Raw genomic sequence first — 115,343 nt, 5'->3', positions numbered from 1 at the left:
GACGGGGTGGGCCCGGCCACTGCAACCAGCCTGCTCGAACAACTCGACGTGGCAACCGATCCGGACGGGGCGCTGTCGCGTTTCTTGGCCGGCGACTTCGAGATTGCGCGGCGCGCGCAGGCCGATGTCGCTGCGCTGCGCCAGGCGTGGAGCGACTGTGGCCCCGGCGGAGCAGCCGAGGAGATCTCGCTGGTGCCTCCGGCCACCCAGGTCGATCGACTGGCTCGCCTGTGCGCCACCACGTTCCCCAGGCGCTACGAAGACGCCGAGGCCCGCATCGCCGACCTCGAACAACTGGCCGTGCTGGCCGGCGGATACGCGTCGCGGTCGCGGTTCCTCACCGAGGTGGTGCTCGACCCGCCAGAACGCACCGGCGATCTGGCCGGCAGTCCACATCTAGACGACGAGTACCTCACCCTGTCGACCATCCATTCGGCAAAGGGGTGCGAATGGACGGCCGTGCACCTGCTGCACGCCGCCGATGGCAACATGCCCAGCGACATGGCCCTGGGCGATGCAGAGGGCCTCGACGAAGAGCTCAGGCTGGCATACGTGGCCGTAACAAGGGCCAGAGCTCACCTGAACGTGCTGTTTCCGCTCAGGTACCACGTCCACCGGATGGGCAACGACGATCGCCATCACTATGCACAACTGAGCCGGTTCTTCTCACCGATAAAGGACCGCTTCGAGACCGTCGCCAGTGGTGTTGTCTCCACCGCAGAGGCGGCGTTGGTCGACCTAGATGTCGACGTCCGGGGCCAGGTGGAAGGATTCCTCGACGATCTGCTCGACTGAGGTCCGCCTTCGGGTCGCTCAGGCCGAGTTCCTGGCCGAGCGTTGGGCCAGGCGGTTGCGGCTCTCGACGACCTTCTGGGTCATCTCGTTGCCGGTCGTCGGGCGGTGCAGCAGGTAGCCCTGGGCCAGGTCGCAATCGAGGTCGCGGAGCAAACGGAGCTGCGACTTGGTCTCGACACCCTCGGCGGTGACCACCAGGCCCAGATCATGGGCCAGGTCGATGATCGACTCCAGAATCACCCGGTCGGCGGGGTCGGTGTCGCCGTTGCGCACGAAAGTCTTGTCGACCTTCAAGATGTCGATCGGGAAGCGCCTCAGATACAGCAGCGAGGTCTGGCCTTGGCCGAAGTCGTCCAGCGCCAACCGCAGCCCACGGTCGCGCAACATCTTGAGCTTGGTCTCCGAGTCGTTGCCGGCGCTGACGATGTTCTCGGTGATCTCGGCGATCAGGTTGTTGGGCTGCACCCCTGTGCGCTCGAGGACGCTGTCGAGGGTGTCGAAGAAGCGTGGGTGGAACAGCTGGATGGGCGACACATTGACAGCCACCATCGGCGACTGCTCGGGGAAGCGGCGCTTCCAGTCGACGGCCTGCAGGCACGCCCGCTCCAGGATGCGTCGCCCCAACTCGAGGATCAGGCCCGAGTCTTCTGCGATCGGCACGAGGGTGTCGGGCGGTATCAGACCCTGAACCGGATGGTGCCAACGCAAGAGGGTTTCGGCGCCGATGAACTGACCAGAGCGCACAGACAAGATGCCTTGGAACGCCACCTCGACCTGGTTGTTGGTGACGGCACGCCTGAGGTCGCGTTCGATGCGGATGCGGCTGACGCCTTCCTCGTCGACCTCGGGCTGGTAGAGCTCCCAGCGAGCCTTGCCCAGACCCTTGGCGCGGTACATGGCCAGGTCGGCGCGTCTCACCAGCTCGCCGGCGTTCTCGACATCGTCGCCCGAGATCGCGATGCCGACCGAGCAGCTGATGACGATCTCGTTGCTGGACACCACGAAGGGCTCGCTGATCGTTTCGCAGATGCGGTCGGCGACGTCGGTCAGTTCGCTCTCGTTGACGCTGGGATAGATCTCCCGCAGCAACACGACGAACTCGTCGCCGCCCATTCTCGCCACCAGGTCGTGCTCGCGCACCGCGCTGGTGAGGCGCCGCGCGACGTTGATCAGCAGCTCGTTTCCGACGTCGTGGCCCAGGCTGTCGTTGACCGGCTTGAACCTGTCGAGGTCGATGAACATCACGGCGCATTCGGTGGCCTGACCCCGACGATCGGCGAATGTCTCGTCGAGCTGTTCGTTGAAGTACTGGCGGTTGGACAGACCCGTGAGGGCGTCGTGGTAGGCCTGGTGATGCAGCCTGTGCTGCATGGCGCGGAGCTCACCCACCAAGCGCTTGTTGTGTAGGGCGATCGTGGCGTTGCCACCCAGCAGTTCCACGCACTCGACCTGTGTCGACGTGACGTGTGTTCCCAGCCGCTTGCCACACCTCAGCGCAACAGAAGCATCACCTTGGGCGCCCAGCGCCCTCACCAGCACGGTCGACAAGCCGTGCCTTCGCAGGGCGCTCTCGACCGCCGCGCCTTGTGTCGAGTGCAAGATCACCGTGCGGTCGTGCTCGGCCAGCCGGTGAAGCCCACCCTCTGGCGCGTCGGGGTTTGGCAGGTCGATCCCGGCGACCTCGGTTCGAGAGGCCTCGATACGCCACTGGCCACCGACGCCCAGAACGCAAACGTCGACGACCTCGAATCCCAGCGCTGCCACGCTGTCGAGCAGTTCGTCGACCATGCCTGCATCGAGTCTCGACACCCTCTGGCTCGATTGGGCCACCGTTTCCAGTAGCCGACTGCGGCGAGTGGCCTCGCCGGTCGCTCTGCGCTCGAGACGGATGTCCAGCAGCAGCTTCTGCGACAGATAGACGACGGGGATGGCCACCAGCAACACCACACCGACGCGCTGCAGTGTCTCGCTGAAGTTGTCGAACAAAGAGTCGCTGCGTCCCGCCCAGCGGGCCACCAACACATAGCCGAGCAGCAGCGATATCCAGCTGTAGATCGAGGCTTTGGCGCCGAACCTCATCCCGGCCTCCAACACCGGGATTATGAGGATGTACCAGGCGATGTCAGGGTCGAGGATTCCGAACCCGCCGATCACCAAGAGCACGATGAGGGTGTCGGCAAACAGGCCGAACAGGCTGGCGGCCAGGCGCACTCGACCCAGTTGAACCCGTCCTGCGACTATCGACAAGCCGTTGGCCAGGGCCAGCGAGCCGCAAAGCGACACTGCGCTGATCCACTCGTTGAAGGGGAGTTCGACCTCGGAGGGCCCGGGTCGATACCTGATGATGTAGGGGAACAACAGCAACGCGCCGACCAGGCGCATGGCACGCAGGCCCGCCTCGACCAGAACCGAGGCCTCGTCGGCGGGGCCGTCACTCCACCTTCTCGGTTTTGTCGATGGGGTCAAGACGTACGGGGCATGATCCAGTACATCTCGAAGTGACGAGGACAACGGCTTGGTCTCCCGCTTTAGGCCTAACCATGCCATCGGTCGTCACAGGTGGCAGTTGAGCGGTCTGCCGTGTTTCGCGGACCTTTCGACGGACGGCCCTGCGGCCGCCGTGGCAGTGATCAGGCCGAAGCCAACAGTCGCCTGCCGATGAGCTTCAGGCACAAGGTCTCGTCGGCGCCCTCGAAGATCGAAAGAACGCGTGCGTCGACGAACAGGCGGCTGACGTTGTACTCCTCGGCATACCCGAAACCGCCGTGAATCTGCATGGCCTCTCGGGTTACCCACTCGGCGGCCTTGCACACGTAGGCCTTGACCATCGAAGCCTCGAGTGTTCCTTCGCCCTTGGCCATCATGGTCGCCACTGCGTACGCATACTGGCGGGCCGAGCGGATGATCGAGTTCATACGGCCCAGCTTGGCCTTGGTGAGTTGATAGTCGGCGATTGTCTGCCCGAACACCAGACGCTCGTTTGCGTACTGGGTTGCGGCCTCATATGCCGCCTGCATCACCCCGACAGCTCTGGCCGCTGTCTGCAGACGACCGTTTTCGAAGCCTGCCATCTGCAGGTAGAAGCCCTTGCCGAGGCCTTCGTCGCCGCCGATCAGGTTCTCGCCCGGCACGAACCAGTTGTCGAAAGCCACCTCGAACGAGTGCATGCCGCGATAGCCCAGTGTCGGGATGGCTCGACCCTCCATCGTGCCGCCGCTGTCTTGGGTCAACTCGAATGAATGGCCCGAAGTCGATTCCTTCTCGACGATGAACAGCGACAGGCCGCGGTGACCCTTCGAGCGGTCGGGGTCGGTGCGGGCCAGCAGCATCAGAGCGTTGGCGCGACCAGCGAACGTGCACCAGGTCTTGACACCGTTGATGAGCCAGCCGCCCTCTGTTGGCGTTGCGGTGACCTTGAGGCTGGCAACGTCCGAGCCGAAGTCTGGCTCGGTGACGGCCACAGCACACATGACCTCGCCCGTTGCGATGCGAGGCATCCACGATTGCTTTTGCTCTTCGGTGCCACCGCGCTCGAGTGCACGGGTGAGGATCTCGGGCCGGGTTATCAACGAACCACCGGCACCAAGCGAGGCGCGGCTCAGCTCTTCGGTGGCGATGACCATGCCGTAGTAGTCACTCTCGCCGCCTGTGGCGAAGCCCCCGTACTCCTCGGGTACCGACAGGCCGAAGCAGCCCAGCTCGGCCAGGCCCGAGATGATCTCCTCTGGAATGTCTTCGTCGTGACGGTGGATGTGTTCTGCCACCGGTGCGATCTTGTCCTCGCCGAACCGGCGGAAGGTGTCGGCCACCATCTCGAAGTCTTCGTCGAGATGTGAGGGCGGAGACATATCGGCCAGCGACGCCAGGAACTCGGGGTCGCGGTACTTGGCCAGGAACGGGCGGGTGGCATCGAGGGCGCCGATCTCGACCCCCCACAGATGCTCGCGCCCGGTGATCTTGCCGATGAGGTCGGCTACGACGTCGGCGACGAAGGCGCATGCCAGGGCTGCTTCCTGCTCGCCGCGGTTGCCGTCGTCGATGACGGCTCGGCACATCTCTACGGCCGAGGCACCATGGGCCAGGTCGTACAACAACACTTGTTGCTCGTCGGCATCGGGGCGTGCGGCGAGGGTGCGCACGCATGACTCGATTACGGCAGAGGCGAGTTCTGCGGCGTTGGCGGCTTCGGTCATGGCGGAAGACATGGTCCGAATTTACTCGTTTCGCCGATGATCCAGTTCAGCCGAGATGATCAGCGGGCCAGAGAAGCCAGACCGGCGACGAAAGCCGGGATCTCCTCGGGTGGAACAGCGCGCTGGAAGTAATAGCCCTGGGCGCGGTCGCAGCCCAGGCGCCTCAGGCTGTCGAGCGTCCACTCGTCTTCGACCCCCTCGGCCACGACCTCGAGGTCCAGGTCGTGCCCCAGCTTCACGATCGAGCGAACTATCACCGCGTCGTGTTCGTTGGTCGACATCTGGCCCACGAACGACCTGTCGATCTTGATCTCGTCGATGGGCAGGCGCCGCAAGTGGGTCAGCGATGAGAAGCCGGTGCCGAAGTCGTCGATGGAGGTACGAATGCCCAGCTCGCTGAGCGAACGCAGCACGTCGGCGGCCAAGGCGAGATCGTCGACGACCTGGCTCTCGGTGATCTCGAGCATCAGCCGTGAAGCGTTGATGCCGTTACGGTCGAGCACCTCGGTGATGAACGCCGCAAGGCCGGCATCGTGGAAGTTGCGGACCGACAGGTTCACAGCAACGCCGATGTGGATGCCTTGTTGGTCCCATTCCCTCAGCTGAGCGACCGACTTGGATATGACCTGCCTGGTCAACTCGTTCACCAGGCCCGATACCTCGGTCAGCTCGATGAACTCGTCGGGTGGCACCGAGCCGAGGTCGGGGTGATGCCACCTGACCAGCGCCTCGACACCGACGACGAGGCCCCGCGACAGGTCGATCTTGGGCTGGTAGTAGACGACGATTTCGTCGTTGGCCAGCGCTCGCGGCAGCTCGCCAAGCAGGGTCAGCCGACGAACCGAGTACTTGTCGTCCTTGGCCGAGTACCAAGCCCAGCTCTTGCGCGTGGCCTTGGCCTGGTACATCGCCACTTCGGCCTTCTGCAGCAACTCGTCGGGGGCTTGGGCGTCGTTGGGATGGCTGGCAATGCCGATGGATGCGCCCGCCTGCACCTGGAGGCCCTGAAGGGTCAGCGGCGCCCCGATGGTGTCGACCACCGAGGAAGCCACCCCGGCGGCGCGGCTGACTCCGTCGTCGACCAACAGGATCGCGAACTCGTCGCCGCCCAGACGGGCGACCATGTCTGAGCCCCGGCGCAGATCACCCAAGCGCGAAGCCACCTGGCGCAACAGAGCGTCGCCGTGGTGGTGGCCGAGGGTGTCGTTCACCTCTTTGAACTGGTCGAGGTCGAGGATCAGCAGTGCCAAGCCCGATGTGTCGTCGTTTTGGCCTACGTGCTTGCGCAGCCGTTCCATCAGGTGGGCCCGGTTGGGCAGGCCCGTCAGGGGATCTTGGAGTGTTTCGCGGCGCAGCGAGTCGCGGGCCGCGACCCGGTCGGTGGCGTCGTGGTAGGTCACCGCGGCGCAGCCGTCGCCGAGGGCCTTTATCTCGAGGTCGAAGACCGACCCATCGGCAGCAGGAACGGGGGCTTTCACCTCGCGGCCGACGAACGGGTTGTCGGTCGCCAAGACGCCGAGGACCCTCGCTCGCAGTCCGCTGGTGACGATCCACTCGACCTCGTGGGCTGCGTAGCCATCCAGAGGCCCCACGTCTGACCAGCGGTTGACGGCGGCGTTCGACCTCAGCACTCGCAGGCTCGACTCATCGGACGGGTCGTCGAGGCGCAGCACCAAGACCGGGGCATCGATCTCGTCGACGAACCTCACGAATCGCATCGCCCGGTCGTCGGCCTCACGCTGAGGTGTGACATCGGTGGCGACTCCGCGCAGGGCCCACGATCCGTCGGGACGTTGCTCGGCGCGCACCAGGTCGCGCAGCCACACCCAGTCGCCGTTGCGCGCCCGCATCCGGAACTCTCTGACCAGCGGCCATCTCATCGAACCGATCCGCGAGGTGTCGATGATGGTGTGCTGGTCTTCGGGGTGCACCAGGTCTGCCCACGACATGCCTGGCTTGGAGAACTCGAGAGGGCCATAACCCAGCACATCGCGCACCCGGCCGCTGACGAAGACCATGCGATGGTCGCTGGCGTCGGCCTCCCAGACGATGCCCGGAACACCGTCGAGCATGGCGCCGAGCCGACGCAGGGTCGCGTGTTGCTCGTCGCTGAGAGCACCTACGGCTCCGACCGCCAACAGGGCAGCCACGGCAAAGGCGGGGGTCGACAAGGCCACATCGTCGCTGCCCGCTACCAGACCCGAAACACCTAGTGAGGCGACGGCTGTCAAGGTGGTGGCCAGACCGGCCATACGGCCAGACCGTGTCGACTCGAGGGCCACCGTGGCCAGAGCGACAGCAGCAGCCGCGGGCCAGACCTGCGGCGGGGCGATGGCTGCAACGCCCCCGATGATGAGCACATCGGCTGGTGCCCACAACCAAGGCCACCTGGCCGTGGTCGCAGCGCTGCGCAACAAGAACACGTTCCAGGGACCGAACACGAACGCCATCGCTGCCGCCACGCCCAGCAGCTCGGGTTCGATCTCGGGGTAGGACCCCGATGACCAAGCGACAAGGGCCATGGCGGCGCCAACCACCGACGCGGTGCAGCGCAGTAGGGCGAACGACGAAAGAACCCGCCTGTTTACGGTGGCGGGCAGTCTCGAGGACGTGCGTCGGTATGAAGTTGGGGATGTGATGCGAGGAGAGACCATGGGCGTTGGCGGCTCAATGGGGCCTCCTCGGCAGAGTACGGGTCGAACATCGACCGAGCGCGGCTCTCCGGCAAGGGCGTGAGCAGACGACCGCGCATCGTGATAACGCGTGATTTGTGTTCGGTCACAGCGGACCGAAACCCTCGACCTCTAGTTGGTGGTGAGTGCCTGGATCAGGGCATCGACGGCACGATCCGCGATGTCGCGCATCTCGTCATCGGTGCGGTCCTGGATGGGGTGTTCCACGAACACCGCCATCGGCTCGGCGCCCAGGGCACGCGATTGGGCCTGGGCTCCGTCGATGAACTCGACGGTGGCGACGAACACGCCCGGAACACCCCGGCGCTCGAGATCGACGATGTCGTGCACACTGCACGACGTGCAGCTGCCTCAATCGGCTAGCGCCTCGATCACGGCGTCGCACTGGGTGGCGATCTCGTGGCGCAGGTCTACGGGTGCAGGCTTGGAGAACGTCGGCTTGGCGAATCGCAGCACGTTGGCGCCGGTGTCTACCAGCCGCTCCTCGAGCCTGTCGAGGAACACGTTGCCCCTGGCCTTGCTGATGTCGAGGAGTCCAACCGTGAGGCCTTCCAGGCTCTGGGCCCGCGGTCTGCGCTGCCAGGTTGCCGGCTTGGATTCGTTGGTGGGATCAAGAACGGTGGTCATCGGTTACCTCACGAGATCGGGTGACAGATTGGTGCGCTGCCCTTGGCGCCATTGACCCAGCCCCCGATGAGCTGGGAGAACAGGCCGGCTCCGCCGCCGGCGTGAACGATCATCAGGCCGTCTTCTGGTTTGACCTTGGGTATCGCCTTGGCCTCGGCGAATGCCTCGGGTAGGCCTTCTGCAATGCCCCCGGCGCCGCGTACCAGTTCGGCCCCGTCGCGCTTGGTCAGCTCGATGATGCGATCGCGGGTCTGCTGTTTGGTCCAGCCGGCCTCGGCGAACACTCGGGCGTGCTCTGGGCCCATGACGATCATGGCGTCGAAGCCCAGAACCAGCTTTGGGTGGTTGGAGCCGATCAGGGCCTGTGCCAGGCTGGCCGCCAGCGAATCGGGGTCTCTGGAGAGCTGATCGACGACACACGTCACCCCGTTGCCGGCGAAGAGGCTGACCGTGTTGGTGCCGGCTTCGTGCCCGAAGTCCGAACACAGGGGCTGCCACGGCGACCCTTCCTCGTCCTCGGCAAAACAGAAGCTCAACTTTCCCGGCTGGCCGTGGGTGGCGCGGTCGACCTCTCCGGGCCTGCCTCCGCCCACATTGCGAATGACCAACTGCAGGGCCCTGCCGATGGTGGCATTGGCCCTGTTGCCCTGGCCCATCACGTTTTTGCCCGAGTTCATGCCGATCTGGTCTCGAATGGGGCCGTTTACGATGACGACAGGCCCCGCGGGCATGGTCGTGGCGAGCAGGCCGTGCATGTTGAAGCGGTCGGTGCATGCCGCCTCGACGGCGGCCAACACGACGGGCAGGTACTCGGGCTTGCATCCGGCCATGACGGCGTTGATGGCGACCTTCTCGACCGTGACCTCGACCAGGTCGGGTGGCGCGATGGCAACCACCGAATCGGGCGGCCGGTCGGTGCCCTCGAGCATCGCCAAGACCCGACCCTCGGTTGGCGGAACCAGCGGGAGGCCGTCTGACCAACCCCGGTCGTACATCGCCTCGATCTCGTCTTCGAGGGCTGCGAAGTCGACCCGGCGGGCCCGCAAGGTCGACCCCGAGAAGCGCACCCTCAATTCGTCCGCCAGGTTGGGGTCGACAGACAACGAGCCACAACCCGGCCGCCACTCTGGCAGGTCTGGCCCGAGGCCGTCGGCGCCGGTGAATTCGATCCACTGAGGCCGAGACCACCCGACGATGCGCTCCTGCTCGACGCCGTCGGCGACCTTCACCAGGGTGGGGACGGTCTCGATGTCGTGATGCCACGACATCGACAGGTCAGAGTCGTGGCGCACTTCGCCGGCCCCGGCCGGGAAGGTCGGATCGTCCTGGGTGAACACGGTGAGACCCACCGATTGGGACAGTTGAGCCAGCACCGGCTCGACCAGAACGCAGGTGGGGCAGTCTCGTTTGACGAACGCGACCAGTCCGTCCGGAAGGGGATGAGCGGTCATGAGCGCAAGAACCCGACTATTGCGGCGTTGACGATGTCGGGTTTTTCGAGGTGCAGGAAGTGCCCGGCACCCTCGACCCTGTTCACCGCCGATCCGTCGGCCAGGTCTGCCTCGAGCCCATCGGCCACCTCGATGCCGATGCAGCCGTCGTCGACACCGTGCATGTACAGGGTGGGTTGGCTGGGGCACTTGGCGCCGGCAGCGTCCCACTCGTGCAGATCCGGGCTGCGAAGGTCGGGCTGGAAGGTCGCGCGGTAATAGCCCAGGGCCGCGGCCAGGTGTTGTGGGTCGGGCACGCTGGCCTTGAAGTACTCGACGTCGGTGGTGTGGTCGTATCCGGGCGACCAGTCGCTCCAAAGGCCCTTGATGAAGGCGTAGTCGTCGTGGGGTACCACGGCCTCCGACAGGGGGTGCTGGAAGAAGAACATGTAAGACGAGCGCCTGATCTGGCGATAGTCGAAGAACGCCTTGGTGACCCTGCTGCCCGGGGGCACAGCCATCAAGACGACCTTGCTCCAGCGGTCGGGTTCGACGACGGCGGCGATGTCGGCAGCTCCCGAGCCCCAGTCGTGGCCGATGATCACCGCATCGGAGTCGCCGCCCAGGGCGTCGTGGAGGCGGCAGGCGTCGCGGCCCCGCGCTCCCGATTGGTACAGCCCGTCCGGGGCCAGGTCTGAGGGTGCATAACCCCGGGTGAAGGGTGCAACGGCCCGGAAACCGGCGGCGGCCAATGCCGGCAACAGGTAGCGGTAGGTGTGGGCCGAGTCGGGAAAACCGTGCAGGCAGATGGCCAGCGGACCCTGACCCTGTTCAAGCCAGGCGACGTTCATTCCGTCGATCTCGGTGGAGCCGGCGATCATGCCCGACCCCGCGTTCGAATCCCCCATGGGTGACTGACCTCCCTGGCGAGTCACGCTAGTGCGGCAGGCCCGCCGTTTCCTCATGTCGGGCCACGGCGGTGCCGAAAGGCGATGTGTGAGCCGCTCGCACGAGGATCTTCGCAACCTTCTCGATGCCCTGCTTCGGCGCGCTGTCGAGGTAGGGGCCTCCGACATACACCTGAAGGTGGGTTCCAAGCCCAAGATGCGCATAAACGGTCAGCTCTATGCGGTGAAATCCGAAGACCGCTTGTCGCCCAACGACACGATGTCGATGGTCGATGCGATCATGCCCGATCACGTCAAGGGTCGCTTCGCCGAGGTGGGCGACGCCGACTTCGCGTTCTCCGACCCGAAGGTCGGTCGCTTCAGGGTCAACACGTTTCGCCAGCGCGGTTCTGTGGGCCTGGTGTTGCGCCACGTCACCTACGGGGTCGATTCGATAGCCGAACTCGGCCTGCCCCGAGTTGTTCAACGGTTGGCCGACGAACCCCGCGGCCTCGTGTTGGTGACGGGCCCTACCGGTTCTGGCAAGACGACGACCCTGGCGGCGATGGTCGACCACATCAACTCGACCCGCAACTGTCACATCGTCACCATCGAGGACCCGATCGAGATCTTGCACCGTGACAAGCGGGCATCGATCAACCAGCGCGAAATCGGCCTGGATTCGAAGTCGTTCGCAACCGCCATGAGGGCGGCCCTGCGCCAAGACCCCGACGTGATCCTGGTGGGCGAGATGCGCGACCCCGAGACGGTCAACGCCGCGCTGCAAGCCGCGGAAACAGGCCACCTCGTCTTGTCTTCGATGCACACGACCGACGCGTCCGAGACGGTCAATCGAATCATCGAGTTCTTCCCACACCAGCAGCACCGCCAGGTGAGGGCGACCCTGGCGTCGGCGCTGCGCGGAACGCTGGGTCAGCGGTTGGTGCCGGCAGCAAACGGTGAGGGGCGCGTTCCGGTGACCGAAGCCATGGTGGTGACGGGCAGGGTGGCTCAGGCCATTGTCGATATGGAGGCCACGGCCAGCTTGGCCGACCTGATCGCCGAGGGCGACTACTACGGCATGCAGACGTTCGACCAGGGGCTGGCCGACCTGGTGTCGCGCCGCCTGATCACGGTCGAGGCGGCGATGAGCGCTGCGTCTCGGCCCCACGATCTGCGCGTGGCGATGGAGCGTGCGGGCGTCTTGGATCACCGCGGCAACCACCGCGACGACCTTCTGGGGCACCTCAACGGTGTGACGGGTGTCTCTTGACCGAATGTGTCTCGGGCGACTTAGGTTCGCTCAGGATCGTTGCGGAGACCGAGGGGGCTTGTGAGAGACCACATGCGCGTCACCTTTCACGGTGTACGAGGCTCGACCCCGTGTTCGTCGCGGTCTCACATCGGTTGCGGCGGTAACACCTCTTGTGTGTCTGTGGCCGCGCCCGGCACACCTCCCATACTGCTCGACCTTGGCACCGGGCTGCTCGGCTACGCCAAGACCTTCGACGGCCCCTTCGACGGCGTCATGTTGTTGACCCATCTGCACTGGGACCACGTCCAGGGGCTTCCGTTCTTCTCGCCGCTCCTGCGGCCGGGCGCCAATGCCCACATCTACGGGCCGCCCCAGGAGGAAGGGCCGCTGCACGACGTTCTCGTGTCGTTCGTCAGGCCACCCTTCTTTCCGGTGACCGTCGACGACCTGCCCGGTGAGGTCGTGGTAGACGAACTCGACCGGGCTTCGATCGAGGTCGGTCAGGTGCTGGTGACGGCACGTCGCATTCCGCACCCGGGACCCACCAACGGGTACCGCATCGATTTCGGGGGAGCTTCGGTGGCCTACATCCCAGATCACCAACAGCCTCTCGACTTCTCGCAAGACCCCGAGGTGATCGAGTTGGTGTCGGGTGTCGACCTGCTGATCCACGACGCTCAGTTCACTCCGGCCGAGTTCACCGCCAAGTCCGATTGGGGCCACTGCACTCCGCGTTATGCGCTCGAGGTCGCCAAGGCCGCTGGAGCCAAGCGGCTGGCCCTGTTTCACCACGACCCTGCTCACGACGACGACCAGCTGGAGGACATCGCCGCGGGGCTCGAAGGCGATGCCGCCGAGCTGGGGGTCGAAGTGTTCTTGGCCGTAGAGGGCATGACGGTTCAGGTCGGCCAGTAGTCGCCGAGGCGGCTTGCCTGTCGCCGGTGTGGTTTCTTCTAGTCTCTGTGCGTTCGGAGTCCTCGGCTGTGTGCCTGGGGGCGATGCGCCACATAGCTAGGAGACACACGTGAGCGAGGCAGGCAAGATCGATCCGGCGGAGTTCAGGTCGACGCTCGGTCACTTCCCGACCGGCGTGACCGTCGTCACCGGCATGGCGGGCGACCAGCCCGTGGGCATGACCATCGGGTCGTTCACTTCGGTGTCTCTCGAGCCGGCGCTGGTCGCCTGGTTGCCGACTCGAGATTCGGCAACCTGGGCCCAGATCAAGGCGTCGGGTTCGTTCTGCGCCAACATCTTGTCGGCCCACCAAGGCGACGTGTGCGGCGTGTTCGCTTCGCGCTCGGAAGACAAGTTTGCCGACGTCGCTTGGCGCGCCGCGGGCAGCGGGTCGCCGATCATCGAGGGCTCGCTCGGCTGGATCGACTGCGACATCGACGCCATCCATCCGGCCGGTGACCACGACATCGTCGTGGGCGCGGTGAGGTCGCTGGCGGTGTCGGGCGCCGACGATGGTCCGCTGGTGTTCTTCAAGGGTGCGCTCGGCACGTTCGACGCCCACTGAGGCCTACTGGTGGCCTTTGCTACTTCGGTCGTCCTGGGGGCGGTGTTCTTGTTCTCGGGCGTGCTGAAGCTGCGCGACCCGGCGTGGCCCGTAGCCGCCCGAGCGTTGGGTGCCCCGTCGTGGTCGGTGCCCGTGGTGGCTCCGGTCGAGGTCGCTTTGGGTCTGGCGCTGGTCGTGGGTGTGGGGGTGGTGGCCGCCGCGGCCTTCAGCATCGTGCTGCTGCTGGTGTTCTCGGCCCTGTTGGCGTTGGCGATCGGTCGTCCCGACCCTCCGTCGTGTTCGTGTTTCGGGTCTTGGTCGTCGCGGCCGGTGGGCCCTGCGTCGTTGGTTCGCAATGGCGCACTCATGGCCTTGGCCGTGGCCACGGTCGTCTTCAACACCTGATCCACAACCGACCCTGGCGCCCGGACGGCCGACGTTCTATGGTGGTGCAACCACGGAGAGTGGTGTTCAAGCACTTTCCGCAGTTGAGCCTGGAGGAACCATCGTGGAACTGAGCCGCCTGTCGCAATCGACAGTTCTGTCGGACGCCCTGGTCGACGTCGCCGCCACCCGCGAGCGCACCAGGCAGGGGCGGGTCGCTCGTATTGCGTTCGTGCTGGCACTGGCGGCCGGCTGGGCGTGGTGGCGGGTACTGACCGACCAGCCGGTGTGGCCTGGCCTGCCGTCGTTTCCGATCGCCGGCGAGTACATGTTCGGCATCGTGCTGGTGTGCATCCTGGGCGTCGCCGTCCTGGCGCCGTTGTTGGCCGCGGGCCGCTCGCCTCACGTCACCTATCACCCCAGCGAGATCGACACCACGATCGACGACGTCAAGGGCCTCGACACCGTCCGTGACGAGGTGGTCAAGACCCTGAACCTGTTCTTGGCCCACAAGACCTTCCGCGACCGCATGGGCGGCACGCCTCGTCGGGCGATCTTGTTCGAGGGCCCTCCCGGAACCGGCAAGACCTATATGGCCAAGGCGATGGCCAACGAGGCCGGCGTTCCGTTCCTGTTCGTGTCGTCGTCGGCTTTCCAGTCGATGTACTACGGCCAGACCAACCGCAAGATCCGTTCGTACTTCAAAGCCCTGCGCAAGGCCGCTCGCAAGGAGGGCGGCGCCATCGGGTTCATCGAAGAGATCGACGCCATCGGCGCAGCCCGCAGCGGCATGGGTGGTGGCCGCGGCGAGGGCATCACCGGCGTTGTCAACGAGCTGCTGATCCAGCTGCAGAGCTTCGACGAACCCCCTCTGGGAACCCGCATGGTCAATGCGGTCATCGACAGGGTCAACCGAGTGCTGCCTTCGCACCGCCAGCTGAGCAAGCGCCGCGCGGCGGCCGCGAACATCCTGGTCGTGGGCGCCACCAACCGAGCCAGCGATCTCGATCCGGCGTTGCTGCGACCGGGTCGCTTCGACAGGTCTGTGTACTTCGGGCTTCCCGGAAGGCCGGGACGGCGCGACATCATCGACTTCTACCTCGACCGCAAGGCCCACACCGCAGAACTAGACGACGTCGAGCGGCGCAACACCCTGGCCGCGATGACCATGGGCTACTCGCCCGTGATGATCGAGCACCTCTTCGACGAGGCGTTGGTGTGGGCCCTCAGGCGCGGCGGAGATGCCCTCAGCTGGGACGATGTTCAGCAGGCCAAGATGACCGAGGAGTTGGGGCTCACCGAGCGGGTCGTCTACACCGAGGCCGAGCGCCGCACCATCGCAACGCACGAGGCCGGCCATGCGACCGTCGCCCACCTGGTGGGTGCGGGCCGCAAGCTCGAGGTGTTGTCCATCATCAAGCGCCGCGACGCCCTGGGCCTGCTGGCCCACAGCGACGAGGAAGAGCGCTTCACCCAGACCCGCAGCGAGATCGAGGCCCGCATCGACATCGCGTTCGGCGGAATGGTCGCAGAGGAGCTCTGGTTCGGCGAGTCGGGCAGCGGCCCCTCGGGCGACCTTGCAGCAGCCACCAAGGCCGCGGCCACCATGGTCGGAGCGCTGGGTATGGGCGGTCGGTTGATGTCGCTGGAGGCCGCGAACATGGGCAATGGGGCCGACCTCACCGCCAAGGTTCTGGCATCCGACGCCGGGCGTGACTCGGTGGAGGAGATCTTGCAGGCCTCGAAGGCTCGTGTCGACGAACTGCTCGAGGCCAACCGAGACATGGTCGAGGCGCTGCGTGACGCTCTGTTGGAACGCGAAGAGCTGATCGGCGAGGAGATTCTCGACGTCATCCGCCAGGTCCGAATCGCCGGCGAGCCGGTGATCGACCTGACCGGAACACCAGCGGTAGGGGGCTGACCTTCGGCGGCGTCGTCGTTTCGCTTGCTCAGTCGGCCAGCCCCAGGACGTCCAGCACGAACGCCTGGATGCGCGCCTCGTCGCGCCACGCGTCGTAGCGGCCCGAGGGGCCTCCGTGGCCGGCGCCCATCTCGGTCTTCAGGATGAACCTGCGGCGGCCGACGGCTGTTGTCCTGAGCTTTGCGATCCATTTCGCCGGCTCCCAATACGAAACCCGCGGGTCGTTCAGTCCGGCGGTGGCGTACACGGGCGGGTAGTCGACGGCGCCGACGTTCTCGTAGGGCGAGTAGTGAGACATCCAGCCGAACGGTTCGGGTTCTTCGGGGTTTCCCCACTCCTCGTACTCGCCGATGGTCAGCGGCAGGGTGGGGTCGAGCATCGTGTTGACGTTGTCGACGAACGGCACCTCGGCGACGACGCCGGCCAACCGGTCGGGGATCATGTTCATGACCGCTCCGACCAACAGCCCGCCTGCCGATCCGCCCCTGATGACGATTCGGCCAGGTGCGGCCCAGCCCGACTTCTCGAGGTGGTCGACCGCGGTGATCATGTCGGTGAACGAGTTGATCTTGTCGGCCAGGCGACCCTGGTCGTACCAGGCCCGCCCCAACTCGCCCCCGCCGCGAACGTGCGCCATGGCGTACACCACGCCCCGGTTCAGCAAAGACAGCCGATTCGACGAGAACGCCGCGGGCAAGACGACCTCATAAGAGCCGTAGCCGTACAGCACACACGGCGCCGAACCGTCGACTGGGGTGTCGCGGTGGCGCACCACGCTGACCGGCACATGGGTTCCGTCTGAAGCGGGCGCCCAGAGCCGTTCGGTGACGTACTGGTGTGCGTCGTAGCCGCCCAGAACTTCCTGTTGCTTCAGCAGTGTTCGCTCGCCGGTGACCAGGTCTTGTTCATAGATCGAGCTGGGGGTCACCATCGACGCGTACCCGAAGCGATAGACGGTCGAGTCGAACTCTGCGTTGCCAGATCCTCCGGTCTCGAAGATCGGCTCGGGAAACTCCAGGTCTGTCATCGACCCGTCTCGAAGGGTCCACACCGTGACCTGGGGAACGTTGTCTCGGCGCCTGGTGATGACGATGTGGCCCTCGAAGGCATCGACGTCGTCGAGTCGCACGCCGGGTTCGTGGGCCATGATCTCGGTCCAGTTCGGCATCGACGGCGAGTGGATCGGGGCCTCGAACATCCTGAAATCGGGTGCCTCGTGGTTGGACAAGATGAGGAATCGCTCGCCGTGGTGTTCGACCTTGTATTCGTGGTCTTGGCGTCGAGGCTCGATGATCCGCGGAGCCGACGTGGGGTCGTCGGCGTCGATGATGCTGACCTCCGAAGTGGTCTTGGACTCGCTGGAGATGACGATGAACCGTTCCGATCGGGTTGCGCCCAGGCCCACCCAGAAACGGTCGTCGGTCTCGTGGAAGACGACCTCGTCTCGTTCCACGGGGGTACCGATCGTGTGGCGCACAACCCGATCCGAGCGCTGCATCTCGTCGGCCAGGGTGTAGAAGATCGTCGATGAGTCGCCAGACCATGCAAGCCCATAGGTCAACTCTTGTGCCTGATCCGCCAGGGTTTCGCCCGTCTCCAGGTCGACGATGCGCAGCTCGTATTTCTCGTCGCCGTCGAAGTCGAACGTGTACGCGAGCAAGCGGTGGTCGGGGCTCACCAGCAGGTCACCCACGGCCAAATAGTCAGAATCTGCCGCCAGCTCGTTCTCGTCCAGCAAGATCTGCTCTTCATCGGCCGGGCTGCCGTCGATGTCGGCTCGGCGGGTGTGAATCGGGTATTGCTTGCCCTCTTCGGTGCGCCCGACATACCACCACGGACCCTTGCGAACCGGCACGCTCATGTCGGTTTCTTTCACCCGCCCCTTGATCTCCTCGAACAGGCGGTCCGCCAGAGCGTCGAGGTGGCCCATCTGGGCATCGGCGAAGGCGTTCTCGGCCTCCAGATACTCGATGGTCTGGGGGTCGTTGCGATCGCGCAGCCAGAACCACGGATCCTCGGTGATCGTTCCGTGGATCTGCCTGGTGTGGGGGCGCTGGGGCGCGCGCGGCTCGGCTTGCTCGTTCGGGTTCGTGGGCATCGCGAAACGCTAGCTGGCGATCGTCCAACCGCACCCGGCGGGGTAGGGAGCCGGTACCCGATTCGGGTAGGTTGCTCCGATGGCCATTTACGCCTTGGGCGACCAGACGCCCGACATCCACCCCACCGCGTACATCCATCCAGAGGCGGTTGTCATAGGCAGTGTCACCATCGGTCCCCAGTCGACCGTGTGGCCGTTTGCGGTTCTGAGAGGCGACGACGGATTCATCAGGATCGGCGCTCGCACCTCGATTCAGGACGGCGCGGTCATCCACACCACACTCGAGATTCCGACCATCGTCGGCGACGACTGCACCGTTGGCCACTGCGCCCACCTCGAAGCGTGCGATATACGCGACGGTGCACTCGTTGGCTCGAACAGCACGGTTCTGCACGCCGCAGTTGTCGAATCTGGGGCCCTCGTGGGGGCCAACGCCCTGGTGCCAGGCGGAATGGTCGTGCCCGCTCGGGCCATGGCGCTCGGGGTGCCCGCCAAGATTCGGCCCGACGCCGTCGACCCCGACGTGCTCATCGTGCCGGGGGCCCAGAGCTACGTCGAGCGCGGCGAGAGATACCGAGAACTACTCCAGCGAATCGGGTGATCAGCACTTGAACTCCGAGCAACCCAAGCCAGCTCCAGAGGGACGAATCCGGGGCTGGCAACTCCTCAGGGAAGGAATGTGGCGCCACCGCCGAGGCATAGCCCTCGGCATGTTCGTGGGCGTCGTCTGGACGGTCGCCAAGGTAACCGTGCCCTTGTTGATCCAGCGTGCCATCGACCGGGGCATCAGGGGCGACGACTCGCTGACCATGTGGGGTCTGGCCATAGCCGGTGCCGGCCTGGTTTCGGCGGTAGCAACCGGAGCCAGGCGATACATAGCCTTCCAAAACGCCCGCGCGGTCGAGGCCGACCTCCGCGACAGGGTCTACGAGCACGCCCTTCGCCTCCAGTTCGCCTACCACGACACACACCAGACCGGTCAGCTGATGAGTCGTGGCAACACCGATCTGCAGCAGTTCCAGAACTTCGTCACGATGCTGCCGATCACGTTCGCGAACCTGCTGACCGTCGTGTTGGCCACGATCGTGTTGTTGGTGCTCGACTGGCAGTTGGCCCTTGCTGCGCTGGTCGGTTTGCCGCTGGCCAACTACTTCGGACGCAAGTTCTCCCAGACCCTTCATCCGGCGCTGATGGCGGTGCAGGAAGAGTCGGCTCAGCTGGCGTCGGTCGTGGAGGAGACCGTCTCGGGAATTCGGGTGGTCAAGGGTTTCGGGGCCGAGCAGATCCGCTTCGACGCGCTGGCCACCGAGGCCGACGACGTTCGCAGCGCCTCGCTTCGAGCGGCGCGGGCCAGGGCCAACTTCCTTCCCGCGCTCGAGGTGGTGCCAAACATCGGCCTCATCGCAGTGCTGGCATTCGGCGGCAACAAGGTTCTGAACGGCGACCTCGAGGTGGGCGAACTGGTTCTGTTCAACATCTACGTCGTTCTGTTGATCCAACCCCTGCGCATGCTCGGCATGATCGTTGCGAACTTCCAGCGAGCCACGGCGGCGGGGGCTCGCATCGCACAGTTGCTCGACTCGCCGGTGGCCATAGCGTCGCCGCCCTCGCCCAAACATCTGCCCGACCGCGGTTCGGTCGAGGTCGGCAGGGTCTCGTTCTCTGGTGTCTCGTTCGGATATGGCACCGAAGCCGTGCTTGATGGGTTCGAGCTCGAGATCGGTCCGGGCGAGTCGATCGCAATCGTGGGCGCCACCGGTTCGGGCAAGAGCACCATCGCTCGCCTGTTGCCCCGCTTCTACGACGTCGACCAGGGCTCGATCCGCCTCGACGGCGTCGACATCCGCGAGATCGACATCGACGAGCTCAGGCGAGCCGTCGGCCTGGTCTTCGAGGAGACCTTCCTGTTCGCGGCGTCGGTTCGCGACAACATCGCGTTCGGTGTGCCCGACGCCGACTTCGAGGTCGTCAAGCAAGCCGCCCAGCTGGCAGGCGCCGACGAGTTCATCCAGGGCCTGGCGCACGGATACGACACGGTCATCGGCGAGCGCGGGTTCTCGCTGTCGGGTGGCCAGCGCCAACGAATAGCGATCGCCCGCGCGATCGCTGCCGACCCCAGGGTGTTGATCCTCGACGACGCCACGTCGGCCGTCGACCCCACCAAGGAACACGAGATCCGAGACGCCCTTCGCGACGCCATGACCGCCAGAACCACGATCGTCATCGCTCATCGTCCGGCCACGATCGCGCTCGCCGACCGGGTCGTGTTGTTGGCCGAAGGGCGTGTCGCCGCCAGCGGAACCCACGCCGAGTTGGTCGACACCAGCGAGTTGTACAGACAGGTGCTGGCTCAGGGTGCCATCGACGACTCGACCGTTGCGGGTGGTGGCTGATGGCCGGGTGGATGGCAGCTGGTGTCGACGCCGACGACAAGCTCGACCTCGACGCGGCCAAGCACGTCTTGAAGGGCACTGCCAGGCGCATCCGTCCCTACAGGCGCAAGGCCGTGGTGTCGGCCGTGCTGCTGACCGTGTGGACCGGCCTGTTGGTGTTGCTGCCCGTCTTGTTCGGACGCGCTATCGACGCCATCGACGCCGGCGATCGCGACGTGCTGAATCGCACCATCGTCGCCTACGTGGCGATCGCGTGCGTCAACTACTTCCTCTGGCGTGCGGCCATTCTCGGCATCGCCGAGGTCGGAGAGAACTTCTTGCGCGACCTCAGGCGCCGAGTCTTTTCGCACCTGCTGCGGTTGTCGATGCCCTATTACGACCGCGAGAAGGCCGGCATCATCGTGTCGCGCATGACGTCCGACATCGACTCGCTGGCCGAGGTCGTTCAGTTCGGCCTCCAGATGTTCGTGGCCAACGCGCTGCTGCTCATGGTGGTCGGCATAGTCCTGGTGTTCCTCAGCTGGCAGCTGGCTCTGGTGTGCCTGGTGTCTGTGCCGCTGCTCTATTTCGCCAGCCGCAAGTTCCGCCGCGACTCCAACGACGCCTATCTGGCCGTTCGCGATGCCATCGGTTCGATGCTGTCTCAACTGCAGGAGGGCCTGGCCGGGGTCCGTGTGATCCAGGCCTACTCGCGCAACCGGGTCGACGCCGACCGTTTCCACGAGGTCAACCAGCGGCTGTATCGATCGCACATGGAGTCGACGAAGGTGGCGTCGTGGTACCTGCCCATCGTCGACATGTCCGGTGTCGGTACAACCGCCCTGGTCATCGCCATCGGCGGCTGGATGGCCAAGGACGGCCAGATCTCCATCGGCACCGTGGTCGCCTTCGTGCTCTTGCTCCAGAACCTGTTCGAGCCCGTGCAGCAGCTGAGCCAGTTGTTCAACATGATCCAGTCGGCCGGAGCCAGTCTGCACAAGCTCTACGAACTGCTCGACGAGCCGGTCGACGTACCCGAGTCGGCGGCACCGGTCGAGTTGGCGCGTCGCGGCCGGGTCGACGTCGAGGGTGTGTCGTTCGCCTACCCCAATGGCAAGGTCGTGCTCTCCGACATCGATCTCTCGATAGCCGAGGGTGAACGCATCGCACTGGTGGGGCCCACGGGCGCGGGCAAGTCGACGTTGGCCAAGCTGGTCGCCAGGCTCTATGACCCCACCAAGGGTCGCATCGCGTATGGGGGCGTCGACCTCACCGAAGCCAGTTTCGAGTCGCTGCGCGAGCGCATCGTTGCGGTTCCTCAGGAGGGGCACCTCTTCGGCGGCACCGTACGCGACAACATCCGGGTCGCTCGCTCGTCGGCCACCGACGCCGAGATCGAAGCTGCGCTTGGCCGCATCGGGGTTCTCGACCGCTTCGAGGCGCTCGACGACGGAATCGACACCGAAGTTCGCGAGCGCGGGTCTCGCCTGTCGGCCGGCGAACGCCAACTGGTGTCGCTGGCGCGGGCGGCCTTGGTCGATCCTGGCGTCTTGATACTGGACGAGGCGACATCGTCGCTCGACCCTGGCACCGAGGCCGTCGTCGAAGCAGCTATGGACGCGCTGATGGCCGACCGAACCACCATCGTCATCGCCCATCGCCTCACCACGGCCGCTCGCTGCGACCGCATCGGCGTAGTCGACGACGGCAGGCTCGTCGAGTTGGGCACCCACGACCAGCTCATGTCGCTGGGCGGCCGATACGCCAGCCTCTACTCGACCTGGATCGGCTCACAAAACCCCGTCTGACCTCCCGTTTGTGGTGCTGAACCGTTTGTGGCAAACGCTTGCATGTGCGCGCCGTCTTGCCGACTGGAATCGGGTGAGAAGGTTCTCGCGAGTCGTCTTCTTGGTGCTGGCGCTCTCGGCCATGGTCGGGTCGAGCGCTGCGGTCGCGCTCGGCAACGGATCTGTGCTCGAGGCCACCAGCGACTGGGGGCCGGGCACCGATGCCTTGACCGAACAGGTGGCCGTGCACGGAACCTGGAGCCTGCGCGTGGCCGAGCGAGGCGAGATCGTGCAGACCGTGCGATTTACGAACGATCTGACCGATTCGGGTGCCGACACGATCGCCCGGCTCATCAGCGGCGAGGAAGTCGCGGGGCTGTGGGCCATAGCCCTGTCGGGTAGTTCGCCGAGGTTCTGCACATCCGACGGTGGCGGTTGCTTCATCCACACTCCAGGGGCCGTGCCGTGGGCGGGCGGTTCGTCCGATCTGGTGGTCGAGGTCGGTGATGGAAAGCTGAGGCTCGACGGATCGTTGGTCGTCGAGGCCGACGGCACCATCGACTCGGTGCGCAGCCAGCAGTTCTCGTGTCCGGCCGGCGTCGGCGTCGAGCGGTGCAGGCTCGACACCGCGCTGGGTACTGCCGCCACGCTGTCGGAGGCAGACTTCACCGCCGCGGACCTGGCGCCGCTGACGGTGCGCGCCGGCCAGCGTCTGATCGTGTCGGTCGTCATCAGCTTCGGCTGAGGCGCGCACCGGGTACCTTCGGGTCGTCGCCGCCAATTCGTGCCGGCGCTACGAACCGGGTTTGCACTTGCCTTCGATCCGTACCGAGATAACCGAAATCGTCACCGGGCTCGGCATGCTCGGCTACGACTCGCTCGAGCGGGCGCTGGTTCGCCGACCCCGCGAGATGTCGGATGTGCCGCTGACGACCTGGAACCGAGTGGTGATGGCCGTCGACGAGCCCCGCCACCGCGTGGACGCCGCAGGCGCATGGCGCAACGGTCAGGTGTTCTTGGGCAGCGACGAAGGTCTGCGGCGTAGGCCCCCGATATCGATCGAGTGGAAGGGCGGGCACAAGGCGCCCGGCTCAGAGCCCGTGCCCGTCGACCTGCGGGTCGACCACGTCTATCTCGTGTCGTGCAAGTACGCCAGCAAGATCTTGTTGAACGCCGCCCCCAGCCAGCTGTTCGAGAGCCGCAGCCCATCGGGCGACTGGTTCGACGAGGTGGCTCCGGCACAACACCAGAACCTCTATGAGAAGGCGCGCGAACACGTGGTCGGCAACGACCTGCCGGCCTTCGTCACCGATCTGGCCAAGCATCACCGGGCGCGGTTGCGGTCGGCTCTCGACGATTGGTCGGACGATTGTGTGGCGGCCTACCGCGAAATGAGCCTCGAGGTGGGCCGGTCGTCCGCTGCGAAGTGGCGCGCGTCGCTTTCGTCCAAACGAAAGCGCGAGGCCATGCTGTGGCGGTTGCTGCGCATCGGCTCTGCTCCTTATTTCATCCTGGGCAGTGCGGGCGATCAGTCGTTGCGGGTGAGGGTGACCACGCCGTGGGACTGGCGCCGTCGATTCGAGTTCAGGGACTTCGAATGCTGGGGTGAGGATGCGGGCCAGCCCCGCGTGGGGTGGAGGGCCGGGGTTCGCGATCACGAACTCGGAGACGATCTGGGGGTCGAGGGCCACGTTCAGATCCGCTGGAGCCACGGTCGATTCGGGCAGTCGCCAGAAGCCAAGGTCTACCTCGACACCCCACACGACCGGGTGCCCGGTTATCTGTCACTCAAGTGACCCCTCGCAACGTCGGGCCAGGGTGGGATTCGCCTCTTGGATTGTTACTATCTGCGTAGTAGAAATTCGCTGCTTATTCGGCCTACCGCAGAAGGGCGTGATCCGAGATGACCGACATCGGCATCGACCTCAGCCGCTACCAGCTCGGCTGGAGCGACGTAGAGGACTACGTGTTCAAGCCGCGCAGGGGTCTCGACGAAGACCTCATCCGCGAGATGTCGTGGATGAAGGGCGAGCCAGACTGGATGCGCGACTTCCGGCTGCGCTCGTACGAGATCTTCAAGCGCAAGCCCATGCCCAACTGGGGTGGAGACATGTCGGAGATCTTCTTCGACGACATCTTCTACTACATCAAGCCCACAGACCATCAGGTCGACAAGTGGGAAGAGCTGCCCCAGTCGGTGAAGGACACCTACGAAAAGCTCGGCATCCCCGAGGCCGAGCGCAAGTACTTGGCGGGCGTGACCGCCCAGTACGAGTCAGAGGTCGTCTATCACAAGAACCGCGAAGACCTCGAAGAGCAGGGCGTGCTGTTCACCGACATGGACACCGCCGTTCGCGAGTACCCCGACATCGTACGGGCCTATTTCGGCACCATCATCCCGCCGGGCGACAACAAGTTCGCCGCTCTCAACTCGGCGGTTTGGTCTGGCGGGTCGTTCATCTATGTGCCACCCGGCGTCGAAGTCGAGATGCCCCTGCAGGCTTACTTCCGCATCAACGCCGAGAACATGGGCCAGTTCGAGCGCACCCTGATTATCGCCGACGAGGGCGCCAAGGTGCACTACATCGAGGGGTGCTCGGCGCCGGTTTACACCTCCGACTCTTTGCACTCGGCGGTTGTCGAGCTGGTTGCCAAGGACCACGGTCGCATCACCTACACGACCATCCAGAACTGGTCGCCCAACGTGTTCAACCTGGTCACCAAGCGAGCGGTCGCCTACGAGGGTGCCCACGTCGAGTGGATCGATGGCAACATCGGCAGCAGGCTCACGATGAAGTACCCGGCTGTGTACCTGATGGGCCCCAAGGCCTCGGGTGAGGTCTTGTCGGTCGCCTACGCAGGCGCCGGCCAGCACCAGGACGCAGGCGCCAAGATGGTTCACGCCGCTCCCGAGACGACCTCGAAGATCGTCTCCAAATCGATCAGCAAGGACGGCGGTCGCACCACCTATCGCGGCCTGGTCAGGGTCGAAGACGGTGCCGCCGGCTCCAAGAGCCATGTTCAGTGCGACGCGTTGTTGCTGGACGAGATCAGCCGCTCCGATACCTACCCCTACCAGGAGATCGGCGAGCGCGACGCCAACATCGGCCACGAGGCCACGGTGTCGCGGGTGGCAGACGAGCAGTTGTTCTATCTGCGCAGCCGCGGTCTCACCGAAGAGCAGGCCATGGGCATGATCGTCAACGGTTTCATCGAGCCGGTCACGCGTACCTTGCCCATGGAATATGCCGTCGAGTGGAGCCGTCTGATCGAGCTGCAGATGGAGGGCTCGATCGGCTGATCGGCCCACAAGCGATCCTCCCCGAGGAGAGGTGCCACCACCCGGCTCGCCCAGCGTCCGGGGTGGCACCTCGGTGGTTTGCCTTCGGCGGCTTGTTGTTGCGTCTCCGTGACACCCGTGTCGGCCTTGTGGCTGTTTGGTGACAGTGCGCCTCGCCGGGAACCAGCGGCCCGGCCGGAACCGTCCGAGCCTCCGAACTGGGAGGTTCCGAGATGTTGATGAGAAGCGTGTGGCGGGCGGCCGCACTCATCCTGGCAGCGACGCTGATCGTTGCGGCATGCGGCAACAGTGACGATTCTGACGACTCGAGCTCGGGTATCGCCGTTGACGACGCGGGTGAATCCTCGGGTTCCGCCGAGTTCGACGAAGCGGCCGACTCGGTCGAAACGGCTGCCGAAACGACGATTGCTCCTACGACGGCCACCACCCAGGCAGCCGAGGTCGCCCAGGACTCCGACAGTCAATCCGGCGGCGATCTGGGGGCCGGATCGGGTGCTCAGACTTCGCTGACCCCTGCCGATTTGGGCCGCGACATCGTCTTCACCGCATTCGTCACCGTCGAGACCGATGACGTGGCGGCGGCCGGAAAGGCGGCTGTAGACGCCATTGCTCCTCTGGGCGGCTTGGTGTTCGGGCAACAGACCACAGTGGACCCGCGACCTCGAACCGTTCTGGTCATCAAGGTCAGGCCCGAGGACTTCGGCGAGGCGCTGGCGCGAATTGGCGAGATCGGCGAACTCCGCGACCAGACCGTCTCGGCCGAGGACGTGACCGAACGGGTCGTAGACCTCGAGAGCCGAATCGTCACCGCAGAGGCCAGCGTCGAGCGACTGCGTGGATTCCTGGACAACGCAGCCACGCTCGACCAGGTTGCGGCCATGGAGCGCGAGCTTCAGCAGCGTGAGACCGACCTCGAGCTGTTGCGGGGCCAGCTGCGCACGATCCAGCAGGCCGTGTCGCTGGCCACGATCACCCTGACCATCGAGGAGCGGGTTCCCGAGGCACCATCGTCTGGATTGTTGATCGAGGTTTCGGCCTACGTGCAACACGACGATGGGCGCAGTTGTGCTTCTGGTGACTTTCCGGACCTGACCGAGGGCGACGAGGTGACGCTGTGCTACCTGGTCTCCAACACCGGCGACGTTGCCTTGACCGACATCGAGGTGGCCGACCCGAACCTTCCTCGTCGCACGCGTATCGAACCGGTGGGCGATCTCACCCGCCGGCTCGAGCCAGGTCAGTCGACCACCTGGTATGCCCAGTTCGAGGCGGGTGGGGCATCGACCCTTCGCTCGTCGGCTCGGGTTTCGGCCCTGGTCGAACCGGTGCAGGGCGACGGTGTCGAAGCAGTTTCGGCCAGCGACGAGCTCGACCTGCCGGTAGAGCCAGACGATTCGCTTCCGGGGGTCCGAGATGTCGTTTCGACGACCATCTCGACCACGGGAACCGTTATCTATGTAGTGTTCTTGGGACTGATTGTCGCAACCCCTGGCTTGATCATCGCCGCAATCGTGTTCTGGTTGGTGCGCCGCCGGCAGCGCACCACCCGGGCGGCGACTCCTCGGCCCGAGCCCGCACAGCAACTCGAAGCCGAGGGGTAGGAGGGAACGGGGTCGGCCGATTTCGGTGGCATCGGCCGACCCCGGTCGCCCGCTCCTCGCCGGGGTGCAAGATGGGAGATCTCGATGCTCACCGAGAGGTTCGACCAGGCGTTCGTCTGGGCTCATTCCATGCACAGGGAGCACGTGAGGAAGGCGACGGGCATCCCTTACATAACCCATCTGATGGCCGTTACGGCCCTCGCCGTCGAGGACGCAGCCACCGATCCTGCCCTGGTTCATATGGTCGAGGACATCGCCATCGCGGCGGTGCTGCACGATGTTGTCGAAGATACCGAAGCGAGCCTCGAACAGGTCGCAGCTCGGTTCGGCGACCGGGTGGCTGCAATAGTCGACGGGTGTTCTGACACCGATCAGAGCCCCAAACCGCCGTGGCGCGATCGCAAGGTGGCCTACCTCGCCCACCTCGAGGTCGCCTCCGACCAGACGCTTTGTGTTTCGCTGGCCGACAAGCGCCACAACGTCTCGGCACTGGTCACAGATCTTCGCAGTTTCGGCAGTGCGGTGTTCGAGCGCTTCAACGCCGGCCCCGACCAACAGATCTGGTACTACGAGTCGCTGCTGGACGTCTTCGGACGCAGGCGTCCTGGCGTGCCCACCGAAGAGTTCAGACGACAAGTGAGCCAGTTCGTCGAGTTGGCTGGGGGCTCTATCACCTGATTCGCGACTTTGTGGCGGTCACGGACGTCAACTCTGCGTAGTTGACGCCCGTCAACCGGAGGTCTTCGATGAACAAGGTGATCCAAACCGGCCTGACCCTGGCTCTGGTGATCGTCGTTGGGTTGCTCGCTTTCGGGCAGCTCGGCCTGATCGATTGGACGTGGCCATGGCAGAACGCCCAGGTCATGGCGGTTGAGGTCGAGGTGGCCCAGCCCGAAGCGGCCACGATCATCACGGTCGAACCGATAGCCCTCGATTGCAGGGCTCGAATCAGCAGCCTCGTGCCAATCGTTGGCCGCAAGGAACATTCGATCGCCGGCCAGGTGTATCGCACCGACACCGTGTCGATGACCGTTGTCGGAGACATCGATACATGCGTCTCGGCCGGTTCGGTGGAGGTGATCAATCGCGATGACGGGTCGGTTCGGGTGATCGTCCCTGCCGACGCCATCACCTTCGAGCGACCTCGGGTCGACACCGTCGCCACCCTCGATTCGGTCGACTACGACAAGGGCACGTTGGGCAAACTGACCGACGCGTTCCCGTGGGTCAGCGACGACAGCGGTTTGACCCCCGCCGCATATGCCTACGCCCAAACCGTCATCGGCAGCACAGACTGCATGACCAAGGCGTTCGACACCACAAAGCGGGCGATCGTGCGGGCCTATCGCGATCAGCTGATCCAGGCCGGTCACGACCCGTCGATGATCACCATCGACATCGTCGGCCAGCCCGACCTGTCGACCACCCAGGCACCAGAGGAAGCTCTCCAGGGCTTTGACTTCGCGGTCGACACGCTTGCCACTAGCTGCACCGTCGCCGCCGGTGCCTTCGAGCGGGGATTGGCCTCCGGCAGCTCGTGAAACGGGCGAGTTTGCCCTTTGGAAACGGCGTCAGATTGCCGATCAGGAATGCGTGTGGGCGTACCTTTCGGCGAGCATCTGGGACAGAGGCTCGAGACTATGACCGTAGTGCTGGAGGCCAACGCAGCCGTGGCGCTGCTGGACGAACAACATCCGCTTCACGGTGCCGCCAAACGAGCCGTGCGCAACGCATCCAGTGTCGTGATGCTGGATGTGACGCGAACCGAGGTATTCAATCGGTTGCGCCGCCACGGCGGACCAGAGCAGTTGATGGCCGACCTCTATCGCAGGGGCATTCGCATCAAGGCGATGGGTAACGACCTGGCCTTGGCCGCGATGAACCTGCGCACCGAACATCAGAACAAGTGGTTCCCCATCGTGGACGCAGCGGTGGTGGCCTTGGCCCTCGACCGAGGCTGGCAGGTCTTGACGGCCGAACCGCGCTGGCCGACGATACCGGGCGTCAACATCGAGACGCTCGGTGGCTCGGGCAACCCAGCGCCCTCGAACGAGCCCGGAGCCCTTCAGATCACCTGATGTCGACTCGGCCGTGCGGCGTGTCGATCACGGCGAACACGGCCGGCTCACCTCGCAGTATCTGAGAGTTGATCGACAACGCCTGGTGCAGTTCCTGAAGCCGGCCGGGTTCGGGCCAGCAACAGTGCAGCTCGACCAGGCTGCACCCACCCGGTGAGGTGCCGGCGGGGTTCGTTGTGGCCCCCCAATCGATCACGAACGGCACCGGGCCCTGCGGGGCCGATGTGAGCGTCCAGGTGAGCGTTTGGCCCGCAGGTGTCACCCGGCTCATCGAACGTGACGGGCCCGGATCGAACCCCAACTCGGCCATGACAGCGGCGACACCGGCGAGCGATTCGCCTGGGCCCGGGTGAACGGCAAAGGTCACGAGCTGCTGAGACGCATCGGGATCGACGCCGAACGGTCTGGGCCCGGTGTGATCGGCCTGGTCGGGGTCGGTAGCGATGATCTCCAAGTAGGTCTCGGGGCCCAGCGACAACAGCGAGTTGTGGGTGCCTGCACCCGGGTGCGGGCCGCCTCTGGTCGGCGAGACACCGGTCAGGGCCGAGATGAACGCGCCGCCGCGGTTCAGGTCGGGAACTCGGTATACGAGATGGTCGACGATGGCCATTGACGAATTGTCGCTCAGCCGGAGGCCGTCTGGCGATTCGGGATGTCTCGCGTTCGCATGAGCGATCCGTCGGCGGCGAACACCTTCAGCGTGCAATCGGCCAACTCGAACATCGCCTTTTGGTCGAACCTCCGCAGAAGCTCCAAGCCAAACTCGAAGTCGGCGTCGAGCAGTCCGAAGCCGGGCTCGATCCACGAGTGGTCGCTGGAGCGTCCGGTGGCCTCGATGTGTCGAACCGACCGCTCCGACAGCAGGGCACGCATCTGCGAACTTCGCGCCTCGTTCTCGCAACGGTCGAGCACGGCGCTCTGCGGGTTGTACGCGGTGACGACCAGCATTCGAGGCAGATCGTGCGGCCAGAAGCGGTCGGTCGAGGCGTGGAAGGGTTCGCCGAGGTCGACCTCGCTGGCGACGTAGATATCCCAAATTGCCGCGTCCGCAGGGCTCATCGAGACGATCGTAGCGACGGTGGATGCTTTACTGGCCCGATGAACCGCCTGTTCGTGGCGACCTGGCTTCCGGCCCAGATCCATGATCTGCTGGACACCATTCCCGCCGACCATCGGCGTCACCTGCGCAAGACAAACGACGTCAGATGGGTCGAGCGCCATCGCAGGCACGTGACGTTGTGGTTTCTGGGCGACGCGGACGCCGCACCCGTCGCCAGGGCCCTTGAATCGATGAGGTTCAAGCCGGTGATTGCGTCTGTGGGGCCCGGATTGACGAGGCTGGGCCCATCGGCGCTGGTGGTTCCGGTGGCGGGACTGGACGGGCTGGCCATGACGGTTCAGGGCGCAACCCGCGCCCTTGGAGTGACCGACACCGCAGGCCGGGGGTTCGTGGGACACGTGACGGTCGGGCGGGTGCGAAGGAATGCTTCACCCGCCCTGCAACCGTTCGAGCTCAGCGCCCAGTTCGAAGTGGCCCAGATCGACCTGGTCGCAAGCGTGCCCTCGCCCGATGGTTCCGCCTACCGGACAATTGGCACGTTCGCGGCCAGCTAGGTTCCCTGCGATGTTCGCCCCGATACCAACAGATCGCCTCGTTCGACGCTGGGCTCAACTGGTCGCCGGGCTGGTGGCGTTCGGCGTGGGCTTGGCCCTGATGTTCGTGGCCGACCTGGGCCTGCCTCCGTGGGACGTACTGCACGAAGGCATAGCCGAAAGGGTCGGGTTGCCGGTAGGAACCATCATCAGCCTCGTTGGAGCCCTGATGGTGCTGGTGATGATCGCACTTCGAGAGCCGCTCGGTTTGGGAACACTGCTGAATGTCCTCGTGATCGGCCCGGTGGTGGATCTGACCATGTGGCTGCTGGGAGACCCGACCTCGATGGCACTTCGCGTCGGCTACCTCGTCGCCGGGCCGCTGGTGGTGGGTCTGGCCGGGGGTCTCTATCTGGGTGCCGACATGGGGGCTGGGCCTCGCGACGGCACCATGACCGCTCTGGGACGCCGGGGCCTGCGCATCGCCTACGCGCGCTTCGCAGTGGAGGCGGCAGCGTTCTTCGGCGGATTGGCTTTGGGCGGTACCGCTGGAGCCGGAACGGTTTGGTTCTTGGTCGCCATCGGTCACGCAACCGAGTGGTCGGTCAATCGCTTCGTGATCGTTGGCGCCGACGGATCCAACCGCACCGTGGCGCTTTCGCACCAGGACAAGGCCGCGGGCTAGCGCCTGCGTCGGTGGCTGGTGGCCACTATCTCCACCAGAATGGCGCCGGCCAGCATGATCCCCGCGGCGGCCACACCCAGAACGGTGAACGAACCGGCTGCGACCAGGATGCCGCCCACCGTAGGTCCGATGACGCGGCCCAGAGCCATCACCGCCTGAGCGTCGCCGATGCGGTCGGCCGGGTGCTTGGAGCGCTCCGACAGCAGCGTGTAGGCCTCGGGCACCGCCATCCAGAAAGCTGCGCCCCACAGCGCCATCGCGGCGAAGAACACCACCTGCGAATCGACGGTCGCCAGGGCCAAGGCGCACAATGCGGTGATAGCGATGAATCCGCCGGGCATACGCCGTCGGCCTGCATAGCGGGCCGCCGGTATTCCGGTGATGGCGTTGAGGCTGAGGGCCAGGCTGAGTGCGATCGTGCTCATGCCGAGGTTGTCGGCGATGACGCCGCTGAAGACGAAGACCGCCGAACCGCCCAGGGCCAGGGCCCCCATGCCGAGCAGCACCGGGATGACGCCACGAGCCTCGATGGGGCGTCGACCGCGCGTGATCGCCGGGTCTACGCGCAATGGCAACAGAAGGCACACGGCGCTGAACCCCGCCAACGTCAGGTAGATGGCGTCGAGGCCACCCCACCACGAAGCAAGTGCGATCAGGGGTGCCGCCACCACAGACGTCACCGGGCCAAGCGCTGCTATTTCGCCCCGCCGGTTGTCGTCGTCAGCACTGTCGGCCCAGGCGATCCAGGTCAGCAGACCCATGGCGATACCGGTGATGCCCCTCAGTGCGATGAGGCTTGCATAGTTGGGGGCGATGGCCGACGCAGCGTTGGCCACGAACATGGTGATGCCGGCCCACCTGGCCATCTTCACGGAGGGGACCAGTCTGCGCCCGCCCAGCAGGTTGGCGACGGTGAACCCACCGACCTGCGCAGTCGAAATCAGAGCGGCGGCGCCGGTGTTGACGCCGTAGTCGACCACCACCTCGGGGACGGCCAGGGCGGTGGCGGCGAACACAGCCGAAACGGCTGCCGAACTGGCCAAGAGGCCGGGCGAGGCAGCCGGCTTCAGCCTTCTGAGGGCCCTCGCGGGCGTCGCGAACGTCACCGTGGCAGGCTACGCGCTGGGTAGGTTCATCCAGCGCTAGATGGGGCCATGTCGACCGCTCGTACCCCGGGCCTGAACGCCAGGCGGCCGTTGTTCGGGGCGTCTCCGAACGCAAAGACCTCACCTTCGCTCGTTGTTATCCAGTAACCGTTCCCCGAAGCGGTGGGGGCGAACTGGGCGGGGCTGGCCGTGTCACAGCGGCCGGTGCCCGGCACCGAACCGAAATAGCCGACCGCCCCGAAGGCAAACACGCCACCATCGCCGGCGTGCAACCAGTAGCCGCTGCCGTCGGGATTGGACGCCATCGACATGACGGGCGAGTTCAGCTGCATGGCGCCGGTAGAGCCGTGGAACTCGGCGTCGCCGAAGCTGAACACACCACCGTCGAGGCCGAGCAACCAGTAGCCGCCTCCGGTGGATGTCGGCTCCATCGACACGATCGGCGCGGCCAGTTGCATGGCGCCGGTCGAACCGTGGAACCTGGCGTCTCCGAACGTGAACACTCCGCCATCGTCGGCCTGCAGCCAATAGCCGGTGCCGGCGGGGTTGGCGACCAGCCTGCGGATGGGAGCGGCCAGTTCGCGGCCGGCCATGTCGCCGTGGAACTCGGCGTCTCCGAATGCGTGAACCGATCCACGGTCGTCGACGATCCAGTATCCACGCCCGCTGGGGGTCGCTTCCAGAGACACGGCGGTGCGGCCGGTTGCGGTTATGTCGCCAAGGCTGGGAACCCCGAAACCGTGCACCGCTCCGTCCGAATCGAGCACCCAGTAGCCCTGTGCCACCGATGACGATGGCGATCGGGGAGGGGTCGAGTCGGCTCGGCACTGGGCCCGATCTCGTTCGGCCTCGAATCCGCCACTGGCGGGGCCGTGGGCAAACCACTTCAGGGCCGGCTCGAAGAACATTTCGTGGAAGCCGTTGAACAACACGAACGTCACCGGCCCAGACGAACGCGACAGCACGACCTGCTTGTCTTCTGGCCCGAAGTACGAAGGTGCGCCGGGCTGGCCCTCGAGTTCGGGAGGCATGACGAAGTGGTCGAAGTGATCCACCTGGCGCTGGGTGAACCGATCCGCGGGGTCGGCGAGTTGGTTGAATGCCCTGGCCGCATGCGACGGCGGCACTATCGAGTCGCGGAGGCCCCCGGCTATGTACACCGGTAGGCCAGCGGCGCGCGCCGCGTCGAGGTGGGTCATCGGACTGCGCTGGACGCAGCTGTCATAGGCAGCGGTTCCGGGCCGGGGCGCCCCGCCGCACGAGCCTTCGATGTGGGGTATGTAGTGCCGCCACGGAGCGTAGACCTCGTTGTAGACGTACCAACCGGGCAGGTCGTACACCGGTACCCACGCGGCGACGCCCGCGAACAATTCGGGGTGCCTTCCAGCCATCTGCAAGGCCATGTGGCCGCCGCCCGAGAAACCGATGACGAACACCCGGTCTGGGTCGGCGCCGCGGGCCGTGGCGTACTGGACCGCATCGACGACGTCGGCCACCGCCAGTTCAGACCCGGTTGCCGTGGGCTGCTTGTTGACCCCCCTGAAGTTCGGGGCGATCATCGCCCAGCCGCTGTCGCGGGCCCACTGTGCGAACGGGATGCTCCATTGTTGGTCGTACGCCGCCGACCACGAGTGCAGCACCACCAGGACGGGGCGCCCGGCCTCGGGAGCCGGCAACCACATCGCGGGCTGGGCCGCGCCGTCGGCGCTGGAGATGATGGTGACGTCGTGCGCCTGGGGCACCAAGGCCTGCCAGGCATTGCGGTCGGGGCCCGACATGCTGCGATATCCCATGGTCGCCACTGCGTCCACTGGGGCGATCGCCATCGGCACGGGTTCGACATCGATTCGTCCTATGCGGCGGTCGGTCGAGGAGTCTGTGGATGTCCCGCCAGTCGCCAGCCACACCGTGCCGTCGGCATCGACCACCGATGTGGTCTCGTCCAGTTTAGAGAGGGCCACCGAACCGCTGGGCGAAGCGGGCCGGGCCACCACGGTTCGGGCACCAGACGGCGAGTAGTGGTGGGTCGTGCCGTTCGAGTCGAGCAGGGCGTAGCCGTCGCCGTCGCGCGCAGCGTCGACGATGTTGCGCGGCTGGCCGTCGTTGGCGCCGCCGAGGAACGGCGCCCCGAACGCCCACACACCGCCGCTGACGTCGACCATCCAATATCCGGTGGTCGACGTCACCACGGCAATGACCGGGTGATGGATCGTGTAGTCGGCCCCCGACCCCTGGTGGATCGCGTCGCCGAATGCGTAGACCGACCCGCCTGCGGTCACCATCACATAGCCGTCGCCGTCGGGCGTCAGCGAGGCGTCGACGATGGGTGCGGGAGGGGGATTGGTGGTCAGGTCGGCGAGGCCGCGGGCGTCTCCGAACGGGGCCACGCGACCCATACTGGTGAACAGGTAGTACCCACCGCCCGTTGGCGTGGCCTCGATCGACACGACCCTTTCGCCAGGCAGCATGATCTGCCAGCCCAACTCGCCGTGGTGTTGGGCTCGCGACGCATACACGTTGCCAAAATCGTCGACCACCCAATAGCCGCCGCCGTCGGGGTCCGAGGCGATGTCTGCTACAGCGGCACCCTGGGGGCCGGCGAGATCGGCGCGGGCGGGCGCGGGCGTCGACACGATGCCCAACACAATCGCGACAACGATCAGGGTTCGCCTGCACGACCTCATGTCAATCCATCGAACTTTCGGGGGTCCTTGTTGAGCGCCTTGGCCGATGTCGGCGCAGCGGTGACCTCGGCCCGACGCCGATTGGCTGGCAGACTGATGGCTGTGGGTGCGGCGTCGTGAACCAGATCGTCATCCTCGACGACACGGCCACAGCACCCGCCGGCGACGATTCGGTGCAGTCGCGTTCGAGACGGCTGCTGGTGGCCCTGGCGGTGGCTGCGCTGGTGGCTGCGGTTGGCTCTTGGTCGTGGTCGACGCTTCGGCCGCAGCCCCAGTTCGTGCCGCCCGAGGCCATCGTCTTGCAGGAGGTCGACGGTGTTCTGTACATCCGTCAGCCCGACGGCAGCTTCATCGACGTGGCGCTGCCCGGCGATCCGCTGTACACCTTCGACGACCAGGGGGCCCTGTTCGAGGCGGACGAGGGCTGGCTGATCCCGATTCGCTCTCGCGGCGATGTCTCGCTGGTTCTGGCGCCCTACGACGGATCGAGCGCGCGATCGGTTCTGCAACTCGACCCTCCGATCGGTTCGGCCCGTGACTCAGGCGGCTATCACCTGGGCGACGGTTTCTTCGCGGTACATCGTTCGCAGCAGGTCGAGGTCTATGACCTCTCGCTCGACCTGCAACACGAAGTCGATCTGGTAGGTAGCTTCGACGGCTTTGCGGGCGACGGCCAACTCATTCTCGAATCACTTCCCGACGGCGTTACCATCGTCAGGCGAACCTTCGGCGGACAAGAGGTGGTCAGGGCCAGGCTGTCGTCGGAGGTCTTGTTCGCTGGCGGTTCGGTAGCTTGGGTCGCACAGTCAGACGAAGGCGGCGACGCCGCCCGAACGCTGTTTCACGCCGATGCCGAAGGCACGGTCGACGAGGTGATGAACCTGGGTGCCGGTGACAGCGCTTCGCAACACATCGTTCAGCTGGTGGGCGCCGACTCGTTGTTGATCGCTTCGGTCAACCAAATCGCTGTGGGGGTCGAGCAGGTTCAGTGGTGGACGCCAGGCGGAGGACTGGTTGCACTGACCGATGTCGGGTCCATCTTGGCGGCCCCTACCCCTGACGGCATGGCGCTGGTCACGTTCGGGGACGACGAGCTCCGGCTGGTCGAACTGACCAGTGACGGCCGCCGGTCGGCCTTCACGGTCGAACAATCGCCGATCGAGCCGAGCCTCGCTCAGCTGGTCGCGTTCGAGGGTCAGACAGGGCTGCTGATGTTCTTGGCCGACGAGCTGGGTCGCCAGGAACTGGCTTACTTCACCGGGTTCGGCGAAGACGAGCGGCTGATCCCGTTGGAGGGAACACCCGCCTGGGTGTTCGACACCACCATCGTCGTGCAGGAAGGGCGCGACGAACTCGGCCCAACCGCAGGGGTATGGCCAGACCTCGTCGCCGTCGATGTCGAAACCGGCGAGCGCACCACGCTTGTCACCGATGTGTCGTGGCAGTACGTCGCCGCAGCTGGTGAGGGTGTGTACTTCCGCTATGGCGCCGAGAGTGGTCTTTCCGGCACCTGGAGGGTCGGGCTCGAGGGCAGCCAGCCCATTCAGGTGAGCGACAGCGGCACCCCTGCGTGGTCGAACAACTTCGCCGGCGCTGTTCTGCCCCAGGTGACCTTCGTCGGCTGACCGCAGTTCTGCTAGAACCGGCGCATGGAATCGCTGAGACAGCAGTGGCGCGACGGCAAATCGACCCTGGGCGGGTGGCTCTCGTCCGAGAGCTCGGCGGTGGCCGAGGCGATGGCCCTGGCCGGGTTCGACTATGTATGCGTAGACATGCAGCACGGTGTCAGCGACTACACGTCGGCCGTGCGCCAGATTCAAGCCATCCTGGCCGTCGATGCAACGCCCATAGTGCGCGTCCCGTGGAACGACCCTGGCATCATCGGCAAGATGCTCGATGCCGGCGCGCTTGGCGTCATCGTGCCCATGGTCAACTCGGTCGCCGAGGCCCGGGCCGTGGTCGCCGCCTGTCGTTATGCGCCCAACGGCTCTCGCAGCTTCGGGCCCGTGCTGGCTGCGCCTCGCGTAGCGGGCAACTACATGCAGTGGGCACAGGACAACATCGCAGTCATCCCCATGATCGAGACCGCCCAGGCGGTCGACGACCTCGACGCCATCCTCGACGTCGAAGGCATCGACGCCGTATATGTCGGGCCATCCGATCTGTCGTTGACCTATGGCCTGCCGCCCGTGAACAACGACGGCAACCCCCAGTTCGATGCCGCTCTGGCCAAGATCGTCGAGGCCTGCGACAAGCGAGGAATCGTTGCTGGCATGCACTCGAACGGCGGTCTGATCCAAAGGCGGCTCGCAGCCGGCTTCCGCATGCTCACCGTCGCCAGCGACCTGGGGGCCATGGGCGTGGGCTTCAAGGTCGAGATGGGCAAGGCGATGGCCACAGCCGACCCCGACGGCGAATCCTCCAAGACCGGCTACTGACGGCGGCGGCTCACAGCACCTTCCACTGGGTCAGGGCGTGCACGGCGATTGTCTCGTCTTGGAAGAACTCTGACACCACAAAGCGATCGCGTCCCCTCGAGCGGGTGACCCGACTCTCGATGACAAACGTCGGCCCCATGATGGGCTCGAAGTAGTCGATGCGCATGTTGGTGGTGGCGAGGTATCGATGGGCCATCGTGGGGTCGGTGCGTTCGGGGCCCGAGCGCACAGTGTGCAGCCCTATCAGATCGATGTAGGTGCCCGTGAAGCCGCCGAACAACTGCTGGCGGTTGTTGCGAACGTGGTCGGGCAGCTTGGCCAAGACCTTCAGGTAGCCGACCTGTTCGTCCAGCACGTCCCAATCCCAGGCCTGCAGGAAGTCACCGGCCGAATGGCCGCGTCCCATCAACTTGCCAGGTTCGGGAATCAGGTACGGGCGCGGTTCGGGTTCTGGGACTGGCGGTCTGGACATCGAGGCGTTCTATCAGGTGAAGGCGATGATGCCGCCAACCAGAGCAGCTCCGAGGAGGCCGGCGACCAGGTCGATGCGACTCAGCCGATGCCGATCGCTGGGAGGACGTCGAACTCCGCCACGCGATGCCAGGGTGCGTCCCATCTCGCGGGCCCGCCTGAAGGTGCTGACGACCAGTGCCACTCCCAGGTCGACGCCGGTGTCGACATAGGGCTGGTTGGGGTCTTGAGGCCGCAGCCTTCGGGCTGCCAGCAGGGTGCGCATCTCGTCGGCCACCAACGGAACCGAACGCACGGCCATGGTTATCACCGTCGAGATCTCGTCCACAGGCACACCCAAGCGGCGCAGTGGCCTCAACAGGCGGTCGAGAGCGGCGGCGAGGTCGTCGAGCTTGGTGGTCCAGCCGATCAACAGGGCCATGGCCGTCATCATCCAAGCAAACGCGAGGAACCGTGCGAGGTCGGCGACGCCGCCAACACCCACGCCGTATACGGCTGGTTCGTCGTTGCTGAGCAGCGCCAGGAAGAACGAGATTCCGACCGCGATCAACAACACCTTGGGCGGCTTGGGAACCACGCCCCTGGGCAGCCGGGCCAGCAGGAAGGTGGCCAGAACCACCAGCCATCCGATGCCGATGGCGGTCCACGAGATACTGAATGCGATGGCCGACCCCACGATGGGCACCCACAGGATCTTGGTGCCCGCCCACATGCGATGGATGGGGGAGTCGCCCGGCAGGTGTCTCATCACCCGCCCAGATGATGCCCCGCTCATGTGAGACGCTCCGTCTTGGCGATGCGGCCCCCGGCCAGCTCAATTCGCTGGGCCAGCAGGTCGTCTGCCCAGTCGGGCTCGTGTGAAACGACCACCACCGCAGCACGCTGGGCCAGCAGGTGATGGATGATGCTTCGAAGACGGTCGCGGCCTTCGGGGTCGAGACCTGCCAGTGGCTCGTCGAGCAGCACCACCTCTGGTCGGCGAGCCAGGATGCCGGCCAGCAGCACGCGCCTTTGCTCACCGCCGCTGAGGTGGTCGATCTTGCGGTCGCCAATCGATATCGGATCGAGGCCCACGGTGCGCAGTTCGTAGGCGACATCGTCGGCGCCCGACATCGACTGCACCTCTTCGTCGACCTCGTCGTTCAGCAGCTGCAACCTGGCGTGCTGGAACGCCAGGGCTATCCGCAGATCGGGGCCCTCGAGGGGTTGACCATCGATGAGCACCTGTCCCGAACTGGGTCTGTACAGACCGGCCAGCGTCCAGGCCAGCGTCGTCTTGCCCGAGCCGTTTCCGCCGGTGATCAGCGTCAACTCGCCCTTGCGCAAGCGCAGGTCGATGCCGTGCAACGCTGGCACCGCCCAGGGCGATCCCGAGTCGTGAACAACCGACACGTTCTGAGCCTCGAGCACCACGTCCGCCGGACCCCGCGCATCGGGAGCGATGATCATCGTCGAAGCCGGGCTGCCCATGGTGACGACGTCGTCGGCGGAGCTGGCGTCGAGCTCGAGGTGGGTAGTGGCGAGAACCGCTGTACCCGTGTCGGCTACCGAGCGCAGCAGATCCATCACCTGGGCCCGGCCTTGGGGGTCGAGCATCGAAGTGGCCTCGTCGCACAACAACAGGCGTGGCTCGCGCGCCAGGGCGGAGGCGATGGCCAGCCGCTGAAGCTCTCCGCCCGACAACGTGGCGGTGCTGCGGTCGGCCAATGGTGCCAGCCCCACCTGGGCGAGCCGTCTGGTCAGATCGTCCTCGGATACGCCGCACCACCTCAACTCGTCGGCCACCGTCAGCGCCAGCACCTGCGAGTCGGGTCGCTGACCCACCAGTGCCACCCCGCCCCGCTGGCCCAACCCGACAGGGCTGAACGGCGGCTCCGCAGCGATGTTCGAGTTGCCCAAACCGGCGAGGGCGTCGAGCAGGGTGCTCTTGCCGACTCCGTTCGGGCCGCGCAATACCGCCAGGCGGCCCGGTTCGAGGTCGAGAGACACCTGGGTCAGCGTCACGGCGTCGCGCCTGACCGAGGCCTCGGACAGGTGTACCGGCAGTGGGTCGCCGACAGCCCCGACCGGGCTCGAGTGGGCCTCTCCCAACGCACTGTCGACGCGCTCGAGAACCGGTTCTGAGATTCGGACCGTGAACCAGGCGTACACGATCGAGACGACGCCCTGGATCAGCGGTGTCGCGGCCCACCACCATTCGATCGACCACTCGACAACGTCGACAAGACCCTCGCCCACCGGGTCGAGCCTGACCCACGACAGCACCCGCGAAGCGCCCTCGCTGACGTTGCGCGCGTTTTCGAAGTTCAGCTCGCGCGCTCGCGAGAAGATCAGCAGATAGACGATGGTTCCGGCCGACACGACCGGCGTGCACACCGCAGTGGTGAACAGCACGGTCCGCCAACGGGGCCAGTGCCGACGCAGCCGCGACCCGACGGTGCCACCGAACAATGCGGCGGCACCGAGCTGGCTGATCGGGCCGATGCCGCCGAGGATCGCTCCCAGCATCACCGCCGCCGAACCCGCCATCACCACGGTGCGGGTGCGTCTGCGTACGGCCAGAACGACGATGACCACGGTGGACAGAAGCTGGAAGAACGTGCCGAACGCCAGCAGCCGTCCGATGGCGGCCGAGGTGAACACCAACGCCGCGACCGCTGCTGCGTCTGCGACCTCTCCTGGTGTCGAGCTGGCCCGCGCCGGGCTCACCTCGGTTCGACGTTTCAGCACCCGGCGCATGATAGGCACGGTCGGCACCGCTGCGATGAGCATGAGGTGGACGATGTGTTCAGTTTTGGCAGACTGAATCCATGCCGATGCGGACGAACTGCCATCACTACGAGAGTCGCACCTACCCCAACGGCGACACCGTTCGGAAGTGCAACCTCGACCTGGCGCCCGAAGCACCATGGCGTTGCCCAGACGACTGCCCCAAGTACGAACCTCGTCAGCTCGACGTGGGCTGGGTTCACGGTTCGCTGGCCGTCAACAGCTTTGCAGACGAGCCTCCCGGCCTGGGCGAGGACGACTCGATAGCGGCCCTGCTGGACGAAGCCGAGGAGATCGTCAACTCTGTCGGGCCGCAGATTTTGGCCGAGGTCGAGGCCGAGCAACGAGCCAAGTCCGGAAAGCAGCGCAAGCTGTCCAAGAAGGCTCGCGCTGCGATGCGTAAGCGCAAGAAGAAGCGCTGAGGCAGGCTCGAAAATCTCGAACCTGGCCGAATTTCCACTACGGAGATAGTGCATATTGCCGGTATGCTCCGACGCTGACTTATCAACCCCTTGCGTCGAGGCTTTCGTCAATGTCGATTCCCGAAGTCACACACGCCGGCGAACCTGCTTGGCTCTCCGAGTTGAGATCGAAGGCCCAGCTGGCTGCCTCACAGGCAGGCCTGCCGACCGCCGCAGAAGAAGAGTGGCGCTACAGCCCCATCGACGAGATCGACATCTCGGCCTATTCGCCTGTGGCGGCGCCCAGCGAACCGAAGAGTTCCCAGTTCATCGGCGACGATGCGGTTTCTGATGCTGCGGTACTGATCGACACCGTCGACGGCCACGTCGTATCCGTGGACGTACGACGCGAGGCTGGCGTCCAGGTCGTCCAGGCCGCGAAATCGGCCGATGCCGTCCCGGTAGGTGGCGTGTACGACGGCGAACTCGACGTGTTCGCCCAGCTCAATCTCGCGCTGGCCCCCGATCCTTTGGTCATCCGGATCGCTCGTGGCGCGGTCATCGATGGCCCCATCGTCGTCAGGCACCACATCAGCGCTGACGGAGCCCTCATCGCACCACGCACCACGGTCGTTGCAGGCGAAGATTGCGAGGTAACGGTCATCGAGGTCGTCACCTCCGACGAGGTCAAGGCGCTGGTCTTGCCCGTTACCGAGCTGGCCCTGTCCCAAGCGGCCAGGGTCAAGTACCTGGTGGTCCAGAACCTCGCCCCTTCGGTCTGGCAGATCGCGTCACAGGTCTCCACCATCGAGGCCGACGGCCTTCTCGCCACCAACGCTGTGGCGCTCGGCGGTGCCTACGCAAGGCTGCGCACCGACACCCGAATGGTCGGGCGCGGCGCCGAAGGTGACATCACAGCGGTCTATCTGGGTGAAGGCGACCAGTCGCTGGACTTCCGCACCTTCCAGACCCACGTGGCTCCACACACTCGATCCAATCTCGAGTTCAGGGGTGCTGTCGACGACAACTCCCGTTCGATTTACACCGGCCTGATCCGCATCGAAAAAGACGCCAGGGCGGTCGAGGCGTTCCAGACCAACCGCACCATCAAGCTGTCCGAAACCGCGTGGGCAGAGTCGGTGCCCAATCTCGAGATCGAGAACAACGACGTCAAGTGCAGCCACGCCAGCGCGGTGGGCCCGATCGACGCCGAGCAGCAGTTCTACCTCGAGAGTCGCGGCGTCCCGACCGCCATAGCCGAGCGCCTCGTGGTGCAGGGCTTCTTCTCCGACATCGTGGCTCGCACACCCCACGCCGGAATCGGCTCGGTGGTTGACTCTCTGATCGCTTCCAGGCTCCAGAACGAGGTGGCGTCATGACCCGCAAGCTGCGTCTGTGCGCTCTGGAAGCCCTCGTGGAAGGGCAGGCCACTCGTATCGATATCGAGGGTCATCGCATCGCCGTGGCCATGGTCGACGGCCAGGTCTTCGCCATCGGCGACCGGTGCAGCCACGCGAACTTCTCGCTTGCGGAAGGCTATTTGTCCGTCGATGGCTGCTCGCTCGAGTGCCCCAAGCACGGCAGCAGCTTCTCGCTGACGACGGGCCAGCCCGATTCGCTTCCGGCCATCAAGCCGGTGCCGGTGTACGACGTCAGCGTCGAGGGAGACGACGTGGTAGTCGTCTTGCCCGGCGGGGAAGGGTGAGGTTGACCATGACCACTCTGAAGGTCCAGGGGCTGCATGCGTCCGTTGGCGGGACCGAGATTCTGCGAGGTGTCGACCTCGAGGTGTCGTCGGGCGAGGTCCATGTGATCATGGGGCCCAACGGAGCCGGCAAGTCGACCCTGTCCAACGTCATCATGGGCCGGCCCGGTTATGAGGTCACCGCCGGTTCGGTCACCCTCGACGGCACAGACATGCTTGCGCTCGAGCCGTGGCAACGCGCCCGTGCCGGACTGTTCCTGGCCATGCAGTACCCCACAGAGGTGCCAGGGGTGTCCGTCGAGTCGGTGATGCTCGAGGCCTTCGCCGCGTCGGGACGCTCATCGGCCGGCGTCGCCGAGGCGCTTCGGGCCGAGGCCGAGCGCATCGGGTTCGACGAGAGGTTCCTCGACCGAGCCCTCAACGTCGACTTGTCTGGCGGCGAAAAAAAGCGCAACGAGACCATGCAGTTGGGTGTCCTCAAGCCCAAGATCGCCATCCTGGACGAGCTCGACTCGGGTCTCGATGTCGATGCGTTGAGGGCTTGCTCGGCGCGTGTCGAGCAGATGACCAACGAGGACTCGCTCGGTGTGCTGGCGATCACCCACTACAACCGGCTCTTGCACGAGCTGAGAGCCGACCGGATCCACATCCTGGTCAAGGGACGCATCGTCGAGTCGGGCGGACCCGAACTGGCCGAGGTGCTCGAGACCGACGGCTACGCCCGCTTCACTCCAGCCGAGTCGGTTGCGAGCGCGCAGCCGAGCGCTGCAGAAGACCCCTTCGCCGATCCGTTTGCATAGACGCCAAAACGACTGCTGCCCCGACCCCGATGTCGGGGTTGGGGCAGCTGCCGGCTGGTTCAGGGCCAGGCCCGCCCTGGGGGCGGTTTGTCTATCCAGCCCTGAAGGGCTGGACGATCGTGTTCCGGGTCATCCCGGCACAACTCAGATCGAGTCGTAGGCAGTGTCGATGAGCGGGTAGCCAGAGGAGCTTCCGCCTCCGACCAACTCGGCCTCGTCACGGTTGGTTTCGGTTTCGGTCTCGCTCGCCAGGTCGATTACCTGGTTGCCGTCGGCAATCGAGGTGTCGAGGTTGCTGAGCGCAGACAGGATCGAGGTCGTCTGGTTGCCCAGAACCTCGCGAAGCCTGCGGACCTCCTCGTCGACGGCCTTGCGCTTGGCTGCGGCATGAGCCTCGGCCTCGGCCTCTGCCCTGCGGATCATCTCCTGGCTGCGGAGTCGGGCATCAGCGATCAGCTGATCCTGCTCGGCCCGGATCTGCTCGAGCTCGCGGGCAGCCATCGAGCGGGCGGCGGCCAGCTGTTCGTTGGTCTGCTCGAGCTCGGTGCGGCGCTGGCGTACCTGCTCTGAAAGCTCGGTCTTGCGGCTTTCGAGGTCGGCGATCAGTCGCTCGAGTTCAGCAGTGGCCTGGCGGCTGGTCGCCAGAGCGGCCTCGCGAGCTTCGGCCTTGGCACGAATCACCGTCTGGTCGGCGTTGCGCTGTGCGTCCTCGACGATGGTGGTGGCTTCGACCTGGGCGTTCTGGCGCGCTTCGGTGGCGGCCTGTTCGGCCTGGGCCAGTGCCAGGTCGGCCTTGCGGCGCATGCCCTCGGCCATCTCCTCGGCCTCCGACACGATGCGGTTGGAGCGTGCGGTGGCAACCGTGCGGATGTTGGTGGCTTCCGATTCGGCCTCGGCGATGATTCGCGCGGCGTGCTCCTTGGCCGCGACGATGACGCGGTCCTCGGCTTCCTTGATGGCCTCTTTGGCCTGAGCCAGCTTGGTGCGAGCCTGAAGCTTGATCTCGTCAGCGTCGTTCGACGCCATCGTGCGAATCTCGGCAGCTTCGCGGTTGGCGCTCTGGTGAATCTGCTCGGCGGCCGCTTCGGCGCGCCGAACGACGTCGTTGGCGTCGTGCTCGGCCTGGTCTCGAATCGACTGGGCCTCCATGCGGGCGCCGGTGACCAGCTGTGATGCCTCGGCGCGCAGGTGCTCTGCATGGGCAGACACCTGGCGGGCGTTCTCGGTGCGCTTGTCGGCCTCGGCGCTTACCTCCGCGGCGCGACGCTTGCCCTCGGCGAGGATCTTCTTGGCGTGGTTTCGGGCCTCGCCAAGCGCCTTCTCGGCTGTCTCGCGAGCCACCTGCAGCGTGCGGGCCGCTTCTGCGGTTGCGTCGGGGCCATGCCCGGCGTTGCGGAGCTGCTGCTGGGCTGCGGCCGCCTTGGTCTGGGCCTCGGCCAGCTGGCGCTGAAGCCCGTGCAAGTACTGGTCGACGGCGATCGGATCGTACCCCTTGCGCCTCTCCGGGAAGATCGGCACTGAGGCCATCGGATTGTCTGTCATGGCTTGATACCCCTGTAACTGGAACCTGAACCTTGGCTAAGGCGTCGACCGGCGCCAGCGGGGCTTAAGCGTCGGGTCAGCGGGAGTTCCGCGCGCACCTCACCCGGCGGTGTCCTTGGTGCCCTATACGCTGTCTGCGATGGTGAAGAGCAACTCGAAGGGCCAGCGTGCGCCGCGCCGCGCGCACCGGCGCGGTCAATCCCTATGAGGAAGCTGCTCTACCGGCTCTATCGCCGCTGGTTCCAGCTGCGCCCACCCCGCATAACGATTGGTGTTCGAGCGTTGGTGGTGGACGAGGCAGGGCGTGTGTGTCTGGTACGCCACACCTATCGCGACGGCTGGTTCCTGCCGGGCGGTGGCGTCAAGGTGGGTGAGTCGCTGGTCGACGCCATGAGTCGCGAGCTGTTCGAAGAGACCGGCATCGTCCTACCCGAGTCTCCCCGCCGTGTTCTGGGCGTCTACTCGAGCTTCGCCGAACACAAGAGCGACCACATAGTGGTGTTCGTCCTCGACGAGTGGCAGACGTCGGCGAGCCGCAGCCCCGAGATCGCCGAGGTGGCGTTCTTCCCACCGGACGCTTTGCCCGATGGCACCTCGGCCGCGACCTCGCGGCGCATCAAGGAGTACGTGACCGGGGTTCCACCCGGCCACCGATGGTGAATCCGCTCAGTCGGGATTGTTGTCAACGGCCTGGGCCAGCGTGTTCCAGGCCAGGGTTGCGCACTTGATCCGCACCGGGAACTTCACCACACCGCGCAGGGCCTCCAGGTCGCCCAGCTTCACCTCGGGAACCTCGGCCAGTTCTGCCTCGGACCCGTCGAGTTCTTGTTCGTGGATCGACATCATGGCCTTGAAGGCCTTGGTGACGTCGGCGACCTGGTCCAGTGTCTTTCCCTTGACCGCAGTCGACATCATCGACGCAGAAGCCTGGCTTATCGAGCACCCCTGACCTCCGATGGCCACGTCGGTGATCACCTCGTTGCCCGTTTCGTCGGTGTCGACCTGCAGGTACACGACGATCTCGTCCCCACACAGTGGGTTGAACCCCTCGGCCCGACGAGCAGGCGGCGACTCGAGCTCACCGCGGTTACGGGGTGAGCGATAGTGGTCGAGGATGATCTCGCGGTACAGGTCTTCGAGTCCGGGCATTTGTGCTCCTGGCCGTGGCTGTCAGAAGGCGGGTCAGAAAGCGAAGAAGTCCCTGGCCTCGGCCAAGGCGTCGACCAGCGCGTCGACGTCGCTCTCGTCGTTGTACAGGTACAGCGAGGCTCGCGACGTCGCGTTGACGCCGAGAACCCGCATCAGTGGTTTCGCACAATGATGCCCCGCACGAACACAGATTCCGTGCTGATCGAGTACCTGCGAAACATCGTGAGGGTGTGCGCCGGCCAGGTCGAGCGACAACACACCGCCGCGGCTTGCGGGTTCGGATGGGCCGTGGATGACCAGCTCGTCGCCGAATCGCTGTTGGAGGGCGCGCATCGCGTATCCGGTGAGGCTCACCTCGTGAGCCCGGATGCGATCCATGCCTATGTCGCTGAGATAGTCGACGGCGGCACCCAGGCCGATGATCTCGGCGATGGGCGGAGTACCAGCCTCGAACTTGTGGGGGACGGTGTTGGCGGTGAAGCCGTCTTTGCGCACGTCGAGGATCATCTCGCCTCCACCCAGGAACGGTGGCATGGCGTCGAGGATCTCAGATCGACCCCACAGGCAGCCGATTCCGGTGGGGCCGAGCATCTTGTGACCGGTGAACGCGAACAGGTCGCATCCAAGCTCGGCGACATCGGTGGGAAGGTGGGGTACGTACTGGGCGCCGTCGACCAGAACCACGGCCCCGGCAGCGTGGGCGGCGTCGGTGATGCGTCGGATGGGGTTGATGGTGCCCAGCACATTGCTCATCGCAGTGAAGCTGACCATCGAAACGCCGTCCAGAAGGCGGTCGAGGTCGGTCAGGTCCAGCTGTCCGTCAGAGGTGATCGGTATCCAGCGGATCTCGAAGCCCTTCTCGGCGGCCATGATCTGCCAGGGCACGATGTTGGCGTGGTGCTCCATCTCGGTGATCAAGATTGCGTCGCCGGGTCCCAGGTTGGCTCCACCCCACGAGCGTGCAACCAGGTTCATGGCCTCTGTGACGTTCTTGGTGAAGATGATCTCGTCGCTGGATGGTGCCCCGATGAAGCGTGCAACCTTGTTGCGTGCCGACTCCATCATGTCGGTGGCCTCGGCAGCCATCGTGTAGGCGCCGCGATGGACGTTCGCGTTCGAGAACTCGTAGTAGCGGTCCATCGCGTCGAGCACCTGGCGCGGCTTCTGGGAAGAAGCGGCCGAGTCCAGAAACACCAGTCTCGAGTCGTTGATTCGCCGCGACAGGATGGGGAAGTCGGCCTTTATGGCGGCGATATCGAGGTCGTGGGTCACCTCCACGACTCGTATCCCTCGGCCTCGAGTCGCTGGGCCAGTTCCATTCCGCCCGAGGCCACGATTCGTCCGTCGATCATTATGTGAACGTGATCGGGCTGAAGCTCGTCGAGCAACCGCTGGTAGTGGGTGATCAGCACCACGCCCATCTCGGGACGGTCGGCCCTGACCTCTCGCACACCTCGCGCCACTATGCGCAGGGCGTCGATGTCGAGGCCGCTGTCGGTCTCGTCGAGGATGGCCAGGTCTGGTTCGAGGATCGCCATCTGGAGGATCTCGTTGCGCTTCTTCTCGCCGCCCGAGAAGCCCTCGTTCAGATAGCGGTCTGCGAAGGCGGGGTCCATGTCGAGGCGTTCCATCCACTCCATGATCGACAGGCGAAGTTCGAGCACAGACAGGTCGGTGCCCGACCGTGCAGAGGCGGCCTGGCGCAAGAAGTTGATGACGCTGACCCCGGGTATCTCCTGGGGGTACTGGAACGCCAGGAACATGCCGGCCTTGGCTCGGACGTCTGGGTCCCAGTCGGTGATGTCGTCACCCTTGAGCCGGATCGCACCGCCGCCCACTTCGTACTCGGGTGACCCGAGCAGTGCAGAGGCCAGGGTCGACTTGCCCGAACCGTTGGGGCCCATCACGGCGTGGACCTCGCCAGGGCCTACGACCAGGTCGAAGCCCTTGACGATTGCGGGGCCATCCGATCCGTCCTCGGTGGCGACTCGGACGTGGAGGTCTTCGATCTCGAACAGCGGCTGAGACATGGCTACGCAGTCTAGAAGTCGGTCGAGCGATTATCACTATGCGGATAGGGGAAATTCGGAGTCGATGTCACCTCGCCGCGACCGACTGGTCGGTGAATCCCTCGGTGTGAATCAGGTCGGGCCGTGCTCCCAGGCCCTTGGCGGCCTTCTCGCAGTCGGTGACGAACTCGGGGCTGCCGGCGATGAACACGCTCGTGCCACCCAGGGTCGTGAAGATGTCGCCCAGCACGGCTGGGATTCGGCCCTTCAGACCTTCGGTTGGTTCGGGCCCGGTGTAGGTCACGACACTCTTGAAGTTGGGATGCACCGACGACCACCACTCGAACAGCCCGGCCGCGAGCATGTCGTCCGCGCTTCGAGCCGAAAAGACCAGCGTGACCGGATGCGGGAAGCCCCGGCGCAGCGCAGCGTCGGTGAGGGCCAGAATCGGCGCCAGCCCCGAACCGGCTGCTAGGCACACGACCGGTGTCTCGGTCGAGGGATCGCCGATGAAGGTCCCGAAGGGTCCAGAGGCGATCAGGTGTGAGCCCACCTGTGCGTGCTCGTGTATCCAGCCGCTGGTCACGCCGCCTTCGATGCGCGTAATCAGCAGGCTGATCTCGCCGTCGGGTCTGGGTGCATTCGCGATCGAGTAGCAGCGTTCAGCTGTGGGGTCGTCGCTGGGGCTGATGGTCAGGTACTGACCTGGCCAGTAGCGCAGCGGTCCCCCTTCGGTCGGCCGGATGCGCAGTTCGACGATGGTCGGCGTGCGCTGGATGCGGTCTGTCACCACATACGGCACGTCGAGCCGTGGCGGGAACAGCTTCGGCAGAGCGTCCTCGGTGCCATAGTCGATTTCCAGTTCTTCCGAGAGCGGCGTCGCCATGCACATCAGGCCGAATCCGGCCTCGCGTTCGGCGCTCGAAAGGGCCATCGACAGCACCATGCCCTGGTCGAACTCGCCGCAAAGCACCTTGGTCTTACATTCGCCGCAAGCTCCGGCGCGGCAGTTGTTGTCCAGTGCGTAGCCGGCTCTTTCCAGGGCGGCCAATACCGTCTCGCCCGGCTTGGCCTCTACCCGCTGCCCCGACGGTTGGAGAATTATCTCCGACATTGTTCTCCCTACTGACTATTGGGCTGAATATTGGGCTGGTCAGTGACTGGAGCGCCATCGCGCCACGAGGGCTCCTCTGGTTCGGGCGAGGAGCCCTCGTGTGCGAACAGCGCAGACTGCGGGTCAAAAGACGGGGATGATGTCTTCCATCTCGATGTCGCTGATCTCCTCACCGGAGATCCCGACCTCGGGGATGGCGGGGAAGGGGATGTCATAGCGGTCGAGTACACCCTTCAGGTTGAGGATGGCCTCGCGCCAGTTGTCCTTCTTGGTCTCGTAGTCGGGGATGTAGAAGCCCGCACCGCGTGCCACAGCTTCGCCGGCGCGCTGAACCTCGATGAAGTCGTCTGGCAGGTCCCAGAAGTCTTCCGGCGGCTCGAACAGCACCGCCGACAAGAACAGGTACCCCGCTCTGATCTGCTTGGTGATGAGCGAGCGATCTTCGACGGCCAGCTTGGGGTAGTCGCGCTGCATCAACGACATGCAGATGGCCATGTGCCTGCCCTCGTCGCGACCGATGTTCTTGAAGGCCTCCTGGAAGACCTTCTCGGTTGCGCCCGAGGCCATCTGGTGGAAGATGGTGGCGGCTGCGATTTCGCCCATCAGGAAGCTCGAGAACAGCACGGCCAGGCTGTACTTCGGCACCGCCTGCTTGTAGCCATCCCAATAGCGTGAGCCGTTGTAGTAGAGCCACCTGGCATTGCGCTGCAGCTTCTTGCCCAGCTCGGTCTTGGGTTCGTAGGTCAGTGGGTCGGGGTGTTCCAGCAGCGTCGTGATGGCCAGGCCACACATCTGCTCGTGGTTCTGCTCGTCGCGTGTCACAGAGAAGAAGCAGCGGCGAACAGGGTCTTCCTCGTGGTCTTCGTAGGTCTTGATCAGCGCCGCGGCGAACACGGGTGGCGCCGAAGCATCGAACACACTCAGCAGCGTCCACCAGTAGGCGATGGCCTCGCGCTGCTCCCAGGTGTACTTGGAAGCGTCGAACTCGGACCAGCTGAGCGATGCCGGGTCCCAGTTCTCGCGCAGTGCGGCGGCGTAGATCTCCTCCATCTTGTCCGTCTCGCGAACCCACGACAGGGGAAAGACGTTGTGTGGGTTGTCGATGGGAGGAGGTTCCTGCGAACGGGTGTTGTCGGCGATGGTCATCTGTGTTCCCCCTTGGTGGTGTCGGAATATCGTTTGAATCTTGATTATCAAAAGTCAAACTACTGAAGTGCGGCGGTGGTGTCAACGGGGTGTTGAGGCAGATGTCACTTCGCAGCTGGGAACCGCCGAGCCGGTCGCGTGCGTCCCATGTGTGTCGGGCCCGATGAGGCCCTAGTACGAAGCAACAGTCACGAAAGGCATCAAATGCTGCGCAAGACCCTTCTGCCGGCCATCGTTGGTCTCCTCGTTTTCGGGGCCGTGGCCTGCGGCGGCGACTCCGACTCGTCGGTCGACGACGGCGACACCTCGCAGACAACGGTCACGACCGAGGCGGCCGACTCCGAAGACGGCCTTGGCGTCGGCGGTGGCAACCCTGCCGCGGGTGCGTGCCCCGAGGACGATCCCGACTGCTACGAGGACGGCACCGAGGCAACACCTGGGCCTCCATCTGGCGAGTCGGGTGAGGCCGGTGAGTCTGACGACGAGATGCTGCGCCAGGAGGCCCAGGCCTTGCTGGGGTTGGGCCAGGACGATCTACCAGCTGACGTGAGAATCGCTCGCATCGGCGACGAGTCGTTCATGTTGACCGAGGACTATGTGATAGGTCGCAAGACCGTCGAGTTGGACGACACCGACGGAAGCGGTCTGCGCGTGGTGAGCGTCACCGTCGAACTCGATGGCGGTCCGCAGACCTTCGATCTGACGGCTGGCTGACGAGGATCACCAGCCCCGGTCGACCCATTCCTGCAGGTGTGGGCGCTCGTTGCCAATCGTGGTGTCGAGCCCATGGCCTGGTAGCACGATGGTGTCGGGCCCGAATTTCGAGAACATCCGGTCTTCGATGCTCTGGATGATCGTCTCGAAATCTTCGGAGTTGCCGAACGTGTTACCAGGCCCTCCGGGGAACAGCGTGTCGCCTGTGAACAGCAGCGGGGTGCCCTCGACGTGGAAGCTCATCGAGCCCGGGGTGTGGCCTGGGTTGTGGATGGTGTGAATGCGCAAGCGTCCGACCTCGATCACCGATTGGTCCTCGAGGATGAAGTCGTAGCTTGGCAACATCGCTGCGTCCTCGGCGGTCACACCCACCTCGTAGCCGGCGTCGCGGATGGCGGGAATGGCCTGGATGTGATCCCAGTGGCCGTGGGTTTCGACGACCGTACGGACACCGAGGCTCTGGCAGAGCTCAAGCAACAGCTCGTGTTCGTTGGCTGCATCGATCAGCACGGCATCGCCGGTTTCGGTACAGCGGATGGTGAAGACGTTGTTCTCGTACGGTCCGACCACCACCTTGTGGACCTCGATGCCAGTACCCGACCAGTGCAGCGTGTTTCGAGCCATACGAGATGTTATCGCTGCGGCGTGTCACCCGATCAGACCTGGGCCTCCGTCAGGCTGATGACGTCGAACCCGAGCTCCGCGGCTGCCGGTATCTGGGCGAACTCGAAAGTCAGAAAGGACACCGGGCGGGGGAGTCGATCTGCGGCTGCGATCTGGATGGCGTCGATCGTCTTGAGGCCGAACTGTGAACCCAGATCGGTTGCCCTCGCCAGGAGACGATCGTCGACCGGGACGACGTGCATGTGGTCCCAGTCGTCTCGGAAGCGTGACCACAGGCGCTGCTGGTCGAAGGGGCCCATCGCCAGCCGGTGAAGGCCGAGCTGTACCTCGGTGCGAGAGATTGCCGACACGCACCAGCGGTCGGTCTCGTCCATGGCTTCGACCACCAGGGCGTGGTGTTCGTCGGCGAAGTAGCGAATGAGCAGCGCCGACGAATCGATGAACAGCATGCTCAGCGCCCCCTGAGGTCGCGCAACACATCACTGGCCCGAAGCCCTGCCACGGCCGAGTTGGGCTGTGGCGGCCTTGGTGTCTCGGTTCTGGCAGGAGGTTGCACGAGCCCGGTGGCGATCAGGTCTTCGAGGGTCGGGTCGGCGGCCTGGCCCAGGGGCCCCAGCCGTGCGACCGGTCTGCCGTCGACCGTCACCACCACCGGGTCGCCGGCGCCGGCACGGCGCACATGAGTCGCGAGGTCGGCCCTCAGCTCGCGGATTCCGATGTGGGTTTCGGGGCCGCGGGTCATCGCCACAGTGTACGCATGCGTACACATCTCGATGTGCACTTCTTCGATGCCTCGATTACAAATGGCTCCAGTTCGCAGAACAGGAGACACACGTGAACTTCGCCTTCACCGAAGAGCAGGAAGAGCTTCGCAGCATCGTCCGGTCGTTCCTCGAGGACAAGTCGCCCGAGAGCGCCGTCCGCGAGCTCATGGAGACCGAGAACGGCTACGACCAGGCCGTGTGGTCGCAGATGGCCGAACAGCTGGGCCTGCAGAGCCTGATCATTCCCGAGGAGTACGGCGGGCAGGGCTTCGGCTATGTCGAGCTGATCGTGGTTCTCGAGGAGATGGGCCGCGCCTTGTTGTGTGCACCGTTCTTCTCGTCGGTGGTCCTGGCCGCCAACGCACTGATGCAGTCTGGCAACACGGCGGCCATGGAGCAGTACCTTCCGGGTATCGCGTCCGGCGAGACCATCGCCACGCTGGCGTTGGCCGAGGCCAACGGTCGCTGGGATGCCGAGGGCGTCACCGTCGAGGCTTCGGGCGACTCGGGCTCGGTGACCCTGTCGGGCGAGAAGATGTTCGTCATCGACGGCGCCACCGCCAACCTGATCATCGTTGCCGCCAAGGCCAACGGTGGTATCCACCTGTACACGGTCGACGGCGACGCATCGGGCCTCACCCGCGAGTCGCTGGCCACCATGGACCAGACCCGCAAGCAGGCTCGCCTGACGTTCGACAACACGCCTGCACAGCACCTGGCCGACACCAACAATTTCGAGATGATCTCGACCATCCTCGACCTGGCCGCCGTTGGTCTTGCCGCAGAGCAGGTCGGTGGCGCCCAGTTCGTCATGGAGATGGCTGTTCAGTACGCCAAGGATCGTGTGCAGTTCGGTCGTCCGATCGGTTCGTTCCAGGCCATCAAGCACAAGTGCGCCGACATGTTGCTCGAGGTCGAGTCGGCCAAGTCTGCTGCGTACTACGCCGGCTGGTGTGCTGCCGAGATGAACGACGAGCTGCCCTCGGTCGCCTCGCTGGCCAAGGCCTACTGCTCGGAGGCGTACTTCCACTGTGCGGCCGAGAACATCCAGATCCACGGCGGCATCGGCTTCACCTGGGAGCACCCGGCTCACCTGTACTTCAAGAGGGCCAAGAGCTCTGAGCTGATGTTCGGCGATCCCGCCTACCACCGCGAGTTGCTGGCACAGCGAATCGGCCTGTAGCCGATTCGCGGTTGGTACTGAATCGGCCTGTAGCCGATTAGGGCTTCCCCGTTGCCGGGCCCCGTCACCTTGGTGGCGGGGCCTGGTCGCGCTCGGGGTCGATGTGAGGGCGTATCCTGATCGGTCTCATGTTCATCGTCGCCGCGATATTGGTTGCAGTGATCGTGTTCGTCATCGCGGCCTGGGCTATCGGTCGTGAGGCGCAGCGCTTGGGGTCGCAGCGTCTGATGCCCGTGTATCGGCTCGATGAGGCCGTCGATTTCGTGTCGGGTCGACTGTCGTTCGAGCTGGCTGCTTCGATGTCTCGCGACGAGGTCCGCGAGGTTCTTCGCGAGCACACGAACGTCTTGCAGTTCGAGGGTGGGGGAGCCGCCGACATCGAGGCCGAGCCGGTTCTTCTACAGGGAGAGTCTGTTGTGGCGGGGGTTTACCGTCGTGTCAGATCTGGCGGTTTCGATGTGACGCGTCCCCAGGTCGATGCGGTGGTGGCCGAACACCTCGCTTACTTGGCGGCCATCGGTGCCTTGGGTCGGGTCGAGGGGCAATAGAGTGTGGGGAATGGATCGTCCAAAGGGCCTCGAGGGGTTTCGCTTCGTCGGAGACAAGCGCACCCAGATCGTCTATGACCTCGACCAGTGCACCGAAGCCGACGCCGTAGCCGACCTCGCTGCGGCTCACCAGTTCGCAACGTTCGGACCAGACACGTTGGCTGAGGCGCGCAACCGCGGCTATCGGCCGAGCCCGACCTCGCGCTGACGGCACCCGGGTGGCGTTCGAATCCAGCGAGATCACCATCGAGCAGGGCGGCCCTACGCTCGAGGCGTACTTGACCATGCCCAAGGGCGCCGGGTCTTCGGTGCCGGGGGTGGTGTTGGTTCACGGGTTCCCGTCCATCGCCCGGCCGGGTAAGCCGAGCCAGTCGTACCACCTGTTGGCCGAGCGCATCAGTGACGAATTGGGCTGGGCCGCGCTGGCGGTCAGCCTCCGCGGTTGTGGCGATTCGGAAGGACAGTTCTCGGCGCGAGGCTGGATTTCCGATGTCGACCGTGCGGTTGCAACCATCGGCGAGAATGCAAAGCGGGTTTGCCTGATCGGCTCAACGACGGGCGGCAGCCTCGCGATTGTGGCGGCGGCGCTGAACCCTGCGGTCGGTGCGGTCAGTGCAATTGCTGCACGGGCCGACTTCGACGATTGGGCGGCCCAACCGCAAGCGTTTCTCGACCATTGTCGCCGGGTGAAGGTGGTCGACGAGGACGGCTATCCCGAGTCTCTGCAGGACTGGTCGGCCGAACTGAAGACGTTCCGACCGATCGATCATGTGTCCAAGCTGGCCGGCCGCGAACTGATGGTCATCCACGGGGCCGCAGACAGGCAGGTGCCCGCCGGTGATGCCAGGGTGCTGGCCGACGCCCACGGCGCAGCGCATCTGCGAATCCTCGACGGTGGCGACCATCGGGTTCGCCACGACCCTCGCTGTGTTGCACTGCTGTTCGGCTGGCTCGACCGCCAGAGCGATTAGCCGGCCGGCGGGGTCAGAGCCCGGGCTTGAAGATCATCAGGTAGAGCTCGACGATCATCAGAACCGTGATGATCGTGACGCCAAGGGTCGCCTTGCTCTCGGCGGCGCGGTCGCCGTTCGCCATCGCCTTCTCGCCGGGGATGACCATGGCGTGCATTACGCCGAGGATGGCTACCCACACGACGAAGGCGATTGCGAGCCAGGCCTGCGACATCTTGTAGGCCTCGTCTGACATTCCCGCTATGCCAAATCCGATGAGGCCGGCGACGATGATTCCGCTCGAGTAGATGCGCATGCTGTTGGCAGCCATGAACCTCAGCAGGGCCGAGCGGTCGCTGCTGTCGGCCATCTGCCTGGAGAGGATGGGGTGCACGAAGGCCGGGGAGAACCCGACGATCAGCGCCAGGATGTGCAGGAGGAGCATGACGTTGTAGGGGGTATCGCCCGGGGCTGCCAGAATCATGGTGGCCACGCTATCTGCGCCCGTCGCATTCGGCCTCAACCGTCTTTGGGTTTTCCGGCCTTCTTCAGTTCGGCCCTGTACGACCTGATCTCGGCCAGCACCGCGGGGTCGTCGACGTCGGCCACAGACCTGGCGAGATCGTCGCTGAAGGCCCCGGCAGCCTGCTGCCAGCCCTCGGGGGTCACTCCGAACCGCTTGGCCAACAGGGCTATGAAGATCCGGGTCTTTTCGGCCCCGAACCCGGGCAGAGCCCGCAGTGTGCGCGCCAGTTCGGCACCGTTGCCTGCCTGGCGCCAGATCGTCGTCGGGTCGCCTTCGTGGCTGTCGACCAGATGACGGCACAGCTCGTGTGTCCGCTTGGCCATCGAGGCCGGGAACCGGTGCAATGCCGGCTTTGCCGCGAACAACTCGACCACAGAGTCGACGTCCAGACCCGCTATGGCCGACGCGTCCAGGGCCAAGCCGTGCGATTCGTCCAAGCGTTGTGCCAGCCGGTAGGGGCCCTTGAAGGCCAGCTCGATAGCAATCTGTTGGTCCAGCAACATGCCGATCATGAGTGCCAGCGGGTTCTGGTTCAGCAGGGCGTCGGCGTCGTCGTCGCCCGTGACCTTCAGCGGCGTCATCAGTGGGCCAGGTAGCTCCACGGGTCGGCGAGGTCGGGGTCGAGCCCGTACTCCTCGATCGCCTGGGCAACCGTGCCCTTGTCGACGCGGCCGGTTGCCGCCAGCCGATCGAGCACCGCCACGACCACATGGGGCGTGTCGATCTCGAAGTGGCGACGGAGCGCCTCGCGGGTGTCGGAACGGCCGAAACCGTCGGTCCCCAGGGTCGTCCAGTCGCGTGGGCTCCACCTCGAAACCTGCTCTGGAACCGACCGCATGAAGTCCGAAACGGCTACGACGGGCCCGCTGCCCGAGGACAACAGCTGCGTGACATATGGGGTCCGCGGCTCGGCGTGGGGGTGGAGGCGATTGTGCCGCTCGGCCGAGATGGCGTCCTCGCGAAGCGCCTTGTACGAGGTGGCGCTGTAGAGGTCGACGGCAATTCCGTAGCGCTCGAGCAATATCTCGCCAGCCTCGCGGGCGGCCGAATGCGACGAACCCGAGAACACGATGGTCGCTTCGGCTTCGCGTCCGTCGGGTGCGGCGGCGAAGCGGTACATGCCCCTCAAGAGCCCGTCGACGTCTAGACCCTCGGGCGCCGGAGGTTGCAGGTAGTTCTCGTTGTAGGCGGTGACGTAGTAGAAGACGTCCTCGTTGGCCTCGTACATGCGCCGCAGCCCGTCCTTGACGATTGCGCCCAGTTCGTAGGCGAACGCCGGGTCATATGCCTGGCACGGCGGCACGGTCGACGCCAACAGCAGACTGTGGCCGTCCTGGTGCTGCAGGCCCTCGCCGTGCAGAGTGGTGCGGCCGGCCGTGGCGCCGATCAGGAACCCGCGGGCTCGGCTGTCTGCCGCGGCCCAGATCAGGTCGCCGACGCGCTGGAAACCGAACATCGAATAGAAGATGTAGAAGGGCACCATCGGTACGCCTCGGGTGGCGTACGACGTGGCGGCAGCGGTGAACGACGCCATCGAGCCTGCTTCGGTGATGCCCTCTTCGAGGATCTGGCCGGTGCGCTTCTCGGTGTACGACAACAGCAGGTCGTGATCGACCGGCTCGTACTTCTGCCCCTGGGATGCGTAGATGCCGACTTCGCGGAACAGTGAGTCCATGCCGAAGGTGCGGGCCTCGTCGGGGATGATCGGCACCACGCGCTCACCGAACCCGTTCTCGCGCAGCAGGGCGCGAAGCAGGCGGGTGAAGGCCATGGTGGTCGAGACCTCCATCTTGCCGCTGCCCGCTGCCATCTCGTCGAATGGGCCGTCGGACGGCAGCGGCAGAGCCCGCCTGCGCCAGTGCCCGTCGCGGCTCGGAAGCGGGCCGTCGAGGGCCTTGCGTCTGGCCTTCAGATACTGGATCTCGGGCGAATCCTCGGGCGGCATGCAATATGGCGGGTCGTACTCGTCGAAGTCTTCTGGCACCAGGTCAACGACGTTCAGCCGCTGGCGGATGATCTCGAGCTGATCACGGTTGAGCTTCTTGATCTGGTGGGTGGCGTTGCGGCCTTCGAGGTCGGGCCCCAGTGTCCAGCCCTTTACCGTCTTGGCCAGGATGACGGTCGGCGAACCGACGTGATCGACGGCGGCCTTGTACGCCGCGTAGAGCTTGCGATAGTCGTGACCGCCGCGGGGCAACAACCGAAGGTCGTCGTCGCTCAGGTGCTCGACCATCTTGCGCAGGCGCGGGTCGGGCCCGAAGAAGTGCTCGCGGATGTACGCGCCCGACTCGACCGAGTAGCGCTGGAACTCGCCATCGACTGTCGAGTTCATCTTGTTGACGAGGACCCCGTCGACGTCGCGGGCGAACAGTTCGTCCCAGCCGGTGCCGTGGATGAGCTTTACGACATTCCAGCCTGCGCCCCGGAACACGGCCTCGAGTTCCTGGATGATCTTGCCGTTGCCGCGCACAGGGCCATCGAGGCGTTGCAGGTTGCAGTTGATGACGAACACGAGGTTGTCGAGCCGTTCGCGTGCGGCCAGCGACAGGGCCCCCAGCGTCTCTGGTTCGTCGACCTCACCATCGCCCAGGAACGCCCATACGCGAGACTCTGAGGTGTCGTCTATGCGGCGGTGGTGGAGGTAGCGGTTGAACCTGGCCTGGTAGATCGCGTTGATGGGGCCGAGGCCCATCGAGACGGTGGGGTATTCCCAGAACTCGGGCATCAGCCGCGGGTGGGGGTAGCTCGACAGGCCGGTGCGGCCGATCTCGCGCCTGAAGTGGTCGAGGTCTTCCTCGCTGAGACGACCCTCGAGGAAGGCCCTGGCGTAGATACCCGGCGCGGCGTGTCCCTGGATGTAGATGTGATCGCCGGGGTGGCCGTCTTCCTTGCCGCGGAAGAAGTGGTTGAACCCCACGTCGTACAGCGACGCCGACGAGGCGAAGGTCGACAGGTGGCCACCGATGCCGTCGGCGTGCTTGTTGGCGGTGGTGACCATGGCCACCGCGTTCCAGCGAATCAGCGAGCGGATGCGCTTCTCGAGCGGCTCGTCGCCAGGGAACCACGGTTCGAGTTCGGGTGGGATGGTGTTGATGTACGGGGTGTTGATGGTGGCCGGGAAGTCGACGCCCAGGTGAGAGGCCTTGTCGAGCAGGCGCCGCAGTATGAACGAAGCTCTATTGCGGCCGTGTTCTTCGACCACTGCGGAGAAGGATTGCTCCCACTCGTCGGTCTCAAGGGGGTCGATGTCGGGAAGTTGCTGGGAGAAACCCTCGTACATGAGGTCAATGGTGCCAGCGCAGGCGCACTTCGCCTCGGCATTCGCTTGCAGAAACTGGCAGGATGCTTTCGTGACGACCAGGGCCTACACAGACGGAGCGTGTTCGGGCAACCCCGGTCCGGGTGGTTGGGCGTTCGTCGTCGACGACGGGCCCTGGGCCAGCGGCGCCGAGGCGATGACCACCAACCAGCGAATGGAGATCACGGCTGCGTTCGAGGCGGTGCGGCGGGTGTCTGGCCCACTGGAGATCGTCAGCGACTCGACCTATGTCGTCAACTGCTTCGTTCAGCGCTGGTGGGAGGGTTGGCTGAAGCGGGGGTGGAAGAACTCCAACCGCCAGCCAGTCGCCAACCGCGACCTGTGGGAACCCTTCATCGACCTGGTCAACCGTCGCGGCGACGTCAAGTTCGTCTGGGTCAAGGGACACAACGGCGACCGCATGAACGAGGCGGCCGACAGGCTGGCAACCGATGCCTCCGCGCACCAGAGGGGCCGGTCTGGTGTGCGCTTCGACGAGTCGGTTCTGAGCGGGGCAGCAGACGATGCCCATGTCCAGCCCGAGATCGGCGACGGGCCCGTGGTGGTGGTCACGGGCCATCGCCCGACCGAGCTGGGTGGCTGGGACCTGGCCAACCCGGTGGCCGATTCGCTGCGGCGTCAGTTGGCCGAGATCCTCAGAGCAAAAAAGCAGGTCGATCCCCAGGTCAGCGTCGCCACCGGCCTGGGGCTGGGGGCAGAGATGCTTGCGGCCGAGGCCGCGCTGATGGCAAACGTGCCATACACCGCCGTGATCGCTTTCGAAGGAATCGACGAGAGATGGCCGCCGGCGACCCGCCGACGCTTTGGTCAGTTGCTCGAATCGGCGGCAAGGGTCGAGATCGTCGGCGACGTACCCGTGGGCAAGGATGCCTTCGCGGCCGCAATGCGCAAACGCGACGAGTGGCTCGCCCGAAATGGCACCGAAGCGATCATGATCTGGAACCGTCACGACCCGATTCTGGGTCGCGCACACGATCGGTTCGACCGCGCCTTCGAAGGCGGCGTGTGGGTGATCGAGCCCCCGACAGACGGCTAGGCAGACTCGACCAGCGCCGCGAGGCGCTCGAGCGTTGCTTCCATGTTCGCGGGGTGCTTCTCGGGGTAGCCAAGAAGCTCGATCCCCTTGGGCCACATGGCCGTGGACCAGTCGAAGGTCTCGCGCACCAAAGTGCCTCCGTCGACGGGTTCTAGTTCGTAGCGCCAGCGATGCTTGCCGAAGTGGGCCCAGGCGATCAGCCGGTCCTGTTCGAACTCGACGACCTTGCTCTTGATGAAGTAGGGAACGCCCATCTTCATGCTCATGCTGAACGTCGAGCCCATCTCGAGCTTGGTCTCGGGCCCACGTGACGATTGCACCGTGCCGGACCCATCGAAGTCGCTGTGGCGGGCCGGCGTTCGCAAGATGTCGAAAATCTCGGCCGCGGAAGCCGCGATGACTCGTTCAACCGAAACTTGTCGTTCACCCATGGCAGTGAACCTATCGGCGGCTCGGCCCAAGCTGACAGGTGTCCACTACGCTCCGGTCATGACCCACGAGTTCGAACCAGTCGAAGAACCGCAAGGCGACGGGGGGCTGTCGACGCGTCAGAAGATCAACCTGGTGCTGATCGCCCTGCTTGGGATAGCGCTGGCGTTGTTCATAGTCCAGAACCCAGACGGCCAAGACGTCGAATGGCTGTCGTTCAAGTGGAATCTCCCGATGTGGTTGATCGTCCTTGGGTCGGCGCTGGCCGGTGCCGTCCTTTCCACGGTCGGACGGCTCGTGGTCGGCCGGCGCCGATCCAAGAACAAATAGGTTCTGGCGAGCCTGCGGGCGATTCAGCTAGCCACGTAGTTGGCGAATTGCTCTTCGCCCAGCTCGCCGAACACCAGGCTCGGGTCGCTGCCGTCGGCGGGCACTATGACCCAGGCCGGCTGGCCCCTGACGCCATAGTCGCGCCACAGGTCTCCAGATCCGTCGGGTACGTGAGGAATCGTCGCAACCCCTCGTTGTTCGACGAAGTCCATCATGGCGTCGGTGCCGTCCCTGCCCGGGACCCCGACGATCACGATGTCGTCGCCGTATTCAGCCTTCGCCGATGCGACCGCACCGGCTTCTCGTTGGCAAACCGTTCACCAGGGTGCCCAGAACCAGATCAACACGTCGCGGCCTACGAACTGGTCGACATCCAGGGTCGATCCGTCGAGGGTCTCGCGGGCCAGGGCCAGAACCGCAGGTCTGGTCTCGGCCTCGCTGGCGGTGCCCGCACCCTCGGCCGAGCCGCCGGTTGTCGGCGCTCCCGGTTGGGTGGTCGAGACCGCAGCGGACGTGGTGGTCGGGTCATCGCCGCTGGTCGTGCCCGCCGAATCACTCGACGAACCCGAACCGCACGCAGCTCCCAGAACAGCCGCCAGGGCAAACCCCGCGACCGCCTTTCTCATCTTCATCTCCTTTCGGGCACGTGTGCCGTTACCGTTGCAAGAGTGAGTACCCGAGCTCTCATCATCACGTCGCTCATCACCGGACTGGTCATTCTCGTGGCGTTCGCCATCCAGGTGGTCATCGCCCTCTAACCTCGGATTCGACCGTCTGTCCGATGCAACCGTGAACCCGCGATCGAGGTGGCCCATTCCATGGCAACAGAACAAAACTTCGACATAGTCGTCATCGGCGGCGGTCCCGCTGGTTACGCGGCCGCTCTCTACGCAGGGTCGGCCGGGCTGTCGGTGGCCCTGGTCGAGCGAGACAAGGTCGGCGGAACCTGCTTGCACCGCGGCTGTATCCCGGCCAAGGAACTGCTCGAGACGGCCGCGGTCGCTCGCACCGTGCGCGAGGCCCACGAGTTCGGCGTGCTGGCGTCTGAGAACGGGCTCGACTTCTCGGTCACCCAGACCCGCAAGCAGGCCATCATCGACCAGCTCACCGCTGGGGTCGAGGGTCTGCTCAAGCGTCGCAAGGCTGTGGTGTTCGAGGGCACGGGCAAGCTGGGGGCGGGGCGAACGGTCTTGGTTGAGGGTTCCGACGGTTCCACCACCACCATCACGGGCGAGCGGGTGTTGCTGTGCGCCGGGTCGGTGCCCAGAACCCTGCCAGGGTTCGAAGTCGACGGAACCCGCGTGATGACTTCGGACGAGGTCCTCTCCATGCCAAAGATTCCGGCGACGGCTGTTGTCATCGGCGGTGGGGCGATCGGATGTGAGTTCGCGTCGATGATGGCCGACCTCGGCGCCGACGTCACCATCCTCGAGGGGCTCGATCAGATCGTGCCAGGCGTCGATACCGACATCTCCAAGCTGCTGAGCCGCTCGTTCGCCAAGCGCGGCATCGAGGTCAAGACGGGTGTCAAGGTCACCGGGCACACACCGACAGACACCGGCACCGTTGTTCACATCGATGGCGCCGACGACCTCGAGGTCGAGGCTGTGGTGGTGTCGATCGGCCGACGTCCCTACGCCGACCTGTTGGGTCTTGCCGACACAGCGGTCGAGGTCGACGAGCGCGGGTTCATAAAGGTCGACGAGTTGTGCCGCACCGGCGAGCCGGGCGTCTACGCGCTGGGGGATCTCATCGCTACGCCGGCATTGGCTCACGTGGGGTTCGCGGAGGCCATCATGGTGGTCCAGGACATCCTCGGTGAAGACCCGATGCCCATCGACTACGGCAAGGTTCCCTGGGCGATCTATTGCCACCCCGAGGTCGCGTTCGCAGGTATGACCGAAGAACAGGCCCGGTCGGCGGGATACGACGTGCTGGTTTCCAAACACCGGTTCACGGGTAATGGTCGAGCCATGATCGTCAACGAGACCGATGGCATGGTCAAGATCATCGCCGAGAAGTCATCCGACGGCACCGGTGGCCGCATTCTGGGTGTCCACATGATGGGGCCGTGGGTCACCGAGCAACTCGGTCAGGGCTACCTGGCGGTCAACTGGGAAGCCACTGTCGACGAGGTCGCCCAATTCATCCAGCCCCACCCGACCATGTCCGAACTGTTCGGCGAGAGCGTTCTGGCAATGACCGGCCGCAGCCTCCATGGCTGACACGATCTCGTAGCAACTAGCAAAAAATTCAGACCACCCACGCGCAGGAAGCTCAGGAATCAGCACCATGGCAAACGTCGAGATGCCCCAGCTTGGTGAAACCGTCACCGAAGGAACAATCACCCGTTGGTTCAAGCAGATCGGTGATTCGGTCGCCGTCGATGAGGTCTTGTTCGAGGTGTCGACAGACAAGGTGGACTCCGAGGTTCCCTCGCCTGCGGCCGGTGTCCTGACCGAGATTCTCGGTCCCGAGGGCGAGACCGTCGAGGTCGGCGCCGTGCTTGCCGTCATCGGCGATGGCGCAGCGCAACCTGCGGCCGCACCCGAGTCGGCCTCGGTCGAGCCCGAGCCCGAACCCGAGCCCGCTCAGCAGCCAGATCCAGAGCCCGCTTCGCAACCGGCGCCCGAGCCGGCCCCCCAGCCCCAGCCGGCGGCACCGGCAGCTCCTGCCCCCGCCGCCCAGCCGTCGGCTGCGTCCGATGACGACGACAATCGGCTCCTCTCGCCCGTGGTCCGCAGGCTCATCCGTGAGAACAACCTCGATGCGGCGGCCATCCAGGGCACCGGCGTTGGCGGGCGAATTACGCGCAAGGACGTGCTCGACGCCATAGACGCCGGCGCATCGTCGGCCCGCGAGGCCCAGCCCGCCCCGGCACCCCAGCCCGCCCCGGCACCCCAGCCCGCCCCAGCACCCCAGCCCGCGGCCCAGCCGCAGCCTGCACCGGCACCTGCGCCCCAGCCGCAGCCTGCACCTGCGCCTGCTCCTGCGCAGTCGACGGCCGTCGGAACGCGCAGCGAGTTCGTGGCGTTCAACAACATCAGGCGCCGCACCGGCGAACACATGGTTCATTCGAAGGCCATCGCCCCCCACGCCCTGACGGTGATGGAGGTCGACTACGAGGGCGTCAGCCAGGTCCGGTCGGTCCACAAGGCTGCCTTCAAGGAGGCCGAGGGCTTCAGCCTCACCTTCCTGCCGTTCATCGTTCGTGCGGTTGTCGATGCTCTGGGCGACTGGCCGTATATGAACGCGTCGGTCGAGGGAGAGGGCCTTCGGGTTCACCGCGACGTCAACATCGGCATCGCCGTCGACCTCGAAGGGGAGGGCTTGATCGTTCCGGTGATCCGCAACGCCGATGGCATGCGCCTCAAGGCGATCGCCCGCTCGATCAACGACCTCGCCGATCGCGCCCGCTCCAAGGCGCTCGGCGTCGACGACATCACCGGCGGCACCTTCACTCTTTCGAACAACGGCTCGTTCGGCACTTACACCACAGCGGCCATCATCAACCAGCCACAGGTCGCAGTGCTGTCCACCGACGGCATCGCCCGCCGCCCCGTGGTCGTCAGCGACCGGTTCGGGTCCGAGTCGATAGCCATCCACTCCGTGGGCCACCTCGCCATGTCGTGGGACCACCGCGCCTTCGACGGCAGCTACGCCGCCGGGTTCTTGCGGCAGGTCAAGCAAACACTCGAAACCCGTGACTGGGCGACCGAGCTGTAGATGGGCGTTCTCAGGCAGCGTTGGTTGGGCCGGGTTGGCTACCTCGAAGCCCTCGACCTCCAGGACGCGCTCTATCGCGGCACGGCCGACCACCTGCTGCTGCTCGAACACCCTCCCGTCTACACGCTCGGTGCCTCTGGCGACCCGGCGCATGTCTTGGTCGACCCTGCCGCGGTCGGTGCCGAGATGCACCGCGCCAGCCGCGGAGGCGACGTCACCTATCACGGTCCGGGACAACTGGTTGGCTATCCGATACTGACGGTGCCCGGTAGGCGTGGCGGCGGGATGGCAGACACCGTCGTCTATGTCCGTAGCGTCGAGCAGTTGATCATCGACACACTCAACGAACTGGGACTAGCCGATGTCGGGCGAGTCGAGCGTTATCCCGGAGTGTGGGTCGAGCCCCAGGGCCACCAGCCTCGCAAGATCGCTGCCATCGGCGTGAGATTGTCGAGGGGCCGGTCAATGCACGGCTTCGCCCTGAACGTCGACCCCGATCTGTCGATGTTCGACCACATCGTTCCGTGCGGCATCGAAGAATTCGGCGTCACATCGTTGGCCGCCGAGGGCTGCCATGTCGACATGGCTGACGTGGTCGAGGTGGTGTTCGACATATCGCAACGGATATGGGGTGTCGACGGTGTCGACCGGGCTGCGGTCACCGAGCGGGTGGCCACATCGGACATAGCTCCGTTCACCAGAGGTCTCGGGGCAGGCCAGTTGGTCTCGCCCGACCGGCACATGCAACCCGCTGGCTCTGCGACACAGGTCGAGGGGCTGACGATCGGCAAGCGCGGTCCAGGCGGTCGCATGTCGAAACGTTTGGCCCAAGCCGGCGTCGAGGGCGGTCTGGCCATCGACACCCGCAAGCCCGACTGGCTGAAGGCCAGGGCAAACATGGGCGCACAGTACCGAGACCTCAAGCGCACGATGCGGTCGTTCGAGCTCAGCACGGTGTGTGAAGAAGCCTCGTGTCCCAACATCTTCGAATGCTGGGGTGAGGGCACGGCGACGTTCCTCATCAACGGAGAGCGCTGCACCCGCGCTTGTGGGTTCTGCCATGTCGACACCAGGCGCCCGGAACCCCTCGACGAGGACGAGCCCCGTCGGGTCGCTGAGGCCGTGGCTGCGATGGGGCTGGGCCACGTGGTGATAACCGCCGTGGCCCGCGACGACCTGGCCGACGGCGGTGCGTCTGGTTTTGCCCGCTCCATAGAGGCGATCCGCCAGAAGGTTCCCAGCGCTGCCGTGGAAGTGCTCATCAGCGATTGCAGGGGTGACGCCGAGGCTCTGGACGTGATCTTCGAGGCCCGTCCCGACGTGATGAACCACAACCTCGAGACCGTCGCCCGGCTGCAGAGGGCGGTACGGCCATCGGCCGGCTATGCCAGAAGCCTGGGGGTTTTGGCCCGTGCCAAGAGCGCCGGGCTGGTCACAAAGTCGGGTCTCATCGTCGGCATGGGCGAGAGCACCCAGGAGGTCGAATCGGCCCTGGCCGATCTGGCCGCCATCGGATGCGACATCGTCACCATCGGCCAATACCTGAGGCCTACGACCAACCACCTTCCGGTGCACCGCTGGGTCGAGCCCGCCGAGTTCCAGCTCTATCGCGAGCTCGGGGCGAAGCTGGGCATTGGCCACGTCGAGGCCAGCCCGCTGACACGCTCGAGTTATCACGCCGGCTCGGCTGCGCGCTCGGTCTCCGCCTGACGCCCAGCGGTTGCGCTGTGTAATCGGTCACCACGCTGCCAGTTGTTCAGTGGGCGATGGCGATCCCGCTCTGGCGCCGACTAGCGTGCAGGATCTAAAGGGCCGTCGAACGCACAGAGTGGTCGACAGACGTACGCACACGACATAGAGTGGTCGTCACTCGCTCGATCCAGGTGATGATCGGGCATCCGGGAGCAGGTGGAGAGGAGATGACGGTGCGGAAGTATCGAATTGGGGTACGCAGATCGTTCGTCGCGTTGTTGGTGCTCGCAGGCGCGATCGCCCCGGTTTCTCCCGCCGCGGCCGCCACCGGGTCTATCTCGTTCGATTCGCCTTCTACCAACGTCGCCGAAGACGTCGGTTCGATCTCGATCGGGCTCAGCCGCACCGACACGACCGACGAGGTCACCGTCGACTACGTGGTCAGCGGCGCCAACTCGTCCGACTTCACCATCGCCACCGGCACGGCCAGCGGCACCATCACATTCCCCGCCGGTGCCGCGACTGCCTCTATGGCGGTGTCGATCAACGACGACCTGATCGGCGAGGGCGGCACCGAGACCTTCACCATCCAGCTCCAGAACCCACAGAACATCACCAGCCCGGGCGACGCCTACACCCTCGGCCAGGCCACGAATCAGCTGGGCATCACCGACGACGGCGATGCCGGCGCCATCGTGTTTGCGGCCGCCAACGGGTCGGTGAACGAGGCCGATACCGACGTGGTTGCCCAGGTGGCTGTGACCCGTACGGGTGGGTCAGAGGGTGCGGTCACCGCGCGCGTTCAATCCACTGGTGGCACCGCTACCGGCGCCGACTACGCCAACGTCAACACCGTGTTGTCGTGGGCCGACGGCCAGTCCGCGGCCCAGAACGTCGGTGTGACCGTCAGGGGTGACAACATCGTCGAGTCTCCCGAAACGGTTCAGCTGTCGATCACGTCGACCACGGGCGGGGCCTCGGGCAGCGGAACGCACACGCTGACGATCAACGACGACGACCAGGCGGGCACCGTCGAGTTCGCGACGGCGGTCGAAAAGACCGTCAACGAGGGAGCCGGTTCGGTGTCGGTGACGTTCAACCGTGTCGGCGGTTCGGACGGAACGATTTCCGCGCCCTACTCGACCACCGATGTGACCGCCACCGCGGGCAGCGACTACACGAGTACGTCCGGAACTGTCACCTTCAACCAGGGCGAGACCAGCAAGACCATCAATATCCCGATCATCGACGACCTCGACTTCCTCGAACCCGACGAGGAAACCTTCAACGTCCAGCTGCCCGGCGACACCTTGATCATCAAGATCGTCGACAACGACCTCGTGTTGCGAGCCTTCACCGACGTCTACACCTCGCGTGAAGACACGGTGTTCGACTCTCCGTTCAGCGTGCTCGACAACGACACCGGTCCCACCGCCCCTGGTGTCGACCTCGACGTCGTTGCGTTCGGTACACCGACTCCGGGTGGTGTGCTCTCCAACATCGATCTCGCCAATGGAACGTTCACCTACACCCCGCCCACCAACTACGCGGGTGCGGTGTTCTTCGGATACGAGATAACCGACGGCGTGTCCAGCGCGTCGGGAACGGTTCGTATCAACATCACCGACGAGAACTCTGCGCCACAGGGCGTCGACGACCTCTTCCCACTGTTGTCACGCGTCGATCCCACAGTTCTTCCCGTCCTCGACAACGACATCGACCAAGACGGCGACACTCTCAGAGTGGTCACGGCCACCCTCACGACGCCCGCAGGCAACGAGGTCGACTGCACCAGCGGTACCGGATGCTTGTTCACGCCGGTCGACGGGTTCATCGGTGAAGACACCTTCGTCTACACGCTTGCCGACACGAGCGATGTCACGGCGAGTGCCACGGTCGTCGTGTTCGTCGGCATTCCTCGCGGCTGCGATGCCGTTGCGACCCCCGGAGTCGAGCTGCGGGGCACGCCCGATAGCGATGTTCTGTGCGGATCCGAGGGCGACGACATCATCGACGGGCGGGGCGGCGATGACTTCATCCTCGCCGGTGGCGGCAACGACATCCTGGTTGGCGGAGAGGGCAAGGACCTCCTGCTCGGTGGCGACGGCGACGACGAGATCACGCCGGGGCCCGGCGAGAACGACGACACCGTGGGCGGCGACGGAAACGACACCGTCATCTACGAAGGCACCGCCCCTGGCTCTGACCCGGCAGCAACCGGCGCCGACACGGTCTTCATCACGGATGGATCGATCTCGATCGACACGGCGAACGATCAGGCTTCGCCGCCCGAAGGCACCGACGACGCCGACGAACACGAGTCGGTCGAGACCATCGTCTTCAGCGGCCTGGGTGGCAATGACACGGTCACCGTGCAGGCCAGCGAACGTGCTGCCATGGAGCTGAATGGCGGAGCTGGTTCGGCCGACCGCCTCAAGTACGACACGACGGGCCTCGAGGGCGTCACCAACAGCGGCTCTGTCATCAGCGCCACCGGTCGCCAGCCGGTCAACCACTCGAGCTTCGAGATCATCGAGACCGACCGCTTCCTCCGCAGGCTCACCCCCGGATCTGACATTCTCCGCGTCGATTTCTCGGCTCCCGAGGGTCTGATCATCGACCCTGCCGAATCCGGCGACACGATCAACGTGTACTTCGGTCAGTTGAGCGGCCCACTCGAGATCAATGATTCGGGCGAGATCGGTGACGACGTCTTGAACGTTTACGGCACACAAGCCGACGACGAGATCGAGATCCGCCCGACGTCGGTGCGCACCCCAGGCGAGACCGTGGGCTTCCGTGGCTCTGAAAGGCTCAACGTTTACGGCGAAGCGGGCGACGACGTGATGTCCATCGATGTCATCGCCGGCTTCAGGCCCAAGGTGCTGTCGCCAGCCCTCATCGTTCTCGGCGGATCCGGCGCCGACACCTTGATTCTCACCAGCGAGGCCGAGTGTTTCGTGTCCGATTCGCTGTTGGTGCACCCCAAGACCGGTCGCACCGTCGACAGTGTCATCGTGTCGATTCCTGGTGTAGGCGACTTCGATGTCGCCGAGGTCGAGGTCCTGCACTATGACTGTGCCAACGAGTCAGGCACCAGGCCGCTGCAGCGCGGCTACTGGATCGTCGATGAGGATGGCAACGTCACAGCCTTTGGCGTCACCGACTTCGGCGACAATGTGAACCCCTCGGCTCCGGTCACAGGATTGGCCGGCCGTCTCGACAAGCAGGGTTACTGGACGGTTGAAGCCAACGGTCGCGTCACCCCGTTCGGTTGGGCCGACGATCACGGCGACCTCGTCGACCTGGGTATCGAGCCTGCCCACCCAATCGTTGGTATCTCGAGTCTTCCCGATGGCGAGGGCTACTACCTGCTCGGGCGCGACGGCGGCATCTTCGCCTTCAAATCACCGTTCTACGGTTCGACCGGCAACATCGTGCTCGACCTTCCGGTCAAGGCGATGGACGTCGCGCCGGGTGGCAACGGCTACTGGTTCGTCGCTGCCGATGGTGGTGTGTTCGCATACGGGCCAGGCGCCGGTTTCCACGGTTCGCTGCCCGAGTACGTCCGCTACGAAGACCTGGCCGCCGACATCGTCGGCATGGCCGCTACCGCTTCGGGCAAGGGATACTGGCTGGTCGCCGCCGATGGCGGCGTGTTCGCATTCGGTGACGCGCCGTTCCTGGGCTCGGTCCCCGGAGTTCTCGGCCCGGTAGATCTGGCGGCGCCGATCGTGGGAATCGTAGCGACGCCGTCGGGTAACGGTTACTGGATCGTGGCAGAGGACGGTGGCGTGTTCACCTTCGGCGATGCCCCGTTCGTCGGTGGATTTGGCGGAACGGGAACCGGTGGTGTGACCGCCCTTGCCGGGTGACCACTGAAAGTGGCGCGACTGCTACGCAGAGTGTAATCTCAGTTGTGTGAAATCGGCGTGGCCGAACGGCGTTAGACAACTGATGGGTGGCGTGGATGGATCCGGCAGGCAGCGATCCGAGCACTCAGGGTGGTCGCGAGTCGCCGGAACGTGTCAATTTCGTGAAATCGAAGTAGCCGTGTGTCATCACAAGTTGGCATGGAATAGCATCGCCACGGTCCGTGAAATGCCCGTTGCGATGGGGTGTAGAGAACGATTTTCCAGCGTTTTGGGTATCGGTCCGGACGCGGTGGGTGAGAGTTGGTGAGGGAAGTGATGGCACGTAGGCGAAAGGCAACACCCGCTATCGGCATCGCGTCGCTCCTCGTGTTCGCCTTCTCGTTGCTTGTAATTGCGGCCTCTTCGACCGCCGGCGCCCAGGAGCTGTGCCAGGATCCCAACGATCCTCTGGTATTGATCCCGTGCCCGACGACGACCACCACGACCACTACTACGTCAACTACGACCACCACGACCGAGAAGCCGACCACCACCACCAGTTCGACGACGTCATCGACCACGTCGACCACGTCGACCACGTCGACGACAACCACCACCACTCGTCCAGAGCGCACCACCACCACGCAGCGTCGCCCGGCCATCACCACGACCACCGTTCAGGAGCCGGTCACTTCCACCACGACGATCGTCGAAGCGACGGTGCCCGTCGACAGCACTACGTCGACCACGGCCACCTCGGTCGGAGCCGGCACAACCGAGAACACCAGCGACATCTCGGGCGAAGGCACCACCGACACCGATTCGGCCGAAGCGACGACGACCACCCAGGCCAGCACCAGCACCTCGGTCGAGCAGTCATCTGACGATGACGACCAGAGCTCGACGGCTGCCGGCGGCGCCGTCGACGACCGCGGGTCGGGTCCTGTCCTGCCGGTCGACGCCGGCGGCTCGGCCACCGGCCTCGTGTGGGTGATCCTGATAGCTCTCAATGTGCTCATGATCGGCGCGGTGCTTATCAGGCGCCGCCTGCGGCGCAATGCCATGGTGGGCCTCGGACCCGTTTGACCGGGCCGCTCGGCGCGGCTCAAATTGTCTGGTGCCAACCCAACATCGCCCCTCACCCGACGACCGCGTGTTTGCCTCCCGCATAGAGCGGGCGCGCGCCCAGCTCGACAGGCTCGGCTGCGACGCTCTGTGCGTGTCGGTAGGCGCCGACCTGCCCTATCTGATCGGGTACGAGGCCATGCCGCTCGAGCGGCTGACCATGCTGGTGGTCGACCGCAGCGGTCATCCGACCTTGGTGATCCCCGAACTCGAGGTTGCTCGCGTCGAACAGCGACCTGAGGTGTTCGAGGTCGTGGGTTGGGGCGAAACCGAAGACCCGATCACCTTGGTCTCCAAGCGGCTCGGCAACGCCGGCAAGATCGCCATGGGTGACACCACCTGGGCTCGTTTCGTAGTCGACCTCGTCAACCACCGCCCCTCGGTCGAGTTGATGCGGTCGGCGCCGGTGATGTCGCCGCTGCGCTCGGTCAAGGACGCGGCCGAGATCGACGCGCTTCGAACCGCAGCTGAGGCCGCCGACCGGGTGATAGCTCAGATCCAGGCCGGTGACGTGGCGTTGGTCGGGCGCACCGAGGCCGAGGTTTCGGCAGACGTTTCGGCCAGGCTCATCGCCGAGGGCCACGACGTAGTGAACTTCGCCATCGTGGCCGCCGGCCCCAACGCTGCTTCTCCGCACCACCACGCCGGTTCGACGGTGATCTCAGAGCGAGACTGTGTGCTGTTCGACATCGGCGGAACGCTGGCCGGCTATTGCTCCGACATCACCAGGTGTGTGTCGATCGGTGAGCCGTCCAGCGAGATGGCCGACCTGTACTCGGTGCTACACGAGGCTCAGCGGGCCGCGGTCGGCATCGCCGGCTCGGGTGCCGACGTCACCTGCCAAGACGTCGATCGAGAGGCTCGCCGAATCATCGCCGAGGCCGGCTACGGGCAGTACTTCATCCACCGAACCGGTCACGGTATCGGCATGGAAGAGCACGAGGACCCCTACATCGTCGAGGGCAACGATGCTCCGCTGGTAGCGGGCAATGCGTTCTCGGTCGAGCCGGGAATCTACGTTCCTGGTCGTCACGGAGCGCGCCTGGAAGACATCGTCGTGGCCGGCGACCGTGGGCCAGACCAGCTCAACCAGGCCGATCACTCTCTAGTGATCGTCGGGGGCTGACCGCCTCGTGGCAGCAACCTTCATGCTCCAATGGGCAACGGGTGGCTTGTTCTTCTTGTGGGTGACCACCAGACGGCGAGAGGTCAGCCTGGGTTATGGCTGGCTGATGAGAGGCACCTACATAATCATCGCCGGGCTCGGGCTGATAGCGGGTCTGAGGTGGGGTTCGATTCCGGTACGGGAGGTTTCGGCCGCAGCGGTTGTGGTGGCGGGTGCCATAGCGCTGGCTTCGTCCATCGTGCGCCGGCGCGCGGGGGTGTCGGGGCACAAGGCCGAGCACGACCGGCGCACCGAACGAGTAGCGGCGATGACCGGCATCGAGCGCAGCGCCGCGTCGCGCGACGATTCGTTGCCAGAGTTCGATCCGCGGCTCGATCTGATCGCTCCGGTGCTGGGTGTGGTGGGCCTGGTGGCGGCGGGGTTCGAAGCCGAAACCAACACGGTCCTCGCCGTGGCGCGCAACCTGGCCGGAGCCGCGTTCATCGGGGCCGTTACCGACGCCATGTTGCTGGGCCACTGGTATCTCGTCCAGCCAGGGTTGAAGAGGGCGTCGTTGCTCGAGCTGGTGCGTTATGTGGGCTGGACGTGGTTTCCAGAGGTCGTCTTGTTGCTCGTGCCTACCGGCATGGTCTCGGTGTGGACCGGAGCCATCGACGATGGCTACCAGGGGATTCTCGGCTGGTTCTGGGGTGTGTCGGCGGTGAGCACGATCGTGCTGGTGGGGGTGACGGTGGCGGCCTTGCGCGAGCGCTCGTATTCGGCGGTGATGGCGGCCACGGGCCTGTTGTATCTGGCGATTCTCACCGCGTTCGGCACCGATCTGGTGGCCAGGGCCGTGTTGGTCGGGTGATCTCCGACCTGACGCCGATGTTGGCGACGGCCGGCGAGCTTCCGGTCGACGACGACGGCTGGGCGTACGAGTTCAAGTGGGACGGCATGCGCTGTCTGGTTCGTCGCCACGCCAACGGGGTCGACCTGTTGACCCGAACCGGACGCAACGTCGCGGCTTCGTTTCCAGAGTTGCTCGAGTTCGCTCAGCTCTTGCCGCTGGACACCGTGGTCGATGGCGAGGTGGTTGCCCTCGACGACGCCGGCCGACCCGACTTTGCTCTCCTGCAGCGCCGCATGAACGTCGCCGCTGCGGCGCTCGACACCAGGTTGCTCGAATCGGTGCCGGTGTCGTTCTTCCCGTTCGATCTGCTGGAGTTCGACGGCCACGACCTGAGGGAGCTTCCCTGGCATCAGCGCCGACGGCTGCTGGAATCTGCCGAACTGGATGGTCCTCGATGGCGTGTGCCGCCGGCGTTCGAGTCCGACGGCGCCACGGTTCTGGATGCGGCCCGCCGTCTGTCGCTGGAAGGGGTGGTCGCCAAGCGCCGCGACTCGGCCTATCGACCGGGCGCCCGCTCGTCGGCGTGGCGCAAGATCAAGCTGGTGGCCCGAGACGAGTTTGTGGTGGTTGGGTGGACCGAGGGCTCCGGGAGACGCCAGCACACCCTGGGAGCCCTGCTGCTGGCCGCCTACGACGGCGGGCATCTTCGCTACGTCGGGTCGGTGGGAACAGGGTTCGACGACCAGGTACTCGAGCTCTTGCGGAACTCTCTCGAGCCGATCGAACGTCCAGACGACCCGTGCGAGCTGGGTCCACAGCGGCCCCGGGCCCGCTGGACCAAGCCCGAGCTCGTCGTGGAAGTCGCCTATGGGGAGTGGACGCGCGGGCCCGTGCTGAGGCACCCTTCCTTTTGCGGGATACGCCACGACCGACGGGCCAACGAGGTCGACATGCCGTCGACCGGGCGTCGCGAGAGGCTCGACTGAACCCGCTCGATAACGGAGATCTCATGCCACGTGCCATTTGGAACGGTTCGATCAGCTTCGGGCTGGTGACGATCCCGGTCAAGATGTACAACGCCGTGTCGCGCAAGTCGGTCAGCTTCAACCAGCTCGACGAGCGCACCATGAGCAGGATCAAGTACAAGAAGGTCTCTGCGGCCGATGGCTCCGAGGTTCCGGCCGACAAGATCGTGCGCGCGTTCGAGTACGCCAAGGGTCAGTACGTTCTGGTCAGCGACGAGGAGATCCAGTCGGTTGCGCCCAAGGCCGGGCGTGCGATCGACATCGAAGCGTTCGTCGACATCTCTGACATCGATCCCATGTCGTTCGACGGCTCTTACTACCTCGCCCCGACCGAGGGGTTCGAGAAGGCCTACCGATTGCTGAGCGAGGCCATGGAGGACGAGGGCAAGGTTGCCATCGCCAGGTTCGTGCGCAGCAACAAGCAGATGCTGGCCGCTATCCGGCCCAACGGCGGCCGCATGGAGCTGGCCACCCTCGTGTACGCAGACGAGATGGTGTCGCCCCAGTCGATCCCCGAGCTGGAAGCGGTCGCCGACGTCGAGGTGACGCAGGCCGAGCTGTCGATGGCCAAGCAGTTGATCGCTTCACTCGAGCGCGATTTCGACGTCTCCGAGTACCAGGACACCCATCGCAATCAACTGATCGACCTGCTCGAGCGCAAGGCCGCTGGCGAAGAGGTCGTGATGTCGGTGCCCGAGGTAGACGACGGCAAGGTCGTCGATCTGCTGGCTGCGCTGGAGGCATCGGTGGCGGCGGCCAAGGCGTCGCGAGCAGGGTCTGGCGACGGCGTCGGCAGCGACGACGGCCAGCAGGCACCGGCCAAGAAGGCCACCCGCAAGCGCGCTCCTGCCAAGAAGCAGGCTGCCAAGAAGGCTGCCGCCGACAAGAGTGCCGCCAAGAAGGCCACCGCCAAGACCTCGGCGCGAGCCAAGAAGAGCGCGTGATGAAGCCGCATGGCTGATTCGGCCTCGGTCGACATCGACGGCCGAGTGGTGCGCCTGACGAACCTGACCAAGGTGCTTTACCCCGAGGTCGGCTTCACGAAGGGCGACGTGATCGGCTACTACAACGCGGTCGCCGCCGTGATGTTGCCTCACATCGCCGGACGGGCCCTGACCTTCAAGCGCTTCCCAACGGCGTCGACGGTTCGTCGTTCTTCGAGAAGAACCGACCGTCGCACGCTCCTGATTGGATCGGTGAGGTGGACGCGCCGGGGTGTCAGGTCTTGCGTCTTCGACCATCGTGCTGCCCTGGTGTGGGCCGGCAACCAGGCCGCGCTCGAAATCCACGCTCCGATGGCCAAGGCCACAGCCCTCGACACGCCCACCATCCTGGTGTTCGACCTCGATCCAGGTGCGCCTGCAGGCATCGCCGAGTGCGCTCAGGTGGCGTTGTGGATGCGCGAAGTGCTCGACTCGGTTGGGCTCGCAGGCTGGGCGAAGACTTCTGGTTCGAAGGGCCTGCAGGTCTACGTCCCCCTGAACAATCCTGATTCGACTCACGAGCACGCCTCATCGTTTGCGTTGGCGGTCGGGCAGCTACTCGAAAGACAGCACCCGGGCAAGGTGCTGGTCGAGATGACCAAGGCGAAGCGCCACGGCAAGGTGTTCGTCGACTGGTCCCAGAACAATCGGGCCAAGACCACCATCGGCGTGTATTCGCTGAGGGCCAGGTCGCACCCGACGGTTTCGACGCCGGTGTCGTGGGACGAGGTGGCGGCGGCCTCCGACGGGGCGGCTCTGAGCTTCGGAGCTGACGAAGTTGTAGCCAGGATCGAGCAGATGGGCGATCTGTTTGCCGAGGTCGCTACGCGGGTGCAGCACCTTCCAGGCCCGGCCGCCTGACCAGCGAGTGTGCAGACCGATCGTGCTGGTCGTGCCGTTTGGTATGGCACGGTGAGCATCGAAGCTCCAGCTCCGCCGTCGATGTGTGACCAGAGGCTTCGAAGGGCGGGACGTGGTCGTAGACCAGCAGGTCTCGGCGGCCGCAGTCGACGCAGGCTTTGTCGCGGGCTTTGACCAGACGCATCTGGCGTGGGGTCGGGAAACGCCGCCGATTGGTGGCGTCGACAGGCCGGCGGTTGCTGTCATGGATCAGCGCACGCATGAACACGTCGGGGAGTTGGCGGTCGACTGTGCTTCCGGTGGGCCAGGTGCCGTCGGGTTGGCGTTTGGCAGTGGAGCGCATCATCGTCGTGTTGACCGCCGCCAGTAGCTTGCCGCCAGCCAGCGGAGGCAGCCGGAAGGATCCGCACACGGTTCCATCGGGGTCGATGCGGGTGCTCAGATGGCGGTGTCTACGTTGTCGGGCCTCGATGACGTCGTCTTCTTCGTTTCGGGCCGACCATGCGGCCAAGGCTGTTGCGATGCCGGCGGCCGGAACCCTGCCGGCCAGCTCGAGTAGCTCATCTTCGTTCTCGGCTGTGGCGAAACGGGTGAGCGCTCGAACTTTCGAAAAGGACAGTTCCCCTGCCTCGAATGCCGCCGCGGTGGCGCGAAGACCGCGAAGAGAGCGGCCGATGCGAATTCACTCACGCAGAGTGTTCGCGCAGTGATCGGTGCGTTCGGCCAGCCAATGAGCGGTGGACGGAGCGCCGTCGGCGATCCAAACGGGGCCGTCGGCGAAGTCGGCACAGGCCACGACCAGGCTGTGGTGAGTCTGCGTGAACCGCTTTGCCGTGACCACCAGGTCGGTCGCCCGGTGGCGTTGTGCCTGGAACTCTTCGAGAGTAACCACCGTCAGTTTCTCTTCCCCTCGGGTCGTTCTTGTGCTGGTTTCGCGTATGCGAAACCTTACTGAGGGGGTAGGACACTCATCTGAAAGACAACCGAAGCATTGAGAGTGACCGGAAGAGCGCGGAGGGTGCGCTTCGCGCCTCCGCTGTCACGGCGGGGTAGCTGTGGGCATGTGTGTCTAGCTGGGTCTCGTCAGCGATCGGCGCAGAGCATCGACCTGATCGCGGACGTGGCAGCCATCGACGTGATCGTTCACCAGGCCCATCGCCTGCATGAAGGCGTACACCGTGGTGGGGCCGACGAACGACCATCCCCGCTTCTTCAGATCCTTCGCCAATGCCGTCGATGTGGGCGTGGTCGATGGCACCGGCCAACCGTCAGAAGTCGGTTCGCCCTCGGGCTGGCGGGGTTCCCAGCTCCAGAAGTAAGCGCCTAGGGAGCCGAACTCGTCTGCCAGCTCGATGGCTCTGCCAGCGTTGTTGATGGTGCTCTCGATCTTGCCGCGGTGTCTGACGATGCCTGCGTCGTCGAGGAGGCGGGCGACATCGTTGTCGCCGTACCGGGCGACCTTCTCGAAGTCGAAGCCGTCGAAAGCGGCCCGAAAGTTCTCTCGTTTGCGCAGGATCGTTATCCACGACAGGCCGCTCTGGAAGCCTTCCAGGCAGATCTTCTCGAACAGCCTGACGTCGTCGTCGACGGGCCTGCCCCACTCGTGGTCGTGATATTCGACGTAGTCGGCGTCTGTGCCGGCCCACCAGCAACGCCCATCGATCAGGTGTTCAGGAGAACTCACTTGCGGCTCCTCAATCGATCCACTTGGGTACGGCGGCGCGCTGGTAGGTGCGCAGTGTGTCCAGAAGGTCGGCGGGCTGGTCGACCGACGCGATGATGTCGCGGTTGGCGGCCTTCATGAGGCCGGCATCGACCGCGCGGTCGAGCCATTCGAGCAATGGATCAAAAAAGCCTCGCCAGTTCAGCACGGCGATGGGCTTGTCGTGCACCTGGAGTTGGCTCCATGTCGCGACCTCGGCCAGTTCCTCGAGCGTGCCAAGCCCACCGGGCAGGGCCACGAAGGCATCGGACAGGTCGAACATCATCTGCTTTCGCTCGTGCATCGACGACACCTCGACGAGCTCGGTTATCTCGTCGTGGCCGACCTCGCGCGAGAACAGCCCCACCGGTATGACCCCGATGACGCGTCCGCCGGCGGCCATGGCCGCATCTGCCACCGCTCCCATCAGCCCGACGGCGCCACCGCCGTACACCACCTCGATGTCGTTTTGGGCCAAGAGGGTGCCGACGTCTGTGGCGAGCTGTCGATACAGCGGGTCGTTGCCCATCGATGATGCGCAATAGATGCAGATCCGTTCGAGATTGCGAGCGGGCCTTTCACCCAGAGGAGTACGGTCGATGGTCATCGTGCGACCGTAGCCTTGTAGCGGGGACGGTTCCCACAATTTGGTTCAGACATGAGGAGGGCGGGCGCATGCCCATCACGTTCGAGATCTCGGGCTTCGAATTCGTTTCCGGCGACGACCGGGTGGGGGCGGCGGCGGCCGAACGCGGAGTCCGGCCCGACGGGCTCGACGATTGCGGCATCGACGCAGCACTCCTGAAGGTCAACGACTTCGAGGGCAAGCCCGGACAAAAGCTCGTCGCTGCCGGTGGCGACGGTGTCGTGGTGCTGTGCGGCTTGGGCGAAGCTGAGCCCACCGTCGCATCGGTTCGGTCGCGCGCCGCGACCATGTACCAAGCTGCGTCGGCACTGGACAGCGTTTCTTCCGCGATGGTGGTCGAGGCGTCCGATGCCATCGGTGCTCAGACGGCATTGGAGGCGGTGGTTGAGGGAGTCTTGCTGGCCTCGTACCGCTTCGACGAACTGAAGGGCACGCCCAAGGACCCAGCAGCGCTGCAGCGCGTGGTGCTGTCGGTTCCAGACGGCGTCGACACCGAGGCCGCACTGTCCAAGGCTGCCCGGGTTGCGGGTGGCATCGCCTTGGCCAGAGACCTCGTTAACCGTCCGGGGGGCAGCCTCCGCGCCGCCGACCTAGCAGACGCCGCGGTGGCGGCTGTGGCCGGAACCCCGGTCGACATCGAGGTGTGGGACCTGGCCCGGATTCGCGAAGAGCGCCTGGGTGGCCTGTTGGCCGTGAACGCCGGCTCGATCCACGAACCCCGCCTGGTGAAGTGGTCTTGGCGGCCCGAAGGCGCCACCAACACCCTCGTGTTGGTGGGCAAGGGCATCACCTTCGATACCGGTGGGCTGTCTCTGAAGCCCGCCGACGGCATGATGAACATGAAGACCGACATGGGTGGCGCTGCGGCGGTCATCGGAACCGGGGCGGCGATCGCTGCGGTTGCGCCAAACGTCAACGTCGTCGGCATCGCCTGCTGTACCGACAACCAGCCCGGCCCGACGGCGATCATGCCTGGTGACGTGTTCACCGCCCGCAACGGCAAGACGGTCGAGGTGCTGAACACCGACGCCGAGGGTCGTCTCGTGTTGGCCGATGGTCTCAGCCTGGCAGCCGAGATGGAACCCGACGCCATCGTCGATCTGGCCACCCTCACCGGTGCGTGCCTGGTTGCGCTTGGAATGGACATCGCCGGGTTGATGGGCAACAACGATGCCCTCATCGGATCGATCGAGCAGGCCGCCGAAGCAGCCGACGAGCAGGTCTGGCACCTGCCGCTACCCGACAAGTACCGCAAGCAGCTCGACTCTGACGTCGCCGACATCAAGAACATCGGCGGCGGGCGCTGGGGTGGAACCCTGACGGCTGGACTGTTCCTGCGGGAGTTCGCCGGCGAACACGCCTGGGCTCACCTGGACATCGCCGGACCGGCCTCGACCGAGGAAGCCTCGGCCATCTGCCCCAAGGGCGGCACCGGGTTTGGTGTTCGCACGCTGCTGCAGCTGGTCGAGAACTTCTGACCCACGCCTGCCCGAGCGTCCAACCCGTTTGCCCACCTGACGTGGGCATCGCGCAGGCGCTCGGGCAGCCGTTGTACCTGCCGGTGACTCAACGGCGCCAATCGGCGTCGCACGGCCAGGCTGTGGCTGCCGATCGGGCGCGCGAAGCCAAACCTGATCGCACGCATGACGGTTCTGGCGAATGGTGAGTTGATGCCGCCGTTCCAGGCCAGGCCCAGGCTGGCTGCAGTGTCGGAGACATCGACCGGTATCAGCTCGTCGGGTTCTGAGCCGTCTATTCGCGCCACGGCAGCCCTGGCGAACCACAACGTCGAGGGGCCCACCACCGGTAGCCAGAACATCTCGGCGTAGGCCGACCTCGGATCGTGGCCCAGCTCGTCGACTATGGGGTCGACCCATGTCGTCAGGTCTAGGCGTCCGCATCGAAGGTCGGGTGTGGTGGTTTGGGTGTGAGACATCGATCATCCTCTTTCGGAGACTGCGGCAACCGCGTAGTGCAGCCGAGGGCGATCGGGATGTGTTTCAACATATCTCGTTGTATTTGATCCACGCAAGTGCAGGTGATGTCGAACCCGAGGTGCGCCGAAGTACGGCCAGCGAGCACACTCTGGTGATGGCGTACGCAGCTCCCGACTCTGAAGCCCTCGAAGCCGCACGATCACTCATCGCGCAAGCGTCGAGGATTGCAGTCCTGACCGGTGCGGGCATCTCGACCGATTCGGGCATCCCCGACTTTCGGGGCCCACAAGGGGTGTGGACCAAGAACCCGGCCGCCGAGAAGCGGGCGACGCTGCAGAACTACGTGGCCGAGCGCGACATCAGGGTGACGGCATGGCGCAGTCGCTTGGACTCGCGGGCGTGGTCGGCCGAGCCCAACGACGCACACAGGGCGCTCGTTCGTTTGGAACGCAAGGGCAAGCTGCTGTCGCTGATGACCCAGAATGTGGATGGGCTGCACCATGCTGCAGGTTCGGCGCCCGAGCGAATAGTCGAGATCCACGGCAGCATCCGCAACGTCGGCTGCTTGTCGTGCTCCTACCTGGCCCCCATGAGCGTCGCCCTCGACCGGGTCCGAGGGGGCGAGGAAGATCCCGATTGTCCCGAGTGTGGAGGCATCCTCAAGTCGACCACTATCAGTTTCGGGCAGTCGCTTGTGCCCGAGGACATTCGCAGGGCCGAGGAAGCGGCGCTCGAGTGCGACCTGATGCTGACCATCGGCACGACTCTGGCGGTCTACCCGATCGCCGGTGTGGTTCCCCTGGCCGCCCGACGCAACGTGCCCATCGTCATCGTGAACGGTGACCCGACCGAGATGGACCACCTGGCCACCGTGTTGGTGAGAGGCGCCATCTCGCAGATCGTGCCCGCCTTGTGGTGAGGCTCAGCGCCTGATGGCAACACCCGCCAGCGAAGCGGCAGGGTCAAGCACTGCAGTTGACACGGCCGGCCCATCGCCAAACCCAACAGCGCGGCCGTCGGCCAGGTACACCCAATAGTCGACGTCGCCCTCCGCGCCAGGGGTCATCCCCAGCACCCGGGCTCCCAGGCCCGCAGCGCTGCCGGCGAAGTGGGCGTCTCCGAAGGTGAACACGCCGCCGTCAGCTGCGGCGAGCCAATATCCCGAGCCGGCCGAAGTGGCTGCCATCGAGGTGATGGGGGCTGCCAAGGACATGCCGCCGGTCGATCCGTGGAAGCCTGCGTCGCCGAAGGCGAAGATTCCGCCGTCGCTGGCGACCAGCCAGTAGCCCTTGCCGGTCTTGGTTGGCGCCATGCCGACGATCGGCTGGTTGAGATCGATGGAACCCGTCGATCCGTGAAAGCCTGCGTCGCCGAAGGCGAAGATGCCGCCGTCGCTGGCGACCAGCCAGTAGCCCTTGCCGGTCTTGGTTGGCGCCATGCCGACGATCGGCTCCTTCAGCCGTATGTCGCCGGTCGATCCGTGGAAGCCTGCGTCGCCGAAGGCGAAGATGCCGCCGTCGCTGGCGACCAGCCAATACCCGTTCCCCGAAGGGGTCGACGCTATGCCGACGATGGGCCTGGCCAGAGGAAGCCCCGAAGGGTCACCTAGGAAAGGGGCATCACCAACAGGGGCCACGACACCGCTCGGGTTCACGGCCCAGGCCGCGGCGGGTGTCGCCTCGACGGGCGAGGGTTCTGGTGGCGTGACCTGGGCGAGGTCGGGGCCGTCCAGGAAGTTGACGGTGACCCACAGGTCGCCATCCGGCTCGAGCAACGCACCGATGCCGACCCGGTTGTATTCACCGAGCATGTTGGCCCGGTGCGGAGCCGAGTTGAAGAACGCCTGGTGCAGCCACTCGGCCGAGGGGCCCCACCCGACGTTCTCGCCGATGCGCATCCACTGGGTGGTCACCCGCTGCTCTACCTGGGCGCGAAGATCGCCCCGGTGCGACAGCGAACCTTGTGGAGCCATGCCCTGGGTCCACTCGAGAGCGATCTGGTCGAGGAGCTGATCACGCTGCAGGGCCTCGAGCCCGTGCTCGGCACGAACATCGTTGAGGAGGTCGAACAAGACCTGCTCTGCCGACGTGGCGCGAGTGTTGGCCGACGCCGCTGCAGGCGGGGCCTGGCTCGTCGTGGAAGCCGAGGCGAGGGCAGGTGAACCAACCGTCGCCAGCAGCAGGGCGGCCAGGGCCGCAATGAGTAACCGCATCATCCGTCTCATGACAGGAGAAGGCATCGGCGTGCCCTGAAGCATCACTTGAGTGGCAATTTGTGAGCCGCTGAGTAGCTTCGGAGCTCATGGCGTCCTTCGATGAACTCCTCGCCGCAGCCCGAGCCGGCGTTGCCGAGATCGATCCGGCCTCACTGGTGCAGAGGTTGCACGACGACGATGTCGTCTTGCTAGACGTACGCGAACCCGACGAGGTGGCGAATGGCCTCATCGACGGGGCGTTGAAGATCCCCCGGGGGGTACTCGAGACGTCTGTCGGAACGCTCGTGCCAGACCGGTCGGCCTCCGTGGTGGCCTACTGCGCTTCGGGGGTGAGGTCGGTGTTCGCCGCCCAGACCTTGGCCGCCCTCGGCTATGAAAACGTGGCGTCGCTTGCGGGTGGATTCGATCGGTGGAAATCGGAGGGAATGGAGTGGGTGCTGCCGGGGGCGGTTTCGTTGGCCGAGTCGGCCCGCTATCGGCGTCACGTCCTGTTGCCCGAGATCGGCCTTGCGGGCCAGCAGCGGCTGCTGGAGTCGTCGGTGTTGTTGGTGGGCCTGGGCGGGCTCGGCTCGCCCGCAGCGCTGTATCTGGCTGCAGCCGGAGTGGGGCGCATCGGCCTGGTCGACATGGATGTCGTTGACGAGACCAACCTGCAGCGCCAGGTCATTCACAACACAACGCGCATCGGGCAAGCAAAGGTCGAGTCGGCGCGGGCCGCCATCACCCAACTGAACCCCGATGTCGAAGTGGTGCCGATAGCCCAGCATCTATCGGCTGAGAACGTTCTCGAAGTCGCCGACGGTTGGGATGTAATCATCGATGGAGCAGACAACTTCGACACCCGCTATCTGCTGAACGACGCGTCCGTGAAGCTGGGCATTCCCGTCGTCTACGGGTCGATCTTCCGCTTCGAGGGACAGATCAGCGTCTTCGACCCGGTGGAAGGCCCGACTTACCGAGACTTCATGCCCAAGCCCCCGCCGCCTGAGCTGGCGCCCAACTGTGCCGAAGCCGGGGTTCTCGGAGTTCTGCCCGGTGTAGTGGGGACAATCCAAGCCGTGGAAGCGATCAAGTTGCTGCTGGGCCTCGGAACGAGTCTGCGTGGCAGGCTGTTGACCTTCGATGCCATGGACATGACCTTCCGTGAGTTCCGAATTCCGGTCGACCCGGCGAACCCGATCACCCACACCAACCGCGACCTTGTGGTGATTGCACAACCCTGACTCCGGGCGGGCTCAGCGGTACACCTACGGCAAGGGCTCCGGCTGTACTCTGGGTCGACTCAGACTTGGCGAGGATTCGATAATTGCGGTCGATAACGGTCTTGATGCCGGCATACAACGAGGCTGACAATCTTCCCGTTGTCATCGAAGAGGCGGCCGGTGTGCTCGACACGCTGACAACCGACTGGTCGATCCTGGTGGTCAACGACGGCTCGTCCGACGGCACCGACAAGGTGCTGAACGAGCTTTCTGCCCAGCAGCCCCGCCTGCAGCACATCAGGCTGCGCAGAAACTTCGGCAAATCCGAAGCCTTGCGGGTCGGGTTCTCGAACGTCGACGCCGACATCGTGGTCCTGATGGACGCCGACGGTCAGGACAACCCGGCCGAGTTGCCCCGGATGATCGGGGTCATCGACTCGGGCTTCGACCTGGTCACCGGCAGGCGTTCGGTGCGAAACGACCGCTTCATCAAGCGCAACACGTCGAAGGTCTACAACTCGGCCACCGCCCGCGTAACGGGTGTCGAGGGGCGCGACTTCAACAGCGGTTTCAAGGTGATGAAGGGCGAGGTCGCCCGGTCGCTCGAGATGTACGGCGAGTTGCATCGATACATCCCGGTGCTGGCAGCCTGGGCCGGCTATCGGGTCACCGAGGTCGATGTCGATCACCGAGAGCGCCACAAGGGTCGGTCGAAGTTCGGCCGATCGCGGTTCTGGCGAGGCTTCCTCGACCTCGTGACGGTCAAGTTCCTGACCACCTACGACAGCCGGCCATTCCACCTGATCGGTGGTATCGGCCTGATTCTCGGAGCCATAGGAGCCGGCCTGCTGACCTGGATGGGCATCCTGAAGATCATGGGCGAGGGCATCGGCACCAGGCCCGCGCTGATCATCGGAGTGCTGTGCACGGTCGTGGCCGTTCAGCTCGTTTCGGTGGGACTGCTGGCCGAGCTGTTCGTGCACCTCAGGCGGCGTCGCGATGCCGACACCGTGGCGGAGTCGTCTCGTGGCTGAAACCGAATGGGTTCCTTCGCCGCGCCATCTGTTGAGGTTGGCTTGTATCGGCGATGTCACCTCCGACTGGCAGCCGGGCCGGCTCCTCGAGGTCGGCGCCGGCACCGGCCACGTGACCGAGACCTTCGTCGAGCGCGGCTTCGACGCCACCCTCAACGACCTGGGCGAGCGCAGCCGCGAACTGTTGCGAGATCGGTTCGAGGGTCGGGCCAGGGTGGTCGACTCACTCGCCGAACTCGAACGCGAGACGTTTTCCTATCTGATGGCATTCGAGGTTCTCGAACACATCGAAGACGACCGCAGCGCACTGAGCTCATGGCTCGAATATCTCGAGCCGGGAGGACGACTGCTGGTTTCTGTGCCCGCGCATCAGGCGAAATTCGGCGACGCCGACCGCGCTGTGGGTCATGTGCGCCGCTACGAGCACGGCGAACTCGAGGCCCTCTTCGCCTCGGCTGGGCTCGAGCAGGTGGCGATCTCGAACTATGGCTTTCCACTGGGCAATGTCTTGAGGCACACCCAGACCTTGATGAATCGAGTCACTGGTAGCCGACCCGATGATGCGACAGACGAACAAGACCGCATCGACCGCACCATCGAGTCGGGCGTGGCCACCGAGTCCAGGCTCAACCGCATGGGCAAGATCCTGAAGCCCGGTGTTCTGAAGCCCTTCTCGACCATCCAGCGGTTGGCCTACCAGCGCGACTGGAGCGATGGTTACGTAGCCACGGCCACCAAACCTCGATGACCGACAGCGTCGGCGCCGTCGCTCGTGTCTCGGCGCTGGTCTCGAAGGTCAGGAACCCGCCGCGTCCGGTGCGTATTGCACTCTCGGTCATTGCCGCCGTTGTTTTTGTTGTGATCGCCTGGTGGGCCGTAGACGACTACCGCAGCCGCGACCTCGATCCCAACCTGTGGCTGGTGGCCCTCGCCGCGCTCATCGGCACACCCCTGGCCCTTGCGCTCAACGCGTTCGAGCTTCGGACCCTGGCTCGAGCCGGTCGCAGCGAGCCCCTCTACACGAAGGCCTTGGCCGCGTCGCTTCTGGCGTCGAGCGCCAACGTGCTGCCACTGCCGGGATCGGTGCTAGTGCGTACCTGGTACCTGAGCCGGGGCCAGTCGAAGGTGTCGACGGCCGTGAAGCTGCAAGCGTTCGCCGGGCTGATCTATGTGGCGAGTGGGGTTGCGCTCAGCGGCTGTTTCTTGATCCTGACCTCCCCGGTTTTCGGGGCGGTGCTCGCGGCCGCCGGGTGTTTGGGGTTGGTGGTCCTGAATCACTTCGCCCCAGCCGGCCTGGTTCCGTCTCTGGTGCCCATCGAGGCGGCGATGGTTGCGTCCGAGATCGGTCGAACCACCCTCATCATCCACGCTCTCGACATCGGAGACCGCCTCTATGAGGCCATCCCGATCGTTCTGGCGAACGTCATCTCGACCGCAACCGGGGTGTTTCCGGCCGGCTTGGGGCTGAAGGAAGCTCTGTCCGGTCTGCTTGCCGGACTAGCCGACCTGGACAGCGCCTTGGCCATTACCGCCTCGGCAACCGATCGAATGGCCACCACACTGGTCTTGGCGTTGATGCTGGGCGCAAGCGCGCTCACCGGTTGGCACAGACGCCTGCTGGGCGATGTGCCGGGCGTCGGAGGTGACAAGCCATGACCAAGCTGCTGGTGGTGACCTCGACCTTTCCCGGCAAAGCCGGCGACGGCACACCGCAGTTCGTCCTCGACCTGACCAGTCGCATCGCAGACTTGGAGCGCGTGGTAGTGGTTACGCCGCGGGTTCCAGGTGCCGCACGCTTCGAGGTCATGGAAGGCATCGAAGTGAGGCGCTTCGCGTACTTCGTTCGGCCCATCGAGGGGGTGGCCCACGGAGCAACCCTTCCCAACGTCCGGGCGCAGCCGTGGCGCGTGATCGAGCTTCCGTTCCTGTTTGCGGCGATGCTGCTGGCCACTATCCGGGCAGCTCGAAGCGTCGGCCCAGATGTCATTCACGCCCACTGGCTGCTGCCCAGCGGGGCCATAGCCGCCGCAGTGCCGTCTCGCTGGCGCGCTCCGATAGTGGTGACAGCCCACGGGGTCGACATGCACTCGCTGAAGGTCGCCCCCTCGAGATGGTCCGTCGTTGGGCCTTGCGACGGGCGGCGCACGTGGTGGCGGTCAGCGGTGACCTGCGCCAGCGGGTGCACGATCTGGCTCCATCGGTCAGCGTCGAGGTCCTGCCGATGGGTACCGACCTGGCCGAGGTGGCAGATGCCGTCGGGCCGCGCAGGCCCGAACCCGACAAGATCTTGTTCGTGGGACGACTCGCCGACAAGAAGGGCGTCGACGTGGCGATCCGGGCGATGTCGGATTTGCCCCGAGCCCGCTTGGTGGTTGCCGGCGATGGTCCCGAGGGCCCGTTCCTCGAACGCCTCGCCATCGATATCGGCGTAGCAGATCGGGTCGAGTTCGTGGGCCGCGTCAGCCGCGCACAGGTCTTCGAGCAACTGAGCACCTGCGCCGTGCTGGTGATGCCCTCGGTGGTCGGCCGTGACGGCGACATGGAGGGTACGCCGGTTGTGCTGGCCGAGGCCCTCGCCGCTGGGGTGCCCGTCGTGGCGAGCCGTCTGGGAGGCATCGCCGAGGTTCTGGCCGCCGGTGGCGGGTGGCTCGTCGAACCTGGCGATCACCTCGCTCTTGCCGGCGCGCTGGGGGAGGCGTTGGGCGATCCCACCGAGCTGTCGCAGCGTGGTCGTGTCGGCAAAGACCACGTAGCGCCTAGCCTCGACATGGCCAACATCGCGCAGCGGTATCGGCAGATCTACGCGGAGGTCAGCGGTTGAACACTGGAGTGGCAAAGGTGCTGGACGAGCCACTGCGCCCGGGCACTCACTATCGCACCGAGTTCTTCAAGGCGACCGACACCATCAACACTCGGGGTCTGGTGGTCGACGTCGGTGGCCGCGACGGGCGGGCTTTGGCCGAGCTCGGCGTTGCCGGTGGGGTTCTGGTCGACGTTGAGGTCGTGCCGCGCAGCCCCGCCGTGTCATACGTGGCCGGAAGCGGCACGGACATCCCGTTGCGCGACGGTTGCGCCGACACCGTTCTGGCATTGGACGTGATCGAACACATCGACGACGAGCAGCGATTCGTGACCGAGCTGGTCCGCCTCTTGGCCCCCGGGGGCCAGCTGGTCTTGACCACACCCAGCATCGACATCAGGGTCCTGCCAGGGCGAGCGCAGAAAAAGATCGACCAGATTTGGGGCCACCATCGGGTGCGAGGTTACGACCCTTCGCATCTGGCCGAGCTGTTGTGCAATGCGGGCGCCGACGATGTCGAGGTTCGATCGATCTCGATGCGGGCTTACCGGGTCGGATACCTGCCCATGCGCGCCCTTTGGCAGGTGTGGCCCCGAGGAGGGCGGGCGGTGGTGTCGGCGATGGCGCGCACCGACGCCGGCGCCAAGGACGCCCGTCATGGATTCGTATTGGCGACCGCCGGCCGCAGAGCCTGATCTACACCGGACGACGCCGGCTAACCGCCAAGCGTCAGAGCCAGGCGGTCAGGGTTGACCAGACCATAGAGTTCGTGAGTTGTTGGCCCCAGCGCCAAAGCGCCGTTCAGCGCCAACTGGATTCGTCTGGCATCGCCAGGCGCCTGGAACTCTGGGCTGTCGGTGAGAAGCCTGACATCGAGGCCCTCGGGGCCCACCATCAGCGGAACCTCGAGGTGCACAGAGCGATCGTCGGCCGAAAGCGAGGTTGCGACGACCTCTCCACCCACCTCGACGTCGACTCGCCGGCCGGCGCCAGGTGCGGTCAACAGATCGAGCACCAGCGTCACCTGGGCCGCCTCGTCGTAGAGCGGTTCGAGGTGGATAACCGCTGCATCCTCGGCGAAACTGCCGGCGCGGCCGAAGCGGCCGGGTGTGTGGAAACCAGTGCCCAGCTCGATGTCGACCGAGCGAAGGTTCTCCGACGCCAGCGCGGCAACCCGATCTGGGCCGATCTGGTCGGTCAGGGTACCGAGCCTGTCGCCTATGGGATAGTTGCGGTTGCGCCCCAGCTCCAGCCCGCGCTCGACCGGCATGATCGAGTCGAGGCGCACGCCTGCGTCGGGCAGCGCCCAGGTGTCGGCATAGATACCGTCGAAACCGATGGCGGCCAGGACGTCGACCGCCACATCGACGGGCAGCCGTTCGAGCTGAAGCTGCCAGAGGCTCTCGGGGCGTCCTCTCATGGCGCCGTAGCTCACCTCGAGGCGCTCGGTCTGCAGTATCGCCCTCATGTGCTGGTAGTCGATCGGGTAGGTGGCCCGGTCGGGTTCGGGGTATGGCACCAGAGGCAGCGTGTAGAGCATCGGATCAGGGTCGGTGGCGAGGCTTGCCTCTATCTGGCCGAAGAACTGCGAGTCGGTCTCCCATTGCGACTTGATGTCTTCGGCGCGGCCCGATGCCGCAGGCGTCTGATCGAAGATGGCGAAGGCGACGACCGCAGCCAAGAGCGCGGCCGGAACTGCCCTGGCCTGTGATCGCCGGCCGACGATCGTGGCCATCTTCGTCAAGACGACCCCGACCGAGACGAACGAGAAGAACGCGACGTAGACGATGATCCGATTCCATGTACGGATCTCCTCGAAGCCCGAGATCGTCAGCAAGAAGGCCAGACCACCGGGCACCGCCAGGAGAATCGCAATCAGGTTGATCGTCCCCGACAGTGCCAGCAACCGATCGAGTTCGGGCGCGTCGGCCTCGTCTTCGCTGCTGTTGCCTATGCCCGATCTGGTGAACGGGATGAGAGCCAAGAGGCTCGCGACCAGACCGACCACGCCTATCAGCCCAAGGGCTTGCCCACCCTCGCTCTGAATCCGCGATTCGAGAGGCTTCCTTCCGTACTCGGCAAGTGCCTCGATGCGGTGCTCCTCAGACGGCAGCACGACACGTGAAAGCTTCAGCGCGTAGACCTCTTGCTCGCCGATATCTCGCTTGACCGTCTGTTCGTTGGGCCCGCGGTCGGCTTGATAGAGCAGGGATCCGATGTTGGCCAGCGTGACCGAGCCGACCACGGCAACGCCGAACGCAAGAGCGACGGCCAATGGTCGCCAGTCGCGGGTGCGCAGCAGGGCCAGGATTCCGATGGTCGCGGCCAACGAGGGAGCAAAGGCTGCTGCGACCGTGTCGGTGGTCGCGATCAGAGCGATGGCAAGTGCTGTCACCGCCACTCGATCTCGCCTGATGATCTGACGATGCGAGCCCCCTGGGCGTGAGTCGCGTCGCTTGAAGTACCCACCCCTGAAACCGCCCACCCACAGCAAGACAAGACCGCCGAGCGGAACAGCAAAATAGCCTGACCTGTAGATGTGAGGCGTTCCGTGCCAGAAGTGGAACGGGATCAGGGCGTACAACAGTGATGCAGCGCCGGCCACCAACGGACCCAGACCGAGATACCTCATGACCAGGTGGCTGACGAAGGCCACCAGCGCGAACGTCGCCAGGAAGTACAGGTTCATGATCGCGGCCGGGTTGTCGCCCGCCAGGCCGATTATCCGGACGAACAACACCTGAAGGCCGTCGCCCCCTTGCGGGAAGTCGTAGGCCTCGAGCTCATAGGGCGCTCCGAGCCTTTCGTTCTCGAACCACCAGCCGCTTTCGTCGACGCCGACAACATGACCTAGGCCTGCCAGTTCATCGCCCGAGTAGTGAAGCGGGCGACCGATCCCGTTGCTGAAAAAGCCCAGGACCACAGCGGCCACGATCGATGTCAGGATGGCAACTGCGGCGGCTTCGGCGACGACTGTTCGAACTGAGCGCCAGGCGTGCTCCTGCGCGCTCGGCTTGGCTGATGACATCTGGCCAAGGGTACGGTAAGGGGCTGGCTGCAGGGTGCTAGGCGGGTACGCTCGACTCTCATGACGAAACGCGTCCTCATCATCGGTGGCGGGCCTGCGGGCCACGAAGCTGCCAGTCACGCTGCCCGGCACGGCGCATCGGTGACACTCGTCGAGGACAATGTGCTCGGCGGGGCAGCCCACCTGCTCGACTGCGTGCCATCCAAGTCGATGATCGCCACGGGCGGGGCGGTGTCGTTCGCCAGGCGGGTAGCCGGGTTGGGGCTGGCCGACATAGAGCCCAAGGTCGAGCGCGACCTGTTGGTTCACAGGGTAAACACGATCAAGCAGCGCTTGCGCTCTTCGATCGAGGAGCTGCTGACCAGCCAGGGCGTTCGGATGATCGCAGGCCGCGGCCGGCTGACGGGCCCCTATTCGGCCGAGATCGAACACGCAGACGGAACCGTCGAGCAGGTCGAGGCCGACGGCATCGTCTTGGCGACCGGCTCCAGGCCGCGTATCCCCGACTGGGCGCCGATGGATGGCGAGCGTGTCCTGTCTACGCGTGACGCGTACCCACCGCCCGAGTTCCCCGAGCACCTCATAGTCGTCGGCTCGGGCGTGACCGGTGTCGAGTTCGTCCACATGTTCGAGAGCCTGGGCTCGAAGGTCACGCTCATCGTCAGCCGCCAGCAGGTTCTACCCCAGAAGGACCCCGAGGCCGCCGCAGTGCTCGAGGCCGACTTCCTCGACCGGGGCATCCGGTTGTTCAAGGGTGCCAGGGCCACTGCCATCGAGCGCGAGGGCGACGAGGTCGTTGTGCACTGCGACGACGGTCGAATCGCTCGCGGTTCGCACGCACTGTTGGCCATCGGCTCGATCCCGAACTCCGATGGGTTGGGCCTGGAGAAGGCCGGTGTGGAGGTCGACGACTGGGGTTATGTGGTGGTCGATCATCATCTGCGCTCGTCGGTTCCCCACATCTACGCGGCCGGCGACCTCAGCGGCAGACTGCCCTTGTCGTCTGTGGCGACCATGCAGGGGCGCAAGATCGCAGAACACCTGATGGGCATGCACGAGGGTCGTATGCACACTCACATCGACTACGACAAGGCCGCCTCGGCCATCTTCACCGAGCCCGAGATTGCCGACGTAGGACTGGCCGAGGCCGACGCGTTTGCGTCGGGTCGCAAGATCAGGGTCACCAAGGTGCCGTTCTCGTCCAACGCCAAAGCGCTGATCAACGACAACCCTGCAGGCTTCGTCAAGATCGTCTCGGACCCGCACACCGGCGTGGTCCTGGGCGGCTCGATCGTCGGCAGCCACGCGGCCGAGTTGATCTCGGTCATAGCGGTCGCTGTGAAGGCCGGGCTGAAGGTGCACGACATCCGCGACAGCCTTCTGGTGTATCCGTCGCTGTCCGAGTCGCTCAGCGAGGCCGCCGAGTAGGTCGGCAAGCCCTCACGGGCTGACCGTGCAGCCCGAGCGAACGCCGCTGGTGCACCTCTGGACGGCCCGGGCCACGCGTTCCACGTAGTCTCGGTATGGGCTTCGGGGCATCGCTTCGATTGCGCGTTCGAGACCGGACGTGTCGATGAATCCCATGTTGTACGCGACCTCTTCCAGGCACGCGATCTTGAGACCCTGGCGCTTCTCGACGGTGGCGACGAAGTTGGCTGTTTCGAGCAGGCTTTCGTGGGTTCCCGAATCGAACCATGCGATGTCGCGTCCCAGTTCGGTGACGGACAACTGGCCCAGCTGGAGGTAGCGCCTGTTCAGGTCGGTTATCTCGAGCTCGCCTCTGGGGCTGGGCACCAACTGGCGGGCGTGGTCGACGACATCGCCGTCGTACAGGTACAGGCCGGTCACGGCCAGGTTCGATCGGGATGTCTTGGGCTTTTCGACCAGGCAAACCGCCTCGCCCGACGGCGACAACTCGACGACGCCGTAGCTCGAGGGATCATCGACCGGATACCCGAACACGTTGGCTCCGCGGCCGAACTCGCCAACCACGTGGCCCAGGTCCATGCGGCCGTGGAAGATGTTGTCGCCCAGGATCAGCGTGCACGCCGATCCGTCGAGGAACCGCTCGGCGATCAAGAACACCTGGGCGATTCCGCCAGGGTTGGGCTGAACCGCATACGAAAGGTCGATTCCCCAGCTCGAGCCGTCGCCCAACAAGTCGCGAATGCGCGGAAGGTCGGCGGGCGACGATACGACGAGGATCTCGCGAATACCCGCCATCATCAACGTCGACAGGGGATAGAAGACCATCGGTTTGTCGTAGACGGTGTGCAGTTGCTTGCCGACCACAGCGCTGCTGGGGTACAGGCGCGTTCCCGCCCCGCCCGCCAGGAGGATGCCCTTCACAAGGTGCTTGGTCGACCCGCCGAGGTGGCCCCTAAGCGAACCGGTGATTGAACCGGCCCGCGTGCAGCCTCCGCTACGGTTCAGGGATGGGCGAATCCGCAGACAACTCTCAGGCCGACCAGAGCGATCACTTGGACATTCCGCAGAATCATCGCGACGACGAATGGACTCGCGAGATCATCAGGCGGGTCGTGGCCGGGGGCACCGTGGCAGTCGATGTGGGCGCAAATGTGGGCGATGTCACTGCGGCGCTGGTCGAAGCGGCGCCCGAGTCCCAGCACATCGCAATCGAGCCCATCCCTGAGCTGGCTGCGCTGGTGCGCGAACGATTCCCCAGCGTGGTGGTGCACGAGGCGGCGCTGGCAGCCGAGGCCGGCCCCGACGTCGAGTTCGTCCACGTGGTCTCGAACCCGTCGTACAGCGGGTTGCGCGAGCGGCGCTATGACCGTCCCAACGAGGAGCTGCAACGCATCCGCGTGCGAACGACAACGCTGGATTCGATCGTTCCCGAAGACGCCCACGTCAGCTTCGTCAAGATCGATGTGGAGGGAGGCGAACTCGGAGTGCTTCGCGGTGCTTCGCGCGTGCTCGACCAGCGCCCCGTGGTGGTGTTCGAGCACGGCCTCGGCGCCGCTGATCACTACGGAACCGAACCCGCGACAGTGTTCGAGATCTTCGACGGAAAAGGACTGAAGGTCTCGGGCCTGGACCGCTATCTAGATGGCAAGCCGCACTATTCGAAGGCCGAGTTCGAGGACGAGTTCTACTCCGGACGGCGTTGGAACTTCGTGGCCCACCCGTAGCGGCTACTCGATCACTACGACAACGTCGCCGGCGCCGACGGTGTCGCCCACCGAGACCTTGATCTCGGAGATGGTTCCGTCCTTGTCGGCTGCGATGTTGTTTTCCATCTTCATCGCCTCGAGGACCACTACGGGCTGACCTGCGGTGACCTCCGCGCCGACTTCGACCAACACCTTGACGATGGTGCCCTGCATCGGAACGGCAACCTTGCCCGTTCCGGCGCCACCGCCGGCGCCACCGCCTCGTGCTTCGCGCTTCTTGCGCTTGGCGGGCGCTGCGGCCAGACCCGATTCGGGTACCCAGGCCGCTACTCGGAACCGGCGACCGTTGACCTCGACCGTGGTCTCCTTGCGGATCAGCTCTTCCTCTTCGTCGGCCTGCGGGGGCATCACAGCCACCACGTCGCTCAGGTCGAGCGTCTCTTCGACCCACTTGGTGCTGTGCTCGATGGCCTGGAAGTCGGGGTGGCGCAAGATGGCGAGGTCGGCGGGGATCGTGGTGGCCACGCCCTCTATCTCGAGTTCTTCGAGTGCCCTGATGGCTCGAGCGATGGCCACGTCGCGATTGCGGCCCCAGACGACCAGCTTGCCCACGAGGTTGTCGTAGTACTGCGAGATCTCGTCGCCGGCCTCGTAGCCACCGTCGAACCTGGTGCCGTAGCCATCGGGCACGCGGAGCTTGTTGATGGGTCCGGGCGAAGGCCTGAAGGCTCCGCCGGCTGGGTCTTCGGCGTTGATACGCACCTCGATCGAGTGGCCAGAGATGGTTACGCCGTCCTGATCGAACGGCAGCGGCTCGCCTGCGGCCACGCGAAGCTGCATCTCGACCAGGTCAACCGCCGTGACGAGTTCTGTCGCCGGGTGCTCGACCTGCAGGCGGGTGTTCATCTCGAGGTAATAGAACGAGCCGTCTTCGTACAGGAACTCGACGGTGCCCGCGTTGACGTAGTCGCAACCCTTGGCTACGGCCACTGCAGCCTCGCCCATAGCCGTCAGGATCTCGTCTGGAATGCCAGGAGCCGGCGCTTCTTCGATGAGTTTTTGGTGTCGGCGCTGGGCCGAGCAATCCCGGGTGCCCAGGTACACGCAGTTGCCGTGGCTGTCGGCCAGTACCTGCACCTCGACGTGGCGAGGCTTGGTGAGGTAGCGCTCCATGTAGATCTCGTCACGGCCGAAGTACGCCAGGGCCTCACGCTGGGCCGACTCGATGGCGTCGGCGACCTCGTCTGGCCCGTTGACGACCTTCATGCCTCGGCCGCCACCGCCGTAGGCGGCCTTGATGGCGACCGGCCAGCCGTACTCGTCACCGAACGCCTTGACCTGGGCCGGGTCGGTGATGAGATCTGTTGTGCCGGGGACGCCGTGTACGTCGACCTTCTCGGCGGCGAGTCGAGCCGAGATCTTGTCGCCCATGACCTCGATGGCCTCGGGCGGCGGGCCTATGAACGCGACTCCCATGTCGGTGACCGAGCGAGCGAAGTCGGCGTTCTCGCTGAAGAACCCATAACCAGGATGTACGGCGTCGGCACCTGAACGCCTGATGACGTCGAGGATCACCTCGGTGTTGATGTAGGACTCGGCCGCGGTCTGGCCACCGAGGGCATATGCCTCATCGGCCATCCGGACGTGCAGAGATTCGCGGTCGAGGTCGCTGTAGACCGCCACGGTGGCGATTCCCATTTCGCGGCATGCACGGATGACTCGCACCGCGATCTCGCCGCGGTTGGCGATGAGGACTTTCTTGAACATGGGACCTCGCAGACTCGTTGACCGACCATATTTGCACGTTGAGCCGCCCCGACAGAACCGAGCGGTCGCGGTCTGGTGCAGCCCGGGGGGCTCCGTCGGTCGGGGTACGATCGGCATCGGAGGTGTACTTCGATGACACAGATCGAACTCCCCGAGGCTACTGCGGTCGAGGGCACTCGTTTCCGCTTGGCCGAACTCGATTCGGTGACCTCGACCAACACGATCCTGGCCGAAGCGGCTCACCGCACCGTCGACCCGTGGTACGTGCTGCGCGCAGATCACCAGAGCGCCGGCCACGGCCGTCAGGGCCGCGTCTGGGAGTCGCCTCCCGGATCGGGCATGTTGATGTCGATCCTGTTCGACTCTCGCCCGATGGAGCAGGTTCATCTCCTTTCGACAGCCGTCGGCTTCGCCACGGCCGCCGCCTGTCGCACCTTGGGCGCGGATGCTCGAATGCAGTGGCCCAACGACCTGGTCGGCCCTCACGAGGTAGATGGCCACACGGCAAAGCTCGCAGGCGTTCTGGGCGAACTCGTCGACTCGCCCTATGGCAAGCGGGCCGTGATCGGTGTGGGTCTGAACCTGAGGCCCCAACCTGGCCTGGCCGAGGCCATAGGGCGGCCGGTGACGGTTCTGGACGACCTCATCGAACGCCGGGTGAGTGCATCCGAACTGGCCAAGCTGGTTCTGGGCAGCCTCGAGCTGGTGCTGACGGCCCTCGACGACCGAGGTCGTGGACCAAGTTGGCTGCGCGAGCAGTGTGTCGAGATCTCGGCCACCATCGGCAGCCAGATCAGCGTGACGACACCGGCGGGGACATTCAGCGGCCGCGCAGTCGACATAGACACCATGGGCCATCTGGTTCTGGAGACCGAACACGGGCGAAGGACCTTCGAGGTCGGCGACATCGACGCGGCCGCCCAAGCCTGATCGGGTCATCGCGCAGCCTGGCGTTATCGCCGGGGAGCCTTGCTTTAGCCGGTCGGGCCTGCGGTCGACGGGTCGGGCATGGCCGAGGTCCGCGAATCAGAACACATCAGGGGCGTCTACATCGTGCGCCCGAGGATTCACCGCGACGAGCGGGGGATGCTCATCGAGACCTACAGGCGAAGCTGGATTCCTGGGGCTCGGGAGATGGTTCAGACCAATCGCGCCGACCGCAACTCTGGTTCGATCGTGGGTCTGCACTATCACCTCCATCAGGCCGACTATTGGTATGTGCCATACGGCCGCGCTCGCCTGGTCTTGCACGACCTGAGGGACGGATCGGTGACCGATGGCGAAACGCTGGAGCTGGACCTTGGCGGCGACGAGCACCTGGGGGTCTACATCCCACCTGGTGTGGCCCACGGTTTCGCGGCTCTGACAGACGTCACGATCACGTACCTGGTCGACAACTACTACAACCCGGCCGATGAGCTGGGAGTGGCCTGGGACGATCCCGACATCGACGCCAACTGGGGCTTGGCCGACCCGGTCCTGAGCGAACGCGACATGTACAACCCCCGCCGCAAGCAGATCGAAGAGATGTGGAAGCCCCACGCGGCGTTGCGCACGTGAGAGGCTCTGATCAGTGAGAGTCCTGGTTACAGGCGCGGCCGGGTTCATCGGCTCGAACTACGTCAGGTATCTGCTGGCGAACACGGACGACAAGGTGACGATCATCGATCTGTTGACCTATGCGGGCGGAATCGACACCATCGCCGATCTGGTCGAAGAGCCTCGTGTGACGTTCGTGAAGGGCGACATCGGCGACCGTCTGTTGCTGACCGAGATAATGGGCGGTCACGAAGCGGTGGTGAACTTCGCTGCCGAGTCCCACGTCGACCGCTCGATCGTCGACCCCGACGCGTTCGTGCGGACGAACTGCCTTGGCACCAACGTGCTGTGCGACGTCGCTCGCCTGGCAGGTGTCGAACGGGTCGTTCACGTCTCGACCGACGAGGTCTATGGTTCGACGGCCCAAGGCTCGTTCGTCGAGGACGATGCCCTGTCTCCCAGTTCGCCCTACAGCGCGTCGAAGGCCGGGTCTGACCTGATAGCGCTGAGCCACCACAAGACCTTCGGTCTGGACATCTCGGTGACGCGGGCCTCCAACACCTACGGACCGTTCCAGTTCCCCGAAAAGATCATCCCGCTGTTCGTTACCAACCTGTTGTCGGGCCAGCAGCTTCCGCTCTACGGAGACGGCAGCAACATCCGCGACTGGTTGCACGTGGTCGATCACTGTGCAGCGATCGACCTGGTTCTGCGTCACGGTGAGGCGGGCCAGATCTACAACGTCGGGGGCGATTGCGAACTGACCAACCTCGACCTGACGCAACTGATACTCGAACTGTGCGGAGCCGACGAGAGGTCCATACGCCGAGTCGAGGACCGACCCGGCCACGATCTCAGGTATTCGGTCGACAGCTCGAAGGTCAGAGAGCTCGGGTGGGTCCCCACCATCGACATTCGAGCGGGCCTCGCGTCGACCGTCGAGTGGTACCGAAGCAACACCTGGTGGTGGCAGCCCAGACGGGGCTGAACGCGGGGCCTCATCATCGGGCGGCCTTCGTCGTTGTAGCCTCGACGCTGACCCAAGAGGAACGCTCGTCTATCGATGTCTCAATTCCAGACCATTTGGGACAGTCGTCCCCTGGTTGCCAACTTCGCCCAGCGAGAGCTCAAGTCGCGTTATCGGCGCAGCCTGCTCGGCTGGCTGTGGTCGTTGATCAATCCGATGACCACGATCCTCATCTACACGTTGGTCTTTTCTGTGATTCTCCGGGCCGAGCCACCCCCTGCCGGTGACGGCTCCAAGACCTTCGCCCTGTACCTCTTCAGCGGTCTTGTGCCATGGACCCTGTTCGCAACCATGGTCAACGGGCCCATGGATTGGCTCAACGCGGTGGCCGAACTGTTGCGCAAGATCAGCTTTCCTGCCGACGCCGCGATATTCGGGGGTGCCGTGGCCGGCGCGGTGCAGAGCCTGATCGAGGCCGGAATCTTGCTGGTCATCATGATCGGCATCGGCAACGCATCGTGGGCCATGCTGCAGCTGCCATACGTTTTGCTGTGTTTCACGGCATTTGGTCTCGGTATCGGCTTTGTTCTCAGCATCGCCAACGCCCACTTCCGCGACGTGAAATATCTCGTCGGTGTGGCCCTGAACGTCTTGTTTTTCCTGGTGCCCATCGTCTATCCGGGCAGCATCGTTCCCGAGTCGAGGTGGGGTCTGCCGCTGCGAAACATCATCGAGATGAATCCGCTGGCACAGTTCGTGGCGGCGGTGCGTGACGCGACCTACTTCGGCCAGTTCTCGTCGCCCGCTCGGCTACTGGGTATCGGGATCGTCGGCGCGGTGGTGTTCGTCGTCGGCTGGACCTACTTCGTCAAGCGCTCGGTCGACATCGCAGAGGAGTTGTGATGTCTGAACCAGCCATCGTCGTAGACAACGTCTCGAAGCGTTTCCTGTTGCAGCAGGACAGGGCGTCGAGCCTGAAAGAGCTGTTCACCACGCGCAGGGATCGCAACCCCGAGCGCGGGTTCTGGGCGGTGCGTGACGTCAGCCTCGAGATTCCGACCGGCACCACCTTTGGGCTGATCGGCCACAACGGATCGGGCAAGTCGACGCTGCTTCGCCTCATGGCGGGCATACATCAGCCCACCAGGGGGTCAATCACTTCGCGAGGTCGTATCTCGGCTCTGCTCGAGCTGGGTTCGGGGTTCCATCCGGACCTGACCGGGCGCGAGAACATCTACCTCAACGGTGCGATGCTGGGCCTCAGCCGCAAGGACATGCACCGCAACCTCGATCGCATAGTCGAGTTCTCGGGCCTAGAGGCGTTCATCGACCAACCGGTGAAGGTCTACTCGAGCGGCATGTACGTGCGGCTCGGGTTCGCCGTCGCGGTTCATGTCGAGCCCGAGATCCTCCTGGTCGACGAGGTCATGGCCGTGGGCGACGAGGAATTCCAGCGTCGTTGCCTCGAGCACATGTACGGCCTGAGGCGAGACGGGGTCACCATCGTTTTCGTGTCGCACTCGCTGGGGCTGGTCGAGAGCATCTGCGAGCAGGCGGCATGGCTTGATCATGGGCGGCTCCTCGAGATGGGTCCCGCGTCGGAGGTCTGCAACTCGTATCTCGACCGGGTGAACTCCGAGGAGAATCAGCGGCGGACGGCCGAGATGATCGAGCGCGACGCCGAGCGCACGGTCGAGGTGGTCGGCGAGCACACCGGCTCGGGTGAGGTGCGCGTATTCCACATCGACTACCTGAACCCGGGCATCGAACGCATCCCCCACTTCACCACCGGTCAGCCAGGACGCATGAGGCTGTGGTACGACGCAGCCGAAACCGTCGAGTCTCCGGTGATAACCGTCGACGTGTTCCACGAGAACGGATCGCACATCTTCGGCGGGACCACACAGGGCCAAATCGATACGGGAGTCGTGGCACCCGGGCAGGGCTTCATCGACTTCGTCATGGAAGACGTGAGGCTGACCCCTGGGCACTACTTCGTGGGGGTCGAGGTGACCGACCGAGACGGTCTGCACACCCTCGACAAGTGCAAACGCCTGATCGACCTCAAAGTCGTTGGCGCGAACTCACTCCGGGGCCTGACGGTTTCGGGCGGCGAGTTCTATCCGCTCGAGGCCCACCACGTCGACAGCCTTTGACGGGTGGCTAGCCGTCGACGACGGCTCGTTGCACGGCATCTGCGAGACGCTCGCCCAACACCCGCCATGCAAACTGTTCCTCGATCATGGCCCGTGCCCGCACCGCACGATCGATGCTGGCAGCAGCATCGTGGTCTGTGGCGATGGCCGCCTCGATGGCTGCCGCGAAACCGGGCAGATCCGAGGTCGTGAACAGCTCGGAATCTGGAAGCCCGCGGGCACCGGTTGCCGTCGTCACCGTCTGCAAACCCGATGCCAGGTACTCGACCAGCTTGAGGTTGGTGCCCGACCCGGTGGCCATCGGGTTCACTCCCAGATCGGCGCTGGACAGCAGCACGCGCTTGGTTGCGTCGCCGACCAGGCCGATCTGCAGAACGTTCTCGGGCAGGCGTCTGCCTGCGAAATAGTCGACATGACTGCCGATCATCAGGAACAACACATCGGGCAACTCGGGTGCCATGGCGTGTATCTGTTCGGCGGCCTCGAGGTTTGGCGGGTGCCAACTGGCCAGGTACAGCGCTATGCGCTTGTCGGCAGCAAAGCCCGCCGACCTCAACCAGGCCGTGCGGTTGGCGATGCGCTCGACCCCTGTGGCGAACGGGATCTCGTCGACCTTCGTGCCGTTGGCTATCACAACGGTGGGGGGTAGGGCGCCGTACACCGAGCGCATTACGGCCTCGTCCTCGGTCGAACACAATGCGACCAAGACAGAACGCGAGATGGCATCGAGCTCGACCTGGCGCACCTGGGCGACGGCCGCGTCAGCGGCTGCTGAGCGTGGATAGACGGTGTCTTTCAGCCTCACCTCGACGTTGTGAGCGTCGTAGACGACAGGCACAGAGCAGCCGACGAGGTCCAGGCTTGGCGCCATGTACGGGTGCGACAAGATCACGGCGCTGGCCTGGCCAAGCAGTGTCGAGAGCTCAGCGAGATACCTGGGGGTGAGCGCTATCGCAGACCCTCCGACGAGATCGTTGGCCGGTACGCCTATCTGGGCGGCAGCCTCGTTCTCGGCGTCGCTGTGCGCCCAAGTGCGCGCGACAGAGGTCTCGGCGAAGCCTGGTGATGTGACCACCGTGCCTTCTTGGGCCCCGGTGGGCGCCAACGACAGCAGGTGGACGTCGAAGCGGCTGGTGAGGGCGCGGTACAGGTGAAGGGCACGCAGCTGGCCCCCACCGCGCGGGTTGTGGGATACGAAGGTGCTGAGGGCCACCAGCAGCGGCTTGCCCGTGCGCGCCGGCACGTCGCGACCAGAGGCGACCTTCGAGACGCTGCGTCGGGGGCCTAGCAGCCGCGCTGACAGACGGCTCCAGGTGATGCCCGACATCTCTTGGCATCCGTTCAGCCCCATCGTTCGCGCTTGATCTGGATTGGCTGCGAGCCTCTCGAACGCCTCTGCGAGCTGATCGACTTGGGGCTCGACCACGACGCCGGTTGTTCCGTCGGAGACCAGTTCGGTCGGGCCGCCGCTGTCGGTGCAGGTGATGACCGGTGTGCCGCTGGCCAATGCCTCGAGCGCTATCAGGCCATAGTCTTCGCGATCGGGCACGAAGGGCACTGCGATGGCACCTGCGTAGAGGTCTGGGAGATCCTCGTCGGGCACGAAGCCCAGGAACTCGATGCGTGGGTCGTCTGCGGCGGCCGCTTGCAGGCGATCGCGCTCGGGACCAGAGCCTGCGATTCTCAGTGGAACGTCGACTGCCGATGCGCGGTAGGCCTCGATCACCATGTCGAGGCGCTTGGGGGCGTCGAGTCGGCTCGCGGTGAAGAAGTAGGTGCCGTCGACGGTCCGAGGCTGGGCGGGAAGGTCGGTGGGCGGGAACACCACTTCGACGTGGGCACCGGGTGGAAAGTACCCGGGACGGTCGGCGACGGTTTGGGCGATGGCCAGGTGACGGCGGGCGGCGCCCATGCCGATGCGGTCGAGCTTGTGCACCAACTTGCGCCCCAACGGGCCCGGGTGGCCGAACGCAGGGTGGTCGGCTCCGAGGCGCGCGACCGCCTCGTCATAGATCGCCCATAGCTCGCCGAGTCGACTCCTCGATGCGACCGCTCGATCGAGTCGCTCGGCCAGGTCGTCGATGCCCCACGTGGAATCGACCGAGGTTGGGAAACTGTCGGGGTAGGTGTCGTAGAGGCCGCGCAGCGTGTGGCACAGGTAGACGATCTGATTTGGATGGTCGACCATCCACGCCGGGTACTTGGCTGTGATCACCAGATCGAATCCCGACACGTCGAGGCCCGCGAAGTTGCGATATCCGGCGATCACCTCGTGCAACGTCGTTTCGGGGAATGGCAGCTTGACCAACTCGGCTTGATGGTCGGTGGCCTCGTTCAGATGGTTGACCAAGCCGGACAACAACCGCTCGAAACCGCCCCTGGTGTAGGGAACAGGTGCTGGTGCTACGACCCCGATCTTCATCAGGCGGCGCTCGCGGTCGGGCCTATGAGCGCCTTGTCGAACGTATCCAGCGCCTGCTGCCACGTATAGCGCTCGGCTGTGGCCCGCGCGGCCAGCGACATCGTCTGCAGGCGGTTGGCGTCGTTCGTGAGGAGGCGCACCGCGTTGGCGACTGCCTCGGGCTCGGGGTCGACGACAAATCCGTTGACACCATCGTCGACGAACTCGACCAGACCGCCCCCGTCGCGGCACACCACGACAGGCACCCCGAAGGCAAACGCCTCCAGAACGGTCAGTCCGTAATCCTCGTTCAGAGCCGGGGCCACCAGGCACACAGCCCGCGAATATTGCGACCGCAGGTCGTCGTCGGAGAGCCTGCCGACGATGTCGACCGGCAGCTCTGGAACGACGACCTCGACTCGCTCTGCGACCGGCGTGGCATCCCAGGCGCGCTCGGCGACGGTCACCCCGGCGGCCATCTCGGCGGCGTACCGGCGCACCGTAGGCAGCTGACCCCCTCCACCGATCAACACCGCCGGCGCATCGAAACCCTCGTGGGCCGCGGCGACGAACAATTGGGTTCGCTTGGTGAACTCGCTGCGGCTGACACAAACCACGGTGTCGCGGGTTCGGTCGGGGTCGGGCGCGACCTCAGGGCCGAACACAGGGCCGGCGAGGAACAGCGACATCCGGGAAGGATCGATGCCCGAGTAATGAATCAGGCGGTCTTCGACCGTGTGCGACGGAACCAGGAAGTGTTCCACGGTGCCGAAATGGCGGGAGTCGAGTTCGCGAACCAGCCTGCACGCCTCTTCGTGTATCTCAGGATCCTTCCCCGAAGCCTGCAGATGCGACCCGGACAGGTCGTAGAAGATTCGCTGGTGGTGATAGAAGAGCGCAATTTTCCTGGGATGGTCGACCGCCCAGCTGCCCGGCTGGGTGGTTACGACAACGTCGACGCCCGAAGCGTCGACGGCGCCGAATCGCGACACCAGAGAGCTGTAGTCGAAGAACTCGGGATGTTCGGACCGTGCCACCGGATCGCCCGAATGGTCGTCGACCGTGCCGGGCACCGTGAGCCAGACGACCGAATGGCCGTTAGCGGTCAAGTGATCGGCGAGCCTGTCGAGGACCACCTCGAAACCGCCGGTGACCCCCCAGTCGGGTTTGGCGAACCCGACGATCATGACCCGACCGGCGCCCCTGGCCTGGTGGCGATGACCGCATAGTCCTGCGGTCCGAACAGCGACCACGAGAACTCGCGCTGGAGTTCGTCCTCGAACTCGGGGACGTCTCGCGCCGGGTGCAGGAATCTGACCTCGACGTCGACGAAGCCGCAGTCGGTCAGTATGAACTGGAGCAGGTCGGGGTGCAGCGGCCGAAGGTGGGTGGGGTCCAGGTAAAAGGCGGCGGCACCGACCCTGAGGTTTGTCGGATTGGGCGTCTCGAACAGGACCGTGCCGCCTGGGGCGATCGCCAGCATGCACAGGTTGGCCAGATTGACCAACGTCTCGATAGGAAGGTGTTCGACGATGTGAAAGCCGGTCACCGCGCCGAGAGAACCCTCGGGTATCGAGGTGAGGTGTTCGAGCGCATCCTCGAGGCGGACGTCGAGCCCCCGCTCGCGACACCCTTCGACGAAATCGGAGTTGGTGTCGACGCCGTACGCCAGCACGCCCTTGGACTGGAGCAAACCCAACCATTCGCCCCGCCCGGACCCGATGTCGAGAACCGGGCCTTGCGACCCGAGAGATTCGACGACATCGGAGTATGGCTCGAGCGATGCGAGCACTTGGTCTCGGGTGCCCCGAAAGCGCGACTCGAAGCGTGCATAGAGTTCGCTCTGGCGCCATCGCGCGACCTCTTCGGCGGTGCGCCCCGGGTGACCGGCGGGCGAGCGGGTGTCGGCCAGCAGAAGGTCGAGATGTGAGCGGGTCAGTGCGGTGTCGCCGCGAAGGGTCTCGACCGTGCCGGCCACCTTGGTGAGGGCACTGCGCAGCGAGTCCAGCGACTCGCCCACTGAACTTCCGGTGGACCCATTGGCCTCGACCCGGCCGGCGATCGATTCGAGCTCGTCGGTCACCGATGCCAGCGACTTGCTCAACTCGTCGATGAGTATGTCGTGCGACGCCAGCGAGGCCCGCAGGGCCGCATTGTCCGACGGCTTGTTGTCGAGGTCGTTGATGGCACTCCAGGTCGCGGTCGAATTCGCCTCCAGCGCCGCCAGGCGCAGGTCGAAGCGGTCGATGAGGTGTCGCATGGCCGTCAGCGCGTCGGCCACTTGGCGGTTCAGCTGGTCCTGTTGGCCTACTGCGCTGCTTGCGTCGACCGCCCGCCTGATCACCTTCTTCACCCCGACCGCACGCCCGGTGGGCGCAGCGAAGCCGGCGCCGGCCAGCGCGGACGCGGCTTCGGTGGCGGTGTGCATGCGGCGGCTGTTGGCCGCCGACTCTGACTGGTTGTGGTCGGGCTGGTCGATCGCTTCCTGCATCTCGGCGATCACTCGATCGTTGCCGGCCATCTGGTCTCCACTGTCGCGGTCGTCTTGTGTGACCGCAGGCTACCGAATGGCTGCGGCAGGGTCGTGCTGTACCAGCCGCGGCGGATCGAGCCTGAGGTCGAAATGGTCGAGCCCGGCCTTCTTGAGGGCCGTGTCGAGGTCTGCAGCTTCGAGGCCTGCTGAGTTGTCGTCCAATACGGTCACCCGATATCCACGATCGGTGAACCACGCGATCAGCTCGGCTCCGGACCGGGACGAGATTCTCTCGACCAGGTCGGGTGAGTACTCGAGGAACACCACCGGCTCGAACCGGTCGATGACACCTGCTGCGCCGTCGATTGCCAAACCCTCCGCGCCTTCGATGTCGATCTTCAAGACGTCGAGGGCGTCGACGCCGGCCAAAGCGTCGTCGAGCCTGACCGACCCAACCAGGTTGCGCCTGGCCAGCACTTCAGGGCTCGACCTGGCCAGAGCCAGCCGCAGCGGGCCGTTGACGATGCCGTTGGAACCAGCGGCGGTGTCGATCACCAGCACATCGGGTCGGTCGGCCACCGCCGCGTGGTGAACCGTGACATGGTCGAATCCGTTCAGCGCCGCGCTCAGCCGAACGAGGTTCGCGTTGTTGGCCAAGGCCTCGAACGCCACCACTCGACCGGTGGGCCCGACAGCTGCTGCGGCTGTCATGGTGATGATGCCGATGTTGGCCCCGCAGTCGACGAAGGTGCCGCCGGGTTCCAGAACCGTTTGCAAGGCCTCGAGCAGATGGGGTTCATATGTGCCGCTGTCGATCAGGACCTGTCCGATGGCGCCATCGCCAGAGGGAACCAGCAGGCGGTGATCGCCGCGGTCGACCTCGATCAACTCATCTCCCGACACGCCGCCCAACAACACGCGGTAGGTGTCGCTGTTGCGGAACTCGTCGGAGTGGGCGAAATACGGCAACATCTGGCGCACAGACCACTGGCCGACGTGAGCGGAGAAGAAGTCGAGTCCTGCTGGGTCTGGCTGCCGGCCGTGGAACAGCCGATACGCCGCAACGATGTCGGCGTGGGTCATCTTGTCGTCGCTGGGTGAGGCTGCCGTCAGGTCTGGCTGTGAGGGCGCCTCGCTTCCGTTCTGCTGGGCCGAGGCGACGCTGGGCGCACCACGAACGAGGCCTCTCAGGCGGGCCCTGACGGGTTCGGGCAGCCGCTGGACCAATCGAGCCGCGGTGACCTTGGCTCGGTTGATCATGGATCGATGTTCCCTGCTCTGACGTCGGCCAAGGCCTGTGTCGCAAGCCTGGTCAGCGGCCCCGGTGCCGCGATCGCGCGCCCGTCGATGGCCGAGATGCCCTGAACATCGCGGGTAGACGAGGTGAGGAACGCTTCGGTGCATTCCTGCAGGTGTTCGAACGGGATCGCCACCTCGAGTACCTCGACCCCGCCGGCAGCGAGCCCCTCGATGACCAGGGCCCGAGTAACGCCGGCCAGACATCCCGAGTCGAGCGGGGGAGTGGCCAGCCTGCCGTCGAGTTCGACGAAGATGTTGGTTCCGGTGCCCTCACACAACTGGCCTCTGGTGTTGGACATCAGGGCTTCGGTGGCGCCCGCTTCCTTGGCCCGCGCCAGAGCGACGACGTTTTCGGCGTAGCTGGTCGACTTGACCCCGGCGAGGGCGCTTCGTTCGTTGCGCGTCCACTCGACGGTTATGACCGTGGTGGTCTCGGCCCAGCCTCTGGGTGGTGCAGCGGCCACGATCAACCTCGGGGGTCCGTCGCCGCGAGCCGAACCCATCGGCCCGCTGCCTCCGGTGACCGTCATGCGGATCACGCCGACGGCGTCGTTGGCTTCGATCACCGAATTGACGGCCAGGCGCAACAGATCGTCGTCGCGGCCGATGTCGAGGCCTATGGCCCGCGCCGAGCGTCGCAGCCGGTCGAGGTGCCGCTGCAGTGCGAACGGGCTGCCGTCGACCACACCGATCGACTCGAACACGCCATCACCCACCGTGATGCCGTGGTCGGAGAAGCCGATGTTGGCCTCTGACGCGTCGACGAGTTTGTCGTCGATCCAGATCGATTCGGTTGCCACGCCTCGAAGTTACCCCCTACGCCAAGTTGAACCGTGTGCAAAGCGTTCCCTAAGAACGGCTTGGCGACCTTTCGTTTTGGGATGGCGCTGGTACGTTCGGCTTCGTGCCCCGCCAGCGACTTCGATGGACCAGAACCCCAGCCCAACGCCTGGTGCTGGCCATCAACACCGTGTTGATCACCGTTCTGGCCCTGGGCGCGGTGACTCTTGGCTACGCGGCCCAAAAGCTGGGCGCGGTCGATCGCCTCGATGTCTCGTCGGAGTTGACCGCTGCCACCGAGACCACGATGGTGTCTGCGGGTTCGCTGACCATCCTGACTCCGGAGGCGATGTCTGGCGCCTCGACCACTACCCAGGCGCCGCGCCCCGCTGGCCCGCCCGAGAACTATCTGATCGTCGGCTCCGACAACGCCGAAGACCTCGATCCCGACGATCCGGCCCTCATCGGGCGCGACGACGCTTTGGGCAATCACCTGGCCGACACCATCATGGTGCTTCGTCTCGAGCCGGCGACCGGGGCTGCCTACCTGCTGTCGATTCCGCGCGATCTCGAGGTCGACATCTGGGACACGCAGCGCAGGCTCAAGATCAATTCGGCATTCAACTTCAATGAGCCGTACGAGGATCAGGTCAAGCGCCTCATCAACACTGTCGAGGACAACTTCGACATCGCACTCCAGCACTATGTCGAGGTCGACCTGGCCGCTTTCCAGCGTCTGGTCGACGCAGTGGGAGGGGTCGAGGTGTGTTTCGCGGGCCCCACCACCAACCCCCGCACAGGCCTCGACATCAAGAGTGGCGGTTGGCAGCTGCTCGACGGCCGGACGGCGCTGTTCTGGGTGCGGTCGCGAAACGAACTGGTGCAGCAGCGCCTCGACGGCACGTGGGTCAGCATGAGCCCCCGAGCCGACCTCGACCGGATAGAGCGCCAGCAGGACTTTGTCAGGCAGATGGTCGACCAGGCGGTGTCCGATGTCGTGTCCGACCCCGGCCTGTTGCTCGAGGTGCTCGACATCGCGGCAGACGAGCTGGCGGTGTCCAACAGCTTCAGCATCGTCGGCGACGGCCGCGACCTGGCCACCTGGTTCCGCGATCTCGAAGACGAAGACCTGGTCACCATGACCCTCGACGTGTTCGACCTTCCCGTCGATGCCAGCCGCAACAACGAATACCGGCTGGGCCTGGTCGACAACGACAACAACCAGCGCATCCTCGACATCTTCCGCGGCATTCCCGTCGATGCCGTCGTGCCCAAGCGCGTCGAGGTGTCGATCCGTGCCGACGGACAAGACCAGGTCGCTTCGGATCTTGCAGGCCTGGGCTTCGAGATCGGCACGCAGTGGGCCGCAGCCGACGGTGTCGAAGGTGTAGCCATCAGGTACGGCATCGGGGGTACCGATGCTGCGAACCTCGTTGCCGCCTACCTGGACTTCGCAGTCGACTTCGTGGCGGACACGTCGCTGGCAGCCGACCAGGTGGTTCTCGAGTGGTCCGGCCCGGCGCCCGAGGTATTGGCCGTGCCGAGGCCCCTGACCGCTGTGGCACAACCGATACCGACGACCACCACGACTGCCGACGATTCGCAGGCCGCGACCACGACCACACCTGCGGTCTCGGAGTTTGAGTTCGACTGCGATGCGCCAAGACCTTGAACGAGGCCTGGCGAGGCCGACCGGGCGAGACGAAGCTTCCTGTTGAGGTACAGAGAATGATGAGCAAGATTGCGGTGATCGGCACCGGCTACGTGGGCCTGACCACGGGTGCCTGTTTCGCCCACATCGGACACGATGTGGTGTGCGCTGACATCGACGAGTCCAAGATCGAACGCCTGAATCGCGGCGAGATCCCGATTCTCGAGCCCGGCCTCGACGAACTCGTCCGCGATGGCATGGCCGAGGGCAGGCTTCGGTTCGTCGTGGGTGCAGCCGAGGCGGCCAAGGACTGCGAGTTCGCGTACTTGTGTGTGCCGACTCCCCAGGGCGAGGACGGCTCGGCAGACCTCAGCTACATCGAGGCCGCGGCAGCCGAGATCGCTCCGGTTCTTCCTTCAGGATCGGTGGTCGTCAACAAGTCGACGGTGCCCGTCGGCTCGACCCTGGTCGTAGAGCAGGCGCTCAAGCGCGACGACGTCACCGTGGTGTCCAACCCCGAGTTCTTGCGCGAGGGTTCGGCGGTGCACGACTTCCTCAACCCCGACCGCGTGGTTATCGGCACCGACGATCGGCCTACCGCAGTCAAGGTGGCCTCGCTGTTTCTCGGGCTGACCGCACCCGTGATCGTCACCGACCCCGCTTCGGCCGAGACCATCAAGTACGCGGCGAACTCGTTCCTCGCCACCAAGATCTCGTTCGTCAACGCCATGGCGGCCGTCTGTGAGGCCGTGGGCGCCGATATCAACGACGTAGTCCTCGGAATCGGCACCGATCCGCGGATAGGCAGCCAGTTTCTGAAGCCCGGACCCGGGTGGGGCGGATCTTGTTTCCCGAAAGACACCCGAGCCCTCGTGCACATCGCCGACCAGGCCGGCTACGACTTCGCGTTCTTGCGCGGTGTCATCGAGGCCAACAGCCAGCAGTTCTCGCGGGTTGCCGACCGGGTTGCCGAGATGGTCGGCGGTGATCTGGCCGGGAAGCGCATTGCCGCACTCGGCCTCACCTTCAAGGCGAACACCGACGACCTGCGCGATTCGCCGGCTCTCGAGGTCATCGCCAGGTTGCGCGAACGCGGAGCCGACGTCGTGGCCCACGATCCAGCCGTTCACCGGGACCTCGACGGAATACGTGTCGCCGAGTCTGCCTACGCTGCCGCCGAGGGTGCCGATGCCCTGGTTGTGCTGACCGAGTGGGACGAGTTCCGCTGGCTCGACTTCGCAAAGATTGCAGAGGTCATGACCTCGGCCAAGATCTACGACAGTCGCAACGTGCTGGATGCCGCTGCCGCTCGCAAGGCCGGGATCGAAATCAAGTCGCTCGGGCGGGCCTGAGCGGGTGAGCACCAGAGCCGCGCAGCATCTGCCCTGTCGAATCGTCGTCACCGGCGGTGCCGGGTTTCTGGGCTCTCATCTGTGTGACGCTCTGGTCGCCGACGGGCACACCGTCGTGGCCATCGACAACCTGGTCACTGGCAGCGTTGCCAACATCGAACACCTCTTCGGTCACGACCGGTTCCGATTCGTACGCCAAGACGTCACCAACTTCTTGTGGGTACCGGGCGAGGTCGACATCGTCTTGCACTTCGCTTCGCCCGCGTCGCCCATCGACTACCTGGAACTCCCGATCCAGACCCTGAAGGTCGGCAGCCTCGGCACCCACAACGCTCTGGGTCTGGCACGCGAGAAGAACGCCAGGTTCTTGCTGGCGAGCACCAGCGAGGTCTACGGCGACCCCGATGAACACCCCCAGACAGAGACGTACTGGGGCAACGTCAATCCGGTGGGGCTGCGCGGCTGCTACGACGAGGCCAAGCGGTTCGCGGAGGCGATGACGATGGCCTACCACCGCTCGCACGGGATCGATGTGCGCATAGTCCGTATCTTCAACACCTACGGGCCGCGGATGCGTCCAGACGACGGACGTGTGGTTTCGTCGTTCCTGGCCCAGGCGCTGCGGGGTGAGGCCCTGACCGTGTTCGGCGACGGATCGCAAACGCGCAGCTTCTGTTATGTGGACGACCTGATCGAGGGCATCGTCGGCGTGTTGTGGTCGAGTTATGTCGGGCCCGTGAATGTGGGCAACCCTGGCGAGTTCTCGATGCTGGAGTTGGCCGAAGTGGTCCGCGAGGTCACGTCCAGCCCGGTGCCGCTGTCGTTCAAGGAACTGCCACAGGACGACCCGACCAGACGACAACCAGACATCTCGTTGATAGGCGAGATCACGGGCTGGAAGCCGCGGGTCGACCTGCGCGACGGGATCGCCCGCACGGCCCAGTGGATGCGTGGCGAGTTGGTCTGAGCACGTGGCCTAGGAGAATTCGGCTCGAACACAGGGGCTGAACGCTCAGGGCGGCTCAGCCGTGGCAGCATCGCGGGCGTGCCGCGCCGCCGATCCAGGCTCACCAGGACATGAAGGTCACATTCGTCGCAGAACCGCTCTGGCATCGCGTTCCCGGAGGCACTGGCGTGGTGACCCTCGAACTGCTCGAGCGGCTGCGCGCCGCGTCAGAGGTCGAAGTCGACGCGGTGAGGGCCCGACAGATATCGCGCTCGGGTGCGGCCGAGGACGGCACCAAGCTGGCGGCCCGCGTCGATGCGGCGGGCATTAGACAGACCCTGTTGCCTCGCCCTGCGCTGTACGAGGCGTGGTCTCGATCGGGAAGGCCAGACGTCGCAGGCAAGGGCGCGCACCTGCTCCATTCGCCGATGCTCTTGGCCCCTACCTCGTCTCGGGTTCCGGTGGTGGTCACGCTGCACGACCTGGCGTGGGCAGAGCGGCCCGGCGACTTCCCGGCTCGGGCTCGTCGCCTGTACCAGCGCATGTTCGATCGTGTGGCGCGCGACGCATCTGTCGTCTTGTGTTCTTCGCGGACCACCCTGGCAGCGGCCGTGGCCGCCGGATTGCCCGAGGCCAAAGCGCGCCTGGTTCCGCTGGCGGCTCGTCGGCTGGACCCGACCGGCCCGGACCGGCCCGACATCGCCGAGCGTTTCGGGCTCGATACGCCGTTCTTGTTGTCGGTGGGCACCGCCGAGCCCAGGAAGAACCTGGGGCGGCTCGTCGCCGCCTACGCCAAGACCGGCCTGGCGCGTGAGGGTGTCGTGCTGGCGTTGGTAGGGCCGGTGGGCTGGCAGATGTCCATTGCCGAACTGCTCGACGACCTCGATCCCGAGGTGCGGGCCGCCGTGCGGCCACTCGGAGCCGTCACAGACGGCGAGCTGGCGGCCCTTTACGAGCAGTGCCTGGCCTTCATCTACCCCAGCCTGGCCGAGGGGTTCGGGCTGCCGGTTCTGGAAGCTCTCGGCGCCGGAGCTGCGGTGGTGACCAGCTCCGGTACCGCAACAGCCGAAGTAGCCGGCGAAGCGGGCGTGCTGGTCGACCCCGCCTCCGTCGACGACATTGCCACAGGCATCCGCAGGGTGGTCGACGACGCAGCCCTCAGGGACCATCTGCGTGACGCGGCTGCCACCCAACTCGCCGCCCATTCGTGGGATGCTCACATGGACGCCACTCTCGCCGCGTACCGCGAAGTGGCCAAGAGGTGAGCAGCCCGATGTTGAAGGTGGGAATCAACCTGACCTGGCTCCGGCCCGGTGAGGTAGGGGGAAGCGAGGAGTACCTGACGCGCCTGCTCGCCGGCCTGGTCAACCAGAACTCGATCGAGCCGACGCTCTATGTCTTGGAACCTTTCGTGCTGGCATACCCCCAGCTGGCAACGGCGTTTCGCACCGTCGAAGCACCCGTGTCGGGCGCCAACCGCTTTCGGCGAGTGGCCTCCGAACAGAGTTGGCTGGCGACGCGGATGGCTCGCGATGGTGTCGACGTGGCGTTCCACGCCGGGGGAACCATGCCGGTTCGGCCAGGGTTCAACCCGGCCCTGCTGGTACACGACGTCCAGTATCTGACCTATCCCCGCAACTTCTCGCGCGTGAAGCTCGCGTATCTGAAGGCCCAAATACCGCGAGGCGTGTCCCAGGCCAACATGGTCATGGCACCCACGCGCTATGTGATCGACCGCTTGTCCGGTGCATTCGGTCTCGACCCGAACAGGGCAGCGGTTGTGCCTCATCCGATCGATGCGCCGCCGACACAGGCCGTGCCCTTCGACGTCGACCGTCCGGTGATCCTGTATCCGGCGATCACCTACCCGCACAAGAACCACGTCACGTTGGTGCGCGCCCTTGCGGTGATGCGCAACGAGGCGACCTTGGTGCTTACCGGTGGCAGCGCATCGAGCGAGAACGCCATCAGGGCCGAAGTCGAGCGGTTCGGACTGGGCGATCGCGTCAAGCGTCTGGGTCGTGTGCCTGTCGCCGAGCTGGAACGCTGGTGGGCGACTGCGTCGGTGATGGCGTGCCCGTCGTTGTACGAGGGATTCGGTGCTCCCCTGGTCGAGGCGATGGTGCGCAAGGTGCCGGTGGCGGCATCGCGGGCCGCGGCGATTCCCGAAGTCGTTGGCGATGCTGCGGTTCTGGTCGATCCGCTCGACGTTGGGGCCTGGGCAGCCGCGCTCGACCGAATCATCGATGGTCAGGGCGCCGAGCTGGCCGAGCGTGGTCAGGTGCGCGCCAAGGCGTTCACGACCGAGGCCGTGACGCCTCAGCTGGTTCAAGCTCTGGTTGCGTGTCGCAATCGCTGAGCCGTACTGGGATACGGTCGAGGCTCCGCTATGAAGATCGTCGTCATCTGCCCTCACTTCGAGCCTGACGTTGCCCCGACGGGCGAGGTGATGACCCGCATCGTCCACGAGTTGGCGGCACGCGGCCACGAGTTGCACGTGTTCACGGCCCTTCCCTGGTATCTCCACCATCGGGTCGATTCCGGCTGGACCGGGCGTCTCGTTCAGACCGATGTCGTCGACTGGGGCAAGATCACACGGCTGCACCCGTTCCCGGCACCCGACAAGAACAACCTCATTCGTCGGGCTCTGTCGTTCGGGGGCTTCACCGCGTTGGCGACGCTGCGATCCGTGTGGGGGTCCAGAGCCGACGTCGTCCTGGCGATGTCACCCCCGCTGACCCTGGGTCTCGCTGGGTGGATCGCCTCGCTGACCAGAAGGTCTCCGTTCGTGTTCAACATCCAGGACGTCTACCCCGACGTCTTGGTAGAGACCGGTGCAGTAACCAGTCCCAAGGTAATCGGGGCCCTCTCGGCATTGGAGAAGTTCACCTATGCCAGGGCCGACGCGGTCACGGTGTTGTCCGAAGACCTGCGCTCGAACCTGGCAGCCAAGACCGACCCCGCGAAGCTGGAGGTGATACCCAACTTCGTGCTGACCGATGACATCGTTCCGGCAGACCGTCACAACCGCTATCGCGAAGAGCTGGGCGTTGGCGACGCAACGGTGGTCATGTATGCCGGCAACATCGGATACTCCCAGCCGCTCGAGCTGGTGGTCGCAGCCGCCCGGGCGTTCAGCCAGCGCGACGATGTGCACTTCGTGGTGAACGGTGGTGGCAGCGGCAGGGCGGCCGTCGAGCAAGCGGCGTCGGGTCTGCGCAACATCACCTTCGTCGACCTGCAGCCCAAGGAGCGCCTGCCAGAGGTATTGGCCGCCGGCGACATTCACTTGGTGTTGCTCAAGAGCGGACTGTCTGCATCGTCGGTTCCTTCGAAGACCTACTCGGTTTTTGCCGCAGGTCGCCCGCTGATCGCTTCGGTGGACGAGGGCAGCGAGGTGGCCAAGATGGTGACCGAGGCCGGTGCAGGCGTTGCCGTACCCCCCGAGAACGAGCAGGCCTTCATCGAGGCTGTCACAACACTGGTCGACGACGCTCAGCAGCGCCGCGCCGCCGGCCGAAATGCCCGCTCCTATGTCGAGGGTTTGTACTCGCCGGCCGCGATCGCCGAGCAATACGAGAAGCTGTTCGAACGACTCGCCGGTGGTACTTCTGGGCGCTAAGAGACGTGCCGCGCATGCCCGGGGTTGCCAGGCGGTAACTTGGAGCGCCGTATGGCCAAGTCCTCATCTGTCAACAAGGTCGCGCGAGCTGCTGCCACAAGCGCTCCGAAGGCATCAAGGCCCGGCGACCGCCCAATCTTCTTTCCCGTGGGGATGGCGGTTGTCGTCCTCATCGGAACGCTGTTCATCGTGCTCGCCTGGCGCGAGCGCAACGCCGGCATCCCCGACGAGAGGCCAACAACCTCGGATCACTGGCATTCGGCCTATTCGGTCAACATCTGCGGCGAGGTGCAAGAGCCCATCCCCGCCGACACCAACATCGAATTCGGCATACACACCCGCGGTGACGGACTGATCCACATAGCGCCGACGGTCGATGCCGCAACCGGCTTGAACGCCACCGTGGGCACGTTCTTCCTCGAGAGCGGTGGCGTCATCAGCGACACCAGGCTCAGCATCAACGGCATCGACGTCAACGAGGCTGAGACGCTCTGCAACGACCAAGAGTCAGAG

General features: G+C 65.2%; 107 protein-coding genes (2 of these 107 cut by a window edge). 64 read left to right on the top strand and 43 right to left on the bottom strand.

All coding sequences use genetic code 11. The features are described 5' to 3' along the window. Positions 1–795, top strand: partial view of an ATP-dependent helicase gene (locus R2770_08600; protein ID MEZ5280522.1) — the 3' portion only. The gene continues 1,293 nt to the left of window position 1, outside the view; the window shows 795 of its 2,088 coding nt (coding positions 1,294–2,088); the start codon falls outside the window, past its left edge; the stop codon is at positions 793–795. A gap of 18 nt (positions 796–813) precedes the next feature. On the opposite strand, the gene R2770_08595 is transcribed toward R2770_08600, so the two are convergent. The 6 genes from R2770_08595 to R2770_08570 form a co-directional block, all read right to left on the bottom strand. Next, positions 814–3,261: an EAL domain-containing protein gene (locus tag R2770_08595; protein MEZ5280521.1), complete on the bottom strand. Its 2,448-nt coding sequence runs from the start codon at positions 3,259–3,261 to the stop codon at positions 814–816. 164 nt (positions 3,262–3,425) lie between these two features. After that, on the bottom strand, positions 3,426–5,000 hold the full coding sequence (locus tag R2770_08590) for an acyl-CoA dehydrogenase family protein (protein MEZ5280520.1): 1,575 nt from the start codon (positions 4,998–5,000) through the stop codon (positions 3,426–3,428). Positions 5,001–5,047: 47 nt separating this feature from the next. Then, on the bottom strand, positions 5,048–7,510 hold the full coding sequence (locus R2770_08585) for an EAL domain-containing protein (protein MEZ5280519.1): 2,463 nt from the start codon (positions 7,508–7,510) through the stop codon (positions 5,048–5,050). 282 nt (positions 7,511–7,792) lie between these two features. Further along, complete coding sequence (locus R2770_08580; GenBank protein ID MEZ5280518.1) at positions 7,793–8,308, bottom strand: UGSC family (seleno)protein; 516 nt, start codon at positions 8,306–8,308, stop codon at positions 7,793–7,795. A gap of 8 nt (positions 8,309–8,316) precedes the next feature. Continuing rightward, complete coding sequence (locus tag R2770_08575) at positions 8,317–9,759, bottom strand: thioredoxin family protein (GenBank protein ID MEZ5280517.1); 1,443 nt, start codon at positions 9,757–9,759, stop codon at positions 8,317–8,319. Beyond that, positions 9,756–10,646, bottom strand: coding sequence for an alpha/beta hydrolase (locus R2770_08570; protein MEZ5280516.1), 891 nt, complete (start codon positions 10,644–10,646; stop codon positions 9,756–9,758). The genes R2770_08575 and R2770_08570 overlap by 4 nt, the downstream gene beginning before the upstream one ends. Positions 10,647–10,734: 88 nt before the next feature. Between R2770_08570 and R2770_08565 the strand changes: the two genes are divergently transcribed. The 5 genes from R2770_08565 (at position 10,735) to R2770_08545 (ending at position 15,683) form a co-directional block, all read left to right on the top strand. Beyond that, positions 10,735–11,898, top strand: a complete 1,164-nt coding sequence (locus R2770_08565; GenBank protein MEZ5280515.1) for a type IV pilus twitching motility protein PilT — start codon at positions 10,735–10,737, stop codon at positions 11,896–11,898. A gap of 156 nt (positions 11,899–12,054) precedes the next feature. Further along, on the top strand, positions 12,055–12,795 hold the full coding sequence (locus tag R2770_08560; GenBank protein MEZ5280514.1) for an MBL fold metallo-hydrolase: 741 nt from the start codon (positions 12,055–12,057) through the stop codon (positions 12,793–12,795). Between the two features lie 109 nt (positions 12,796–12,904). Then, entirely contained in the window at positions 12,905–13,399 is a 495-nt protein-coding gene (locus R2770_08555; protein ID MEZ5280513.1) for a flavin reductase family protein, read from the top strand. Between the two features lie 9 nt (positions 13,400–13,408). Then, positions 13,409–13,783, top strand: a complete 375-nt coding sequence (locus tag R2770_08550; GenBank protein MEZ5280512.1) for a MauE/DoxX family redox-associated membrane protein — start codon at positions 13,409–13,411, stop codon at positions 13,781–13,783. 103 nt (positions 13,784–13,886) lie between these two features. Further along, entirely contained in the window at positions 13,887–15,683 is a 1,797-nt protein-coding gene (locus tag R2770_08545) for an AAA family ATPase (GenBank protein ID MEZ5280511.1), read from the top strand. A 28-nt stretch (positions 15,684–15,711) separates the two neighbouring features. On the opposite strand, the gene R2770_08540 is transcribed toward R2770_08545, so the two are convergent. Then, positions 15,712–17,781 (bottom strand): S9 family peptidase, encoded by a 2,070-nt coding sequence (locus tag R2770_08540; protein MEZ5280510.1) that lies wholly within the window; start codon positions 17,779–17,781, stop codon positions 15,712–15,714. 79 nt (positions 17,782–17,860) lie between these two features. Between R2770_08540 and R2770_08535 the strand changes: the two genes are divergently transcribed. The 10 genes from R2770_08535 to R2770_08490 all read left to right on the top strand — a co-directional run bounded on the left by R2770_08535 (position 17,861) and on the right by R2770_08490 (position 28,920). Beyond that, positions 17,861–18,382, top strand: a complete 522-nt coding sequence (locus R2770_08535; protein MEZ5280509.1) for a gamma carbonic anhydrase family protein — start codon at positions 17,861–17,863, stop codon at positions 18,380–18,382. Positions 18,383–18,389: 7 nt separating this feature from the next. Further along, entirely contained in the window at positions 18,390–20,174 is a 1,785-nt protein-coding gene (locus tag R2770_08530) for an ABC transporter ATP-binding protein (protein MEZ5280508.1), read from the top strand. Beyond that, entirely contained in the window at positions 20,174–21,961 is a 1,788-nt protein-coding gene (locus R2770_08525; protein ID MEZ5280507.1) for an ABC transporter ATP-binding protein, read from the top strand. Before R2770_08530 ends, R2770_08525 begins: the two co-directional genes overlap by 1 nt. A 73-nt stretch (positions 21,962–22,034) precedes the next feature. Then, positions 22,035–22,685 carry a hypothetical protein gene (locus R2770_08520; GenBank protein MEZ5280506.1) on the top strand — a complete coding sequence of 217 codons (651 nt, stop codon included), beginning with the start codon at positions 22,035–22,037 and terminating at the stop codon, positions 22,683–22,685. A gap of 67 nt (positions 22,686–22,752) precedes the next feature. Further along, a complete protein-coding gene (locus R2770_08515; GenBank protein ID MEZ5280505.1) occupies positions 22,753–23,736 on the top strand; it encodes a hypothetical protein in 984 nt (327 codons plus the stop codon). 107 nt (positions 23,737–23,843) lie between these two features. Continuing rightward, on the top strand, positions 23,844–25,241 hold the full coding sequence (sufB, locus tag R2770_08510; protein ID MEZ5280504.1) for a Fe-S cluster assembly protein SufB: 1,398 nt from the start codon (positions 23,844–23,846) through the stop codon (positions 25,239–25,241). Between the two features lie 212 nt (positions 25,242–25,453). Then, entirely contained in the window at positions 25,454–26,842 is a 1,389-nt protein-coding gene (locus tag R2770_08505; GenBank protein ID MEZ5280503.1) for a DUF4349 domain-containing protein, read from the top strand. Between the two features lie 84 nt (positions 26,843–26,926). Beyond that, positions 26,927–27,520, top strand: coding sequence for an HD domain-containing protein (locus tag R2770_08500; protein MEZ5280502.1), 594 nt, complete (start codon positions 26,927–26,929; stop codon positions 27,518–27,520). A gap of 68 nt (positions 27,521–27,588) precedes the next feature. After that, positions 27,589–28,383, top strand: a complete 795-nt coding sequence (locus tag R2770_08495; protein MEZ5280501.1) for a hypothetical protein — start codon at positions 27,589–27,591, stop codon at positions 28,381–28,383. A gap of 99 nt (positions 28,384–28,482) precedes the next feature. Beyond that, a complete protein-coding gene (locus tag R2770_08490; protein ID MEZ5280500.1) occupies positions 28,483–28,920 on the top strand; it encodes a PIN domain-containing protein in 438 nt (145 codons plus the stop codon). Here the strand turns inward: R2770_08490 and R2770_08485 are convergent. Continuing rightward, positions 28,913–29,530 carry a VOC family protein gene (locus R2770_08485; protein MEZ5280499.1) on the bottom strand — a complete coding sequence of 206 codons (618 nt, stop codon included), beginning with the start codon at positions 29,528–29,530 and terminating at the stop codon, positions 28,913–28,915. The two genes, R2770_08490 and R2770_08485, sit on opposite strands and share 8 nt — an antisense overlap. Before the next feature lie 14 nt (positions 29,531–29,544). Continuing rightward, positions 29,545–29,979, bottom strand: coding sequence for a DUF3293 domain-containing protein (locus R2770_08480; protein ID MEZ5280498.1), 435 nt, complete (start codon positions 29,977–29,979; stop codon positions 29,545–29,547). 39 nt (positions 29,980–30,018) lie between these two features. Between R2770_08480 and R2770_08475 the strand changes: the two genes are divergently transcribed. Both R2770_08475 and R2770_08470 read left to right on the top strand, forming a co-directional pair. After that, complete coding sequence (locus tag R2770_08475; protein MEZ5280497.1) at positions 30,019–30,534, top strand: hypothetical protein; 516 nt, start codon at positions 30,019–30,021, stop codon at positions 30,532–30,534. A 10-nt stretch (positions 30,535–30,544) separates the two neighbouring features. Beyond that, positions 30,545–31,198 carry a hypothetical protein gene (locus R2770_08470; GenBank protein ID MEZ5280496.1) on the top strand — a complete coding sequence of 218 codons (654 nt, stop codon included), beginning with the start codon at positions 30,545–30,547 and terminating at the stop codon, positions 31,196–31,198. Here the strand turns inward: R2770_08470 and R2770_08465 are convergent. Both R2770_08465 and R2770_08460 read right to left on the bottom strand, forming a co-directional pair. Continuing rightward, entirely contained in the window at positions 31,195–32,304 is a 1,110-nt protein-coding gene (locus R2770_08465; protein ID MEZ5280495.1) for a hypothetical protein, read from the bottom strand. The two genes, R2770_08470 and R2770_08465, sit on opposite strands and share 4 nt — an antisense overlap. A 26-nt stretch (positions 32,305–32,330) precedes the next feature. Continuing rightward, complete coding sequence (locus R2770_08460; protein ID MEZ5280494.1) at positions 32,331–34,988, bottom strand: alpha/beta fold hydrolase; 2,658 nt, start codon at positions 34,986–34,988, stop codon at positions 32,331–32,333. Positions 34,989–35,104: 116 nt separating this feature from the next. On the opposite strand from R2770_08460, the gene R2770_08455 reads away from it, so the two are divergent. Both R2770_08455 and R2770_08450 read left to right on the top strand, forming a co-directional pair. Next, on the top strand, positions 35,105–36,613 hold the full coding sequence (locus R2770_08455) for a hypothetical protein (GenBank protein MEZ5280493.1): 1,509 nt from the start codon (positions 35,105–35,107) through the stop codon (positions 36,611–36,613). A 24-nt stretch (positions 36,614–36,637) separates the two neighbouring features. Further along, the gene (locus R2770_08450) at positions 36,638–37,426 is read left to right on the top strand and encodes an aldolase/citrate lyase family protein (protein ID MEZ5280492.1); all 789 of its coding nucleotides are present in this window, start codon (positions 36,638–36,640) and stop codon (positions 37,424–37,426) included. A gap of 10 nt (positions 37,427–37,436) precedes the next feature. On the opposite strand, the gene R2770_08445 is transcribed toward R2770_08450, so the two are convergent. The 3 genes from R2770_08445 to R2770_08435 are packed head-to-tail and all read right to left on the bottom strand — an operon-like array spanning position 37,437 to position 40,627. Continuing rightward, positions 37,437–37,898, bottom strand: a complete 462-nt coding sequence (locus tag R2770_08445) for a hotdog domain-containing protein (protein MEZ5280491.1) — start codon at positions 37,896–37,898, stop codon at positions 37,437–37,439. Positions 37,899–37,910: 12 nt separating this feature from the next. Further along, positions 37,911–38,672 (bottom strand): energy-coupling factor transporter transmembrane protein EcfT, encoded by a 762-nt coding sequence (locus R2770_08440; GenBank protein ID MEZ5280490.1) that lies wholly within the window; start codon positions 38,670–38,672, stop codon positions 37,911–37,913. Further along, the gene (locus tag R2770_08435) at positions 38,669–40,627 is read right to left on the bottom strand and encodes an ATP-binding cassette domain-containing protein (protein ID MEZ5280489.1); all 1,959 of its coding nucleotides are present in this window, start codon (positions 40,625–40,627) and stop codon (positions 38,669–38,671) included. The genes R2770_08440 and R2770_08435 overlap by 4 nt, the downstream gene beginning before the upstream one ends. Before the next feature lie 80 nt (positions 40,628–40,707). On the opposite strand from R2770_08435, the gene R2770_08430 reads away from it, so the two are divergent. From R2770_08430 to sufC (R2770_08415), 4 genes are all read left to right on the top strand, one after another. Further along, on the top strand, positions 40,708–41,088 hold the full coding sequence (locus R2770_08430) for a hypothetical protein (GenBank protein MEZ5280488.1): 381 nt from the start codon (positions 40,708–40,710) through the stop codon (positions 41,086–41,088). A gap of 110 nt (positions 41,089–41,198) precedes the next feature. Further along, a complete protein-coding gene (locus R2770_08425) occupies positions 41,199–42,446 on the top strand; it encodes a SufD family Fe-S cluster assembly protein (protein MEZ5280487.1) in 1,248 nt (415 codons plus the stop codon). After that, a complete protein-coding gene (locus R2770_08420; GenBank protein MEZ5280486.1) occupies positions 42,443–42,772 on the top strand; it encodes a non-heme iron oxygenase ferredoxin subunit in 330 nt (109 codons plus the stop codon). The genes R2770_08425 and R2770_08420 overlap by 4 nt, the downstream gene beginning before the upstream one ends. Positions 42,773–42,780: 8 nt before the next feature. Beyond that, on the top strand, positions 42,781–43,572 hold the full coding sequence (gene sufC, locus R2770_08415) for a Fe-S cluster assembly ATPase SufC (GenBank protein ID MEZ5280485.1): 792 nt from the start codon (positions 42,781–42,783) through the stop codon (positions 43,570–43,572). Between the two features lie 144 nt (positions 43,573–43,716). Here the strand turns inward: sufC (R2770_08415) and R2770_08410 are convergent, their stop codons facing one another. After that, positions 43,717–45,114, bottom strand: coding sequence for a hypothetical protein (locus tag R2770_08410; protein ID MEZ5280484.1), 1,398 nt, complete (start codon positions 45,112–45,114; stop codon positions 43,717–43,719). Between the two features lie 204 nt (positions 45,115–45,318). On the opposite strand from R2770_08410, the gene R2770_08405 reads away from it, so the two are divergent. Then, entirely contained in the window at positions 45,319–45,774 is a 456-nt protein-coding gene (locus R2770_08405) for an NUDIX domain-containing protein (protein ID MEZ5280483.1), read from the top strand. A gap of 6 nt (positions 45,775–45,780) precedes the next feature. Here R2770_08405 and R2770_08400 read toward each other — a convergent pair whose 3' ends face one another. From R2770_08400 to R2770_08380, 5 genes are all read right to left on the bottom strand, one after another. Then, positions 45,781–46,263: an SUF system NifU family Fe-S cluster assembly protein gene (locus R2770_08400; GenBank protein ID MEZ5280482.1), complete on the bottom strand. Its 483-nt coding sequence runs from the start codon at positions 46,261–46,263 to the stop codon at positions 45,781–45,783. Positions 46,264–46,296: 33 nt separating this feature from the next. Continuing rightward, a complete protein-coding gene (locus tag R2770_08395; protein ID MEZ5280481.1) occupies positions 46,297–47,535 on the bottom strand; it encodes a SufS family cysteine desulfurase in 1,239 nt (412 codons plus the stop codon). Further along, positions 47,532–48,293: a Fe-S cluster assembly ATPase SufC gene (gene sufC / locus R2770_08390; GenBank protein MEZ5280480.1), complete on the bottom strand. Its 762-nt coding sequence runs from the start codon at positions 48,291–48,293 to the stop codon at positions 47,532–47,534. The genes R2770_08395 and sufC (R2770_08390) overlap by 4 nt, the downstream gene beginning before the upstream one ends. Positions 48,294–48,360: 67 nt before the next feature. Continuing rightward, on the bottom strand, positions 48,361–49,386 hold the full coding sequence (locus R2770_08385) for a 2Fe-2S iron-sulfur cluster-binding protein (GenBank protein ID MEZ5280479.1): 1,026 nt from the start codon (positions 49,384–49,386) through the stop codon (positions 48,361–48,363). Positions 49,387–49,509: 123 nt separating this feature from the next. Continuing rightward, on the bottom strand, positions 49,510–50,532 hold the full coding sequence (locus R2770_08380) for a hypothetical protein (GenBank protein MEZ5280478.1): 1,023 nt from the start codon (positions 50,530–50,532) through the stop codon (positions 49,510–49,512). A 204-nt stretch (positions 50,533–50,736) separates the two neighbouring features. Here R2770_08380 and R2770_08375 point away from each other — a divergent pair, with 204 nt between their 5' ends. Then, entirely contained in the window at positions 50,737–51,246 is a 510-nt protein-coding gene (locus R2770_08375) for a hypothetical protein (protein MEZ5280477.1), read from the top strand. A 6-nt stretch (positions 51,247–51,252) separates the two neighbouring features. Here R2770_08375 and R2770_08370 read toward each other — a convergent pair whose 3' ends face one another. The 3 genes from R2770_08370 to R2770_08360 are packed head-to-tail and all read right to left on the bottom strand — an operon-like array spanning position 51,253 to position 52,612. Then, entirely contained in the window at positions 51,253–51,870 is a 618-nt protein-coding gene (locus R2770_08370) for an MBL fold metallo-hydrolase (GenBank protein MEZ5280476.1), read from the bottom strand. A 32-nt stretch (positions 51,871–51,902) separates the two neighbouring features. Further along, positions 51,903–52,319 carry a type II toxin-antitoxin system VapC family toxin gene (locus R2770_08365; protein ID MEZ5280475.1) on the bottom strand — a complete coding sequence of 139 codons (417 nt, stop codon included), beginning with the start codon at positions 52,317–52,319 and terminating at the stop codon, positions 51,903–51,905. Positions 52,320–52,321: 2 nt separating this feature from the next. Further along, positions 52,322–52,612: a type II toxin-antitoxin system prevent-host-death family antitoxin gene (locus R2770_08360; GenBank protein MEZ5280474.1), complete on the bottom strand. Its 291-nt coding sequence runs from the start codon at positions 52,610–52,612 to the stop codon at positions 52,322–52,324. A gap of 92 nt (positions 52,613–52,704) precedes the next feature. Between R2770_08360 and R2770_08355 the strand changes: the two genes are divergently transcribed. The 4 genes from R2770_08355 to R2770_08340 all read left to right on the top strand — a co-directional run bounded on the left by R2770_08355 (position 52,705) and on the right by R2770_08340 (position 55,336). Continuing rightward, the gene (locus R2770_08355; protein MEZ5280473.1) at positions 52,705–53,817 is read left to right on the top strand and encodes an acyl-CoA dehydrogenase family protein; all 1,113 of its coding nucleotides are present in this window, start codon (positions 52,705–52,707) and stop codon (positions 53,815–53,817) included. 128 nt (positions 53,818–53,945) lie between these two features. Then, complete coding sequence (locus R2770_08350) at positions 53,946–54,365, top strand: hypothetical protein (GenBank protein ID MEZ5280472.1); 420 nt, start codon at positions 53,946–53,948, stop codon at positions 54,363–54,365. A gap of 10 nt (positions 54,366–54,375) precedes the next feature. Continuing rightward, positions 54,376–54,573: a hypothetical protein gene (locus R2770_08345; protein MEZ5280471.1), complete on the top strand. Its 198-nt coding sequence runs from the start codon at positions 54,376–54,378 to the stop codon at positions 54,571–54,573. A gap of 10 nt (positions 54,574–54,583) precedes the next feature. After that, a complete protein-coding gene (locus R2770_08340) occupies positions 54,584–55,336 on the top strand; it encodes an alpha/beta hydrolase (GenBank protein MEZ5280470.1) in 753 nt (250 codons plus the stop codon). A gap of 13 nt (positions 55,337–55,349) precedes the next feature. Here the strand turns inward: R2770_08340 and R2770_08335 are convergent, their stop codons facing one another. From R2770_08335 to aceE, 3 genes are read right to left on the bottom strand one after another with little or no spacing between them, the layout of a single operon-like run. Further along, entirely contained in the window at positions 55,350–55,799 is a 450-nt protein-coding gene (locus R2770_08335) for a hypothetical protein (GenBank protein MEZ5280469.1), read from the bottom strand. Positions 55,800–55,834: 35 nt separating this feature from the next. Next, the gene (locus R2770_08330; protein MEZ5280468.1) at positions 55,835–56,422 is read right to left on the bottom strand and encodes an HhH-GPD-type base excision DNA repair protein; all 588 of its coding nucleotides are present in this window, start codon (positions 56,420–56,422) and stop codon (positions 55,835–55,837) included. Further along, positions 56,422–59,121, bottom strand: coding sequence for a pyruvate dehydrogenase (acetyl-transferring), homodimeric type (gene aceE, locus R2770_08325; GenBank protein ID MEZ5280467.1), 2,700 nt, complete (start codon positions 59,119–59,121; stop codon positions 56,422–56,424). The genes R2770_08330 and aceE overlap by 1 nt, the downstream gene beginning before the upstream one ends. 70 nt (positions 59,122–59,191) lie before the next feature. Between aceE and R2770_08320 the strand changes: the two genes are divergently transcribed. After that, entirely contained in the window at positions 59,192–60,196 is a 1,005-nt protein-coding gene (locus tag R2770_08320; GenBank protein ID MEZ5280466.1) for a ribonuclease H, read from the top strand. Here the strand turns inward: R2770_08320 and R2770_08315 are convergent. Then, the gene (locus R2770_08315; GenBank protein MEZ5280465.1) at positions 60,193–60,627 is read right to left on the bottom strand and encodes an SRPBCC family protein; all 435 of its coding nucleotides are present in this window, start codon (positions 60,625–60,627) and stop codon (positions 60,193–60,195) included. The two genes, R2770_08320 and R2770_08315, sit on opposite strands and share 4 nt — an antisense overlap. A gap of 58 nt (positions 60,628–60,685) precedes the next feature. Here R2770_08315 and R2770_08310 point away from each other — a divergent pair, with 58 nt between their 5' ends. Continuing rightward, on the top strand, positions 60,686–60,955 hold the full coding sequence (locus R2770_08310; protein MEZ5280464.1) for a hypothetical protein: 270 nt from the start codon (positions 60,686–60,688) through the stop codon (positions 60,953–60,955). A gap of 23 nt (positions 60,956–60,978) precedes the next feature. Here the strand turns inward: R2770_08310 and R2770_08305 are convergent, their stop codons facing one another. Both R2770_08305 and R2770_08300 read right to left on the bottom strand, forming a co-directional pair. Then, entirely contained in the window at positions 60,979–61,209 is a 231-nt protein-coding gene (locus R2770_08305) for a hypothetical protein (GenBank protein ID MEZ5280463.1), read from the bottom strand. Positions 61,210–61,272: 63 nt separating this feature from the next. Then, on the bottom strand, positions 61,273–61,581 hold the full coding sequence (locus tag R2770_08300; protein ID MEZ5280462.1) for a hypothetical protein: 309 nt from the start codon (positions 61,579–61,581) through the stop codon (positions 61,273–61,275). 192 nt (positions 61,582–61,773) lie between these two features. On the opposite strand from R2770_08300, the gene lpdA reads away from it, so the two are divergent. The 10 genes from lpdA to ligD (R2770_08250) all read left to right on the top strand — a co-directional run bounded on the left by lpdA (position 61,774) and on the right by ligD (R2770_08250) (position 76,179). Next, entirely contained in the window at positions 61,774–63,180 is a 1,407-nt protein-coding gene (gene lpdA, locus R2770_08295) for a dihydrolipoyl dehydrogenase (GenBank protein ID MEZ5280461.1), read from the top strand. A gap of 67 nt (positions 63,181–63,247) precedes the next feature. After that, complete coding sequence (locus R2770_08290; GenBank protein ID MEZ5280460.1) at positions 63,248–64,681, top strand: dihydrolipoamide acetyltransferase family protein; 1,434 nt, start codon at positions 63,248–63,250, stop codon at positions 64,679–64,681. Next, positions 64,682–66,391 carry a lipoyl synthase gene (gene lipA, locus R2770_08285; protein MEZ5280459.1) on the top strand — a complete coding sequence of 570 codons (1,710 nt, stop codon included), beginning with the start codon at positions 64,682–64,684 and terminating at the stop codon, positions 66,389–66,391. A gap of 209 nt (positions 66,392–66,600) precedes the next feature. Then, positions 66,601–70,248 (top strand): Calx-beta domain-containing protein, encoded by a 3,648-nt coding sequence (locus R2770_08280; GenBank protein ID MEZ5280458.1) that lies wholly within the window; start codon positions 66,601–66,603, stop codon positions 70,246–70,248. A 315-nt stretch (positions 70,249–70,563) separates the two neighbouring features. Further along, on the top strand, positions 70,564–71,313 hold the full coding sequence (locus R2770_08275; protein ID MEZ5280457.1) for a hypothetical protein: 750 nt from the start codon (positions 70,564–70,566) through the stop codon (positions 71,311–71,313). Between the two features lie 31 nt (positions 71,314–71,344). Next, positions 71,345–72,478, top strand: coding sequence for a Xaa-Pro peptidase family protein (locus tag R2770_08270; GenBank protein ID MEZ5280456.1), 1,134 nt, complete (start codon positions 71,345–71,347; stop codon positions 72,476–72,478). A gap of 22 nt (positions 72,479–72,500) precedes the next feature. Further along, positions 72,501–73,328 (top strand): hypothetical protein, encoded by an 828-nt coding sequence (locus R2770_08265; GenBank protein MEZ5280455.1) that lies wholly within the window; start codon positions 72,501–72,503, stop codon positions 73,326–73,328. Continuing rightward, entirely contained in the window at positions 73,325–74,296 is a 972-nt protein-coding gene (ligD, locus tag R2770_08260) for a non-homologous end-joining DNA ligase (protein MEZ5280454.1), read from the top strand. Before R2770_08265 ends, ligD (R2770_08260) begins: the two co-directional genes overlap by 4 nt. Positions 74,297–74,319: 23 nt before the next feature. Then, on the top strand, positions 74,320–75,279 hold the full coding sequence (locus R2770_08255; protein ID MEZ5280453.1) for a Ku protein: 960 nt from the start codon (positions 74,320–74,322) through the stop codon (positions 75,277–75,279). Between the two features lie 9 nt (positions 75,280–75,288). Then, positions 75,289–76,179: a non-homologous end-joining DNA ligase gene (ligD, locus tag R2770_08250; GenBank protein ID MEZ5280452.1), complete on the top strand. Its 891-nt coding sequence runs from the start codon at positions 75,289–75,291 to the stop codon at positions 76,177–76,179. Here ligD (R2770_08250) and R2770_08245 read toward each other — a convergent pair. The 4 genes from R2770_08245 to R2770_08230 all read right to left on the bottom strand — a co-directional run bounded on the left by R2770_08245 (position 76,142) and on the right by R2770_08230 (position 78,488). After that, positions 76,142–76,690 (bottom strand): HNH endonuclease, encoded by a 549-nt coding sequence (locus R2770_08245; protein ID MEZ5280451.1) that lies wholly within the window; start codon positions 76,688–76,690, stop codon positions 76,142–76,144. The genes ligD (R2770_08250) and R2770_08245 overlap by 38 nt on opposite strands. Before the next feature lie 171 nt (positions 76,691–76,861). Further along, positions 76,862–77,071, bottom strand: a complete 210-nt coding sequence (locus R2770_08240) for a hypothetical protein (protein ID MEZ5280450.1) — start codon at positions 77,069–77,071, stop codon at positions 76,862–76,864. A 177-nt stretch (positions 77,072–77,248) separates the two neighbouring features. Then, positions 77,249–77,863, bottom strand: coding sequence for a DNA-3-methyladenine glycosylase I (locus R2770_08235; GenBank protein MEZ5280449.1), 615 nt, complete (start codon positions 77,861–77,863; stop codon positions 77,249–77,251). A 10-nt stretch (positions 77,864–77,873) separates the two neighbouring features. After that, positions 77,874–78,488: a TIGR00730 family Rossman fold protein gene (locus R2770_08230; protein MEZ5280448.1), complete on the bottom strand. Its 615-nt coding sequence runs from the start codon at positions 78,486–78,488 to the stop codon at positions 77,874–77,876. Between the two features lie 68 nt (positions 78,489–78,556). Between R2770_08230 and R2770_08225 the strand changes: the two genes are divergently transcribed. Beyond that, positions 78,557–80,005, top strand: coding sequence for a leucyl aminopeptidase (locus R2770_08225; protein MEZ5280447.1), 1,449 nt, complete (start codon positions 78,557–78,559; stop codon positions 80,003–80,005). Here R2770_08225 and R2770_08220 read toward each other — a convergent pair. Next, positions 79,894–80,463: a hypothetical protein gene (locus R2770_08220; GenBank protein MEZ5280446.1), complete on the bottom strand. Its 570-nt coding sequence runs from the start codon at positions 80,461–80,463 to the stop codon at positions 79,894–79,896. The two genes, R2770_08225 and R2770_08220, sit on opposite strands and share 112 nt — an antisense overlap. Positions 80,464–80,618: 155 nt before the next feature. Between R2770_08220 and R2770_08215 the strand changes: the two genes are divergently transcribed. Continuing rightward, a complete protein-coding gene (locus tag R2770_08215) occupies positions 80,619–81,383 on the top strand; it encodes a Sir2 family NAD-dependent protein deacetylase (GenBank protein ID MEZ5280445.1) in 765 nt (254 codons plus the stop codon). Positions 81,384–81,386: 3 nt separating this feature from the next. Here R2770_08215 and R2770_08210 read toward each other — a convergent pair whose 3' ends face one another. Next, the gene (locus tag R2770_08210; GenBank protein ID MEZ5280444.1) at positions 81,387–82,679 is read right to left on the bottom strand and encodes a CAP domain-containing protein; all 1,293 of its coding nucleotides are present in this window, start codon (positions 82,677–82,679) and stop codon (positions 81,387–81,389) included. A gap of 86 nt (positions 82,680–82,765) precedes the next feature. Here R2770_08210 and moeB point away from each other — a divergent pair, with 86 nt between their 5' ends. The 6 genes from moeB (at position 82,766) to R2770_08180 (ending at position 88,410) form a co-directional block, all read left to right on the top strand. Next, positions 82,766–83,902, top strand: a complete 1,137-nt coding sequence (moeB, locus tag R2770_08205; GenBank protein ID MEZ5280443.1) for a molybdopterin-synthase adenylyltransferase MoeB — start codon at positions 82,766–82,768, stop codon at positions 83,900–83,902. 83 nt (positions 83,903–83,985) lie between these two features. Next, positions 83,986–84,915, top strand: a complete 930-nt coding sequence (locus tag R2770_08200) for a glycosyltransferase family 2 protein (protein ID MEZ5280442.1) — start codon at positions 83,986–83,988, stop codon at positions 84,913–84,915. Further along, entirely contained in the window at positions 84,908–85,663 is a 756-nt protein-coding gene (locus R2770_08195) for a class I SAM-dependent methyltransferase (GenBank protein ID MEZ5280441.1), read from the top strand. Before R2770_08200 ends, R2770_08195 begins: the two co-directional genes overlap by 8 nt. Then, positions 85,660–86,571 carry a hypothetical protein gene (locus R2770_08190; protein ID MEZ5280440.1) on the top strand — a complete coding sequence of 304 codons (912 nt, stop codon included), beginning with the start codon at positions 85,660–85,662 and terminating at the stop codon, positions 86,569–86,571. Before R2770_08195 ends, R2770_08190 begins: the two co-directional genes overlap by 4 nt. Positions 86,572–87,025: 454 nt before the next feature. Continuing rightward, positions 87,026–87,736, top strand: coding sequence for a glycosyltransferase (locus tag R2770_08185; protein ID MEZ5280439.1), 711 nt, complete (start codon positions 87,026–87,028; stop codon positions 87,734–87,736). Further along, entirely contained in the window at positions 87,733–88,410 is a 678-nt protein-coding gene (locus R2770_08180) for a class I SAM-dependent methyltransferase (protein MEZ5280438.1), read from the top strand. The genes R2770_08185 and R2770_08180 overlap by 4 nt, the downstream gene beginning before the upstream one ends. A gap of 20 nt (positions 88,411–88,430) precedes the next feature. Here the strand turns inward: R2770_08180 and R2770_08175 are convergent, their stop codons facing one another. Further along, positions 88,431–90,743, bottom strand: coding sequence for a hypothetical protein (locus R2770_08175; GenBank protein ID MEZ5280437.1), 2,313 nt, complete (start codon positions 90,741–90,743; stop codon positions 88,431–88,433). 60 nt (positions 90,744–90,803) lie between these two features. Between R2770_08175 and R2770_08170 the strand changes: the two genes are divergently transcribed. After that, a complete protein-coding gene (locus tag R2770_08170; protein MEZ5280436.1) occupies positions 90,804–92,171 on the top strand; it encodes an NAD(P)H-quinone dehydrogenase in 1,368 nt (455 codons plus the stop codon). A gap of 12 nt (positions 92,172–92,183) precedes the next feature. Here the strand turns inward: R2770_08170 and rfbA are convergent, their stop codons facing one another. Beyond that, complete coding sequence (gene rfbA, locus R2770_08165; GenBank protein ID MEZ5280435.1) at positions 92,184–93,092, bottom strand: glucose-1-phosphate thymidylyltransferase RfbA; 909 nt, start codon at positions 93,090–93,092, stop codon at positions 92,184–92,186. Between the two features lie 86 nt (positions 93,093–93,178). Between rfbA and R2770_08160 the strand changes: the two genes are divergently transcribed. Continuing rightward, a complete protein-coding gene (locus R2770_08160; GenBank protein MEZ5280434.1) occupies positions 93,179–93,895 on the top strand; it encodes an FkbM family methyltransferase in 717 nt (238 codons plus the stop codon). Between the two features lie 3 nt (positions 93,896–93,898). Here the strand turns inward: R2770_08160 and R2770_08155 are convergent, their stop codons facing one another. After that, positions 93,899–95,644: an acetyl-CoA carboxylase biotin carboxylase subunit gene (locus tag R2770_08155; protein MEZ5280433.1), complete on the bottom strand. Its 1,746-nt coding sequence runs from the start codon at positions 95,642–95,644 to the stop codon at positions 93,899–93,901. 132 nt (positions 95,645–95,776) lie between these two features. Here R2770_08155 and R2770_08150 point away from each other — a divergent pair, with 132 nt between their 5' ends. From R2770_08150 to R2770_08130, 5 genes are all read left to right on the top strand, one after another. After that, the gene (locus R2770_08150) at positions 95,777–96,574 is read left to right on the top strand and encodes a biotin--[acetyl-CoA-carboxylase] ligase (GenBank protein MEZ5280432.1); all 798 of its coding nucleotides are present in this window, start codon (positions 95,777–95,779) and stop codon (positions 96,572–96,574) included. A gap of 78 nt (positions 96,575–96,652) precedes the next feature. After that, positions 96,653–97,204, top strand: coding sequence for a dTDP-4-dehydrorhamnose 3,5-epimerase family protein (locus R2770_08145; protein ID MEZ5280431.1), 552 nt, complete (start codon positions 96,653–96,655; stop codon positions 97,202–97,204). A gap of 13 nt (positions 97,205–97,217) precedes the next feature. Continuing rightward, positions 97,218–98,171 (top strand): dTDP-glucose 4,6-dehydratase, encoded by a 954-nt coding sequence (gene rfbB, locus R2770_08140; GenBank protein MEZ5280430.1) that lies wholly within the window; start codon positions 97,218–97,220, stop codon positions 98,169–98,171. 75 nt (positions 98,172–98,246) lie between these two features. Beyond that, positions 98,247–99,053: an ABC transporter permease gene (locus R2770_08135; GenBank protein MEZ5280429.1), complete on the top strand. Its 807-nt coding sequence runs from the start codon at positions 98,247–98,249 to the stop codon at positions 99,051–99,053. Further along, positions 99,053–100,306, top strand: a complete 1,254-nt coding sequence (locus R2770_08130; GenBank protein MEZ5280428.1) for an ABC transporter ATP-binding protein — start codon at positions 99,053–99,055, stop codon at positions 100,304–100,306. The genes R2770_08135 and R2770_08130 overlap by 1 nt, the downstream gene beginning before the upstream one ends. Positions 100,307–100,313: 7 nt before the next feature. Here the strand turns inward: R2770_08130 and R2770_08125 are convergent, their stop codons facing one another. The 5 genes from R2770_08125 to R2770_08105 are packed head-to-tail and all read right to left on the bottom strand — an operon-like array spanning position 100,314 to position 107,279. Then, the gene (locus R2770_08125; GenBank protein ID MEZ5280427.1) at positions 100,314–102,728 is read right to left on the bottom strand and encodes a glycosyltransferase; all 2,415 of its coding nucleotides are present in this window, start codon (positions 102,726–102,728) and stop codon (positions 100,314–100,316) included. Next, positions 102,728–103,894: a glycosyltransferase family 4 protein gene (locus tag R2770_08120; protein MEZ5280426.1), complete on the bottom strand. Its 1,167-nt coding sequence runs from the start codon at positions 103,892–103,894 to the stop codon at positions 102,728–102,730. The genes R2770_08125 and R2770_08120 overlap by 1 nt, the downstream gene beginning before the upstream one ends. Next, positions 103,891–105,228, bottom strand: coding sequence for a methionine biosynthesis protein MetW (locus R2770_08115; protein ID MEZ5280425.1), 1,338 nt, complete (start codon positions 105,226–105,228; stop codon positions 103,891–103,893). The genes R2770_08120 and R2770_08115 overlap by 4 nt, the downstream gene beginning before the upstream one ends. A gap of 39 nt (positions 105,229–105,267) precedes the next feature. Continuing rightward, positions 105,268–106,440, bottom strand: a complete 1,173-nt coding sequence (locus R2770_08110) for an FkbM family methyltransferase (protein MEZ5280424.1) — start codon at positions 106,438–106,440, stop codon at positions 105,268–105,270. Beyond that, complete coding sequence (locus R2770_08105; protein MEZ5280423.1) at positions 106,437–107,279, bottom strand: aminotransferase class IV; 843 nt, start codon at positions 107,277–107,279, stop codon at positions 106,437–106,439. The genes R2770_08110 and R2770_08105 overlap by 4 nt, the downstream gene beginning before the upstream one ends. A gap of 104 nt (positions 107,280–107,383) precedes the next feature. On the opposite strand from R2770_08105, the gene R2770_08100 reads away from it, so the two are divergent. The 7 genes from R2770_08100 to R2770_08070 all read left to right on the top strand — a co-directional run. Further along, positions 107,384–108,931, top strand: a complete 1,548-nt coding sequence (locus R2770_08100) for an LCP family protein (GenBank protein MEZ5280422.1) — start codon at positions 107,384–107,386, stop codon at positions 108,929–108,931. 56 nt (positions 108,932–108,987) lie between these two features. Then, positions 108,988–110,262 (top strand): UDP-glucose/GDP-mannose dehydrogenase family protein, encoded by a 1,275-nt coding sequence (locus R2770_08095; GenBank protein MEZ5280421.1) that lies wholly within the window; start codon positions 108,988–108,990, stop codon positions 110,260–110,262. Between the two features lie 4 nt (positions 110,263–110,266). Further along, on the top strand, positions 110,267–111,229 hold the full coding sequence (locus R2770_08090) for a UDP-glucuronic acid decarboxylase family protein (GenBank protein MEZ5280420.1): 963 nt from the start codon (positions 110,267–110,269) through the stop codon (positions 111,227–111,229). 110 nt (positions 111,230–111,339) lie between these two features. After that, complete coding sequence (locus tag R2770_08085) at positions 111,340–112,473, top strand: glycosyltransferase family 1 protein (GenBank protein MEZ5280419.1); 1,134 nt, start codon at positions 111,340–111,342, stop codon at positions 112,471–112,473. An 8-nt stretch (positions 112,474–112,481) separates the two neighbouring features. Then, positions 112,482–113,567 (top strand): glycosyltransferase family 1 protein, encoded by a 1,086-nt coding sequence (locus R2770_08080; GenBank protein MEZ5280418.1) that lies wholly within the window; start codon positions 112,482–112,484, stop codon positions 113,565–113,567. Between the two features lie 30 nt (positions 113,568–113,597). Then, positions 113,598–114,830 carry a glycosyltransferase family 4 protein gene (locus tag R2770_08075; protein MEZ5280417.1) on the top strand — a complete coding sequence of 411 codons (1,233 nt, stop codon included), beginning with the start codon at positions 113,598–113,600 and terminating at the stop codon, positions 114,828–114,830. A gap of 147 nt (positions 114,831–114,977) precedes the next feature. Further along, positions 114,978–115,343 carry the 5' portion of a hypothetical protein gene (locus R2770_08070; GenBank protein ID MEZ5280416.1) on the top strand. It continues 267 nt past the right edge of the window, so the window shows 366 of its 633 coding nt (coding positions 1–366); the start codon lies at positions 114,978–114,980; the stop codon falls past the right edge of the window.

This window comes from Acidimicrobiales bacterium (assembly GCA_041394185.1).
Classification (GTDB): domain Bacteria; phylum Actinomycetota; class Acidimicrobiia; order Acidimicrobiales; family Poriferisodalaceae; genus JAAETH01.
The sequence above is the reverse complement of the archived record's forward strand: the minus strand, read 5'-3'. Positions and strand labels throughout refer to the sequence as shown.

Excerpts from the sequence above, each read along its gene's own strand:
- lipA (MEZ5280459.1), top strand. The coding sequence starts at position 64,682 with ATGGGCGTTCTCAGGCAGCGTTGGTTGGGCCGGGTTGGCTACCTCGAA.
- R2770_08350 (MEZ5280472.1), top strand. The coding sequence starts at position 53,946 with ATGTTCATCGTCGCCGCGATATTGGTTGCAGTGATCGTGTTCGTCATC.
- R2770_08425 (MEZ5280487.1), top strand. The coding sequence starts at position 41,199 with ATGTCGATTCCCGAAGTCACACACGCCGGCGAACCTGCTTGGCTCTCC.
- R2770_08215 (MEZ5280445.1), top strand. The coding sequence starts at position 80,619 with ATGGCGTACGCAGCTCCCGACTCTGAAGCCCTCGAAGCCGCACGATCA.
- R2770_08280 (MEZ5280458.1), top strand. The coding sequence starts at position 66,601 with ATGACGGTGCGGAAGTATCGAATTGGGGTACGCAGATCGTTCGTCGCG.
- R2770_08075 (MEZ5280417.1), top strand. The coding sequence starts at position 113,598 with ATGAAGATCGTCGTCATCTGCCCTCACTTCGAGCCTGACGTTGCCCCG.
- R2770_08485 (MEZ5280499.1), bottom strand. The coding sequence starts at position 29,530 with ATGGCCATCGTCGACCATCTCGTATACCGAGTTCCCGACCTGAACCGC.
- R2770_08490 (MEZ5280500.1), top strand. The coding sequence starts at position 28,483 with ATGACCGTAGTGCTGGAGGCCAACGCAGCCGTGGCGCTGCTGGACGAA.
- R2770_08155 (MEZ5280433.1), bottom strand. The coding sequence starts at position 95,644 with ATGTTCAAGAAAGTCCTCATCGCCAACCGCGGCGAGATCGCGGTGCGA.
- R2770_08145 (MEZ5280431.1), top strand. The coding sequence starts at position 96,653 with ATGGCCGAGGTCCGCGAATCAGAACACATCAGGGGCGTCTACATCGTG.
- R2770_08170 (MEZ5280436.1), top strand. The coding sequence starts at position 90,804 with ATGACGAAACGCGTCCTCATCATCGGTGGCGGGCCTGCGGGCCACGAA.
- R2770_08535 (MEZ5280509.1), top strand. The coding sequence starts at position 17,861 with ATGGCCATTTACGCCTTGGGCGACCAGACGCCCGACATCCACCCCACC.
- R2770_08505 (MEZ5280503.1), top strand. The coding sequence starts at position 25,454 with ATGTTGATGAGAAGCGTGTGGCGGGCGGCCGCACTCATCCTGGCAGCG.
- R2770_08255 (MEZ5280453.1), top strand. The coding sequence starts at position 74,320 with ATGCCACGTGCCATTTGGAACGGTTCGATCAGCTTCGGGCTGGTGACG.
- R2770_08275 (MEZ5280457.1), top strand. The coding sequence starts at position 70,564 with ATGGCACGTAGGCGAAAGGCAACACCCGCTATCGGCATCGCGTCGCTC.
- R2770_08450 (MEZ5280492.1), top strand. The coding sequence starts at position 36,638 with ATGGAATCGCTGAGACAGCAGTGGCGCGACGGCAAATCGACCCTGGGC.
- R2770_08420 (MEZ5280486.1), top strand. The coding sequence starts at position 42,443 with ATGACCCGCAAGCTGCGTCTGTGCGCTCTGGAAGCCCTCGTGGAAGGG.
- R2770_08445 (MEZ5280491.1), bottom strand. The coding sequence starts at position 37,898 with ATGTCCAGACCGCCAGTCCCAGAACCCGAACCGCGCCCGTACCTGATT.
- R2770_08175 (MEZ5280437.1), bottom strand. The coding sequence starts at position 90,743 with ATGTCATCAGCCAAGCCGAGCGCGCAGGAGCACGCCTGGCGCTCAGTT.
- R2770_08370 (MEZ5280476.1), bottom strand. The coding sequence starts at position 51,870 with ATGGCTCGAAACACGCTGCACTGGTCGGGTACTGGCATCGAGGTCCAC.
- R2770_08315 (MEZ5280465.1), bottom strand. The coding sequence starts at position 60,627 with ATGGGTGAACGACAAGTTTCGGTTGAACGAGTCATCGCGGCTTCCGCG.
- R2770_08405 (MEZ5280483.1), top strand. The coding sequence starts at position 45,319 with ATGAGGAAGCTGCTCTACCGGCTCTATCGCCGCTGGTTCCAGCTGCGC.
- R2770_08230 (MEZ5280448.1), bottom strand. The coding sequence starts at position 78,488 with ATGACCATCGACCGTACTCCTCTGGGTGAAAGGCCCGCTCGCAATCTC.
- R2770_08150 (MEZ5280432.1), top strand. The coding sequence starts at position 95,777 with ATGACACAGATCGAACTCCCCGAGGCTACTGCGGTCGAGGGCACTCGT.
- R2770_08570 (MEZ5280516.1), bottom strand. The coding sequence starts at position 10,646 with ATGGGGGATTCGAACGCGGGGTCGGGCATGATCGCCGGCTCCACCGAG.
- R2770_08540 (MEZ5280510.1), bottom strand. The coding sequence starts at position 17,781 with ATGCCCACGAACCCGAACGAGCAAGCCGAGCCGCGCGCGCCCCAGCGC.
- R2770_08290 (MEZ5280460.1), top strand. The coding sequence starts at position 63,248 with ATGGCAAACGTCGAGATGCCCCAGCTTGGTGAAACCGTCACCGAAGGA.
- R2770_08410 (MEZ5280484.1), bottom strand. The coding sequence starts at position 45,114 with ATGACAGACAATCCGATGGCCTCAGTGCCGATCTTCCCGGAGAGGCGC.
- R2770_08095 (MEZ5280421.1), top strand. The coding sequence starts at position 108,988 with ATGATGAGCAAGATTGCGGTGATCGGCACCGGCTACGTGGGCCTGACC.
- sufB (MEZ5280504.1), top strand. The coding sequence starts at position 23,844 with ATGACCGACATCGGCATCGACCTCAGCCGCTACCAGCTCGGCTGGAGC.
- R2770_08190 (MEZ5280440.1), top strand. The coding sequence starts at position 85,660 with ATGACCGACAGCGTCGGCGCCGTCGCTCGTGTCTCGGCGCTGGTCTCG.
- R2770_08365 (MEZ5280475.1), bottom strand. The coding sequence starts at position 52,319 with ATGCTGTTCATCGATTCGTCGGCGCTGCTCATTCGCTACTTCGCCGAC.
- R2770_08135 (MEZ5280429.1), top strand. The coding sequence starts at position 98,247 with ATGTCTCAATTCCAGACCATTTGGGACAGTCGTCCCCTGGTTGCCAAC.
- R2770_08460 (MEZ5280494.1), bottom strand. The coding sequence starts at position 34,988 with ATGAGGTCGTGCAGGCGAACCCTGATCGTTGTCGCGATTGTGTTGGGC.
- R2770_08080 (MEZ5280418.1), top strand. The coding sequence starts at position 112,482 with ATGTTGAAGGTGGGAATCAACCTGACCTGGCTCCGGCCCGGTGAGGTA.
- R2770_08085 (MEZ5280419.1), top strand. The coding sequence starts at position 111,340 with ATGAAGGTCACATTCGTCGCAGAACCGCTCTGGCATCGCGTTCCCGGA.
- R2770_08110 (MEZ5280424.1), bottom strand. The coding sequence starts at position 106,440 with ATGATCAACCGAGCCAAGGTCACCGCGGCTCGATTGGTCCAGCGGCTG.
- R2770_08585 (MEZ5280519.1), bottom strand. The coding sequence starts at position 7,510 with ATGGCCCTTGTCGCTTGGTCATCGGGGTCCTACCCCGAGATCGAACCC.
- R2770_08500 (MEZ5280502.1), top strand. The coding sequence starts at position 26,927 with ATGCTCACCGAGAGGTTCGACCAGGCGTTCGTCTGGGCTCATTCCATG.
- R2770_08380 (MEZ5280478.1), bottom strand. The coding sequence starts at position 50,532 with ATGACCATCGCCGACAACACCCGTTCGCAGGAACCTCCTCCCATCGAC.
- R2770_08440 (MEZ5280490.1), bottom strand. The coding sequence starts at position 38,672 with ATGAGCGGGGCATCATCTGGGCGGGTGATGAGACACCTGCCGGGCGAC.
- moeB (MEZ5280443.1), top strand. The coding sequence starts at position 82,766 with ATGGCGTCCTTCGATGAACTCCTCGCCGCAGCCCGAGCCGGCGTTGCC.
- R2770_08210 (MEZ5280444.1), bottom strand. The coding sequence starts at position 82,679 with ATGATGCGGTTACTCATTGCGGCCCTGGCCGCCCTGCTGCTGGCGACG.
- R2770_08300 (MEZ5280462.1), bottom strand. The coding sequence starts at position 61,581 with ATGAGAAAGGCGGTCGCGGGGTTTGCCCTGGCGGCTGTTCTGGGAGCT.
- R2770_08335 (MEZ5280469.1), bottom strand. The coding sequence starts at position 55,799 with ATGATTCTGGCAGCCCCGGGCGATACCCCCTACAACGTCATGCTCCTC.
- R2770_08480 (MEZ5280498.1), bottom strand. The coding sequence starts at position 29,979 with ATGAGCCCTGCGGACGCGGCAATTTGGGATATCTACGTCGCCAGCGAG.
- R2770_08385 (MEZ5280479.1), bottom strand. The coding sequence starts at position 49,386 with ATGTCGGAGATAATTCTCCAACCGTCGGGGCAGCGGGTAGAGGCCAAG.
- R2770_08400 (MEZ5280482.1), bottom strand. The coding sequence starts at position 46,263 with ATGCCCGGACTCGAAGACCTGTACCGCGAGATCATCCTCGACCACTAT.
- R2770_08430 (MEZ5280488.1), top strand. The coding sequence starts at position 40,708 with ATGCCGATGCGGACGAACTGCCATCACTACGAGAGTCGCACCTACCCC.
- sufC (MEZ5280485.1), top strand. The coding sequence starts at position 42,781 with ATGACCACTCTGAAGGTCCAGGGGCTGCATGCGTCCGTTGGCGGGACC.
- R2770_08120 (MEZ5280426.1), bottom strand. The coding sequence starts at position 103,894 with ATGATCGTCGGGTTCGCCAAACCCGACTGGGGGGTCACCGGCGGTTTC.
- R2770_08185 (MEZ5280439.1), top strand. The coding sequence starts at position 87,026 with ATGGTCCGTCGTTGGGCCTTGCGACGGGCGGCGCACGTGGTGGCGGTC.
- R2770_08265 (MEZ5280455.1), top strand. The coding sequence starts at position 72,501 with ATGCTCCAATGGGCAACGGGTGGCTTGTTCTTCTTGTGGGTGACCACC.
- R2770_08575 (MEZ5280517.1), bottom strand. The coding sequence starts at position 9,759 with ATGACCGCTCATCCCCTTCCGGACGGACTGGTCGCGTTCGTCAAACGA.
- R2770_08220 (MEZ5280446.1), bottom strand. The coding sequence starts at position 80,463 with ATGTCTCACACCCAAACCACCACACCCGACCTTCGATGCGGACGCCTA.
- R2770_08310 (MEZ5280464.1), top strand. The coding sequence starts at position 60,686 with ATGACCCACGAGTTCGAACCAGTCGAAGAACCGCAAGGCGACGGGGGG.
- R2770_08375 (MEZ5280477.1), top strand. The coding sequence starts at position 50,737 with ATGCTGCGCAAGACCCTTCTGCCGGCCATCGTTGGTCTCCTCGTTTTC.
- R2770_08125 (MEZ5280427.1), bottom strand. The coding sequence starts at position 102,728 with ATGAAGATCGGGGTCGTAGCACCAGCACCTGTTCCCTACACCAGGGGC.
- R2770_08225 (MEZ5280447.1), top strand. The coding sequence starts at position 78,557 with ATGCCCATCACGTTCGAGATCTCGGGCTTCGAATTCGTTTCCGGCGAC.
- sufC (MEZ5280480.1), bottom strand. The coding sequence starts at position 48,293 with ATGTCTCAGCCGCTGTTCGAGATCGAAGACCTCCACGTCCGAGTCGCC.
- R2770_08475 (MEZ5280497.1), top strand. The coding sequence starts at position 30,019 with ATGAACCGCCTGTTCGTGGCGACCTGGCTTCCGGCCCAGATCCATGAT.
- R2770_08115 (MEZ5280425.1), bottom strand. The coding sequence starts at position 105,228 with ATGGCCGGCAACGATCGAGTGATCGCCGAGATGCAGGAAGCGATCGAC.
- lpdA (MEZ5280461.1), top strand. The coding sequence starts at position 61,774 with ATGGCAACAGAACAAAACTTCGACATAGTCGTCATCGGCGGCGGTCCC.
- R2770_08360 (MEZ5280474.1), bottom strand. The coding sequence starts at position 52,612 with ATGACCCGCGGCCCCGAAACCCACATCGGAATCCGCGAGCTGAGGGCC.
- R2770_08590 (MEZ5280520.1), bottom strand. The coding sequence starts at position 5,000 with ATGTCTTCCGCCATGACCGAAGCCGCCAACGCCGCAGAACTCGCCTCT.
- R2770_08160 (MEZ5280434.1), top strand. The coding sequence starts at position 93,179 with ATGGGCGAATCCGCAGACAACTCTCAGGCCGACCAGAGCGATCACTTG.
- R2770_08330 (MEZ5280468.1), bottom strand. The coding sequence starts at position 56,422 with ATGACGCCGCTGAAGGTCACGGGCGACGACGACGCCGACGCCCTGCTG.
- R2770_08345 (MEZ5280471.1), top strand. The coding sequence starts at position 54,376 with ATGGATCGTCCAAAGGGCCTCGAGGGGTTTCGCTTCGTCGGAGACAAG.
- R2770_08495 (MEZ5280501.1), top strand. The coding sequence starts at position 27,589 with ATGAACAAGGTGATCCAAACCGGCCTGACCCTGGCTCTGGTGATCGTC.
- R2770_08130 (MEZ5280428.1), top strand. The coding sequence starts at position 99,053 with ATGTCTGAACCAGCCATCGTCGTAGACAACGTCTCGAAGCGTTTCCTG.
- ligD (MEZ5280452.1), top strand. The coding sequence starts at position 75,289 with ATGGCTGATTCGGCCTCGGTCGACATCGACGGCCGAGTGGTGCGCCTG.
- aceE (MEZ5280467.1), bottom strand. The coding sequence starts at position 59,121 with ATGTACGAGGGTTTCTCCCAGCAACTTCCCGACATCGACCCCCTTGAG.
- R2770_08470 (MEZ5280496.1), top strand. The coding sequence starts at position 30,545 with ATGTTCGCCCCGATACCAACAGATCGCCTCGTTCGACGCTGGGCTCAA.
- R2770_08525 (MEZ5280507.1), top strand. The coding sequence starts at position 20,174 with ATGGCCGGGTGGATGGCAGCTGGTGTCGACGCCGACGACAAGCTCGAC.